Source organism: Lelliottia sp. SL45 (genome assembly GCF_026672535.1).
Taxonomy (GTDB): Bacteria; Pseudomonadota; Gammaproteobacteria; order Enterobacterales; family Enterobacteriaceae; genus Enterobacter; species Enterobacter nimipressuralis.
Genome location: NZ_JAPPRH010000002.1, coordinates 344,366 through 432,690 on the forward strand (window position 1 = coordinate 344,366; position 88,325 = coordinate 432,690).

The following is an 88,325-nucleotide window of genomic DNA, read 5'->3' on the forward strand; positions in this document are numbered from 1 at the left end:
ACGCGCGTCGCCATTCCGATGCTGGTGAATAACCTGCGCGAGCCAGATAACTACGGCGCGTATAAATCGAAATCGACCAATATCTTTGCCAATGCGAAGAAACAAGGTTATCAGACCGCATTCATCTCCGCGCAAGGTCTGGAGGGGCTGAGTAACTGGATCGGCATCCACGATATTGATCTGTGGGAAGACACGCAGATCCGGCCGGCTCCTGATGTCGGCGCAGACGTTGTGCTCACACCGTCAGTGGAAAAAGCGACGCTGGACTGGAACAAACCCTTCCTGATGGTACTTAACAGTCGCGCGCCGCACATTCCTTACGAGCGCAACATTCCTCAGGGCTTCGCCAAATTCTCTTCGCCGCGCCTGAACGATGATGTTGCACAGAAGAAAAATGAGTACGACGATGCCGTGCGTTTGTACGATAAAGAGCTGGCCTCTGCGATTCGTACTACCATGGCGAAATCCAAACTGCCGGTGCTGGTGTTTATCACCTCGGATCACGGGGAGCGCGTGGGCGATGGCGGATTGTTCGGCCACTCCGTCGTTGAGATGCCGATCGCTCAGGTGCCGTTCCTCTATTTCAGCAACGACCCGGCCTATTCCATGAAGGCGATTAGCCCGCAGATCCCGCTGAACCACTTCCAGGTGGCGACGCTGATCAACAAAATGCTGGGCTACTCGGTGAGCAACCCGAATCAGAAAGACGACAGCTTCTTTATCACCGGCGGCGATATTCGCGGCCTGTCGGAGCGGGTGACCTATCATCTGAATGCACTCCCTGAAGCAGAGCGTTAATTCGCAAGAGACAAAACGGGCAAGCAATTGCCCGTTTTTTTTTGGGAAAATGAATGCAACACAGCCAAATGCACGAGCAAAAACGCCAAAGAGATAGCTTTAAACCGCCTAAATGCTTAGAATTTGCCCGCCGAAACTAAAAAACGGATAATCGCTTGGAATTGTTGTATACCGCCCTGCTTTACCTCATTCAGCCACTGGTGTGGCTGCGACTGCTGCTTCGTAGCCGTAAGGCGCCTGCGTATCGAAAACGCTGGGCTGAACGTTATGGCTATTGCCGCAATAAAGTCGCCCCGGACGGTATTTTACTGCACTCCGTATCCGTCGGTGAGACGCTGGCGGCGATCCCGCTGGTACGCGCCCTGCGCCACCGCTATCCGTCATTGCCTATCACCGTCACCACGATGACCCCGACCGGCTCCGAGCGCGCCATGTCGGCCTTCGGTAAAGACGTGCATCACGTCTACCTGCCGTATGATTTACCCTGCGCTATGAACCGCTTCCTCAACACCGTGCGTCCAAAGCTGGTGATCGTGATGGAAACCGAACTGTGGCCAAATATGATTTCCGCCCTGCATGCCCGTAAAATTCCGCTGGTCGTGGCGAACGCCCGTCTGTCGGAGCGTTCGGCGAAGGGCTACGGCAAGCTGGGCAGCTTTATGCGCCGCCTGCTGTCAAAAATCACGCTGATCGCCGCGCAAAACGAAGAAGATGGCGCGCGCTTTATCTCCCTTGGACTGAAGCGCAATCAGCTCGCCGTCACCGGCAGCCTGAAATTTGATATTTCCGTCACGCCGGAACTCGCCGCCCGCGCAGTCACGTTACGTCGCCAGTGGGCGCCGCGTCGTCAGGTGTGGATTGCCACCAGTACTCACGACGGCGAAGAAGAGATTATCCTGCAGGCCCATCGCCAGCTGCTGGCGAAATTCCCGGACCTCCTGCTGATTCTGGTCCCTCGCCATCCGGAGCGCTTCAAAGATGCACGTGAAATGGTGCAGAAAGCCGGATTTAGCTTCACCCTGCGCAGCAGCGGTGAGATCCCGTCTGGCAGCACCCAGGTGGTGATTGGCGATACGATGGGCGAACTGATGCTGCTGTACGGAATTGCCGATCTGGCCTTCGTCGGCGGAAGCCTGGTTGAGCGCGGCGGTCACAACCCGCTGGAGCCGGCCGCACACGCGATTCCGGTGCTCATGGGTCCGCATATTTTTAACTTCAAAGATATCTGCGCTAAATTGCAGCAAGCCGACGGCTTAATTACCGTAACGGATGTGGATTCTGTCGTGAAAGAGGTTTCTACTCTGCTCACCGACGAAGATTATCGCCTGTGGTATGGCCGCCATGCCGTCGAAGTGCTGCATCAGAACCAGGGTGCCTTGACCCGTCTGCTGCAACTTCTGCAACCTTATCTGCCTCAGCGGAGTCACTAATGTCGACGCGTCTGTCGGTCATAATGATCGCCAAAAACGCCGCTGACCTGCTTCCGGACTGCCTGGCGTCTGTCGCCTGGGCCGACGAAATTGTCCTCCTCGATTCAGGCAGCGAGGACAACACCACGGAAATCGCCCGCGTTGCGGGAGCGAAAGTCTTTGTCGATACAGACTGGCAGGGTTACGGCATTCAGCGCCAGCGCGCGCAATCTTTTGCCACCGGTGACTACGTGCTGATGATCGATACCGACGAGCGCGTCACACCGGAACTTCAGCAGTCTTTACAGTCCGTACTGGCGACGCCCCAGCCTGGCGCCGTTTACAGTATCGCCCGCCAAAACTATTTCCTTGGTCGTTTCATGCGCCACAGCGGCTGGTATCCAGACCGCGTGATGCGCCTGTATGAGCGCGAGCGCTACCAGTACAACAGCAATCTGGTGCACGAGTCGCTGGAGTGCGCGAGCGCAAAGGTCATCCCGCTGTCAGGCGATTTACGCCATCTCACCTGCCGGGACTTTGCCAGCTTCCAGCGCAAACAGCTCAGCTACGCAACCGCATGGGCGCAGGAGCGTCATCAGCGCGGCAAGAAAGCCTCGATTGCCGGAATATTCGCCCACACGCTGGGGGCGTTTCTCAAAACGCTGATACTGCGTGCAGGCGTGCTGGATGGTAAACAGGGCTGGCTACTGGCAGTGGTGAATGCGCAGTATACTTTCAACAAATACACCGAGCTGTGGGCTTTAAACCGCGGCTACTCAGAGAAAGTGTGAGCCATGAGCACAAAAGCGATTTATCCGGGTACCTTCGATCCGATTACTAACGGTCATCTTGATATCATCACCCGCGCAGCGAGCATGTTCGGGCGGGTGATTCTGGCCATTGCCGCCAGCCCAAGTAAAAAGCCGATGTTCGATCTGGATGAACGCGTCGCGCTGGCGACCGCTGCGATTGCGCATATGCCAAATGTGGAAGTGGTGGGTTTTAGCGATCTGATGGCGAATTTCGCCCGCGCACAGCAGGCTACTATCCTGATTCGCGGGCTTCGCGCCGTGGCCGATTTTGAATATGAAATGCAGCTGGCGCACATGAACCGTCATCTGATGCCGGAACTTGAAAGCGTGTTCCTGATGCCGTCAAAAGAGTGGTCGTTTATCTCATCGTCTCTGGTAAAAGAGGTGGCGCGCCACGGGGGCGATGTGACGCACTTCCTGCCAGCGAACGTCCATCAGGCGTTGATGGATAAGCTCAAATAATTCACTTCTGGCACTGGCGGCAGTAAAACGTCGCCCGCTGCGCATGTTTCGACGCCACTATCGGCGTGCCACACACTCTGCACGGCTCCCCTTTTCGACCATACACCTGCAGCTCCTGCGCAAAATAGCCCGGTTTACCGTCGCTTTGCAGGAAATCCTTCAGCGTGGTTCCTCCTTGCTCGATCGAGCGCAGCAGGACCGCTTTAATCACCTTCACCAGCAATGTGCACTCTTGATCGGAAAGCGAAGAGGCGAGCCGATCGGGATGGATCCCGGCAGCAAACAGGGATTCACTGGCATAAATATTACCGACACCCACCACCAGCTTGTTATCCATCAGCCAGGGTTTAATCGGGGTTTTCTTCTTCGCGCACTTCGCCTTCAGGTAGTCGGCGTTGAAATCCGAACTGAGCGGCTCAGGGCCAAGATGGGCCAGCACGTTGTGCCCTTCCAGCTCTTTGGTCCATAGCCATGCGCCAAAGCGGCGAGGATCGGTGTAACGCAACACTTTGCCGTTGCTCATCACGAGATCAACGTGGTCGTGTTTTTCGGCGGGTAACTCTTCAGTGAGAATTCGCAGGCTCCCGGACATCCCCAGGTGGATGATGATCCAGCCATCGGGTAATTCCAGCAGCAGATACTTGGCGCGACGCTGCACGCTGAGCACAGGCTTATCACTGAGAGCGTGGATCTCATCGGAAACGGGCCAGCGCAGGCGGCCGTTACGGACGACAGCGTGAAGAATGGTTGCACCCACCAGATGAGGCTCAATTCCACGGCGGCTGGTCTCTACCTCAGGTAATTCAGGCATGTTTCCTCCATTGAGATACACAGAATGCAAAAAACCCCGCGATTGCGGGGTTTTTCTTCAAAGAAAACTAAAATTATTTGATTTTAGCTTCTTTGTACAGCACGTGCTGACGGACAACTGGATCGAACTTTTTCAGTTCCAGTTTTTCCGGCTTAGTACGCTTGTTCTTCGTGGTGGTGTAGAAGTGACCTGTACCAGCAGAAGAAACCAGCTTGATTTTCTCACGAATACCTTTAGCCATGATTTATTTCCTCGTTAAGTACTTAGTACTTTTCGCCACGGGCACGCAGTTCGGACAGAACTGTATCGATGCCTTTCTTATCAATAACACGCATACCTTTAGCAGATACACGCAGGGTGACAAAACGCTTCTCGCTCTCAACCCAAAAACGGTGAGAGTGCAGGTTCGGCAGGAAACGGCGTTTAGTCGCGTTCAGTGCGTGGGAACGGTTGTTACCGGTCACCGGACGCTTGCCAGTAACTTGGCAGACTCGGGACATGTCTATTCTCCAAAAATCAAATTAGCTCGAGCTTCGTATGGGGTATCGGCGCCTCGTCAGGCTTTACAGCCCGGTCATCGCGGTTCTAAGCGAACTCTCGATTGCCAGGCCCAAATGCCAAACCCGAGATTCTCAAAGGTGGCGTAGTATACGCTGACTCGACGATGTGCTCAAGTCCCGAACAGACAAAGATCCCGATGGATCGCGCGAAATGGTCTAAATCCAACCATATTCGGCAAAAGAAACATACTCTCCCCGACCGATAACTAAATGGTCAAGCACACGAATGTCCATGAATTGACAGCATTTGATGATACGCTCAGTGATCTCTTTGTCGGCTTGACTTGGTTTAGCGCAACCCGAGGGGTGATTATGCGCGAGGATCACGGCGGCTGCATTCACTTTTATCGCTTCACGCACAATTTCTCGCGGATGCACCTCCACATGACTCAAGGTACCCGAGAATAAACGGCAATGTTTTAGCACCCGGTTTTGGTTATCGAGGAAGATCACCATAAAGATCTCGCGCTCAACATCAGAAAGCTGGCTCTGCAAAAAATCCCGCGTCATTTCAGGGCTTATCAGGGGATTATCCTCAAGCATACGCACGCTGTGATAGCGCCTCGACAGCTCGGCAATCCCTTTTAGCTGGGCAAATTTAGCCACGCCTATCCCTTCGACATGCTTAAATTCTGCAAGCTCGGCGTTGAGCAGGCCGTAGAGCGAGCCAAAATGCTCAAGCAGCTGCTGCGCCAGTACAAAAACACTCTTCCCGGACGTGCCGGTGCGTAAAAAGAGTGCCAGCAGCTCGGTATCCGTCAGAGACGTAATGCCGGAGTGCAGCATTTTTTCTCTCGGCAAGAGCGGCAATGTGAAATCCATATCCCTTCTCCTTTTTTCTTTCATCCTGACACAGGATTCGTGGCCGCTCGACAGGCTCTTATCGTTCTTGCGTAGCGCCTCGCAAAGCGAGGCACGCACAAAATCACGCCACTTTTGGGATTGTGATAAAATGCCCGCTCTCTGGTGAAACCCAACAGGAAAGAATCATGATGAGCCTGGCCGGTAAAAAAATCGTTCTTGGCGTGAGCGGCGGCATTGCCGCCTATAAAGCGCCAGAACTGGTGCGCCGTTTGCGCGAGCGCGGGGCCGATGTGCGGGTCGCGATAACCGAAGGCGGCAAAGCCTTTATCACCCCCCTGAGTTTGCAGGCAGTTTCTGGATACCCGGTCTCTGACAGTCTGCTGGACCCTGCGGCAGAAGCCGCCATGGGCCATATTGAGCTTGGCAAGTGGGCAGACCTGGTGATCCTCGCCCCCGCGACGGCTGATTTAATCGCCCGCGTCGCCGCCGGTATGGCAAACGATCTGGTCTCTACCATTTGCCTGGCCACACCCGCTCCGGTCGCCGTGGTGCCTGCCATGAACCAGCAGATGTATCGCAACGCCGCTACCCAGCATAATCTTGACGTGTTGGCCTCTCGCGGCCTGCTGATTTGGGGCCCGGACAGCGGCAGTCAAGCCTGCGGTGATATCGGCCCAGGCCGTATGTTGGACCCTCTTGCCATTGTCGATATGGCGGCGGCCCATTTTGCCCCTGTCAACGACCTGCAACATCTCAACATCATGATTACGGCGGGCCCCACGCGTGAACCCCTGGACCCGGTGCGTTATATCACCAATCACAGCTCCGGTAAGATGGGCTTCGCTATCGCCGCAGCGGCGGCAAAACGCGGGGCGACGGTCACGCTGGTGAGCGGGCCGGTCTCGTTGCCCACGCCATCGTCTGTGCAGCGAATCGACGTAACCACAGCGCTGGAAATGGAAGCCGCTGTCCAGGCGCACGCGCAAAAACAGCACATATTTATCGGCTGCGCCGCCGTTGCGGATTACCGCGCAGAAACCATTGCTGACGCAAAAATTAAAAAGCAAGGCGATGAATTAACGATAAAAATGGTGAAAAACCCGGATATCGTCGCGGGCGTTGCTGCATTAAAAATGCATCGACCTTACGTCGTTGGATTTGCCGCAGAAACGAATAATGTGGAAGAATACGCCCGGCAAAAACGTACCCGCAAAAATCTCGATTTGATTTGTGCGAATGATGTATCGCTGGCGACACAAGGATTTAATAGCGACAGCAATGCACTGCACCTTTTCTGGCAGGATGGAGAGAAAGTCTTACCGCTTGAGCGCAAGGAACTCCTGGGCCAACAATTACTGGACGAGATCGTTACCCGTTATGATGAAAAAAATCGACGTTAAGATTCTGGACCCGCGCGTTGGCCAGCAATTCCCGCTGCCAACTTACGCCACCACCGGCTCTGCTGGTCTTGACCTGCGTGCCTGTCTCGATGACGCCGTAGAGCTGGCACCGGGTGCCACTACGCTTATCCCAACCGGTCTGGCGATTCACATTGCCGACTCGTCACTGGCGGCGGTGATCCTCCCTCGCTCAGGTCTTGGTCATAAGCATGGTATCGTGCTGGGCAATCTGGTTGGGCTTATCGATTCTGACTACCAGGGTCAGCTGATGGTCTCTGTCTGGAACCGTGGCCAGGATAGCTTCACCATTGAGCCGGGCGAACGTATCGCACAGATGGTCTTTGTGCCAGTGGTTCAGGCAGAATTTAACCTGGTGGAAGATTTTGATGCCACCGATCGCGGCGAAGGCGGCTTCGGCCACTCAGGGCGCAAATAAGCCTAACAGTACGCATCTCACAGCGTAATAACGCGATAACACACCGCAAACAACAGTTTGCGGTCGCTGTGTGGATGCCAGCCGTAAAAGCGCGTATTTTCAGGGGTATTTTGTAACATGGCAGAAAAACAAACCGCGAAAAGGAATCGTCGCGAAGAAATACTTCAATCTCTGGCTCTGATGCTCGAATCCAGCGATGGCAGCCAACGCATCACCACCGCGAAACTGGCCGCCTCTGTTGGCGTATCAGAAGCGGCGCTCTATCGTCATTTTCCCAGCAAAACGCGGATGTTTGACAGTCTGATCGAATTCATCGAAGACAGCCTGATCACCCGCATCAATCTGATTTTAAAAGACGAAAAAGACACGACCGCGCGCCTGCGTCTGATTGTGCTGCTGATTTTGGGTTTTGGTGAGCGCAATCCGGGTTTAACCCGCATTCTGACCGGTCATGCCCTCATGTTTGAGCAGGACAAACTTCAGGGGCGCATCAACCAGCTGTTCGAGCGCATTGAAGCGCAGCTGCGGCAGGTTTTGCGTGAAAAGAAAATGCGTGAAGGCGAAGGTTACGTTACTGACGAAACCTTGCTGGCCGGGCAACTTCTGGCTTTCTGCGAGGGGATGCTCTCCCGCTTTGTGCGCAGCGAGTTCAAATATCGCCCGACGGACGATTTCGACACTCGCTGGCCGTTAGTGGCTGCTCAACTGCAGTAAATCTTATCCGGCCTACGTGATGCGTAGGCCCGGTAAGCGCAGTGCCACCGGGCAATTCACTCAAACGCCAAACGCTTCCCGATACGCCTGCACTGACGCCAGGTGATCCGCCATTTCAGGCTTCTCTTCCAGATAGGCAATCAGGTCTTTCAGCGTGATGATCGACGTCACTTTGCAGTGGTAATCGCGCTCCACTTCCTGAATCGCCGAGATTTCGCCACGGCCACGCTCCTGACGATCAAGAGAGATCAGCACGCCAGCAAGCGTTGCGCCGTTAGCCTGAATGATCTCCATGGATTCACGGATCGCGGTTCCTGCGGTGATCACGTCGTCCACCAGCATCACCCGGCCCTGCAACGCGCTGCCGACCAGGTTGCCGCCTTCACCGTGCGTTTTGGCTTCTTTACGGTTGAAGCAGTACGGCAGGTCACGATCGTGGTGTTCCGCTAACGCCACCGCCGTCGTGGTCGCGATTGGAATCCCTTTATAAGCCGGACCAAACAGCAGATCGAAATCAATCCCGGAATCCACCAGCGCTTCGGCGTAGAAACGGCCTAACAAAGCCAGATCGCGCCCGGTATTAAACAGGCCGGCATTGAAGAAATAGGGGCTTTTGCGCCCGGATTTCAGCGTAAATTCGCCGAACTTAAGAACCTGCTTGTTAAGCGCAAACTCAATAAACTGGCGCTGATAGGGTTTCATGGATTTGCTCCTCATCTTACTTATCATCATTTTGGTTTACGCTACATCATTCACGCCCTATCGGCAGCCGACACAGAGACGGCGCTCAGGATGAAGCATAAAAAAAAGGGCGACAACGTCGCCCTTACATCAATTTTCTAACGCCGCTTTCTGCGCCGCGACAATGGATTCGATTCCCCCTCGGGCTAACGCCAGCAAGGTAAGAAGCTCTTCGTGGGTGAACGGCTCGCCTTCTGCCGTGCCCTGCACCTCAATAATGCGACCGTCTTCAGTCATCACGACGTTCATGTCGGTTTCTGCGGCGGAGTCTTCAACATACTCAAGATCGCAAAGGGCTTCGCCTTTTACAATACCAACGGAGACAGCGGCCACCATCCCTTTCATTGGGTTGGTTTTCAGTTTACCGGCGGCAACCAGCTTGTTCAGCGCATCGGCAAGCGCCACGCAAGCGCCGGTGATGGACGCGGTACGCGTGCCGCCATCAGCCTGAATCACGTCGCAGTCCAACGTGATGGTGAATTCGCCCAATGTTTTCAGATCCACCGCCGCACGAAGTGCGCGAGCAATCAGACGCTGAATTTCCATCGTGCGGCCACCCTGCTTCCCTTTTGCCGCTTCGCGAGCGTTACGGGTGTGGGTCGCACGAGGAAGCATGCCATATTCGGCAGTGATCCAGCCTTGGCCCTGACCTTTCAGAAAACGCGGAACGCCTTCATCGATAGAGGCGGTGCACAGCACCTTGGTGTTACCGAATTCAACAAGCACGGAGCCTTCAGCGTGTATTGTATAGTTACGGGTCAGGGTGACGGGGCGCACCTGATTGGCGCTACGGCCTGCTGGACGCATGATGATATCTCCGGCTTGAAACGAATGTGGCTGCGCATTATACGGATTAAACGCGCTTATTCCTATCCTGAGAAAGCCCCGAAAGCTATAATCCCCCCATCTCTCCTCTAAAAACGGACATGTTTATGATTCGCAGTATGACCGCCTACGCCCGGCGTGAAATCAAGGGTAGCTGGGGTAGCGCTACCTGGGAAATGCGCTCGGTAAACCAGCGCTATCTGGAAACGTATTTCCGTATGCCGGAGCAGTTTCGCAGCCTCGAGCCGGTTGTTCGCGAACGCATTCGTGCTCGCCTGACGCGCGGTAAAGTGGAATGCAACCTGCGTTTTGAACCCGACGCGAGCGCGCAAGGGGAGCTGATCCTCAATGAAAAACTGGCCAAACAGCTGGTGAATGCTGCGAACTGGGTCAAGATGCAGAGCGACGAAGGCGAAATCAATCCTGTTGATATCCTCCGCTGGCCAGGCGTGATGGCCGCAGGAGAGCAGGATCTGGATGCAATTACCACTGAAATTCTGGGTGCGCTTGATGGCGCATTAGATGATTTTATCGTCGCCCGTGAAACCGAAGGTCAGGCGCTGAAAGCGATGATTGAGCAGCGTCTGGAAGGTGTCAGCGCAGAAGTCCTGAAAGTACGCGCGCACATGCCAGAAGTCCTCCAGTGGCAGCGCGAGCGCCTGCTTGCCCGACTCGAAGATGCAGAAGTTCAGCTGGAAAATACCCGTCTGGAGCAGGAACTGGTCCTGATGGCCCAGCGTGTTGACGTGGCCGAAGAGCTGGATCGTCTGGAAGCGCACGTCAAAGAGACCTACAACATTCTGAAGAAAAAAGAAGCCGTGGGTCGTCGTCTCGATTTCATGATGCAGGAATTCAACCGCGAGTCGAACACCTTGGCATCCAAATCAATCAACGCCGAAGTGACCACATCTGCGATTGAGCTGAAGGTGCTGATTGAGCAAATGCGCGAGCAGATTCAGAATATCGAGTAAACATTCAAGAGCTATCGCAAAGACGCAAAAAACCAGAAAAGCCCGCATAAAGTCGGGCTTTTTTGTTATCATGGGCTATCACGAAGAAGCAACAAAGCGCATTATTCCCGTGTACACCTAGGTGTACCCACGGCGTTAGACGCACTCAACTAGGTGTACACCCATTATTAAACGTTTGGATATTCGCAAAATGCCAAAACTCACAGACATGCAGATCCGCGCATGGATAAAGGCCGGGGAGCGATTCGAGGGACGCTCTGACGGTAACGGGCTTTATCTTTCATACCGCGAAAACTACCAGACCCCCGTCTGGCGCTTCCGCTATAAATTCGCTGGGAAACCTCGCGCAATGATGATCGGCTCATATGCCGAGCTATCACTATCAAAGGCCAGAGAGACAGCCAAAGAGCTATCGGCTCGCGTTGCGCTGGGCTATGACGTTGCGGGAGAGAAGCAGGAACGGAAGGCCGAAGCGCTGGCGAAGATGGAAGCAGAGAAAAACGCCATGCGCGTTTCAGAGCTTGCCGCTGAATACTTTGAGCGTCAGATACTGCCCCGCTGGAAGCACCCCGACATACTCCGCCGCCGGATAGACAAGGATATAAATCCCCACATCGGGCGAATGAAGGTGGAGGACGTAAAGCCGCGCCATATTGATGACATGCTCAAGGCTATCGTAGACCGTGGAGCGCCTACCATAGCGACGGACGTTCTACGCTGGACGCGTCGCATATTCGACTACGGAATCAAACGGCACGCATTGGAGATAAACCCATGCTCAGCCTTTGAGGTGTCAGACGCTGGAGGGAAGGAAGTTAGCCGTGACCGCTGGTTAACCCGTGATGAGCTAATCCAGCTATTCAAAGCCATGCGCACAGCGAAGGGATTAAGCCGACAGAATGAGATCACGTTCAAGTTACTGTTAGCATTATGCGTCCGCAAAATGGAGTTATGCGCCGCCCGCTGGGAGGAGTTCGACCTTGATAAAGCCGTCTGGCGCTTGCCAGAGGAACGCAGCAAAAACGGCGACGCTATAGACATCCCATTAGCACCGCCTGCCGTTGAATGGCTGAGAGAGCTTGAAACGTTCTCATGTAATAGCGCGTGGGTACTGCCAGCCAGAAAGATGCAAAACAGGATGATTCCACACATTCAGGAAAGCACCCTACCCGTTGCGCTGGCGAAGGTTCGCGCTGAAATGCCGCACGTGCCGAACTTCACAATTCACGACTTCCGCCGCACAGCCCGCACCCATTTAGCCGCGCTGGGCGTTGATCCGGTAGTGGCTGAAAGATGCCTTAATCACCGCATAAAAGGCGTTGAGGGCATTTACAACCGGCACCAATATTTTGAAGAACGTAAAGCGGCTTTATCACAGTGGGCTGATTTGCTGGTGGCTCTGGAACGCGGCGAAGATTACAACGTCACACCATTGAGAAAGACGAAAGCGAAGTAACAGAACAGATTGAGCCTAGCCCGACGGGGTGAAAAGCGGAATGCCTTACCGCCTGGCTCAATACCTTTAAAGGCGAAGCTAAAAGGCCTGCTTATGAGTAAACAACCAGCAATACCATTACCGCCGATTCATTTCTTTCCTCTCCAGCGAGCTGCTGAGCTTACTGGATGTACGACTGAAGACATTCTTCAGATGGCCTATACCGGGGCAATTGATCTTTGCGTGCTGGTAAGAGATTGTCATGCAATTCTTTCCCTTCACGGTGACTTAAGTGAATGGGGGGGAGATCATGAATGCGCATTCAATGACATAATCCCCGACCGCAGTGAGTTTTTTAATGTCTACGGAACAAGAGTAAATGGTGAGATGGTCATAAAACAGCCGAAACTCCAAGCTCCAAAGGCTATTGGCGATAGAATATTGACTGAAGATGAAAGGATTAGTTACGCCAAGGGGATGGAGTCAGCTCTATCAAATCAGCTAATGGAGTTTAACAGTAAAATATCAGGGTTTTGGCTTTTACCACGATATATTTCTATCGACTTATTTATTGATAAAAAAGCAGATAGCGTGATGCCTCTGCGTCCAATATTTAATCCTCCGCAGGATATCCACATTACGGCAATTCCTGCGCGTCTAACTAATGATGATGGCAATATTTCATTATCGGCAAGAGTTTTAAATATAAACTCAGGAGATGTTTTTATTACACGAGAGGATGTAAAAAAAATCACAGAAACCATCAGTCAAGACAAGACAATGGCTATCCATGGCTTGAGCGATATTCATGAGTTATCAAATGTTGAAGAGCCACATCATTCCGCTGAACGTTTTGCCACGAACAGGGAAGACCTCCTCAAGGCCGCCATACACATTTTAAGCAAATACCCCGATGAATGCAGGGGAAGTAAAAAAGAGATTAGCCCGGAGAAATGGTGTGAAGCACTTCTAAAACATCAAAAGGAAGTGCCCCCACTAATGATAATTAACGAAGAGACGATTAAGAAAAAGCTCAGAGAAGCTGTAAACCTTAAGTGGGTAAGTAATCCTACTGTAGGGGTACAGTAAGATTACTATATCTTATGATGCCTATTCCCACTAACTAACCTTTCCCGTAACACTAGCTATCAACAGGAGTTGCGGGACATATGACGTACAAAGAAGCAGCACATTCAGCCATTCCAACCACAGGATACATCCGCCGTTTCCGTATGCCGGACATGCTGGGTGTATCCATGCCAACAATTGATCGCTGGGTGAAGAACGGCACAATGCCGCGCCCGGTGAAACTCGGAGATAACGTGACCGCCTTTGACGCGGTAGAGATTAATAACTGGCTGGCTGAACGCCGTGGTGAGGTGGCGTAATGCAAAAGAAAAACCGCCCCGTACAGCAGGCGGCTAAGTCAGATATTCGCACGTCTGATATTACGCCGACCACCAGCACCATTCAAGTAAAGCCAGTTAAGGGAGCCTAAAAATAAAACTCGAAAAAAGCCGATTCAATTCGGAGGCCGCCCTGCAATCCAACACCTGTCAGAAGGATATTCTCGCCGTTAATGAAAGCGATATTTCTATTTTAGACGAACATAGAAATGCCTACTTGATCGCCCGCAGCCGCAAGTCCACCAGCACCCCACGCCAGCAGCGGCGCTACAAGGACTCACACGGCGCTATCGTGACCGTTGAGCGCGTCGAGCATAACAGCGTGACGTTCTACCATGACGGGGATCTGCCAAAAGAAAAGGGCGAGTATTCGACACCCGCCCTTTGGTTATGTGCCAGCGTGGATTACTCCGCTGGCTCGTCTGCCTTTGGTTTGCGGCGTTGGCGTGGTTTTAATACCGTGCCTTGTAGTGTGTCGGCTATACGGTCAGCCCGCGCAATTTTGCGCCCGCTGTACTCCGGGTTCCAGCCGTCCCACACCCCCTTAGAATTTAACAGCGCATCTTCCAGAAGGAAGCGCATCGGTTTATCTGGCGAAGACCCGTCTAACTCGTCGTCCACTGGCTTATCGTCTTCTGGCTCGCTCATGGGTCACGCCTCTTGCTCGTCCGCTTTCGGCTTGCGGCGCTTTATTTCAGAGCGTGCCACGTCTACCAGGCGTTTGATTTCCTCGCTGGCGCTGGTGCCGATAGCCTCGACCTGTTCCAGCGCATCGAGGGAGGACAGCAGCGGGTTTTCCGTTGCGCCGTCTGTCTGCCGTCTGGCTATCTCGCTGCGCATGGCAGTAACGATGAATCCGGCGTTGCTTTCGTCTGGATGCTTAACAGATTCCATTCCTTCCATTACGTCATGCGGCACTCGGATAGTTGTCATTTGCGACTTTGCGTTTTTATACACGGACATTGTTAATCACCTTTTCACTGTGTGCATCTCACTATACATAAAAGTGAGATATAAAAACACTTGCAATGTATATCACCAATGCCTAATGTATATCTCATTTTTTTGACTGTGTATATCTCACGAAGAGAGTTAAAAAAACAAAGCCCGTCAGTGCGCCAACACCAACGGGCTTCTAACCACCACCGATAGCAACATTATCGAGGCTGCTATGAAAAAGAGTACCACACACCCGCAAGAGCGGGATTCGCACACCCTGAATAAATTCATCTGGCGCTTTCTGGCGCTGAGTACAGCTAAACCGCGCCTGATTACCATTGAGGCCGAAACCGAAGCGGAAGCCCGGCAGCAGTCCCCCGATGGCTGCGTGATGGTGTTCTCTGCCCGTTTTAGAGCGGGGGTGAGCCATGCTTAACTACTTTCATATCAAAGGTTACGGAGTCAATAAGCGCGGCCTGACCATTGGCATTAACTACCTGATCGCATCATCCAACATGAGAGAGGCAAAGTCGCACGCCATGAACAAAGCGCAGTGCGAAGGGTTAACCAGTGTCGCATTACCCGCGTCATTTCCCCTGCGACGCTAATTACAGCGGGTCACGCCGGAGATATGGAGGTTTCAGCATGAGCCAGTTACAACTGATTGATGCCACCTGTCAGATTGAACAGGCACAGGCTGTTTTATCCATGTGGCTTGAGAGAACCAACGATGAAACAGACCCCGATTTACCGCGCCTTATTGGTTCGATTCTGACGCTGTTACACGGTGTAGCCGAAGCAATGAACGAGGCTGAAAACGAACTGCGTGACCATGCGGCGCGTGAATACAGGGAGGGGAAGGCATGAGCAATGTATTGAACTTTAAATCGGGAAATCCCGACATATTCCACGCCGAAGCCACACCGGACGGCGTGAAAATCATGACCCGCAACGATGCCGGGATTTATGAACATGTTGAGCTTATTAGCTATGAGTGCGCCGTTGCGCGTCTCATTGTTGGTGAGTATGACGGCCAGCCAGGTATCGGACTCGCTATTCATGGAGCCGTTGTTGATGGCGGTGATAACGGCTGGTTCGACTTCACCGCACAGCAGCACCTTGAAATGTGGCGATGGCTGGTTGCCGCTGCCTTTATCTGTGACATGAAGCGTGAGAACGGCACAACCTCCGTCGCCGAGGCTGACGGCACAACGTCACAGGTAGCGATTTACTCAAATGGTAAGACGGGGATTGTGGTTTACCCGTTCTCTGAGCGTCTGGCGATGGCGAACAACATCGAGGGCGGGCTAATTGAGCGCTACGGCATTGAGCAGGGTACAGAGCACGCCATTACGTTTTACACCCGAATGATTGACGCTGATGCCGGGGTTATTTCGGACTTTGGGCGTGAGGTGCTGGCGGAGTTACACGATCACTTTATTGCAGACCTTGAACAGAACGGGCTGCCAGAGCAGCCGATGGCGCACTGAGAGGCTAAATGATTACAAATGATGACTAAAAATTTCCAGCTTAATTCACTGGCTAACCAGTACGCGGCGGCGCTGTATGACCATATCACCGCCACCAGCGGCGGCGCTTATTTCATGATTGATGCGTGCGGGCAGTCTGTTCACGTGGACATTATCGGCGGCGTCAAAGGGGTGCGCGACCTTATCGACGGTTACGCGCTGGAGGCGCTCAGGGACAACTACCCGCAGTGGGAGGGGGGGATCGTCTTAATGGCTAAATGCGCCAGCAGTAGCGGAATTACTGACTTCGGGGTGGAGATCTGGCAGAGCATGACTAACGATATGGGCGCAACGGTGGCGGGTAATGGCGGGGGTGTGAATGCGTAATATCGACTTTATCCGCGAAGTGACCAGCGCAGCAGCGAATAACTGGCCTCATGTGCTGGCTGGCCTGAATATTGATGTTCCCGATTCGCCCCACAGACACGCCGGATGCCCCGTGTGCGGCGGTACGGATCGCTTTCGGTTCGACGACGACGGGCGCGGCGCTCACATCTGCAATCAGTGTGGTGCTGGCGACGGCTTAGACCTGATTAAGAAGGTTAACAACTGTGACACCACAGAAGCGGCGAGGCTTGCCGCTGGTGTGCTGGGTATTGATTACCGGGCAGCGGAAGCAGACCCCACAGCAGCGAGCCAGAGAAGGGAGCAACTGGAAGCTGACCGCCAGCAGCGTGAGCAGGAGCACCAGAAACAGGCCACAGAGAGAGCAGAGCAGCGGCGGGCTGTCTTTGCCCGTCTGTACGCCAGAATGCGTGACAGCGCCGTACAGGGCGAATCTGAGTACCTGATTAGCAAAGAGCTGGGAGGGTTCACGTTCCCCGTTCTCACCGATGGTTCAATCCTGCTTGAGCTGGTGGACGAGTCCGGCGCGGTGGCAGCAGCGCAGACCATTACCCCGCAGGGAGAAAAGCGCCTCCTGACGGGTTCAGCAAAGCGCGGGGCATACCATGCCGTAAACGCGCCAGAATCGACTCAGAGCGTTTTAATCGCCGAAGGGCTTGCAACGGCCTTATCGGTTCACATGATGCGTCCTGACGCGCTCACAGTGGCAGCGATTGACGCCGGAAACCTGACACACGTCGCCGGGGTAATGCGCCGCAAGTACCCGGACGCAGAAATCATTATCGCCGCTGATAACGACATTAACGGCGATGATGGGCGCAATATCGGGAAGGATTCAGCAGAGAAGGCTGCCTTGTCCGTGGCGGGCTGGGTATCCGTTCCACCGACAGGCCACAAAGCTGACTGGAATGACTACCACCTTGAGAACGGGCTGGAAGCCTCTGTAGCGGCTTTTAACGATTCGATGTACCAGATTGAGAGGAAAGATGTGAGCGTTCAACTGCGAGCGATTGAGGGCGGTAAAAAGAGCCGCCGAACAGAAAATGGTGACATTTCCCAGATGGCAGCAAGCCAGAAAGCAAAGTTGCTTGCGGCTCGCTGGGACAGGCTGGCGGTAAACGCTGATAGTGGCGTGGTTTATCGCTACGGCTCAGGCGTGTGGGGAAAACTGCCAGACATTGAGCTTGAGCGCGTCATGGTATCCATTTTTGAGGAGCACGAAGCCCATTACACGGAAAAGGGAATTAAGTCCGTGGTGGCGACGATGAAGCTACAGCTACAGCCCACCGATGACCAGCGAGCAGATTTAATCGGTTTTAAGAATGGCGTGTACGACCTCAACACACGGACATTTTCCGATCACAGCCCGGATAACTGGCTGATGAACCACAATGGGATCGACTACACACCACCCGCGCCGGGAGAGAGCCTTAAAGAACATGCCCCACACTTCACGCGATGGCTGAACCACGCCAGCGATGGCGACCACGGTAAAGGTGAGCGCATCAAAGCGGCCTTGTTTATGGTGCTGGCAAAGCGTCACGACTGGCAGCTATTTATTGAGGTGACGGGGGAAGGTGGCAGCGGTAAGTCCGTATTCAGCAGCATTGCCGCGACGCTTGCCGGGGAGCACAACACAGCCAGCGGTAGCATGAGCACGCTCGACCTTGCACGCGGGCGGGCGCAGTTCGTCGGAAAGAGTCTGATAATTATGCCAGACCAGACGCGCTACGTGGGTGAGGGGGCGGGTATCAAGGCCATTACAGGCGGCGATCCGGTTGAAATCGACGGTAAGTACGAAAAGCAGTTCACAACGGTACTGAATGCGGTTGTGCTGGCGACCAATAACGAGCCAATGACATTTACCGAGCGCAACGGGGGCATTGCCCGCCGCCGTGTGATATTCCCGTTCAATAATCCAGTGTCCGAGGCAGATAAAGACCCGGATCTAACCGCTAAAATTCGGCGCGAAGTACCGGTAATCATTCGTCACTTGCTGGGTGCTTTTTCCGACCAGAACAGGGCTAAGTTACTTTTGCTGGAACAGCGCGATTCACTGGAGGCGCTGGGCGTTAAGCGCGGCACAGATCCGGTTATCGACATGTGCGCAGCGCTGTTTTTCATGACTGAACCTAAAGGGCTGATGATGGGCGGCGGAACATGGGCGGGACAGCCTGAGCCGAGAGCGTATCTTTATCACCTGTATTTATCTTTCCTGGAATATCACGGGCTGGGTAAACCTCTCTCTGTGGAGAAGTTTTCTCGGGCGATGAAAAACGCCGCGAAGGAATACCGGAGTCAGTATCTGACACGGAAAGTTAAGGGGCGCACTCAGACCAACCTGAGCATAACGGAGCTGGCAGAGGAATTTATTCCCCGCGCATACGGGGTTGATGTTCCAGGCGACCCCGTGTGAAAACTTTTTAGTGGTGACTTACGTCTACACGTCTACCCCTTTTTCTTTATGGGCAGTGATAGCAATGGATTCAGACAGGTAGACGTATATATATTTACCTCTACCTTACGTCTACATACATCCACCTATTTTGATGCTGTATAAATAAACAGGGTAGGCGTAGGTAGAGGTAAGGTAGACGTATGAAAACAAACGTCTACCCCTCTACAAGCCTCGTAATTACTGGTTTTTTTGATTTTTTTTGCCGCATGTAGACCGGGTAGACCAACAACACCCCCAAAAAGATTCACAGGGGGGGTATGAATCAGAAGGGAGTGGAAAAAATGAACGAGCACCACAAAAAGCAGATCGAAGTTATCAGAGAAATTGAGGCGCAGGGCTTCACCACGCAGGAGGCAGCGGCCTTGTTACTGGCTAGCTATTCAGTACAATAGTCAAGGTAATAACGATGATGTAAGGTTTTGGGTGGAAGAAGGTAAGACATTGGTCTTATGTAGTTCCAGGTAGCTTTAGGAAGTGAGAGACTTCAAAAGTATTGATGGCGTAACGGCAGAGAAAGACCGTGGTGGTGTTTGCAGAGCCAGGAAGGGCGGCCTGGCATTGCGCTTCTGAATTTGATACGCCAATAAGGGATATGGAGTAAGTGAAGAAAAATGGCTAAATTACAATCAGTTGAACCCAATATTGCAGACCTGGCTAACGGTTGGCTTAAATCTTATAATTTGGATTATAAATTAGAACAAAATTCATTAAATGATGAGATAGATAAAGCACTTAATGACTATTTTTCTAAAAATGGCGGAGTTGGCGGAAATCGACCCGATGTAAAACTCATTTTGAAAGATAAAAAACTCAATTCATACCCTATTTTAATTGAGTACAAAGGGTACAAGGATAAACTTGTCAACCTTAATGTTGATGGATTAGTCGATAATCAGACGTCCAAGAACGAACCAAACTTTAAAAATATAAATAGCTATGCCGTTAACGGGGCAGTGCATTATGCGAATGCATTACTTCATCACACGAGCTATACCGATATTATCGCTATAGGCATGACAGGCTTTATTGATGAAATCGGTAAGCTACAACATGAAATTGGTGTGTATTATGTTGCAAAAAGTAATCTCGGTTCCGGGCGAAAAGTTGCAGATTATTCTGATTTTTCATTTTTAGCAGAAGAGAATTTTGATGGGTTTATTGAAAAAGTAAAAACAATACAGCTATCACAACAAGAATTAGATAATTTAAAGAGTCAGAAAGAAAAAGAAATTGATGCTTGTTTGGTTAAGTTAAATAATGACATTTATCAAAATGAAAAAGGCCTCGGTGAAAATGACCGTGTTTACTTAGTCGCGGCATCTATTATTGCAACAATTGGTATTCCCGGAAAGGTAAAACCTTTAGAGAAAAGTGATTTATCCTCTTCAATCGAAGAGGGGTATACAGATGGTGACATCATCATTAAAAAGATAGAGTCATTTCTCAATCACAAGGCGTTACCTGCGGATAAAAAGTCTTTAATCATAAGAACATTAAAAAATACGTTAATTACATATAATATTAATAAAGTAAGTAATGGTGAAAGTCAGCTTAAGCGAATTTTTACTAAAATTGTTGACGATTTGGGTATTTATTACAAGATTGGGTTGACTACTGACTTTACCGGTAAGTTGTTTAATGAGATGTATGGATGGTTGGGTTTTTCGCAAGATAAACTCAATGATGTGGTTTTAACTCCATCATATGTAGCAACATTATTAGTGAAGCTTGCCAGAGTTAACAAAGACTCCTATGTCTGGGATTTTGCGACTGGCTCTGCCGGTTTACTGGTTGCTGCGATGAATGAAATGCTGATAGATGCCAAGAACAGCATTGATTCACCGGAGAAATTCAGAGCTAAAGAAGCCAGTATTAAAGCAGAACAGCTCCTTGGCTTGGAGTTGTTGTCCAGTGTCTATATGCTGGCTATTTTAAATATGATTTTAATGGGTGATGGTAGCTCTAATATATTAAATAAAAACTCATTAACAGACTTTGACGGGAAGTATGGCTTTGGTAAAACGGATAAGGTATTCCCTGCAAATGCGTTTGTTTTAAATCCTCCTTATTCCGCTCAAGGTAATGGGATGATATTTGTTGAAAAAGCACTTGCTATGATGAATGGCGGGTACGCAGCTATTATTATTCAAGGTTCAGCAGGATCAGGGAAAGCTAAAGAGAACAATAAAAAAATACTTAAAAGTAACACACTGGTTGCTAGCATTAAAATGCCTATTGACCTGTTTATTGGAAAATCCAGTGTTCAAACCTATATCTATGTATTTAAAGTGGGCGAAGCTCATCACAGGGATGAAATGGTCAAATTTATCGATTTCACTCATGATGGCTATACTCGTACTAACCGAAAAAAAGCGAGCAATAATCTTAAGGATACAGACCGTGCCAAAGAACGATATCAGGAAGTGGTTGATTTGGTTCGCGTTGGTAAAAGTAAACTCAATATTCTGACCGAACAGAAATACTTTGAAGGCACTATCGATCCTGATAATGGGGCAGACTGGAATCAATCTATTCCCGTAGACACCAAACCAACACTGAATGATTTTAAACAAACTGTCAGCAATTATTTGGCGTGGGAAGTATCTAATCTTATAAAGCAACAAGGTGATGATTCGGGAAAGTAGCATCCCCACTTAACAAAATGTTAGAAGATGTTGAGTGGGGTGAGTTTCGGGTTGGTGATTTATTAGAAAAAATAAAGACAAAAAAACTGCCTTTCAAAGCAGATGAGTTACCAAAGAAAAAAATAGGGAAGTATACACTTCCATGTCTTACGTCTAGTTTCAATAACCAAGGGCTAAACTATTTTGTACCTAGAGAGGGGGCAACTATTTTAAAAAATGTGATTTCAATCCCTTCAAATAGTGATGTTTACCGAGCTTATTTTCAGTCCAATGAGTTTACTGTTTTGTCAGATGCCTATGCCCTTCAATGGAATGTAAGTGACATTGAATTGTCACCGAAACAGTACTTATTTGTAGTTCAGTGTATTAATAAAATCACGGATCTACATATATATTCCTACAAAAATAAGCTGGGGGGATGGAATGTTGTAAAAAACAAATATATTAAATTACCGATTAGCAAAGGAAAAATCGACTTCAATTTCATGGAGGATTTTATAGCGGAGCTGGAGGCGGAGCGTATAGCGGAGCTGGAGGCGTATTTAACCGTTGCTGGGTTGAAAGATTATAATTTAACACAAGAGGAACAGCAAGCGTTAGATAACTATAACGATTTGATATTTAATGTTTTCAATGTTATTGATGTGTTTGATGTTAAAAATACAAGTAACATTCTCGCTAGAGATATCAAACAGAATAGTGGTAACACGCCATATTTATGTGCCAGCAGTGAGAATAATGGAGTGAGCTCTTACATATCTTATGACAATAGATTTTTAGAGAAAGGGGGGTGTATTTTTATTGGTGGAAAAACATTTGTTGTTAGTTATCAGGGACGTGATTTTTACTCTAATGATAGCCATAATTTAACTTTAAGGCTTAAAGGTGAAAATGGGAAAGCAAAGTTAACTCAATTATATCTAGCCACCTGCGTACATAAAAGTTTAAACCACAAATATTCTTGGGGTGATAGCATTAGTAATACGAAAATCCAGAAGGATACTATCTCCCTCCCATCAAAAAATAACAAGCCAGAATTTTCATCAATGGAAATATTAATTTCTGCAATTCAAAAGTTAGTAATTAAAGATGTTGTCCAATATGCGGACAGGAAAATCGCCTTGCATAGGCAAGTTGTGAAATCAGGCGTGGAAAAAGTGTAACGTTGACCAGTGGACGGGGCAGGACGGCGGTACACAGCAGGGTTATCAGGTAGTGGCAGACAGCGTTATCAGTGCCAGAACTGCCCGCCCGACAGGAAAGAAAGGCCAGCAGGGACAGGCAACGGACGCGCTGAGACGTGCGCAGCAGTCACCGCCTGACGACTCAACAGCAGGCCACCGCGTCAATGTGTGTGGTCTGCTTGCCGCCACCAGAAGGGCTAAAAATATTAGACCCTTATAGACGGATTTCAAGCCCGTTAAGCTCGAAAGCCGCGCCAGCATTGGGGTTGCGGCTTTACCGAGATTCAGGCCGTCTAGAATTTTAAGGGCTTCAATCCGGTAGCGAATTTGGGGATAGATGTACGGTGACGTGCATCGCGCAATGACCGCGAAAGTAGTTTATACAATGGCTTGCTGGTGGCCTTTGGTTCCCGCTGTCTTTGACGTGATGCAAAAAACAGGATGGTTATTTATCAACCAAATCTTAACAAATGTTAACGTCATTGCGGGTTGTGTTGGTAGATGTGCGCAAATTTGCTCACATCGAAAACCTAAGAAAACCTAAGGTCTGGAACCTCACAAAACCTGACATCTTAACTGCGAATTGTGCGCAAAGGAACCTTGACGAATCTATACATCTGAACTGCGAATTGAGCGCAAATTTACCCCAGAAACGAAACCGATAATTGAATCTGAAATTTCTCTCAAAGCCTTGCCAGTGCTGGGATGCCGCTATTTGCGGCGTGCGAAAAAGGTTGCGAATTGGAGGAGAAACTGCGAATTGGGGCATAAGCTGGATGTTAAGGAATGTTAAGGTTTCTCACTACATCCATGCCCCGTGAAAAACGAGCGGCAAAGACGCTACGCCGCCGAACTGAACATGTTTATACCCCCGGTAAAAATGTTTATACCCCTGTTAACATGTTAATACCCTACCAGCCCAGAAATGGCGCGGTAATCAGCGCTGGCCTGTAAACATGTTTATACCCCCTGAACGGGGATTTTTTCTGTGCATGAGAGGGCGAGCGGTGTACCGCCACCAGCGGCATTGCCCTGACATATCCCCCCGCCCACGGACGGAGCAAAGCACATGAGCTAACGGTCTGGAACGGCTCACCGGGAGGGGGCGATCAATCCCTGTAACCATTACCCGACGGGACGCCCCGCATCCTCAAATGTTTAAACCCGCGAAATTAAAAAATTCATCCGAAGGGGGATCCTGACTGGAGAAGCCCACCAGCAAACGGCGCTGGTGGGTATGGCGACAATTACCAGTTGCCGTAAGGGTAGGTTTTGCCTTTGATAAACTCAGGTGTGTCACCGTAATAGACGTATCCGTTGGGATGTTGGGTAATTCCCTTGCAAATATCCAGCTTATCGCCTGAAAACGTACCGATGCGTTTCGGATCCAGTGGAATATTTTTCCCCCCGGCGCTATCCTGCAGCCAGATTTTTACCTTCCCTTCTGGTGCCAGACCAAACAGCAATGTTTTATACCAAGCGGTATTGCCGTAACGGTCTGTGCCTGTAGGGGTCAGCATGGCCTCTTTCAGTGACGGCTGAAAGACGATCTGCGTTTCATAGGTCTTTTTATCGATGATGGAATCCCAGCAGAACACCATATTAACGGGCGGGTGCCGGGCCTTATTGAAGTGAATAGACCCGCTATTGGTATTATCACGCCATGAGCCTACTACATTAGGATCGCTCTGCGAGCTATCCAGCGCCCGAAACTTTGAGACCACATTACTGCTGTCAATAATGGCAGCATACGTCACCACGGCGGGCAGGGCATGAGGCGTAAAAAAGGCGAAGCCCCATCTGCCGTAGGGCATTTCGCCCGTTTCTTCCGGCGTCGGGAGTTCAGAAGCACGGCAGCCGCCCACCAGCAAGACCACCGTAAGGGCAATTTTCAGTCTCATACCTTTTTCCCGTCCATGTTGTATACAGTACGCTGCCAGTTTTCATCCGGGCGATCCAGAAAACCGATAATTTCCGTTGCGGATGCACCGCCTTGAGTGTAACCCTTCATATCAGCAATGATCGCGTTCCAGTTTGCCGAGCAGTGAATATACCGCTGAGCGATGATGTCAGTTTCGTCCTGGCTGAACGTGCCGGAGGACTGGCCCGAACGGACAGCCTTACCCATCGCCACGGCTTTATCGCACAGCGGTGCCAGTTCACCGGGAAGCGCCATTGCAGGGTTTGCCGGGTCGATTGCATCAAACATTACCCCAGCCTCCTGTGCAGCAGCGTACATGACCCGCAGAGCCACTTTTGACCAGTCATGTCTAATTACCCGGTCCCGTAACGTCATGGCAGCATAGCTGCGTTTCTGGGGTTCACCGTAGCGGTTCGGTGGCATACGGTCATCAAACCAGGTTTCTACCGAGATTTCGCTGGTGCGCATGATGGGCGCAACCGCCGGGAAGGTGTCCAGCTTTTCCATCTGCTTTGTTGTCTGGTGATAGCCGCGCGTCTGCTCTCCCGGCTGGCGCAGCGGGATAGTGTCGGTCTCCGGGCGGGTTAGAAAGAGGTTCTCTTTCACTGTGGGCAGGTAGCCCCCGCCAATGTCCGAATGCACGCCGGGTAGCGCCAGTTCAGGCCATGCGGGCTTAACGCTGTTTAACGCGAAGTTAAAACGGCATTCGTGGGCGGCGGTGATATGGAAAACCTTATCAGCCACGCCCGGACGCAGAACAAGGTTTACGTTGCCCGTATCCGCGTTATGCGGATTCAGTCCGTTTAACGGCGTACCGATAGCCGCCACGGTATCAAAAATGCCGATAAAGCGGATTTTACCTGCCGGAGCGCCCTTAAACTCGGTGCCCTGTATACCGTCACGGATGGCGGCAATAATCGCGGCGTCTTCTGAGTGAATACGGTTGGCAAAGTGGCGCGATGCCGCCGCGCCGCGACTGAAGCCGAAAATATCAAACTGTAGCGTTTTAATAACAATTTCGTTATCTGGATTCGTTCGGCTTAATTCTTCCAGTGCAGTCTTAATATTTCCAGTCAGACTGGACACGGCTTTATCGGTTTTAGCAATCACGCCAGTATCAGAAATCCCCAGCCCCTGACCAATCATACTGTCCGGTTCGCCCGCTTCCGTGCCTATGCCATCAATATAAATATCTCGCTGATACAATGAATCATCAGCAGTGAAAAACTTTTTATATAAAGTCCGCAGCCAGTGCACGTTGGTGTAATAGCCCATGTAGCTGGTGGCCCCCACGCCCGATACGCCCATCCCCTCCTTAGCGCACTTACCCAGAATTGCGCCCGCGTCGGTGTCATCGAGCTGGTAACGCTGCGCAATACAGGCTTTTATCATGTTATCGGTGTTGATGGCATTGTTGCCCGTTCCATCAAAGAACACGCCAATTGTCAGCGTAATTTCTCGCTTTTCCTTTCGGGTCGTGTTGCCGGTATTGCCGGGGGCGGAGGTTGTATTTTTTCGGGCGGCCTGTGCGTGCTGCTCTGGCTCCTGACTCGTTACGGGAGAAGATGCTGCACGAGGGGAATCGCCCTGGTAAGAACCATGCTTGCGCCACGTCTGGGAAGGGATAAAGAAGGCTTTACAGGGGCAACTGGAGCGGCTGTAAAGGGTGCTGGCCTGCGGCACCCCACCCAGTGACAGCTCGCCGGGATGTCCGCCCATAATATGAAATTTTCCTGCGTGAACGCCGCAGGAGACCTCATCTCCTTTTCTGGCAACAAAGCACGGCGGCGTGCCCATTTTTACGGTCGGGTCTCCGCTCAGTACGCTTCCACCGCAGCTGGTTTTATCACCTTTGACAATCCAGTACCCTATGCTCATTTTTCTCCCCCTTCCGGGGGCAATTCATTAGTATGTTGCTGGGGCATATCAAATCCTTCTGGTTAATATGGCTAAAGAACCGCCATCATACACCGCATGATACTTAGCCAAAATTTCTTTGTGTGGAGAATATGTTACGGATAATAGCGTATTCTTGACGCATACCATTTTCCCCGCATTTCCTTATGTAGCTCCGATTCCCTTATTGAGTATTTACCAGTGTTAATGACCAAGGCCGCCTACGCCAGGCACAAAGGTGTGAGTCGACAAACTGTCTACGACTGGATATCCGTCAGGATTATTACTACGCCATCACAACAGGCCGCCGCACGATGCCCATCAAGCCAGCCTGTACACAGGCTGCTTATTCCCCTCGACTAACGGAGCAAACAACATGATAGATACCACCCTGGAACAGCTTGCATCGGCCTTTCTGTCCGGTACTGCCACCGGATCAGCATTTGACGCTGTATCGTCGTTTGAGCGCCGGGAGCTGATGCGCATCATTAACAGCCGGGCGGCCAACCGTGAACGCTTCATGCAGAAACTCAGATCGCCGTCCTACCAGTGGAGGAAGCCAGCGCCACGGCGCTAATCCAATCGCTCGCATTCCACATCAATCGCGCTATCAGCGCCGCCAGTATCGCGCGTTACAGCACGCCTGCCGGGCAGCCCGTAGCGCACGACAGTAGCGCTAGTCTCGCCTCCGCTACGCACCTGACGCGATTCATGCACCGTCACCCGCTCAAGTAGCCCACCAGCAACCATTGTTTCCAGCGTGCGCCTGGTGGATTCGAGCTGATGCCGGGTGTCGAACGACGCCATGCCGTGGAGCAGGTAGGCAATGCCGGACACATCGAGCGGAGGCGCACCAATCTCACCTGTCACCCATTCGAGGTTATCCGATCCAAAGTAGCTGAGTATCTCTTTTTTGCGGCTGGTCATTCTCATGGCGGGCAGGTTCCTTATTGTGGGATACCTCTATCATACATTAATCAGGATGTGAGATATTGAGTCTTGCCGCTACCATTAGCGGCAATGATAGCCGCCATCCTTAAACATCAAGCTAATACATGGAGTGAGCAATGAACGAGCACCACCAGCCTTTCGAAGAGATCAAGCAGGTTGATGACGAAGGATCGGAATATTGGTCAGCACGAGAGCTAGCAAAGTTGCTGGATTACTCAGAGTATCGTCATTTCACTCCTGTTTTAGAACGAGCAAAAGAAGCGTGCCTTAACAGTGGGCACAATGTTGACGACCATTTCGAGGATGTCCTCGGTATGGTCAAAATTGGTTCAGGTGCGCAAAGAGAGCTAAAGGATATAAGGCTGTCCCGGTACGCTTGCTACTTAGTTGTTCAAAACGGAGACCCCACCAAACCCGTTATAGCAGCGGGACAAACGTACTTTGCAATACAGACTAGGCGGCAGGAACTGGCTGACGATGAGACATTCAAGAGACTCCGCGAAGATGAGAAACGCCTTTTTCTCAGGAACGAACTAAAAGAGCACAATAAACAATTGGTCGAGGCAGCACAGCAAGCTGGTGTTGAAACAACATTGGACTTTGCAATCTTCCAGAATCACGGATACAAGGGGCTTTATGGCGGGTTAGACCAAAAGGCTATCCATCAGCGAAAAGGGCTTAAAAAGAGCCAAAAGATACTCGATCACATGGGTTCTACCGAATTGGCTGCCAACCTATTCCGAGCGACTCAGGCAGAAGAAAAGCTCCGCAGAGATAATGTTAAATCGAAGCAAAAAGCTAATGAAACTCACTTTGAGGTCGGCAGAAAAGTCAGGCAAACAATCCAAGAGTTGGGTGGGACAATGCCAGAGAATCTGCCAGCACCGGAAAAAAGCATCAAACAATTAGAGTCTGCTGCAAAAAAACTGGACAAAAAATAGTCGCAATACTTAAGCATATCACTTTACGGTGTACACAAGGGTGTACCTAGTTAAAAAACGCATTAACAAAAAACCAGAAAAAATGCAGCTTTAAGACTACCACTCAATAAACAGATTCAGAACATTGAATAATCGCCAGGGTAGCTCAACGTGAGCTACCCATTATTTTTTCTCATGCTGTTAGCGCTTTCGCATTCAAAAAAACCTTTCATCCCACTGATAAAATACTCAGCGATTAATTAGTTTAACTAAGCCAAAACGCTTCACTTTAGAAAATCTCAATCGTGATCTAAGCCACAAAAGGCTACTCTGCCACCAGTTTTTCTGGAGGCGATAATGCTTTTACACATTCTCTATCTGGTCGGTATCACCGCTGAAGCCATGACCGGTGCGCTGGCTGCTGGGCGCCGTCGTATGGACACCTTCGGTGTCATCATTATCGCCACCGCTACGGCACTCGGTGGAGGATCTGTCCGTGATATCTTGCTGGGACACTATCCACTCGGTTGGGTCAAACATCCTGAGTATGTTGTGATCGTTGCTGTCGCCGCGGTTCTGACGACGATTGCCGCCCCTGTGATGCCTCATCTGCGCCGTCTGTTTTTGGTACTGGACGCATTAGGGCTGATCGTGTTTTCCATTATTGGTGCGCAAATTGCGCTGGATATGGGTGAAGGCCCGATCATTGCCATCATCGCCGCTGTGGTCACGGGCGTGTTTGGCGGTGTGCTGCGCGATATGTTCTGTAAACGCATTCCGCTGGTGTTCCAGAAAGAGCTCTACGCTGGCATTTCGTTCGCCTCAGCCGTGCTGTACATTGCGCTACAGCATTATGTGTCGAGCCATGATGTTGTCGTCATTGCCACCCTGCTGTTTGGTTTTACCGCGCGCATGTTGGCGTTGCGCCTAAAACTTGGGCTTCCGGTGTTTCATTACACCCATGACTCGCACTAAGTAACGTAATAGAGAGGCAACAAGTATTAATCAGCACGTTTCGTAGGCTTATATTAAATCGAAAAACGATTACAATAACCGCCTGTAACCGTCCTGGAAATATGCGTTAAGAACCGATGTCACTTGCTAAAGCCTCTGCCCTCATCCTGGATAAAAAACTCAGCAGTCATTTTTTAATCCTGTTGATGATCTCTGTATTGATACAAGTGTGGCCAGTGTACTTCACGCAGCCTGCACGCTTTGTTGTGCGCATTGCGATTTGCAATGGCCTGCTTTTACTTGGCGCGTCAGCCCTTTATCGCTACCTTCCCGGTAAAATTATTGCCTTTCTTCTTACGGCCCTCCTGACGCTTAATTTTGCGATCGCATTCAGTACCTGGAATGTTTATCAGAGCGAATTCAACACCGTTTTTGCGATGAGTATTCTGGCGACCCACGTAGCCGAAGCGAAAAGTATGTCCGGGCTGTATTTAAACAGCTTCCCTGTCATCGCGGCCTATTTTGTTATCACCTGGTATGCCATTAAGTCACTGAGCGAAAACCTGTCAGACAGGGCAAAAATCATCAGCATTGTGTTGTTGGTTGGCTATATAGGCTGGTATTCAACTGCTAACTGGTTGAAAAAACGTAAAGACCTGGAAGTTTATTACCCATTGAGTGCACGCATCCTGACGAACACGCCATTTTACACAGGCTCGGAATTTATTATTGCCCACCGAGATAGCGCACTGGCTGAAAAAATTAGCCAGAAGCAAGTGCACTATCCCGCCCTGCAGTACCATCAGACGGGTATCGAAAACTATGTGGTGATTGTTGGAGAATCTGCCCGCCGCAGTAATATGCAGCTTTATGGTTTCAACCAGGAGACCACGCCAATTGAATCAGCGTATGCAAAGAATGCTCTGATCTTTACCCATGCTATTGCTCCGGCGTCAGCCACGGTGCTGGCAGTCCCAATGATACTGAGTAAAGCCGATCCTGATAACTTTACGGTCGACAAACTCGCCGACAATATCGTCAGCATTGCCAAAAAATCTGGTTATTACACGGAATGGATCAGCGCGCAGGGCAACTCAGGAAAGAGTAATAATTATATTGTCGCGATTGCCTCTGCGAGCCATAAAGCACAGTGGATTAACACGCAATATGACACCGAACTTTTACCTGCCCTGGATGAAGCGCTGAAAAAACCGGGTAAGAAATTCATCGTATTGCATATTAATGGCAGTCATGAGATGGCGTGTGACCGCTATCCCGCGTCCGCTCAGGTACTCAATACGGGAAATAAGTACGAAGATTGCTACAACAATGCGATTCGCTTTACCGACGCATTTATTGGTGAGGTGGCAAAACGCCTGCAAAATAGCGCCTCTTCTCTTCTCTATTTCTCCGACCATGGGCTGGAAAAAAACCCACAGCTGGAATCCATTTACATGCATGGCTCACGTAATCCTAGCAAAGAGGCGTACGAAGTCCCGCAGTTTATCTGGTACAGCCAGCCCGCGCTCTCAAGCCAGCAACGTCAACTGGGTTGGGTACCAGGATACTGGTCCACTGCAAACAATTATTGGCTTATGCTGAGTTGGCTTGGCATCTCCACGGGCGCTGAGAACTGCCGTTCGGTTCTGGAAACCTGCTATCAGGAATCAACATTGCTTCCGGTAATGGACGGTGGTCGACATATCTTCGACTACGACCAGCTTCGGGATACTTTTAGCTCGCCAGACAAAAAAACACCATGGCGTAAGGCTAAGGCCGGTTCGCTCTAAAACCCCTGGATGCCTTGCGTTCGCAGCCAGGCTGCCATAGCCGCGATAGCTGGATCGTGAAGAAACTCGACCAGCTTTCGTGCTTTCTCCGGGCCGATACCGGGAAGCAGGCGCCAGCTCACCGCCTCTTTGTCGCGTAATTGCTGCCATGAATGTTCTGTCAGCGCTTTTGCTGCAGCTTGCGGCAGCGGCACACTTAGCGCACCAATCCATCGCATAAAAGGCTGATGACGCACCCGCTCAAAACGATGCCATAGCTGTAATCCCCGCGAAGCATTTAAGCCTGGCGTATTCTGGAGCTGCTCCTGAGTCAGCGACAGCCAGGAGAAAATATGTTCGAAATGATGAGCCTGATGTAATAGCCGCCAGCCTGACTCACCCAGTCCTTCGATATCGAGTATTTGCTTCGAACTCAGCCAGACTAACCGGGCAAAAAACTGTTCCAGACATTCTGGCGACGCGTAAAAGCAGGTCAGCGGGCTAAAATGCGGGGGCGGTGGCGTCGGTTTCACGCGGTCCACACCCCGCCACACAACCTTATCCAGCCGGGGTATGCCCTGCCCCGCCAGACTCACCAGTACCTGATCGCCAGGCGCGATATCAAGCGTCCGCCAGCGCCCTACGGAACCGAGACTCACTCGCTGTACCCGTTTGTCATCCAGTTGCACAGGTTCAAGAGAGGCGACAACAGAGATCCTGCCCGTTCGCCCAACCGCAAACTGAATGGCTTTAACCTCTGCAAGCTGTGAGACGGGCGAATACTTCCACGCAACCACCCAGTCTCCTGCTCCAGGCTGCCAGTGCTCACCCGCAGGTTCGATTGCGGAACGCACCACAATGCCGTCAGTGGCAAAGGGCAAAACGGATGTCAGCCATTCGGTTTTGTTTTGCTCCACCTCTTCTGCGGTTCGGACTGCGCGCGTATAACGCCCGGTCAGAGAAAACCCCGCTTTCGCCAGTTCAGCGACGCGCTGCGGCATTGAAGAGGGGCCATCGGGCCAGGCCCAGATAAAAACGCCGATTTTATCCAGCGTCGGCTTGCCACTCTGGCGCATCATCATGCCAGCGACTTTAGCGCGCGCATTCATTCCCCCTTTCTGCTGCTGGATATGCCCTTCGCTGCGTAAAAACAGTTCGCCCTGCAAAATACTGTCCGCCAGTGCTCCCTGCAGAGTTAACGGAATCGACGGTATTTTTTGCACCTGCGCCGTCCAGTCCTCTCCTTTCATTCCATCGCCACGACTAATCGCCTGCACTAACTTGCCCTTGCGATAGATCAGCGTCACCGCCACACCATCTACTTTCGGCTGCACCCACAGATCGTGGTGCGCTTTCATCCACTGGCGTAACTCATTAATCCCCACAACCTTATGCACACCCGTATGCGCAATAGGGTGTTTCACCGTCCCACTGGCAGGTGGGATATCATCGGAAGTGGGTTCGTTGTTGAAGCAAAAGCGCCATTGCGCGAGCCGCGCACTAAGCTGATCGTAAACCTCATCGCTGACCTCACTTTTCCCCTCCTGCCAGTACGCCTCACTCCAGCGGGCGATCTGCGCACTCAGTTTTGCCAGTTCCTGATCTGCTTTTGCATGCGACCAGGCGGGACAAACCGCCATCACCCAGCTATTCCACAGCATCAACACCATTCCAGCCCATTTCCACATCGCGATACCTCCCTGTTTTGCGAAAGGTATAACCCTGCTGTTTTAACCTGGCTAGCGGCAAAACCACGATTTACGAGCCCGCTTCCGCGTTATGTTGTGATTGCAGCAAACGGCGGGTAAAACCGGAAAACGATACGCAAAAATCAACAATCCCGAGGAAAAAGTGTGACAAAGACTACGTCACAGAGCAGTGACGTGTATAATAAGCCCGTATGTAGGACTTCTTCGCTAACACATACAAAAGACTCTCATGGCTCAAGGCACGCTTTATATTGTTTCTGCCCCTAGTGGCGCGGGTAAATCCAGCCTGATTCAGGCGCTGTTAAAAACCCAACCGTTGTACGATACGCAAGTTTCGGTTTCTCACACCACGCGGGCACCGCGTCCGGGTGAAGTACACGGCGAACACTATTTCTTTGTAAATCACGATGAATTCAGAACGATGATTGGCAGAGACGCGTTCCTTGAACACGCTGAAGTATTCGGAAATTTCTACGGGACATCCCGTGAAACCATCGAGCAGGTCCTGGCAACCGGCGTCAATGTGTTCCTGGATATCGACTGGCAGGGCGCACAGCAGATTCGTGCGAAGATGCCGCAAGCGCGGAGCATTTTTATTCTGCCGCCGTCGAAAGATGAGCTTGACCGTCGCCTGCGTGGCCGCGGCCAGGATAGCGAAGAAGTTATCGCAAAACGTATGGCGCAGGCAGTTGCAGAAATGAGCCATTACGCCGAATATGATTACCTTATTGTGAATGATGATTTTGATACTGCCCTGGGCGATCTGAAAACCATTATTCGCGCAGAACGTCTGCGTATGAGCCGCCAGAAGCAGCGACATGACGCATTAATCACCAAACTGTTGGCAGACTGAACCCACATTCAGTATCATGCCCAGTCATTTCTTCATCTGTGGAGCATTTTAAGTATGGCACGCGTAACTGTTCAGGACGCTGTAGAGAAAATTGGTAACCGTTTTGACCTGGTACTGGTCGCCGCGCGTCGCGCTCGTCAGATGCAGTCCGGCGGCAAAGATTCACTGGTACCAGAAGAAAACGATAAAACCACCGTGATCGCACTGCGCGAAATCGAAGAAGGTCTGATCAACAACCAGATCCTCGACGTACGTGAGCGCCAGGAGCAGCAAGAGCAGGAAGCCGCAGAACTGCAGGCCGTAACCGCCATTGCTGAAGGCCGTCGTTAATTAAACCTGCGGGTCGCCCTTGTATCTGTTTGAAAGCCTGAATCAACTGATTCAAACCTACCTGCCTGAAGACCAGATCAAGCGTCTTCAGCAGGCGTATCTCGTTGCACGTGACGCTCACGAGGGCCAAACACGTTCAAGCGGTGAACCCTATATCACGCACCCGGTAGCGGTGGCCTGTATTCTGGCCGAGATGAAACTCGACTATGAAACGCTGATGGCCGCGCTGCTGCATGACGTGATCGAAGATACCCCCGCCACCTACCAGGATATGGAACAGCTGTTTGGTAAAAGCGTTGCCGAACTGGTGGAAGGGGTCTCTAAGCTTGATAAGCTGAAATTCCGCGATAAGAAAGAGGCGCAAGCCGAGAACTTTCGCAAGATGATTATGGCGATGGTGCAGGATATCCGGGTCATTCTCATCAAACTCGCTGACCGTACTCATAATATGCGCACGCTGGGCTCATTACGCCCCGATAAACGTCGCCGCATCGCCCGTGAAACCCTCGAAATTTATAGCCCGCTGGCACACCGTTTAGGTATCCATCACATTAAAACTGAGCTTGAAGAGCTGGGTTTTGAAGCGTTGTACCCAAACCGCTATCGCGTGATTAAAGAGGTGGTTAAAGCCGCGCGCGGCAACCGTAAAGAGATGATTCAGAAGATCCTCTCTGAAATCGAAGGGCGTTTGCAGGAAGCGGGAATTCCGTGTCGCGTCAGCGGTCGCGAAAAGCACTTGTACTCCATCTACTGCAAAATGGTGCTGAAAGAGCAGCGTTTTCACTCGATCATGGACATCTACGCGTTCCGCGTCATCGTCCATGATTCTGACACCTGCTATCGCGTACTCGGTCAGATGCACAGCCTCTACAAACCGCGTCCGGGGCGCGTTAAAGACTATATTGCCATTCCAAAAGCGAACGGCTATCAATCTTTGCACACCTCGATGATCGGGCCGCACGGCGTACCTGTTGAGGTACAAATCCGTACCGAAGACATGGACCAGATGGCGGAAATGGGTGTTGCTGCGCACTGGGCTTATAAAGAGCACGGTGAAACCAGTACCACCGCGCAAATTCGCGCCCAGCGCTGGATGCAAAGCCTGCTTGAACTTCAGCAGAGCGCCGGTAGTTCGTTTGAATTTATCGAGAGCGTTAAATCCGATCTCTTCCCGGATGAGATTTACGTTTTCACGCCAGAAGGGCGCATTGTCGAGCTGCCTGCTGGCGCAACGCCGGTCGACTTCGCTTATGCGGTGCATACCGATATTGGTCATGCCTGCGTGGGCGCACGTGTCGACAGACAGCCGTATCCGCTGTCTCAGCCGCTTACCAGCGGTCAGACCGTCGAAATTATTACTGCACCGGGCGCTCGCCCAAATGCCGCATGGCTTAACTTCGTCGTCAGTTCGAAAGCACGCGCGAAGATCCGTCAGCTGCTGAAAAACCTTAAACGTGACGACTCCGTCAGCCTGGGCCGTCGCCTGCTCAACCATGCGTTGGGTGGCAGCCGCAAGCTGGCCGAAATTCCGCCAGAGAACATTCAGCGAGAGCTGGAGCGCATGAAGCTCGCCTCGCTTGACGATCTGCTGGCAGAAATCGGCCTGGGTAATGCAATGAGCGTTGTCGTGGCGAAGAACCTCCAGCAGGGCGAAGCCTCCGCTGTGCAGCCCACCACGCAGGGGCACGGTCATCTGCCGATCAAAGGTGCGGATGGGGTGCTTATCACCTTCGCTAAATGCTGCCGACCGATTCCTGGCGACCCAATCATCGCCCACGTCAGCCCAGGTAAAGGGCTGGTTATCCATCACGAGTCCTGCCGTAACATCCGTGGCTATCAAAAAGAGCCAGAGAAGTTCATGGCCGTTGAGTGGGATAAAGAGACCGAGCAAGAATTTATCACCGAAATTAAGGTCGATATGTTCAACCACCAGGGCGCGCTGGCAAACCTGACGGCGGCGATCAACACGGCTTCTTCCAACATTCAGAGCCTGAATACGGAAGAAAAAGATGGCCGCGTTTACAGCGCCTTTATTCGTCTGACTGCGCGCGATCGTGTGCATCTGGCGAATATCATGCGCAAAATCCGCGTGATGCCGGACGTCATTAAAGTCACCAGAAACCGAAACTAGGATAATGAATTCAGAACGTTATGCACGTATCTGTGAGATGCTCGCCAGACGCCAGCCCGATCTGACAGTCTGCATGGAGCAGGTCCATAAACCTCATAACGTCTCCGCCATCGTCCGCACCGCGGACGCCGTTGGCGTGCATGAAGTTCACGCAGTCTGGCCGGGTAAAAATATGCGCACCATGGCCTCCAGCGCGGCAGGCAGCAACAGCTGGGTAACGGTAAAAACCCACCCCACGATAGCGGATGCTGTCACGCAGCTGAAAAGCAGCGGGATGCAAATCCTGGCGACCCACCTTTCCGATAAAGCCGTCGATTTTCGCGACATTGATTACACCCGCCCGACCTGCATTCTGATGGGTCAGGAGAAAACCGGGATCACGCAAGAAGCGTTAGATCTGGCGGATCAGGATATCATTATCCCGATGATTGGCATGGTGCAGTCGCTGAATGTCTCTGTTGCCTCTGCGCTGATTCTGTATGAAGCCCAGCGCCAGCGTCAGAACGCCGGGATGTACGAACGCGAAAACAGCATGCTTCCAGAAGTAGAACAGCAGCGTCTGCTGTTTGAAGGCGGCTATCCGGTGCTGGCTCGCGTGGCTAAACAGAAGCAATTGCCTTATCCCCACGTTAATGCGCAGGGCGAAATCGAAGCCGATGCCGCGTGGTGGTCCACCATGCAGTTTGCAGGCTAAACCATGAACGGCCACCTGCTTGATGCCGTTCCGCTCAGCTCATTAACGGGCGTAGGTGCGGCGCAAAGCAACAAGCTGGCTAAAATTGGCCTGCACACTGTACAAGATTTACTCCTGCACCTTCCTCTGCGTTACGAAGATCGCACCCAGCTTTACGCGATTGGCGATCTGCTGCCTGGCATCTACGCCACCGTGGAAGGCGAAGTCCTGAACAGCACTATTACCTTTGGCGGCCGTCGCATGATGACCTGTCAGATCAGCGACGGCTCCGGCATTCTCACCATGCGTTTTTTCAATTTTAGTGCTGCGATGAAAAACAGTCTGGCCGCCGGACGACGCGTGTTGGCCTATGGCGAAGCCAAACGCGGGAAATATGGCGCGGAGATGATCCACCCGGAATACCGTGTGCAGGGCGATTTGAGTACGCCTGAACTCCAGGAGACGCTGACGCCGGTGTACCCCACTACCGAAGGTATCAAGCAGGCGACGCTGCGAAAACTGACGGATCAGGCGCTGGAGTTGCTTGATACCTGCGCCATCGCCGAACTGCTGCCGCCTGAGCTGGCACAGGGCATGATGAGCCTGCCGGACGCCATTCGCACCCTACACCGCCCACCGCCGTCTTTACAGCTGAGCGAGTTAGAAAGCGGGCAACATCCGGCGCAGCGGCGGCTTATCCTTGAAGAATTACTGGCACATAACCTGAGCATGCTGGCGCTTCGCGCGGGTGCACAGCGTTTTCACGCACAACCTCTGCCTGCCCGTGATGATTTAAAAGATAAGCTGCTGGCCTCACTGCCCTTTAAACCGACGACTGCCCAGGCACGCGTGACTGCCGAGATCGAACGCGATATGGAGCTCGATATTCCGATGATGCGTCTGGTACAGGGTGACGTAGGCTCCGGTAAAACGCTGGTCGCCGCCCTCGCGGCCCTGCGCGCTATCGCGCACGGCAAACAGGTGGCGCTGATGGCCCCAACCGAACTGCTCGCCGAGCAGCACGCCAATAACTTCCGCAGCTGGTTTGCGCCGCTGGGCGTGGAAGTGGGCTGGCTTGCCGGCAAGCAAAAAGGCAAAGCACGCCTCGCACAGCAGGAAGCCATCGCCAGCGGTCAGGTACAGATGATTGTTGGTACCCACGCCATTTTTCAGGAGCAGGTGCAGTTTAACGGCCTTGCCCTGGTGATCATCGATGAGCAACATCGCTTTGGCGTACATCAGCGGCTGGCCTTGTGGGAAAAAGGGCTGCAGCAGGGCTTCCACCCGCATCAGTTGATCATGACCGCCACGCCTATCCCGCGTACCCTGGCGATGACCGCCTATGCCGATCTGGATACCTCGACGATCGATGAACTGCCACCCGGCCGAACGCCGGTCACCACCGTGGCCATTCCGGATACGCGCCGCAGCGAGATCATCGATCGCGTGCGCAACGCCTGCACTCACGAAGGCCGTCAGGCTTACTGGGTTTGTACATTGATTGAAGAGTCCGACCTGCTGGAAGCGCAGGCCGCAGAAGCAACGTGGGAAGAGCTAAAACTGGCGCTGCCCGAGCTGAATATTGGGCTGGTGCATGGCCGCATGAAACCCGCTGAAAAACAGGCCGTAATGCACTCATTCAAGCAGGGTGAGTTGCATTTACTGATTGCCACAACGGTTATCGAAGTGGGCGTGGATGTGCCGAATGCCAGCCTGATGATTATCGAAAACCCGGAGCGGCTGGGCCTTGCGCAACTTCACCAGCTGCGGGGCCGCGTTGGCCGTGGTGCGGTGGCTTCCCACTGCGTCCTGCTCTTCAAATCCCCGCTTTCTAAAACGGCACAAATGCGACTCCAGGTGCTGCGCGACAGCAATGACGGCTTTGTGATTGCGCAAAAGGATCTCGAGATCCGCGGCCCCGGCGAACTGCTGGGCACACGCCAGACCGGTAACGCCGAATTCAAAGTGGCCGATCTGCTTCGTGACCAGTCGATGATTCCGGAAGTCCAGCGCCTTGCCCGCCACATTCACGAGCGTTATCCCGCCCAGGCCGCCGGGCTTATTCAACGCTGGATGCCAGAAACCGAGCGCTATTCCAACGCCTGATCACTGTGCTCAGCCCTGATTTAATAAATTTATAAATGCAATCGTTTGCTTTTACCATCCGGTCAGCTAAAATGCCCGCTTTTCACCCGTGGGATTGCCGCCGATGTCCGTTAACGCCGTAGAGTCTCAAGATGCGCAACCGATTGCGCACGCTCAACATAATAGTGAACTCATCTACCGTCTTGAAGATCGCCCACCGCTGGCGCAAACGCTGTTCGCCGCGTGTCAGCACCTGCTGGCGATGTTCGTGGCCGTTATCACACCTGCCCTGCTGATTTGCCAGGCGCTCGGCTTACCGGCTCAGGACACGCAGCACATCATCAGCATGTCGCTGTTTGCATCCGGCGTGGCGTCTATTATCCAGATTAAAGCCTGGGGTCCGGTCGGTTCAGGGTTGCTGTCGATTCAGGGCACCAGCTTTAACTTCGTTGCCCCGCTGATCATGGGTGGCACTGCGCTGAAAACCGGCGGGGCCGATGTCCCGACAATGATGGCTGCGCTTTTCGGTACCCTTATGCTGGCCAGCTGCACGGAAATGGTCATCTCCCGCGTACTGCACCTGGCGCGCCGCGTCATTACCCCGCTGGTTTCCGGCGTGGTGGTGATGATTATCGGTCTGTCGCTGATTCAGGTGGGCCTGACCTCTATCGGCGGCGGGTATGCGGCGATGAGTGACCACACTTTCGGCGCACCGAAAAACCTGCTGCTGGCGGGCGTGGTGCTGGCGATTATTATTTTGCTCAACCGTCAGCGTAACCCCGTACCTGCGCGTCGCCTCGCTGGTGATTGCCATGGCGACCGGTTATCTGGTGGCGTGGGCGATGGGCATGCTGCCGGAAAACACCGCGCCGACCAACAGCGCACTGATTATGGTGCCGACACCGCTCTATTACGGCCTCGGCATTGACTGGAGCCTGCTCCTGCCGCTGATGCTGGTGTTCATGATCACCTCGCTGGAAACCATCGGCGACATCACCGCAACCTCTGACGTCTCCGAACAACCTGTCTCTGGCCCGCTGTACATGAAACGCCTGAAAGGCGGCGTACTGGCGAACGGTCTGAACTCGTTTGTCTCTGCCGTGTTCAACACCTTCCCGAACTCCTGCTTTGGCCAGAACAATGGCGTGATCCAGCTGACCGGCGTCGCCAGCCGCTACGTGGGCTTTGTCGTGGCGCTGATGCTGATCGTGCTCGGCCTGTTCCCGGCGGTGAGTGGCTTCGTGCAGCACATTCCGGAACCGGTGCTGGGCGGCGCAACGCTTGTGATGTTCGGTACGATTGCGGCCTCTGGCGTGCGCATCGTGTCGCGTGAGCCGCTGAACCGTCGTGCCATCATGATTATCGCGCTGTCCCTGGCCGTCGGTCTGGGTGTTTCCCAGCAGCCGCTGATCCTACAGTTCGCCCCTGACTGGGTGAAAAACCTGCTCTCCTCCGGCATCGCCGCAGGGGGTATCACGGCGATTGTGCTGAACCTCGTCTTCCCGCCAGAAAAGAACTGATCCCCCGTCACGGCAGGCATCACGCCTGCCGTGAAACCGAATTACACCATTCCTGCCTTGAGGATTGCGCATAAATCGTGCATAACTCCCTTATGTGCGTTTGATGGGATGGAAGACCATGAAATTTATTGGAAAGCTGCTGATCTGGATTTTGATTGCGGTGCTGCTCGCAATCCTGGCACTTTATATCCTCGTGCAGACCCGCTGGGGCGCGGCTCAGGTGAGCAGCTGGATTACGGTTAACACCGATTACGAACTCAATTTCGACCAGATGGATCACCGTTTTTCTTCCCCGTCGCACATCATTCTGGAAAATGTCACCTTTGGCCGCGATGGCAAACCCGCCACCCTGGTGGCGAAAAAAGTGGATATTGGTCTGAGCAGCCGACAGCTCACCGATCCGCTGCACATGGATACCATCACCCTGCACGACGGGACACTTAACCTCTCCCCGCAAACCGCGCCGCTTCCGTTCCAGGCCGACCGCCTGCAGCTGAACAACATGGCGTTCAACAGCCCGAATATGGAATGGGATCTGAGCGCGCAAAAAGTGACAGGCGGCGTCAGCCCCTGGCAGCCGGAAGCGGGCAGCGTGCTGGGCAAAAAAGCGCAAATTCAGATGAGCGCCGGATCGCTGACGCTCAACGGCGTGCCCACCAGCAATGTGCTGATTCAGGGCGAGCTGAACGGTAAAGAAGTGGTGCTGAGCACCATCGGCGCAGATATGGCGCGCGGCTCGCTGACCGGTACTGCGCGGCGCAATGCCGACGGCGGCTGGGTCATCGACACCCTGCGCCTGAACGACATTCGTCTGCAAAGCGACAAATCATTGCTGGATTTCTTTGCGCCGATCACCACCCTGCCGTCGCTGCAGATTGGTCGCCTGGAGGTCACCGATGCCCGCCTGCAAGGGCCGGACTGGGCCGTAACCGATCTCGATTTAAGCCTGCGCAATCTGACCCTCAGCCAGGGCGACTGGCAAAGCCAGGACGGACGTTTATCGATGAATGCCAGCGAGTTTATCTACGGCTCGCTGCATCTTTTTGATCCGATTCTGAATGCAGAGTTTGCACCGCAGGGCGTGGCGCTGCGCCAGTTCACCTCCCGCTGGGAAGGCGGTATGGTGCGCACCTCCGGCAACTGGCTACGCAACGGTAAAGCGCTGGTACTGGACGATGTCGCGGTGGCCGGTCTGGAGTACACCCTGCCACCGAACTGGAAAACCCTGTGGATGGAGCAGCTCCCCGAATGGCTCCACGGCGTGACCCTGAAAAAATTCGGCCTGAGTCGCAACCTAGTGATCGATATCGATCCCGCCTTCCCGTGGCAGATCACCTCTCTCGACGGATATGGTGCCAACCTCCAGCTGGCGAAAGATCGTCAGTGGGGCGTGTGGGGCGGCAATGCGACTCTGAACGGTGCCGCCGCCACCTTTAATCGTGTAGACGTGCGCCGTCCGTCACTGGCGCTGGCGGCCAACGCGTCGACGGTGAATATCACGGAACTGAGCGCCTTCACCGAGAAGGGCATTCTTGAAGCCACGGCGACCGTATCACAGTTACCGCCGCGCCAGACCACGGTTAGCCTGAAGGGGCGCGGCGTGCCGGTGAATGTGTTGCAACAGTGGGGCTGGCCTGCACTGCCAATTAACGGCGACGGCAATATCCAGCTGACCGCCAGCGGCAGCGTGCAGGACAAAGCGCCGCTGAAACCGTCGGTAAATGGGAAGTTGAACGCGGTAAATATGGATAAACAGCAGGTGCAGCAGACGATGACGGGCGGCCAGGTATCGACAAGCCCTGCGGTCGCGCCATCTGTAACACCCCAGCCCTGAAATGTTAATGGCATAAAAAAGCCGGGTGGCGGCTACGCTTAACCCGGCCTGCAAACCAAAGCTGACACCGTAGGCCCGGTAAGCGTAGCGCCGCCGGGCCATTTCAGGCACATCACTTCAGGTGAATCACCACTTCACTCCCCTGCGCTTTCACCACCACACCCCATTCGCTACCGGCATGTGAACCGCCTTTGACACCCGCGATCTGCTGCACATTGCGCAAACAGACCGACCAGTCCTGGGCGTTTCCTTCGCCTTTTAAGGTCACCGTATCGCCCTGGCGAGAAGCCGTCAGCGTAAACACGACCGATCCGTCCGCCGCCGGGACTTCGCTCACCGCCGAGCAACCGTCTGCCAGGCTAAACAGCTGGAATGCCGTGCCTGCGTTCCACGCGTAATCCGGTTTCTGGCTGTTATTGCCGAGCGCCAGCAGGGTATTCTCGCGCACATACACCGGCAGACTCTGGAAGTCGTGCTGCTGTTTATGCCAGCGGCTGCCCTGCACTTCGTCGTTATGCCACAGGTGTGTCCATCGACCTTCCGGCAGATAGAACTGCACGTCACCCGCTTCGCTAAATACCGGTGCCACCATCATCGCGTCGCCGAGCATGTACTGACGGTCCAGATAATCACACGCCGGATCGTCCGGGAATTCGAGCATCATCGCGCGCAACATCGGTGTGCCGACCTCGCGGGCCAGCGCCGCCTGGCGATACAGATACGGCATCATCCGGCATTTCAGCTGGGTGAAGTGGCGCACTACATCGCAGGACTCATCATCGTACGCCCACGGCACACGGTAGGATTTGCTGCCATGCAGGCGGCTATGGCTGGAGAACAGCCCGAACGCGCACCAGCGTTTGTACACATGGGCAGGCGCGGTATTCTCGAACCCGCCGATATCGTGGCTCCAGAAGCCAAAGCCCGACAGACCAATCGACAGACCACCGCGCAGGCTTTCCGCCATAGATTCGTAATTGGCGTAACAGTCGCCGCCCCAGTGAACCGGGAACTTCTGCGCACCGACGGACGCGGAGCGCGCGAACAGCACAGCTTCCTCTTCACCAACGGTCTCTTTCAGCACGTCCCACACCAGCTCGTTATAGATATAGGCGTAGTGGTTGTGCATCTTCTGCGGATCGGACCCGTCATGCCACACCACGTCGGTCGGGATACGCTCGCCGAAGTCGGTCTTGAAGCAGTCCACGCCGATATCAACCAGCCCTTTCAGCTTATCGGCGTACCACTGGCAGGCTTCCGGATTGGTAAAGTCATAAATTGCCAGCCCCGGCTGCCACTTATCCCACTGCCATACGGAGCCATCCGCACGCTTGAGCAGATAACCTTTCTCTTTCAGCTCCTTGAACACCGGCGATTTCTGGCCGATATACGGGTTGATCCACACGCAGACTTTCAGCCCCTTGTCCTTCAGGCGGCGAATCATCCCTTCCGGGTCCGGGAAAGTCACCGGGTCCCATTCAAAATCACACCACTGGAAGGCTTTCATCCAGAAGCAGTCGAAGTGGAAAACATGCAGCGGCAGATCGCGCTCGGCCATGCCGTCGATAAAGCTGTTCACCGTCGCTTCGTCGTAGTTGGTGGTGAATGAGGTGGTGAGCCACAGGCCGAACGACCATGCAGGCGGCAGCGCCGGGCGACCGGTGAACTGGGTATAGCGGTTGAGCACCTCTTTCGGCGTCGGGCCGTCGATTACGAAATATTCCAGATACTCGCCCGCCACGCTGAACTGCACTTTGGAGACTTTCTCCGAGCCAACTTCAAACGACACATTTTCCGGATGGTTCACCAGCACGCCGTAACCACGGTTTGTCAGGTAGAAAGGGATATTTTTGTAGGACTGCTCGGTGCTGGTGCCGCCGTCACGGTTCCAGGTTTCGACCGTCTGGCCGTTACGCACCAGCGCGGTAAAGCGCTCGCCGAGGCCATACACCGCTTCGCCGACGCCTAAATCCAGGCGCTCGAACATGTAGTTGCTGTCGGTATTGCCATCCTGCACGAACCCGTTATTTTTCAGCTGGCTGCCGGTGATACGCTGGCCGTCACGCAGGAAATCCAGCGCCCAGAACTCCCCTTTGGTAACGCGCACGCTCAGATTGCCGCTTTTCAGCTCGGCAAATTCCGCCGTGTTTTCAATCTGTACTTTCACGTCTTTCAGAACGTTCAGCGGATAGTGCGGGCCGTTGTCCAGCGCGCCCTGGAAGTGCTCGATGCGTACACCGACAATGCCTTCCTGCGGCGAGAACAGGCGAACCGTAAACATCAATGTGTCGAGCTGCCAGGTGCGTTCACGCACGTCGCGCGGCGCAACGTACACCACCAGGTCGTTGCCCTGCTGCTCCACGTCGAACACCTGCACCGGGTACGTCACGTTCAAGCCCGGTTGAATTAGCCAGTTTCCGTCACTGATTTTCATACTTTTATCCTCTTAGTTCTGCATTTCTTTGCTGACCGGCAGGGTTTCAAACTCCTGCTGGTTGCGGCGCGCGCCTTGCGCCAGCTCGCCCATAATTTTGGTCAGGAACGGGGTTTTCAGCGTGTAATAGCGTTTGGCGACGATGGCACTCAGCACATAGCACGCCGCCGGGGCCAGCGTGAACAGGCCAATAATGATGTTGATGGTGGTACCGTTCTGAGTTTTGGCTGCGGCATCGTAGCCACCGCCGGCCAGCATCCAGCCGATCAGCGCGCCGCCCAGCGCCAGGCCCAGCTTCAGCACAAACAGCGTGCCCGCAAAGCTGATCCCCGTCAGGCGTTTGCCGTTGGTCCATTCGCCGTAATCGACGGTATCGGACATCATCACCCACTGGATTGGCGTCACCAGCTGGTGCAGCACGCCAATCACGAAGATAAAGCTGAACATCATTACCGTGGCATGCATCGGCACGAAGAACATCGCCACGCTCGCTACCGCCAGCAGGGCGTTGGTCCACCAGAAGATACTGACTTTGCATTTCCAGTCGGTGAGGGGTTTGGCGAGCGCGGAGCCAATCAGGTTACCGACGCAGTAGGTGGTGAGGAACGCGACGAACACTTCCGGCGTGCCCATAATCCAGGTGCAGTAGTACATCATCGCGCCGCCGCGCACGCAGACGGCGAGAATGTTGAGAATGGTGAGCACACCGACGATGCGCCACTGGTCGTTTTGCCAGATATCGCGCAGATCTTCACGCATGGAGGTGGTGCTTGGCGGCACCTGGATGCGCTCTTTGGTGGTGAAGAAGCAGAACGCCAGCATCAGGAACGCGACCACCGACAGCACAGCGATCCCGCCCTGGAAGCCAAAAGCTTTGTCTTCGCCGCCAATCAGATTCACCAGCGGCATCATCAGTACCGTGGAGAGCATGCCGCCCGCTGTCGCCAGCACAAAGCGCCAGGATTGCAGGGAGATGCGCTGCGTCGGGTCATTAGTAATGACGCCGCCGAGGGCGCAGTAAGGGATATTCACCACGGTATAGAGCAGGGTCAGCAGCGTGTACGTGATGGCGGCATAAACCATTTTACCGTTCAGGCTAAGATCCGGCGTGGTGTAAGCCAGCACGCAGACGATGCCAAACGGGATTGCACCGAACAAAATCCACGGACGGAATTTCCCCCAGCGGCTGCGGGTGCGGTCGGCCAGCAGCCCCATGCACGGGTCGGAAATCGCATCCAGCGCACGCGCCAACAGGAACATGGTGCCGACAAATCCGGCGGGGATACCGAAAATATCGGTATAGAAAAACATCATATACAACATGACGTTATCAAAAATGATGTGGCTGGCGGCATCTCCCATGCCATAGCCAATCTTTTCCTTCACAGACAATATTTCGCTCATTATCTTTATCCTTGACGCTGTAGGGGCGCTGATACCGGTTTCAGATGTTGTAAACCATCGCCGGGAGAGCGGATATTCTGTTTTCTGGTTAGCTGGTTACGATTCTTCTCTTTTGTGATCGCCGTAGAAGTTGGAGAAAAAACCTAACCTCAGGATTTTCTTAAGTTTTAAGTAAGAGGGGTTAATGCAGGTCAAAGCAGGGGTGAAAAAACTCTGCGAAATGATGTGGTAAATGCCTGAAAGTAGCTATAATGCGCACCGCCTCCATGTAGCAATCGAGGCGCGGAAGATCGTCATCTCCGGTGAGGTGGCTGGATTTCAAATCCAGTTGGGGACGCCAGCGTTCCCGGGCAGGTTCGACTCCTGTGATCTTCCGCCAATAGTTCTCATTTTTTTACCTTCCCTTTAGTCAATTATATTTATGCTCATATCTTAAAATTGCTTTCTAGTTAATTTTAAAATTGAATATGGGAAGTCAAATAAGCATTAGAATCGATTGAAATCTGACTGAAAAATCTAGAAATTATTATTTCGGCAATGAATTAGCAGCTAAAAAATTAAAAATTACAGTTCACTTGGAATTTCCACTAACTCTCTTTTTTCAATCGCATTAAACATGCCTCCTTCACCCACTTACTAAAATTCCCTTTCCCCGCAGCTTTCTCAATCTGTTCCAAAAGCTCATCCTCGAAACGGATGTTCTTCATGGTGCTTTTAGTGCGGTCAAAATTTGGTTTTTTTTTCTCTTGCATGGTAGGTACCATTCCGATTAGTTTATCTGCATGTGGTACCTACCACATGGATTTGAAATTCTAGCAACGCCCAGCAGTGTTGCAGCACTAAAAGGCGTCTAACCTCACCAACTATCAAGGAGTTGATTATGGCTGATTCGCATTCTAACCCAGACATTACCGCCACCGGAACTGAGCGCTCGATAATTGTGGGTTATCGCCCGAATGTTCACGATAAAACCACGCCGAACATCATTCTTTCGGGCAAGTGGCTGCGCGCCGCCGGGTTTGATACCGGGCATCAGGTGACGGTTAAAGTCATGGACGGGTGCATTGTTCTGGTGGCGTACAGCGAGCAGGAACAGCGGTTGCTGGACGATTATAAACGGACGAAAGCAAAGCTCATTAAAATAGAGGAAATGCTTTCAGCGATTCAAACTCAGCTTCCTGGAAAGCTCCTCGCAAAATCAAATACAAACCACATGGCTTAAGGCTGATTCTGGCATACTACCAACTGGCAGGGTTGATCGTGATAAAAGAGGCGACATGGCAGATAAAGACGAAATCCAATCTCCGGCAGGTGAATTTGTTATGTTTGCCAGTAATGACGGAACTGTTCGCATCAGATGCCGCTTTGAACACGAAACGCTCTGGCTGTCGCAAGCAGCCATAGCGACACTTTATCAGGTCACTCCGCAAGCAATTACTCAGCATATTAAAACCATTTATGAAGAAGGTGAGCTTGAACAAAAAGCAACTTGTAAGGCTTACTTACAAGTTCAGCAAGAAGGTCAGCGCAAGGTCAATCGCAACACTCTTCACTATAATCTGCCCGTAATTCTCGCCATCGGCTATCGCGTCCGCTCCACGCGAGGTACACAATTCCGCCAGTGGGCAACACAGATGCTCCAGGAATACCTGGTTAAAGGCTTCGTTATGGACGACGAGCGCCTGAAAAATCCGCCTGTCGGAACCTCCGCCGTACCCGACTATTTCGATGAAATGCTGGAACGCATTCGCGACATTCGGGCCAGCGAACGCCGTGTATATCTCCGCGTGAAGGAGATTTTTACGTTAGCCGCGGACTATCAGCCTTCGATGAAAGAAACCACGCAATTCTTCCAGACCATTCAGAATAAACTGCATTTTGCCTGCACGGGTCACACCGCTGCGGAGTTGATTCATCAACGCGCTGACGCCACTCAACCGCATATGGGGCTGACCAGCTATAAAGGCGAAGAGATCCGTAAAACCGATGTCACCACTGCAAAAAATTATCTATCCCAGGAAGAAGTTAGCGAGCTTAATCGTGTCGTTAATATGTGGCTCGATTTTGCTGAAGATCAGGCCAAACGCCGCAAGCAGGTATTTTTACGTGACTGGCAAACCAAACTCGATCAGTTCCTGCAATTTAACGACCGGATAGTTTTAGAAGGGGCAGGCAAGATCAGCAAGAAAGCGGCTGATGAAAAGGCGTGCTCAGAATACATTGAGTTTGAAAAAAAGCAGCGCCTACTGAAAGAATCCGAGGGAGAGAAAGATATCATCGGCTTATTAAAATGGGATAAGAAGGCTAAGCGTTAATCCCGGTATGTCCACCCAGCCTCATATGCAACAATGGAAACGGATTCCCCTGCCCGTCGAGTTCCGAGCGCCCGATCTGCTCAAACCCCATATGGCGATAAAATTCCACCCCTTGCGGGTTTTGCTCATTCACATCCACTTCGTTCACACCAAACTCTGCGATGGCATATTGCAGCAGCAATTTCCCCACGCTTTTACCGCGGCTCGCAGCATCAATAAACAGTATTTCAATGCGATTTTCATCAACACCTAAAAAGCCGTGAATAACGCCAGCGTCATCGCGGGCAATCACAACCTTAAGATTTGGCAGATACGTGTTGAGCAATAACGGGCGCAGCGCCACAATATCGTTTTCCTGCAAAAAGTGGTGGGTGGCGCGAACGGAGGATTCCCAGATCGCGACCAGACATTCGAAATGTGAAGGGTGTGCGGTTTCTATTTTCATGAGGGGATAATGTGCGGTTAAAGACGTTAATTCAAGTCTGTCTCGACGGTCTGTTCCCACTCATACTCTCCCGTTTGGGAGAGGGAATCGATCGAATTAAATGACCCCCCTTAAACCCTAATCTCCATCACCGCATACACCCCATCTTTCGGCACAATCACCGTCACGTTCTCCGCCGGGATCCCCGCCGCAAGATGGATTTCCTGCAACTGCTGCAAGGTGCGCGGGTAGATGTGTGCCCATCCGATGCAGCGCAAAATAAAGTCGATTTGCGGGCTGGTGGTGAGCATATTCGACACAATCACCGCCCCGCCGGGCTTCACCAGTCGTACGGCGCGTTGCAGGAAGATCACCGCATCGGTGTCGTTGAAATATTCGAAAATCCCCAGCGCGTCGACCAGTTCGGCCTGATGTTCACCCAGCTCGAGCAGTAAATCGTCACTGCGGATGAAATGATGAATCAGATGGCGCTTGAGCAACGTCAACTGTTCCCCCACCACCAGCCCCTCCTGCGCCGCCATGGTTTCTGCCCAGCGCAGGGCGACGGGGTCATCGTCTACCAGCGAGAGATGCACCTTTTGCCCGTCCAGTTTTGCCGTGCGAAGCGCCTCCAGCACCGGGATCGCCGCGCCGCTCGCCAGGCTTATCCAGTCGCTTTCCAGCTCATTGTGAATGTATTTCTCCACCAGCGCGCCCAGCACCTGCGCGCGGGAGCGCACGCCGATGGCGTCGTTGGCGTGGATAAACCACTGGCGGCTTTCGCTGTCCATCCGCGTGCCTTCGGGCAGGCGTTCTTCCAGCGGGTTTTGCACCACAAACAGCGCCAGCGCAGAGGGCACCAGCCGCGCGCGCCAGGCCGCCATCGCCGGGCGTGTGCGGAACGCTCGCTCGGAATGAACATGCTGCGGAATCAGCCTCGGCAGGCCGTTTTCGCCCTCTTCCAGTAACGGGGGCAGCAGCTCAGGGTCGGCTTTCATGGCCAGATTGAGCGCGTTAATCTCCCGCGTGACATCGTCTTTCATCGGCCATTGATCGCTGATATCAGGAAACGATGCGCTGTAAATTGTCATATTTGCCGGTGCATCACCGCGAAAAGAGTGCCAGTTCATCTCGTAACCCCCCGTTCGACCCTAAACGGAAGTCTATGCAAACGGTACGGCATTGCCCTACGAAAAATGCACGATATGCCTTAATTTTCAGCTCACCTGTGCCGCTTTGAATCGCTATACATGAAGGAGCGATCGGGATGAAAAAACAGGTTTGGCGGCTGCTGCTGCCGTTGATGCTAACGGGCTGCGCCAGCATTGTCGGCAGCAACGAAGAGACGCTATATATCGACAGCACCCCGACGGAGGCATATTACGCGGTCATCGATCGCAACGGCGACCTGATCGCCACCGGCAAAACGCCGCAATCCGTGGTGCTGAAAAAATCCGACGGCAGTTATTTCGGCAAACGGGAATACACCCTGACGCTGAAACAGGAGGGCTATTACTCGACGATGATGCCGCTCGAGTACCGCTTCAGCCACTGGTACACCTTCGGGAATATCCTCTTCTTCGGCGTGCCGGGCTGGCTTGTCGTAGACCCGTTCTCGGGCGGCATGTACACGCTCAAAGAGGACCACGTAAACGCCATATTGCGCCCCTGCCCGCCGGGGCCGTTCAATCACATGTGCTCGTAAGGAGCGGAATTCGTAGTATATTGAGAGTTAACTTGGTCATCAGGCGCACTCCATGTCTTACTCCATCGGCGAATTCGCCCGACTTTGCGGCATCACCGCGACCACGCTGCGCGCGTGGCAGCGTCGCTATGGTTTGCTGAAACCGCTTCGCACCGATGGCGGACACCGTCTTTACAGCGATGACGACGTCCAACAGGCGCTCAAAATTCTCGACTGGGTGAAAAAAGGCGTACCGGTTAGCCAGGTGAAACCGCTGCTGGCGCGGCCTGGCGCACGGCGCACCAATAACTGGCTCACCCTGCAGGAGAGCATGCTGCAGCGCCTGAAAGAGGGGAAAATCGAATCCCTGCGCCAGCTGATTTACGACTCAGGCCGCGAATCGCCACGGCCAGAACTGGTGACCGAAGTCCTGCGCCCGCTGCGCAGTCAGGTCTCCGCGAATATCCCGGCGATCGTGACCCTGCGGGAAATCCTCGACGGCATCATCATTGCCTACACGTCGTTTTGCCTCGAAGGGGATAAACGCGCGCCGGGCGATAACTGTCTGATCACCGGCTGGCATCTTAACGACCCGTGTGAAATCTGGCTCGAAGCGCTCAAACGTACGGGGCAAGGCCACCGCATCGACGTTCTCCCGATCCCCCCCGCAACCCTGGCACCGGAAATTTTCCCGGACCGCAAATGGCTGCTGGTGACCACCGGCAAATTAACCGTCGCGCGCAAAAAACAGATTGCGCAGTGGCAGGAACAGGGTATTTCGCTGGAAATCATCACCCTGTAAAGGCTTTTTCCCGCGCCAGTTATCACAAAAGATTGAATATTTTCCTGCCGCCATAATGCTAACGTTTTCCTGTATTCATCACTCAACAGGAAAACAACATGAATAAAGTCTCCGGCCTGCTGCTTTTATCCTCCCTCGCCTTTGCCCCGGTCGCGTTTAGCGCCCCGGTGGGTACGTTGAGCGTCCATATCCTTAACCAGCAAACGGGCACACCGCCGCCGGATGTCACGGTCACACTGGAAAAACAGCAGCAGGGAAAATGGACCACGCTGGCGAGCGGCAAAACCGATCACGACGGGCGTATTAAATCCCTGTATCCGCAGGACCAGGATATGCAGCCCGGCGTGTATAAAGTGACCTTTAAAACCGGTGAATACTTCCAAAGCCAGAAATTATCCTCGTTTTTCCCTGAGATCCCGGTGCTCTTTACAGTCACCACCACCAACGAAAAACTGCATATTCCACTTCTGCTGAGCCAGTACGGCTACTCCACCTACAAGGGCAGCTGATTCGTCCTGCGCTCCTGCCCCGCTATCGGGAGCGCATTAATTTCCGCAAAAATCACCTTTCCTATCCAATTGAAATAAATCACTAATTAAAAATAATCCAAATCAAACTTGGACAAATATCATTGTTTGTGTAAGTTTTAATTATTGGGTTTTTTCAGGATCGTCAACCGGAAAGGTGAGTCAATGAGCGCCGTGCATACCGTCATCGATCGGTTCGTGAGTTACTACGCCGAGCTGGACAACCAGCCGCCCTCGGCGCTGCCTGCGCTCTATCATCCTGAAGCCGTGCTGATTGATCCTTTCGGTGAGCATCAGGGGTTGTTCGCGATCCAGCGTTACTTCACCCATCTGCTGGCCAATGTGGACCAGTGTCATTTCTCCATCGATAAGCCATTTACCGACGGTGACCGTTTCGCGCTCACCTGGACCATGCACTGGTCGCATCCCCGTTTAACGGAGGGTAATACGCTGGCTCTGCCAGGCTGTTCCGTGGTGGACGTGCAGGACGGCACAGTGAAACGCCAGCGGGATTATTACGATGCCGGGGAGATGATTTACGAACACCTGCCGGTGCTGGGCTGGGCGGTTCGCGGTGTGAAAAGGAGGGTGCGCCCATGATGACTGTCCTCATCACCGGCGCAAGCTCAGGGATTGGCGAGGGGCTGGCGAAGTCCTGGGCGGATGACGGCTGCCGCGTCATCGCCTGCGGCAGGGATGCTGCCCGCCTTGAGGCCCTGCGCCAGTACAGCCCGCTGATCTCCCTGCGTCAGTTTGACATGACCGACGCACAGGCCTGCCGCGACGCGTTGGCCGATTGCCCCGTGGATCTCGCCGTTTTGTGCGCCGGAACCTGTGAATATCTCGATCACGGGTCGATCGACATCGATCGCGTCTCGCGGGTCATGCGCACCAATTTTCTCGGCCCGGTGAACTGCCTGGCCGCGCTTCAGGATCAACTCGCGCCCGGTAGCCGCGTGGTGCTGGTCAGCTCCATGGCGCACTGGCTGCACTTCCCGCGCGCCGAGGCTTACGGCGCATCCAAAGCAGCGCTGACGTGGTTTGCCAATAGCCTGCGTCTGGACTGGGAGCCTAAAGGCGTGGCCGTTACGGTCGTCTCACCAGGCTTTGTCGACACCCCGCTCACCCGTAAAAATGATTTCCCGATGCCCGGCAAAGTCAGCGTGGAGCAGGCCGTTGCCGCCATCCGTCGTGGCGTGGCGAAAGGCAAAACGCACATCGCGTTTCCTGCCGGGTTTGGTGTGATCCTGCGGCTGCTGGCGTCCCTGCCGCGGTTTGTGCAGAACGCGCTGCTGCGCAGGATGGTGCGCTCATGAACATCGCCATTATCGGCAGCGGGATCGCCGGGCTGACCTGCGCCTGGCGGCTGGCCGGGCACCATCAGGTGACGCTGTTCGAAGCGGCCCCCACCGTCGGCGGCCATACCGCCACGGTCGATGTCACCACGCCGTCGGGAGATTTTTCCATCGACACCGGTTTCATCGTTTACAACGACCGCACCTATCCCCGCTTTATGGGCCTGCTGGGCGAGCTGGGCATCAGCGGACAAAAAACGCAGATGAGCTTTTCTGTGCATAACCCAGCCAGCGGGCTGGAATACAACGGCCACACGCTCTCCAGCCTGTTTGCCCAGAGGCGCAATCTGCTGAACCCGACCTTCTGGCGGCTGCTGAAATCCATCGTGCGGTTTAACAAACTGGCGAAACAGACGCTGATAAAAGGCACCAGCAATAACGACACGCTGCAAACGTTCCTGGAACAGCACCACTTCAGCCCTTTCTTCGCCCGGCACTACATTCTGCCGATGGGCGCGGCGATCTGGTCCTCGTCGTTGCAGGAGATGCGCCGTTTTCCGCTCGCCCTGTTTTTACGTTTTTTTGAGAATCACGGGCTGCTGGACATCACCCATCGTCCCCAGTGGTACGTGGTGCCCGGCGGATCGCGCGAATATGTCCGCGCACTCGTTACGCAGCTGGGCACTCGCCTGACGTTGCGCACGGATGCACCGGTACAGAAGGTGATCCGCCACCCCCACCAGGTTGACATTGAACTTGCCGACGGAACTCACACCTTCGATCAGGTCATTTTCGCCTGCCACTCCCGTCAGGCACTGGCGCTACTGGCTAACCCCTCGCTCGCGGAAAAACAGATCCTCGGCGACATCGGCTGGCAGCGTAACGAGGTGGTGCTGCACAGCGACAAACGCTGGCTGCCGGTGCGTGAACGAGCCTGGGCAAGCTGGAACTATCGTCTGAACGATCGGGAACAAAACAGCGCCTGCGTGACCTACAACATGAACATTTTACAGGGGCTGCCAGAGGGCGCGCCGCTGTTCTGCGTGACCCTGAATCCGGATGCTCCCATTGACGAGCGTTACGTCTGGCAACGCTTTGTGTATGAACATCCGCAGTTCAATCCAAAAAGCTGGCGTGCCCAGACGCGCCGCGCCGAGATCAACGGCCAGCAGCGAAGCTGGTTCTGCGGTGCCTACTGGTACAACGGATTTCACGAGGATGGCGTGCGCAGCGCGCTCGACGTGGTGACGGGGATCGCAGGAGTGGGAGGGGCGGGAACATGAACAGTTGCCTCTATCAGGGCGTGCTTCGTCACCGCCGTCTGCTGCCGCGAGCGCACCATTTCCGCTACAGCATTTTTTTGGCGTGGCTCGATCTCGACGAGCTGGCACGCCTGCCGTCGCTGGGCATTCGCCGTAACCGCTTTGCCGCCGCGTCGTTTTACGATCGCGATTATCCGCTGGGCGAGCCGCTCAAAGAGCAGGTGCTCACCAGGCTGGAGACGCTGACCGGTGAGCGCACCGATGGCCGGGTGATGCTGCTTACCCAGCTGCGCTATTTCGGTATTCATTTTAATCCGGTCAATTTTTATTACTGCTTTGACCAGCAGGACGTCCTGCGCTGGGTGCTCGCGGAAGTGCGCAACACGCCGTGGAATGAGCGGCATTACTACGCGGTGAACGGGCAGGAGACGCGCCCGATGGCGAAAGCCTTCCACGTTTCGCCGTTTAATCCGATGGATATGGTGTACCACTGGCGCTTCAATCGCCCGGCGAAAACTTTATTCATGCACATTGAGAACCATCAGGAAGCCAAAGTGTTTGATGCCACGCTGATGCTCACTCGTCAGCCTCTGACACGCGCGGCGCTGAGTTCGCTGCTGTGGCGCATTCCGCTCATGACGCTCAAAACCGTCCTCGCCATTTACTGGCAGGCGCTGCGGCTGTGGCTCAAACGCGTACCCATCCATCCCCATCCCACCAGCAGGAGTGAACGCTCATGACCGATCCCGTTTATGCGTTTGAGCCAGACTATCCGCGCAACGCGCGCATGGCGCGCTGGCTGCTGTTCCGCCTGCTGGGGGACTTACAACAGGGTTCGCTGACCGTACGCGAAGGTAACCAGACGTTCCATTTTGGCGACGCCAGCGCGGCCCTGCATGCCGACGTGGAGGTTCTCTCCTCCTCCGTTTACCGGCGACTGCTGACGGGCGGAAGTCTGGCCGCCGCCGAAGCCTGGATGGACGGCGAGTGGGAGACGCATCAGCTCACCACGCTGCTGCACATCCTCGCCCTTAACGGTAAAACGCTGGGGCGGCTGGAGAGCGGTTTTCGACTGCTGGGCAAGCCCGTCGAACGGCTACGCCACTGGATGCGCCGCAACCATCGCCAGCAGGCGCGGGAAAATATTGCCGCCCATTACGATCTCGGCAACACCTTTTATGCTCAGTTTCTCGATGAAGAGCTGCTCTATTCCAGCGCCCTGTTTACCTCGCCGGATCAGGATCTCACAGCCGCGCAGCAGGCAAAAATGGCCCGCCTGTGCGATCAGCTGGCGCTGACGCCGGACGATCATCTGCTGGAGATTGGCACCGGCTGGGGAGCAATGGCCGAATTCGCCGCGCGCCACTACGGCTGTCGGGTCACCACCACCACGCTCTCTTACGAGCAGTTTTGCTGGGCGCAGGCACGGATCAACCGCGCCGGGTTGCAGGATAAAGTCCAGGTTTTGCTGTGTGATTACCGCGACTTAACCGGGGAGTACGACAAGCTGGTGTCCGTCGAGATGATCGAAGCGGTCGGCAAAACCTTTTTGCCGGCGTTTTTCCGCACCTGCCAGGCCCGCCTGCGCCCCGGCGGCAAAATGGCGCTTCAGGCGATCACTATTCAGGACCAGCGCTACCGCGACTACAGCAAAAGCGTCGATTTCATTCAGCGCTACATCTTCCCCGGCGGCTTTTTGCCGAGCATTACGGCGATGAACGAACTGATGACGCGCCACACGGATTTCGTGGTTCGCAATCTTTTCGACATGGGACCGGACTACGCCCGCACCCTGACACACTGGCGCACGCGCTTCCTCCACGCCTGGCAGGAGATTGAAAAACTCGGCTTTGACGAGCGTTTTCGCCGCATGTGGCTCTACTACCTGGGCTACTGCGAAGCCGGGTTCAACGCCCGCACCATCAGCGTGGTGCAACTGACGGCAGAGCGCGTATGAACCGCCATGTGCAGGTCTTCGTGCTCGCCATCGCGTTCGATCTCTACTGGACGCTGGTGGTGATGTTTCGTGAGCGGGGAGTGATGGTGTGGCTCGCGCTGGCGCTGCTTGCCTGCCTGATGCTGAAACCGATCCAGCGACTCTTCGCCCTGATGCTGGCGGTCGCCGGGAGTTCCCTGGACACTCTCTGGTCGCTGACCGGTCTGCTGCGCTTCAACGGCGAAGGGATTTTGCCTCTCTGGATGATGGCGCTTTGGCTGATGTTCGCCTGCGTCTGGACCCAGCTCACGACGACCACCGCGCTGCCGCGCTGGCTGCTGGTTCTGATGGGCACCGCTGGCGGTCCGGTGGCCTATTTTCTCGGCGAGCGGCTGGGCGCAATCACCTTTCAGGCACCGTCATTCATCGTCCTGAGCTGGATGGCGATGGGCTGGCTGGTACTGATTCTCTTTTTCCATCTGCTGGTGGGAAGGCAACGATGAGATCCGCTTTGCTGCTTCTGCTCTGGCTGGCTGCCGCGCTGCCTGCGGCGCACGCCGCCGACTGGCTCACCTGGCGCAAAGTGGGCGAGGCGACCCTCACCTGGGGTCCGTTTGACGTTTATCGCTCCCAGTTGAGCACCCCAAATGGGCGTTACACCGGCCTGCAACAGGATCAGGCATTGCTGATTACCTATCAGCGCAGTATCCGCCGTGACGAACTGGTCGACGCTACCCGCGAGCAGTGGCAGGCACAGGGCATTCTGGACAGTGAACCCAACAGCGCCGAATGGCTGCGCAGGCTGCAGGGAATTTGGCCCGATGTGAATCAGGGAAGCCAGCTGGCGTTTGTCGTGAATAACGGACAGGGGCAATTCTGGTATCGCGCCCCGACCGCCCGTTCGGCGTTCACACCGCTCGGCCCACCGCAATCGGCGACCTTCAGCGAGCGCTTTCTGGCGATCTGGCTCGGTCCTCGTACGCAATATCCCGAACTACGACTGCAGTTGCTCGGAGGTAAACCATGAAACGTTTTCTGACTCTCGGCCTGGTGCTGATGACGCTGCTGGCGGGCTGTAGCGCCGACATTAACGATTACCGCGATCAGCAGCCGCGGCTCGATATCTTCCACTATTTTCAGGGCCAGACCGAAGCCTATGGGATGGTGCAGGATCGCAGCGGGAAGCAAATTCGCCGCTTCCACGTCGATCTCAAGGGCGAGGTCAGCGGCGATACGCTGACGCTCAACGAGCAGTTTGTGTATGACGATGGCGAAAAACAGCAGCGCGTATGGCATATCCGGCGCGTCAGCGCCGATCGCTTTGAAGGTCGTGCGGGGGATATCGAGGGCGTGGCGACCGGCCAGGCGGCGGGAAACGCCTTCAACTGGCGCTATAGCATGAACGTCAAAGCCGACGGCAAAACCTGGCTACTGCACTTCGACGACTGGATGTATTTGCAGGACGGCAAACACCTCTTCAATAAAACCGCGATGACGAAGTTTGGCTTTAACGTCGGAACGGTGACCATTTTCTTCACCCGCAACGAGCAGTAAGGGGACAACACCATGAACAATAAACCCATTCTCGGTATCAGCGGATGTCTGACCGGCTCAGCCGTACGGTTCGACGGCGGACATAAACGCATGAGCTTTTTAATGGATGCACTGGCGCAATGGGTAACATTTAAACCCGTATGCCCGGAAATGGCGGTGGGCTTGCCCGTCCCTCGCCCGGCGCTGCGACTGGTCAAAACGCCCGACGGTGAGATGCACATGCGTTTTACCCAAGCCCCCCATGAAGACATCACCCATAAAATGGCCGAGTTTGCCGGGCACTATTTGCCGGGTATTGCCGATTACGCCGGCTTCATCGTCTGCGCCAAATCGCCAAGCTGCGGCATGGAGCGCGTGCGCATCTACGACGAAGCGGGTAATCCTGGCCAGAAAGAGGGAAACGGCCTCTTCACCGCCGCGATGCAGGAAAAATACCCGTGGCTGCCGGTGGAGGAAGACGGGCGGTTGCACGATCCGGTACTGCGGGAGAACTTTATCGCGCGGGTATTTGCCCTGCACGAGCTGAACATGCTCCGCGCCAGCGGCCTGACGCGCGGTGCGCTGCTGGCCTTTCACAGCCGCTACAAGCTGCAACTGCTGGCGCATAATCAGGCGGGTTATCGCGAGATCGGGCCTTTTGTGGCGTCGCTTCACGAATGGGACGATTTGGAGGCCTTTTTTGCGGTCTATCGCGAGAAACTGATGGCGATTTTGAAACAGCCCGCGTCGCGCAAAAACCACACCAACGTGCTGATGCACATTCAGGGCTATTTCCGTAAACAGCTCAATACCCGCCAGCGCCTGGAGTTGCGTGAAGTTATCCTCAACTACCGCGCCGGACAGCTGCCGATCCTCGCCCCGCTCACGTTGTTGAAACATTATTTGGCCGAGCACCCGGACCGCTATCTCCTGACGCAAAACTACTTCGACCCGTACCCGCAAGACTTAGGCCTGCGGCTGGCGATCGCCTGATTTAACAACGAGAGACCTTTAGCCCAAAGGGTCCTTACACGCACCCCGTTTTAGACGACAAACCTCACTGTCGTCTTTTTTTTGGCCCGCAGCATGGGTTATTGGCTGGTAGAATGAGTGGGTTGACCCCGTTTTGCATCACTCAGGTAACCACGATGATCCGCGCCCTGCACATTGAAAACTACCGCTCGATTCGCCAGCTCTCGCTTGGGCTGGAACAGCTCAATATCGTTTTTGGGCCGAACGGCACCGGTAAATCGAATATTTACAAGGCGATCCATCTGATGCATAGCGCGGCGCAGGGCCAGTTTTCGCAGGCTCTGGCGAATGAAGGCGGGATTTTAAAGGTGTTCTGGGCCGGGAAAACGCGAAGCGATCAGCTGCGCCGCGTCAATCTGGCGGTGGAAACCGAAACCTACGAGTACGAGCTACAGGTGGGGTTTGTCGAGAAGCTGCCCTATCCTTCACAGTTCCAGCTCGACCCGGTGATCAAAGAAGAGACCCTCTGGCTGAGCGATCACCATCGCCGCCCGTCGTCGCGGCTGATGCAGCGTAAAAACCAGACCGTATTTTTGAACAACATTCACCACGAGAAAGTGACCCACAGCGGCACGCTGTATGAGAACGAATCGGTGTTCGGCCAGCTGGGCGAACCGCATCTCTATCCTGAGGTGTCGCAGATGCGAATCCCTGCGCAACTGGCGCTTTTACCACGAATTTTCCGTCTCGTCTGGCTCGGCGATGCGCGCCCCGCAGGTGGGTTTTCGGTCGCCGGTTTTAGCCAGCGACGGGGCAAACCTCGCGGCAGCGTTCCAGACGATTGTGGAGATTGGCGACGAGCTGCTATTGATGCGGATCCTCGACCAGGCCTTCCCCGGCTGCGTATTTTACAGCGATAACAGCGGGGGACGTTTTCGCATGATGATGCAGCGCGAAGGGTTAAGCCGCCCGCTGGAACCGGCAGAATTCTCGGACGGCACGCTGCGATTCCTGTGCCTGGCCGTCGCACTGCTCAGCCCGCGACCACCCGCGTTTATTGCCCTCAACGAACCGGAAAACAGCCTGCACCCGCAGATGCTGCCCGCCCTTGCCAGCCTGATCGCCGAAGCGAGCCACTACTCGCAAATCTGGCTGACCAGCCACTCACCGGAACTGGCAAATTTAATCGAAAAACACCGCGCGTTTTCGCTGTATCAACTGTCGATGGTCGACGGAGAGACAAGGATGGAGCGGCTGGCGATGACTTAATTTAACAATGCGAGACCTTTAGCCTAAAGGGTCCTTACACGCACCCCGCTTTAGACGACAAACCTCACTAAGGCTTAGAGCATGCAAGAAGGCCATTCATCGCTTTAATGGCCTTCTTGAGATCACCAGCCCGGAACCGCGCCGCCGTTAAAGATTTTTTCTGCCGCTTTCGCCACTTCTGGCGACTGGTACGACTGAATAAATTCCTTCACGTTTTCCGCGTCTTTATTCTCTTCGCGGGTTACCACAATATTCACGTAAGGCGAGTTTTTATCTTCGATAAACACGCCGTCATGCACCGGCGACAGCCCGGTTTGCTGGAGGTAAGTGGTGCTGATGATCGCCACATCCACTTTTGGGTCGTCAAGCACGCGCGGCAGCTGCGCGCCTTCCAGCTCCATGATGTTCAGCTTTTTCGGGTTAGCGGTGATATCAAGAGCCGTTGGCAGCAGGCCGACGTCGGGTTTAAGCGTAATCAGCTTCTCTTTTTGCAGCAGCAACAGCGCGCGGCCAAGGTTGGTGGGATCGTTTGGAATCGCAACGGTCGCGCCATCCTTCAGTTCCGAAACCGATTTGATTTTGCGCGAGTAGCCTGCCATCGGGAAGACAAACGTATTTGCCACCGCGACCAGCTTATAGTTGTGAGCTTTGTTATCTTCCGCCAGGAATGGGCGATGCTGGAAGACGTTCGCATCCAGTTCGCCGTGGTTCGTCGCATCGTTGGGCAGCAGCGAGCCGCTGAAACCGACCAGCTCCACATCCAGCCCGTACTTCTCTTTCGCCACTTTTTTGGCGACTTCCGCCACATCCTGCTCTGCGCCGTTAATCACGCCGACTTTAATATGTTTGGCATCGCTGCCGCTTTGATCACAGCCCGCAAGCAGAACGCCCGCCAGAAGTAATGCACCACATCGAGGTAAAGAGAGTTTCACGAGACAGATCCTTTTGATAAACGTTTAAACGACTATATCGACAACGAAGCGGTACGCTAAAAACCGAAAAAGAATCAACCAGAAGGAAAAGTTATATATCGGTACTCTCTGAATGGCAGGCCCGGTCACACCGCGCCACCGGGCATCCACCGTTACAGTTCTTTCGCCAGATAGTGCCGCTGCATACCCTGATAAGGGAAATCCTCCAGCGTCATCTGCAGTGTGTACCCCTGCTTTTCATAAAATGGACGCGCCTGAAAGCTGAACGTATCCACCAGCGCATGGCGGCAACCCTGGCGGCGGGCTTCTTCTTCGGCGGCATTCATCAGCTGGCTCCCCAGCCCGCTACCGCGCGCGTCATTGCTCACCCACAGATACTGAATATTCAGCCATTCGCCTTTGCGATTGCCGATCAATCCGCCCGTCATCACGCCACTGTCGTCGCGTGCATAAACGGCGATATCGCCGCCGACCGCAGAAAAATCGATATACTGCCGGTTATACGATCGTAATCCATTCAGCAGTTCTTCTTTATCGGCTTCAGTAATGGTATCCGTAAGACTCAAGTGCATGTGGTTCTCCTTATTTTCAGCGCAATCTGAATATCGCACACCTTTATCTTCATAAAAACTCCTTATTCTCTCCTTTATTTCGCAGTAGAAATATTCTTTCAATATGAAAATAAAAAAAGCGCTTTCCTGTACCTTCCTGAAACGTATAATAACCAAAAATGAGAACGATCATTCTCACTCTCAGCGCGGCGGGGAAACGATGAGCACAACGCTTGAAGAACGGCAGAAACTACGGCAGGACGAGATCATCACCGCGGCGCGGCGCTGCTTTCGCGCGAGCGGCTTTCACGGTGCCAGCATGTCGCAAATCGCCAGCGAGGCGAAGCTGAGCGTCGGGCAGATTTACCGTTATTTCAGCAATAAAGATGCCATTATCGAAGAGATGATCCGCCGCATTATCGATTACCGCATCGCCGAGATGGAAGGCAAAACCCAGACCGACCGCATGCCGCAGATCCTTGCCTGGCGCCAGACTCTGAGCGAAGACGACGATGCGCTGATGCTGGAAATGTCCGCCGAAGCGACCCGCAATCCGCTGGTTGCGGCAATGCTGGTAGAAGCCGACGCGCGCATGTTTGCCAACGCCTGCGAGCACCTGAAAAAACAGTGCCCGCACCTGAGCGACGAGCGCATTCGCTGCTGCGTGGAAATTATCGCCGTGATGATGGAAGGCTCCATCTATCGTCGATTAACCCCACAAAAAGTATCAGCAGAAGAATTAGAAAAAATTTATCGGGAAATACTCAATATGCTTCTCATTGTGAATTAATTAAACCTGAACTCATCACCGGGAAATAGCTATTTCCCGTTTTTTCATTTCCGCGTATCGCGGAGATGCGGCATCGCTGTGCCTTAAAACCTCCTCATCTCGTTAAGCCATTAACGGGACAGGCGTCGTTCACCCTGGAAAAAAGTATGAAAACCCTAACAACCGCCATCGCGGCATTATTTCTCCTGACCGGTTGCGATAATGCACAAATATCCGCGCCAGAAGGCGCACTCCCGCAAGTGGGGATCGTCACCCTCATGAGCCAGCCCGTCCCGGTGGTCAGTGAGCTTACCGGGCGGACCAGCGCCGCCCTGAGCGCGGAGGTGCGCCCGCAGGTGGGCGGCATCATCCAGAAGCGGCTGTTTAATGAAGGCGATACGGTGAAAGCCGGGCAGGCCCTGTATCAGATTGACCCGGCCAGTTTCAGGGCGAGCTACGACGAAGCCGCCGCCGCGCTGAAACAGGCCCAGTCGCTGGTGCAGGCCGACTGCCAGAAAGCCAGGCGCTATGCACAGCTGGTGAAGGACGATGGCGTTTCGCGCCAGGATGCAGAAGATGCACAGGCCACCTGTGCGCAGGACAAGGCCAGCGTCGAATCCAAAAAAGCTGCACTGGAGAGCGCGCGCATCAGCCTGAACTGGACCACTGTCACCGCGCCGATTAGTGGGCGCATCGGTATTTCGTCCGTCACGCCGGGCGCACTGGTGACCGCCCAGCAGGAGACGGCTCTGGCGACCATTCGCGGGCTGGACAGCATGTACGTCGATCTCACCCGTTCGAGCGCCGATCTGCTGCGATTACGCAAGCAAACGCTGTCCACCAACAGCGATACCCTGAGCGTTTCGCTGATCCTCGAAGACGGCAGCACTTACAGCGAAAAGGGCCGTCTGGCCCTGACGGAAGTGGCCGTTGATGAATCCACCGGCTCCGTCACCCTGCGGGCGATTTTCCCCAATCCAAAGCAGCAGCTTCTGCCGGGCATGTTCGTTCGCGCCAACGTGGACGAGGGCATCATGGATGACGCGATTCTGGCACCGCAGCAGGGCATTACCCGCGACGCCAAAGGCAACGCCACCGCGCTGGTTGTGAACGGCAGCAACAAAGTCGAACAGCGCACGCTGCAAACAGGGGAAACCTACGGCGACAAATGGCTGGTGCTGAGCGGGCTGAAGGCGGGCGATAAGCTGATCGTAGAAGGCACCGGAAAAGTGGCCTCCGGGCAGGAAGTGAAAGCCGAAGAGATCAAAACCGCCGGAGGAGACGCCTGATGTTTTCCCGTTTCTTCGTGCGTCGCCCGGTGTTTGCGTGGGTGATCGCCATTCTGATTATGCTCGCCGGGATGCTGGCGATCCGCACCCTGCCGGTCGCGCAGTACCCGGACGTTGCGCCGCCGTCGGTGAAAATCTCCGCCACCTACACGGGGGCCTCCGCCCAGACCCTGGAAAACAGCGTCACCCAGGTGATTGAGCAGCAGCTGACGGGCCTGGATAACCTGCTTTATTTCACCTCCACCAGCAGCTCCGACGGCTCCGTAAGCATCAACGTCACCTTTGAACAGGGTACGGACCCGGATACTGCCCAGGTGCAGGTGCAAAACAAAGTTCAGCAGGCCGAATCGCGCCTGCCGAGCGAAGTGCAGCAGTCGGGCATCACGGTGGTGAAATCCCAGAGCAACTTCCTGTTGATCATGGGTGTGTACGACAAAACCGACAAAGCCAGCAGTTCAGATATCGCCGACTGGCTGGTGAGTAACGTGCAGGACCCGCTGGCGCGCGTGGAAGGCGTGGGCAGTTTGCAGGTGTTCGGCGCGGAGTACGCGATGCGCATCTGGCTCGATCCGGCGAAGCTGGCCTCGTACGCGCTGATGCCGTCCGACGTACAAACCGCGATTGAAGCGCAGAACGTGCAGGTCTCTGCCGGGAAAATTGGCGCGCTGCCGTCGTCGAATGCACAGCAATTGACGGCCACCGTGCGCGCCCAGTCGCGCCTGCAAACCGTCGATCAGTTTAAAAATATCATCATCAAGAGCCAGTCCAACGGCTCGGTGGTGCGCATCGGCGACGTCGCCCGCGTTGAGATGGGCAGCGAAGATTACACCGCTACTGCGAAGCTAAACGGCCACCCGGCGGCTGGCGTGGCGGTGATGCTCTCGCCTGGGGCTAACGCCCTGAGTACCGCGACCGCAGTGAAAGAAAAAATCGCCGAGTTCAAACGCGCGATGCCCGAAGGCTATGACGTCGCCTACCCAAAAGACAGCACCGAGTTCATCAAAATCTCCGTTGAGGATGTGATTCAGACGCTGTTCGAAGCCATCGTGCTGGTGGTGGTGGTGATGTATCTGTTCCTGCAAAACGTCCGTGCCACGCTGATCCCGGCGCTGGCGGTACCGGTGGTGCTACTCGGCACCTTCGGTGTGCTGGCGCTGTTCGGCTACTCCATCAACACATTGACCCTGTTCGCGATGGTACTGGCCATCGGCCTGCTGGTGGATGACGCCATCGTGGTAGTGGAAAACGTCGAGCGCATTATGCGTGACGAGGGCCTGCCCGCCCGCGAAGCGACCGAAAAATCGATGGGTGAAATCTCCGGCGCACTGGTGGCGATTGCCCTCGTGCTCTCGGCGGTGTTCCTGCCGATGGCGTTCTTTGGCGGCTCAACGGGGGTGATTTACCGTCAGTTCTCCGTGACCATTATCTCGGCGATGATCCTCTCGGTGGTGGTGGCGCTTACGCTCACCCCGGCCCTGTGCGGCACGGTTCTCAGCCACACACCGCCACACAAGAAAGGCTTTTTCGGCGCCTTTAACCGCTTTTACAGCAGAACAGAAAGTGGCTATCAGCACCGTGTCCTGCGCGTGTTACGCCGCTCCGGCAGCATGATGGCGATCTTCGCCGTCCTGTGCGGGGCGATGGCCCTGACCATGTGGAAACTGCCAGGCAGCTTCCTGCCGACGGAAGATCAGGGCGAAATCATGGTGCAGTACACCCTCCCCGCAGGCGCGACCGCCGTGCGCACCGCCGAGGTGAGCCGCAAGGTCACCGACTGGTTCCTCAGCGAAGAGAAAGACAACACCAATGTGATTTTCACCGTTGAGGGCTTTAGCTTTAGCGGCAGCGGCCAGAACGCCGGGATGGCGTTTGTGTCGCTGAAAAACTGGTCCGAACGTAAGGGCAGCGAAAACACCGCACAGGCGATTGCCCTGCGCGCCAGCAAAGAGCTGGGCGGCATTCGTGATGCCACCGTGTTCGCCATGACGCCGCCGTCCGTGGACGGTCTCGGCCAGAGCAACGGCTTTACCTTTGAGCTGATGGCGACGGGCAATACGGATCGCGATACCTTGCTGGCGTTTCGTAATCAGCTGATTGGTGAGGCGAATAAAAACGCCTCGCTGCAGGCGGTGCGCGCCAACGATCTGCCACAGATGCCGCAGCTGCAGGTCGATATCGACAACAACAAAGCCGTTTCCCTTGGCCTCGCGTTGAGCGATGTCACCAGCACCCTCTCCAGCGCCTGGGGCGGAACCTACGTGAACGATTTTATCGACCGTGGCCGCGTCAAAAAGGTCTATATCCAGGGCGATAGCGATTACCGCGCCGCACCGTCGGATCTCAACAAATGGTACGTGCGCGGCAGCGATGACAGCATGACGCCGTTCTCTGCCTTCGCCACCACCCGCTGGGAATACGGCCCGGAAAGTCTGGTGCGCTACAACGGCTCTGCGGCGTATGAAATTCAGGGTGAAAACGCCAGCGGCTCCAGCTCTGGCAGCGCGATGACCACCATGGAACAGCTGGCAAACAAACTGCCCGCTGGCACCACCTGGGCGTGGAGCGGCCTGTCGTTGCAGGAAAAACTGGCCAGCGGCCAGGCGATGAGCCTTTACGCCCTGTCGATTCTGGTGGTGTTCCTGTGCCTGGCGGCGCTGTACGAGAGCTGGTCGGTGCCAATCTCGGTGATCATGGTCATTCCGCTCGGCGTACTCGGTGCGGCGCTGGCCGCGACGATGCGCGGTCTGAACAACGACGTTTACTTCCAGGTGGCGCTGCTGACCACCATCGGCCTGTCGTCGAAAAACGCCATTCTGATTGTCGAGTTTGCCGAAGCCAAAGTGGCGGAAGGGTACTCCCTGACGCGCGCCGCCCTGCGCGCCGCCCAGACCCGCTTGCGCCCGATCATCATGACCTCGCTGGCGTTTATCGCAGGGGTCACGCCGCTGGCTGTCGCGACGGGCGCGGGCGCTAACAGCCGCGTGGCAATCGGCACCGGCATCATCGGCGGAACGCTTGCGGCAACGCTGCTGGCGATTTTCTTTGTCCCGTTATTCTTTGTACTGGTGAAGCGTCTGTTCTCCGGTAAGCACGCAAACCGGAGGTAATCATGTTTCGTGTTTCTGTTTTAGTGTTGGCGCTGATGAGCGCAGGCTGTGTCTCACTGGACCCGACCTATCAGCGCCCGGATGCGCCCGTCCCGGCGACGCTGCCGGGCAGCCACGGCGAGGCCAGCGCGGTCGTCAGCCAGTGGCAGCAGGTGGTGAACGATGCGCGGTTAAAAAGCGTGGTGACGATGGCGCTTAACAGCAACCGCGACGTGCAAAAAGCGATTGCCGATATCAACGCCGCCCGCGCCCAGTATGGCGAAACGCGCTCGTCCCTGTTCCCGACGGTCGATGCTGAGCTGAGCCATACCCGCAGCCGGACGCTGGCCGGTGGCGTCACCACCAGCGACGAAGCCAACGGCGCGGTGTCGAGCTTTGAGCTGGACCTGTTTGGCCGAAACCAGAGCCTCTCCCGCGCCGCGCGGGAAACCTGGCTCGCCAGCGAATTCACCGCGCAGAATACACGCCTGACGATGATTAGCGAGCTGACCACCGCATGGCTGACGCTGGCGGCGGATAACAGCAATCTGGCGCTGGCGAAATCCACCATGGAAAGCGCAGCCAATTCGCTAAAAATCGTGAAACGCCAGCAGGAAGTGGGCGTGGCGGCGGCGACGGATACCAGCGAAGCGATGGCGGTGTATCAGCAGGCGCGCGCCAGCGTGGCGAGTTATCAGACGCTGGTTGCGCAGGATAAAAATGCCCTTAATCTGCTGGCGGGCGATACGGTGCCAGACGCGCTGCTGCCGGGCACGCTGGAGAGTCTGAGCGACAATGCCATCACCCTGATCCCGGCGGGTGTCAGCTCCAGCGCGCTGCTGCGCCGCCCGGATATTCAGGAAGCCGAGCACAATCTGCTGAGCGCCAACGCCAGTATTGGCGCGGCGCGTGCGAATTTCTTCCCGACCATTTCTCTGACCGCCAGCGCCGGTGTTGGCAGCGATTCGTTATCATCCCTGTTCAGCCACGGCCTCAAAGTGTGGTCGTTCGCACCGTCGATCACCTTGCCGCTGTTCAGCGGCGGGAGCAATCTGGCGCAGCTGCGCTATGCCGAAGCGGAGAAAAAGGGGCTGATCGCTACCTACGAAAAGACCATTCAGAGCGCGTTCAAAGACGTTGCCGACGCGCTTGCGCGGCGGGAAACGCTCAGCGAGCAGCTGGACGCGCAGCGGGAATACGTCGCGGCGGAGCAGAAAACGCTGGATGTGGCGACGCGCAGCTATCAGGCGGGTGCGGGGGATTATCTGACGGTACTGACCGCACAGCGGTCTCTGTGGTCGGCGCAGACGTCGCTGATCGCCCTGCAACAGACGGACTTCACCAACCGCGTAACCCTCTGGCAATCGCTCGGCGGTGGCATCCAATAAATCTTTTGCCGGGCGCTGATGCCCGGCAAAAACTCCAGCTACGCTTAAAACGTCTCATACCTGTGTCTGTCCAGAATCATACTTTCGGCTTGAATCGCTTTGATGAATGTAACGATATATTTCAGAGAACAATGCGCGTTTTACTCCGGGGGTTTCAATGAAAGCTGCTCACCTGTTTTGTCTGGTTATCTGTTTGCTTTTCGCCGCCTTCGTCCACGCCAATGAGACGCAGGACCCGGTAAAAACGGAGAAAATCCGCCAGGCCGTGATGAAAGATATCAAGAAAGTCTGCTCGCCTCAGGGCAAGCAGACGGACAAAGAGTGGCAGGCGATGATCATGTCATCCGAGGCTAACAAGCTGCTGGTGAAAAACGCCGTGCTGGCGATGGAGCGCGACAACCTGGATAACTACTGGGAAGCCGTCGGCAAAGTGGACTGCATGGAGGATTACTAAGCGTGAAGCGTGCTTCACGCTTTTTTTGATTAGCGTTTGCGCATATCCGGGATAATCAGATCCCCGCGCAAGACGTAAGAGCCGAGCATCTGCGTTTTCTCATTCAGCCACGCCACAATCCGCGCCGCCATCGCATCCATGGAGTATTCGATGGCCGGAATGGTCGGAATTCCCGGAAGATGCAGCGATCCGGCGAGACTAAAGACCATGATGTCTTCCGGAACCGACTTATTAAACGCCTGCAATTGCGGGATCACGCGCTGCGCTTCCTGCTCATCCGCCACCAGCAACGCGTTGAAATTCAACGTGGTCGCGTTATTCAGTAGTTCCTGCAACGCCACGGACGACGAAGTGGCGTCCATAAACACCAGATTACGGTTAAACGGCAGGAAGTTTTTCTCCAGCGCGTGTTTGTACCCGAGCAGCACCTGATCGGCAAACCCGCTGCCCTGCGGCTGAATCAAGGCAATCTGCCGACGGCCCTGGCTGGTGAGGTAGTTACAGGCGGTTTCGGCGGCAAAGGCGTGGTCAAACTGGATGCTGTTGGCGTTATCGGACTCCATGCAGTCCACCAGGATGACGTTATCCTGATCGATATGGAGCGGGAAACGCGCCCCGATTATCAGGATGTCGTCGCAAAGACCGCAGGAGAGTTCATCGAGCGCGTTGAGCACCTCGCTTTTAGTGTTGGCGAAGCGCAGCAGCAGATGTTTTTGGTGCTGACTGAGCTGTTTTTCCAGCGCGTAAAGATACCCGGTGGTCTGGTTGATATTATCCTGCGCACAGATCACGCCGATACAGCCGGTAGACTGGCTCAACAGCGATTGCGCTATAACGTTGGGCCGATAGTTCAGCTCATCCACCGCTTTCAGTACGGCCTCACGGCTGGCTTCCTTCACGCCGCGCGACCCGCTCAACACCCGTGACACCGTGGCTTTGGACACCCCGGCCAGACGTGATACATCGTTGATTGTAGACATCATATTCCCCTGTCAGGACCCACGTAGCCCTGTAATTCCTGTTACCGCTTCGGCTCACATTATAGCCAATCCGGAGTATATCCGTTTCCGTTTTCCATGGAAACCGATTTTCCGTTTCCACTCAATTTGATGTCAAAAACGCCAAATTCTGTGACCCACATCGTGATAACAAGCCCCATAAGCGGCGGATCTTGATGGTTATCACACTTCTGGGGTTTATAAATGGAAACCGGTTTCCATATGATATCCAATCATCACCGCAATAACTTTTTACACTTTGAGGATGGTTGTCGATGTTCAAGATTATGCTGTGCTGCTCTGCCGGGATGTCCACCAGCCTGCTGGTGAGGAAAATGGTTGAAGTGGCAGAAGAACGCGGAGTCCCGGTCACGATTGATGCATACGGCGTGTCCGAATTTGACACGCAGTTTCCGCAATACCAGGTCGTTCTTCTCGGACCGCAAGTGAAATACATGTTAAAGACACTGGCAGACAAGGCCGCTACGCAGGGTATTCCGGTACAAGCCATCGACATGATGGACTACGGTATGCAGCGTGGTGATAAGGTACTGGACTATGCTCTGTCGCTCATCGAAGCGGCACACTAAGAAGGTGTTCTCATGAGTTCGTTATATCAATCAATGGTTGCCGTTATTGAGCAGTCCATTACCCCGCTGGCGGCAAAGCTCGGACAGCAAAAGTACGTGATTGCGATCCGTGACGGGTTTACCGCCGCCCTGCCGTTTATGATCATCGGCTCGTTTATGCTGGTGTTCATCTTCCCGCCGTTCTCGGCGGATACCACCAACAGTTTTGCCCGCGGCTGGCTCGATTTCTCCCAGACCTACCGCGAACAGCTGATGCTGCCGTTTAACCTCAGCATGGGCGTGATGACCTTCTTTATCTCGGTGGGGATCGGCGCGAGCCTGGGTCGCCAGTTTAATCTCGATCCGGTGATGTCCGGCCTGCTGGCGTTTATGGCGTTTCTGCTGGTGGCGGCCCCCTATGCCGACGGCAAAATCTCCACGCAGTATTTGTCCGGTCAGGGGATTTTCACCGCGCTGATTACCGCCATCTACTCTACCCGCGTTTACGCGTGGCTGAAGGAGAACAAAGTCACCATTCGCCTGCCGAAAGAAGTCCCGACCGGCGTGGCGCGCTCCTTTGAGATCCTGATTCCGGTGATGGTGGTGATCGGCACGCTGCACCCGCTGAACCTGTTCATCGAAGCGCAAACCGGGATGATTATCCCGCAGGCGATTATGCATCTGCTGGAGCCGCTGGTGTCCGCCTCTGACTCCCTGCCGGCGATTCTGCTCTCCGTGCTGCTGTGCCAGATCTTCTGGTTCGCAGGCATCCACGGCTCGCTGATTGTCACCGGTATCATGAACCCGTTCTGGATGGCGAACCTGTCGGCAAACCAGGCGGCACTGGCGGCGGGCGCAGCGCTTCCGCACGTCTATCTGCAGGGCTTCTGGGATCACTATCTGCTGATCGGCGGCGTGGGCTCGACCTTACCGCTGGCCTTCCTGCTGCTGCGCAGCCGCGTGGCGCATCTGCGCACCATCGGCAAAATGGGCGTGGTGCCGAGCTTCTTTAACATCAACGAACCGATTCTGTTCGGTGCGCCGATCATCATGAACCCGATGCTGTTTATCCCGTTTGTGTTCGTGCCGCTGGTGAACGCCTGTCTGGCCTACGCCGCGACCAAACTCGGCTGGCTGGCGCAGGTGGTATCCCTGACGCCGTGGACCACCCCGGCACCCATCGGTGCGTCGTGGGCAGCAAACTGGGCGTTCAGTCCGGTAGTGATGTGCGTAATCTGTATGGTGATGTCGGCCCTGATGTATCTGCCGTTCCTGCGCGCCTATGAGCGCTCTTTGATGAAAACCGAAGAGCAAAAAGCCCAGGCAACCGTCGGTACTGCTGAAGCTGCACGTTAATAACGTCAACGAGGAAGCATTATGAAATATTCATTTCCCGATAACTTTTGGTGGGGCAGCGCAAGCTCCGCGCTGCAAACCGAAGGGGAAAGCCTGGGCGGCGGCAAAGGAGTGACCACCTGGGATCACTGGTTCGCCAATGAGCCAAACCGTTTCCATCAGGGCGTGGGGCCGCAGGATACCTCAGCCTTTTACCAGAACTGGAAATCGGACATTCAGCTGCTGAAACAGCTGAACCATAACAGCTTTCGCACCTCGATTAGCTGGGCGCGCCTGATCCCCGACGGTGTCGGTGAAGTGAATCCGCAGGCGGTGGAATTCTACAATCAGGTCTTCGATGAGCTGCTTGAGCAGGGCATTACGCCGTTCATCACCCTGTTCCACTTCGACATGCCGATGGCGATGCAGGAGATCGGCGGCTGGGAAAACCGTGACGTCGTGGCGGCATACGCCCGCTACGCGCAGATCTGCTTCGAGCTGTTCGGCGATCGCGTGCTGCACTGGTTCACCTTTAACGAGCCGATTGTCCCGGTGGAAGGCGGTTATCTGTACGATTTCCACTATCCCAACGTGGTGGATTTCCGTCGCGCGGCGACCGTGGCGTACCACACGGTGCTGGCCCATGCGCAAGCGGTGCGCGCCTTCCGCGCCGGGCATCATGCGGGGGAGATCGGCATCGTGCTCAACCTGACGCCGTCCTATCCGCGCTCGCAGAATCCGCAGGATCTGAAAGCCGCGCATTATGCGGATCTGATGTTTAACCGCAGCTTCCTCGATCCGGTTCTGCGCGGGGAATATCCGGCGGATCTGGTGGCGCTGTTGAAAGCCTACGATCAGCTGCCTGCCTGTCAGCCCGAAGACAGCGCGCTAATTGCCGAAGGAACCATCGACCTGCTTGGCATTAACTATTATCAGCCGCGCCGCGTGAAGTGTCGCGACAGCGCGGTGAACCCTCAGGCGCCGTTTATGCCGGAGTGGTTCTTTGATAATTACGAGATGCCAGGGCGTAAAATGAACCCGTACCGCGGCTGGGAAATCTACGAGCCGGGTATTTACGATATTCTCGTTAATCTGCGTGAGAATTACGGCAACCCGCGCTGTTTTATTTCTGAAAACGGCATGGGCGTCGAAAACGAGCAGCGTTTTATTGAAAACGGTCAGATTAACGATCAATACCGTATCGACTTTATTTCTGAGCACCTTAAATGGGTTCACAAAGGAATTAGCGAAGGCGTAAATTGTCTTGGTTACCATATGTGGACATTTATTGATAACTGGTCATGGTGTAATGCGTATAAAAACCGCTACGGATTTATTCAGCTGGATTTAGCCACGCAGAAACGCACCATTAAGAAAAGCGGGGAGTGGTTCGCTGCCACCTCGTTAAATAATAGTTTTGATAAAGAGTAATGAATGATGATCGCATTAGAAGATGCCGTAATGGAAATTATCGTCAACGCCGGTCAGTCGCGTAGCCTGTGCTTTGAAGCCCTGCACGCGGCCCGGCAGGGCAACCTTGACGAAGCCAAAAGCCTGCTGCGCGAAGCCGATGGCTACGCGCGCCAGGCGCACCATATGCAGACCAAACTCATCGAACAGGATGCGGGCGAAGCCCGCCAGCCGATGACTTTAATTATGGTGCATGCCCAGGATCATTTAATGAATTCACTGTTGGCCCGTGAATTGTCCGAAGAGATTATCCATCTCTACCAGAGATAATAAAGGGAGATATCGTTACGCTAAATTAAACCCTCTGTACCTATAAAAATATAAATCAACTTTTTCTGATGATAGCGACATATTCTGTCAGATCGGAATGGGATGGTTATTGTCTGAATAAAATTTAAATTAATAGAGATGACAATGAATATCATAAAAAAACTTCCATTAACAATGGCGGTTATCGCCGCGCTTTGCCCAATTTCTGTGCTCGCACAAGAATTCACGCAGGAGCAAATTGACGCCATTGTCGCCAAAGCGGTGGATAAAGCCCTGACAGAACGTCAGGCAAAAATGGATGCGGCAGTCGCGAAAAAAGCGGACGTGGTGACGGAACCCCAAAGCGCCGCGCAGTCCCCGGATCTGGCGATTCCCTTTGGCATTAAATTTACCGGCTACGCCCGCTACGGCGCACACTTCCAGGCCGCCGATCAGAAATATGTGGCGGTCGATGGCTCGTATAACGGCGGCTCGGCGATTGGTCGTCTGGGTAACGAAGGCAACGGCGGTGAATTCCAGCTCTCTAAAGCGTTCAAAGGCGATAACGGCGCGATCTGGGACATCAATGTGATGATCGACCACTGGGGCGACGAAGTTAACCTGAAAAAAGCCTACGCGGGGGTGACCAACATTATGTCATCTAACCCGAATGCCTATTTCTGGGCCGGTCGAGACTTCCACCAGCGTCCACAGCAGGGCATCAACGACTACTTCTGGATGAACCACGATGGCCAGGGCGCCGGGGTGAAAAACTTCGACATCGGCGGCGTGCAGTTTGACGTAGCAACCGTTGCGGCGGTGGAGTCCTGTAATCCGGAAGTGGAAAACGACGGCTCTAACCCGTCGCGCATCTCCTGTACCGGCGGCTCCGGCACCGGCGATAAAGGCAACTACGCGGCCACCTCCAAAATCCACGGCATGAAAATCGGGCCGCTGGATCTGGAACTGTACGCCAACTACGGTTTCGACTCGAAAGCCATCGAGAGCGACGATCGTCTGAACGCCTGGCAGGGCGGCGTGGTACTGAGCCATACCAACGACAGCGGCGTGAACAAAGTGATCGCCCGTTACTCGGATAACTCAGACAACAGCGTGTTTAATAAAACCGAAGACCTGACCACGGTTTACGCCAGCTTCGAAGGGCTGCATAAATTCACCCAGCAGACGCAGGTGGAGTACATCCTCGCCTTCCACGATTACGACAACAGCCGTGACAGCACCGACAATCGCAAAAACTACAACGCGATTGTGCGCCCAATGCACTGGTGGAACGACGTTCACTCCACCTGGCTGGAAGCGGGCTGGCAGCACGTTGACTACGATAACGGCGGTGATAACAAAGGCTGGAAGCTGACCCTGTCGCAGAACATGTCTATCGCCATGGGCCCCGAGTTCCGCCCAATGCTGCGCTTCTACGTGACCGGCGGCAAGGTGGATAATGAACGTACCGCTCGCGTGAACGGCACCGATGACCAGACGCTCGACGATTTCAACGTCGGCGCAATGTGGGAAGCCTGGTTCTAAGGTAAAAGCAAAACGGCAACGGGCGTTGCCGTTTTTCGTGTTTTCCCCTCTCCCTGTCTGAGAGGGGGATTAAAACTTCAAATATTTGAATTAAAATTGATTTTGTTTTCAACTCTAAATTTATAGCCCCCAATAAGGCCCCCGTACTGAAGTTGTTAACCATGGAGTATAGTTGACCCCGGTTGAGCTGTTACCTGTGATGATAGAGAGACTGGAACGCCCCTGCAACTCAGGTTTCAACCGGGAGATTATTGATGAGGAGATACACTTATACGGAAGAAGGCAGTATGCCCGGATAGTGTCTGGCAATGATGTCGTTCAGTTTCTCAGTCAGATCCGCTCGTCTGAATACGATATGCGCTGTTCCCTTCTGAAAATACGTAATCACAAACATCTCATCTTCATAGCGGTTGCGGTGCCTGTTCTCATGGATATGATCGCCCAACCGACGGGTCACGTCGGCCCGGTTGTCGGGAACCGGCTTTCCATCCAGCAACATCAGCATACGCTCCAGATCTGCTAACCGATCGCGCTGCCAGCCCCAGTTAAGCCCGAATCCCCACCGGTCGTGTTTCACCAGTCCGTTCACGATGATCTTTTTGCCGAACTTACAGGGGTGATTCGACTTATAATCCCAGCTCAGCCCCTTAAACACATTAATCACCCCGCGCTCAAACACCTCGCCTTTGCTCTGGTGCAATTGTTTAAATGTGCTAAGGATATTTTCTTCACAGATAGCGGGAATATCGTCCTTTTCCAGGCTGCTGTACCACTGCTCACGCGCCTGAGCGTCCATGAGCGCCAGCATACCTGAGCGTTGCATCAGGTCGCGCCAGAGGCTGCGATCGAGATTGCGGGTGATGGCTTTCATCGCGGTTGCGGGCTTCTCCATCAGCCAGCAGTCGTAACGGTACTGGCGTACTGCCCACTCATTCGCTCTGCCGCCGCCGATACTGGCTGTCAGTGCTGAGATATCGTCGAGTTGCTGAATGAGCGCTTTAATCTGCGCCAGTGCAGCGTGACGCCCGGTGACAATGCGTTCGATGCTGGTGGAGCAAATCACATCTGTGTGCCCGGTTAATACTTCAGGTTCAGTGTGGATCATGTCTGACATTGTGTCTTCCTTATATATAAACAAAAACGCCAGCCGGTAAGGGCTGGCGCTTATGGCGTCTGTCACGTTCAGGCGCGGGCGCTCTGAAGAAGCCGGAGATGGCGCAGATCGCGTACGTCGTTTCGCGCCTGTTCGATCCAGGGTAAAAGCCTGGCGGAATCGGTGTTGTCTTCGCCATTGTCGAAGATAATCTTGCTACCGCAATCGATGTTGTCCTGCAGCCACTCAATCAGAATGTTGAGAGCGGCTTCGGTGGTTAATTCTGGCATCAGAACTCCCTGTTGTGACTGATGTCGGGTTACCAGTCAAAGGTGGTAAAGCCTGGCAGCACTTCGCCACAGGCATCAAGATGGACAATGCCAGCGGAATAGCGACACATAAGCGTTATGACTAACCGGCGGAATGCCTTTGACAATCCGAGGCGTTTGAGGCGTAAGACCGGAAATGACCACGCGCCCAGGTGGAGCAGATAACCAGCGCCGGTATACAGGATCCATTCTGATTCACCAAAATCTTCATGCTGGTGCGCCAGTTTGTACAGCAGGGTGTTGTCGGCTTCGGTGATATGCGCGGTGCTACACTGGATGCCGTTAACGCGAGCAACAAATGGAAGCGGATCTTCAACAATGAGCTTGCCAGGGGCATCAGCAATACGAAGCGAATAGCCGTTATCACAGACCACATTGATCAGGTCAGCCAGTTCAATACCGTCGATATCGACCGCGATCCGACCCATGTTGAGGGCCAGAATGTTGACGGTATCGGCTTCAACTGTGAGGGACAATTTCATGAATGTTGCTCCTGAACTGCGTTACCCGCGATGAGATGAGTGAACCTTTTATACCCGTTGCGTTGCATCAAACCCGTTTCCCTTCTGGCCCGGAGAATATCAATTACCCCGATAAAAGGGGACTGATGCTGAATGGAGAAGCCGGGACGATCAATTCGTACCAGTTCAGATTTTTCAACATGAAAATTGAGCGCATCTGCCAGTGAAACCCCGGCGTCGATATGCTGCTGAATCACATTGCCATCACCAAAGTGTGTGTCGTTAAGCGAAAGGCCGTAATGTCTTTCCAGCAGATACGTAAGAAGTTGCTGCCAGATTTCTACAGGTGACAGGCGTGACGATGCCTCCCGGTTTCGGGATACAGGTAAAATCCGCATTAAAGTTATCTCTGTTAAATAAATGAAAGGAATGAAGGGGGAAGGATTTAACGTGCTACGTTACTGCCGGATGGCCTCAAGTGCAGCCTCCAGTGTGAACCAGTTAATACCCTGTTCTGCATCGTGGTGGCTGGCAGCATGGCGCAATGCCGCTCTGGCCTCTTCTGTCGTAACAGACTCATCCACATTACGTACATCGTCTTCATACCAGACCGAACACATGACGAAGTCGTCGTGCTGATGCTGTTGCAGCAGTTCAATGACCTCGCTGATTTTACAGGCGTGCGGCATGGCGATTAGCCTCCGGGTTGTGCTTCAGGTTGTGCCGGATAAATCGCAATATAGACATAACCGCAACTGCCCAGGGTATCCGCGTCGAGTGTCAGTCCTTTTGCATAAAGCGTGACGCTGTGCGAGTGGCGGGGATTGAGTTCACCGCTGGTGAGCATCAGCTCAAGCTGCTTCAGTAATAGTGGGAACGCCTGGTCCAGATGGCGTAAGTCGGCGTCGCTGAACGCCCCGGTAATACTGGCGCGATCGGCCAGGTAATGCAGGCGATTGCCCTCCTGCACCAGCCGTGCGCCCAGGCACGGGGTCACGCTGCGTTGCAGACCCCACCAGGGTTCACTGATATCATGGGGTGCTGCCGGTGTTTGATTCGACAAAGTGGGTTCTCCTTAAAGTTAAGTTAATTCAGGGTAACGCTGCGCAATACGACATACGGGCCGCTGCGGTCCTGACGACGTTCTGCGAAGACCGCGAGCACGCCGCTGATATCCTGCACCTCCCGGCCGGCATAGTGGCAGACGCTGCCGGACCACTTATATTTTCCGCTACAGAAGCGAAACAGCCGGGACTGCGGGTGCTGGCGGTATATCGCCATCGCCTGGCGTTTGCTGATGATTTTCATCGTTGCCTTCTCCTTTGTTTCACAGCCAGCCTCGCTCAGAAAACGAAACGATATCCATGCCTCCCACCACCAGGTGGTCCAGCAGGCGAATACCGACCAGCTCCAGTGCCTGTTGCAGGCGTCCGGTAATCAGCCGGTCGGCCTGACTGGGGGCAGGGTCGCCCGAGGGATGATTGTGCGCGAGGAGCGCGGCGGCAGCGTTGTGGTGAAGCCCGGCCTTCACGACCTCCCGTGGATGGACGGTGATGCTGTTTATGGTGCCGATAAACATCGTATCGCAGGCGATGAGGCGGTGCTGGTTGTCCAGCCACAGCACCATCAGCGACTCCCTCTCCAGCGTGGCGAGATGCAGGCGCAGCCAGTCGCGCACGGCATTGCTGGACGTAAATGACGCGCCGGGTTCACGGAGCTGCCCTTCCAGCAGGGTTAAGGCTTCCCTGACCGTCCGCTGGCCGGCAGGGGGTAATTCACGGGCAAACAGCGGTAACTGTTGTTCCATAGCGGCATACCTCAGTCGATGATGTGCATGATGGCGTTACATTCCGCATGGCTGAGCGCGTAATCCCGCAGACGATAGTAATGTTCCGTCATGGCATCGGACTCAGTGCGACAGGCATGGTGGCTGTATGCCATCATGCAGACGGCAATGCCTGCGGATTCGGCGCTCATCTCTGCGCCGTTGCCGTTCATAGTGTTGAACAGCGACCACGACTCGCTGTTCTCCGCTTCCGGAGCCATAAACACACCGCCGTTGCTCAGCGTGTAAAACTGCCAGATACCGCCGTGGTAGTCGGCGCAGAGCCGGTCCATCCATGCGAAGACCGTGGGTTCAAGAATTATCCACTGTGGAATACTGCCGAAGTGCTGCGGCCAGAATGCAACACGCAGTTCATCGGGCACCGGCGTGCACGCAATGTCGCGGGCAGTGGACGGTGATGAGATAAGGCACTCAGCGGTATCGCTGGTCATGGCCGGTATGTTTTTCATTTAGTTTCCTTTGTATTTTCATATGGGGGTTGAGAAGACGTGACGGACAGGACTGCACATAGCCATCCTCATCAGAGCGGGAGGGCCAGTAGCCCTCCGGGAGGCTTAAGCTGCACAGGCTGAGTTCACCGGGGCGATAAAGAAGGTGTGAGCACCAGGCGCACAGATCGTCATCGGAGATGGAGCGGCAGCCGGGATTGTTCTCCAGGACGGTCGGATAAGGGAGGGCCTGGTGAGCGTTATCAGGCATCGGTGGCATCAGCTCAGTGCCTGCTGCAGTTCTTCCGCCATCACCCAGAGTGCCCGGTTGAGCTTAACGTCGCCGTCTATGCCATTAACCGCGCGGGTGTGGCTGCGTTTGCCTTTGGCAGTACGTCCTGGCAGACCCCCTTTCAGCAGGTTCTCCTGGCAACGATTGAAAACTGACCACAGGTCGTCCTGACGGTCTTCATACCTGCGGGGCGTCAGTATCTGCGCGGCGGTCACCGGCTGATGTTCTTCGCCAAAACGGTACGTCAGTGCCGCTCTGGCAAACGCCTGCTGTGCCGGGGGCGGGAGTAAAAGCGACTCCATGGCACCACGTTTTTCTTCCACCTTGTCAAATATCCCCAGTACTTCATAAGCGCCTTCAATGACTTTCTCCACCACGCTACCCCGGTGCGGAACTCTGATTTCGCCAAACGACTGTCCGCAGACGAGCGAATTTGTACATACACTTCTGAATATTCCTGGAAGTAACTGAAAACTGGATTCGCCACCGTGCGAATTGAGGATGATGATTTCCGGCACCTGCTGACCGTTTATCTGACCGGTGCGACGCAGACGGAGCATATGCTTTGTGTGCTCCCGACGACTGGGGTCACGAACCCGTGACTGACAGGCAAAGAACGGCTGAAACCCTTCGCGCTGCAGGTTCTCCAGCAGGGTAATCGTCGGTATATAGCTGTAACGCTCAGAGCGCGACGCGTGCTTGTCTTCGCTGAAAACGCTGGGAACATGCTGCATCAGCTCTTCACGGGTTAACGGACGGTCACGGCGTATCTGGTTAATGTGACCAAAACGGCTGGCTAAGCGCATCTGTGGACTCCTTATTACTGGCATGAGAGAGCGGGCCGTCCCCCGCAGAGGACGGTCCCGGTTTTAAAGCGTGAGGATATGACGGCCGGGCTTACGGCAGCCCGGGTGCCGGCGTGTGCAGGAAGGTGTCAAAGGCCAGGTGGCCGATGGTGCGGGTGGAGACCGCATCCACGGTGCCGCTGACCACCCCTCCCGCCAGCGGGAGCAGGCGCACCAGCTGGCCGCCGGTGCTCATCCCGGTGCGGGCAAGCATGAGCACGAGGGTTTTCTCCGCAACCCGGCAGGTCAGGACGGGCGTCCACTGCTCCGCCATCTTCATCACCATGTCCTGGAGAAGGGCTTTTGCGGCGTTGCCGCACAGGCAGAGCCCGCAGAGGGCGCGGATACGCTCGTCGGAGAGGCGGTGTCCGCCGAGGCAGGCGAGGGCGGCAACCAGGCGGGTCTGGATAAAGAGCACGCTGGTGATATTGAGGGGCAGGGTGAGCGGAAGGGCGGCCAGGCCGCCTGCGCCGGAGAGAAAGCCGCTGCTGCCGGCCTTGATGCTCTCCCAGCGAATCATGTTGCGGGCGGCAAGGGCTGCATCGCCGCCGGCGTCGTCAAGGTAGCGCTCAGCGAGGGTGGCGGCAGACTCAATGCCGGCGATGCCGCTGACGGCGCGGTCATAGAGCCAGCCCATAACGGCCTGCAGGCCTCGTGGGGTGTCGGGGGACGGTTCGCTGAGCGCATCGTCGTGGCGGGTATCGTATTCGTCGGGTGGGGCGTCATGATACATAAAACCTCCGGGTGTAGGATAAAAGAAAGCCGGCTCCGCTGTGACGCGGAACCGGCCGGTGGTGCCCTTCAGGGGGGCATAAATGCAACAGGCCTCACATCTCTGCGGATGTGAGGCCTGTTATTGAGTAGGGTATGGTAAGGGCGTTATTCAGCGGCCCATATACAGCACTTCTGCACCCGCCGTTGAGCCATAGTCATTTATAAGGACGCGCACGCGATCATAAGTGTGAAAGCCCGCATTAAAGCCTTCCCACTGCAATACGCGAAGTTTATGACCCGGGCTGGCCGGGTCGTTTATACCCGGTACTTCTGTATAGTAGGTCCAGTCAACATCAGCGGGATCATTACCTGTGACGGCTTCATAGGTCTTTTGCGCTTGATGTGTCGCAGCCTGCAGAGTCGCTGCATCAATTTGTGCAAAGGCCTGGGATGAGACCAGGAAAGCGGAAAGGATGACTGCATGCTGTTTTTTCATCTTAATGTCCTTTTAAAGCGAATGATTCTGAATGTTTTTTCATCATGCCTGTACGAGTGATATTGCTACATCAGCATGACCATCACGAATGTCACTATCCATACCCAGAACGTGGCCGGCGAAAGCTTCAGCGAACGGGAGCGCCGCCAGAGGTAGACGGGTACGAGCCATGCCATTTTGCCAAACTGAGTGGTATCGACTCCGGCATTGCGAAGCTGCCTTTCGTCTGCGTAGCTCAGGACAATATTCAGCAGCAGAGTGATATACCAGAATTGCCCGTTGCTCACAGCGTCGTATAGTTGCACCTCATCCATACCGGCTATACCGCCAGCCACCCCCTCAAGGAACAGGCCAATCAACGGCGCAAAAGCAAGTATCCACGAGAGCCCCTGAGGTAATCGGTGTGATGGTAAATCCGGAGGAGAAGGCGTCATCGTGAGAACGGATGCGAGAGGTGTCGCTGAAACAGGCTGCCATTCGGTCATTCCAGGCTGCCACACCAGCGTTGATGCCGTCAGTTCACCTTCTTTGATCCGGAGGATCATATTGTCTTCGCTTACATTGTCGTGGCGGATGCCATTTTTCTCATAAAACCAGTACATGTATTCTCTCCTGAACGATAGTCCCGGCCCCCGGCTTAACGGACCGAAGGGACGGAGCGTGATTACTGAGGATGGTAGGGAGGTTGTGGCAATTGCGGTGGCTGTTGATCATGAACGACCGGCTCAACAGAAAGCAGGGTGCCATAAATAATCTGGTGCTTGGCGAACGCCTGCGGCATATCATTTATGCAGTACATGATGTAAAATATATTGAAAATCAAGGTATAAAACGGATTCATTTTGAGATCAAAACGGAACGTGTTTAGCGCATATTGACGCAGTGCAGCACGTGCTTTAAAGGCCCAGACCACGGCCAGAACACACCATGCAAGCGAAAGGAGCATCGCCAGAGTTTGCATGGCGTCAGCGTGACTTCTGTGCCTGTATTCTCCATATCCGTAGCCGTACTCACCCATCTGGAGTGCAAAGAGTACGCGCAGTAAAACAGAACATCCGGCACATATCGCCATCCAGATAACCAGCGTTCGCGATGAGAAGCGCTGCCCGGTTTCCTGCATTATTGTGTCCTGATGCTTATATAACCACATCAGGGGATAAATACCGTTGGTCACCACCGAGAGCAGCGCCATGTGTAGTGTTGGTGTATTCAACTTATTTTTCAGTGAGTTGATGTTAAACTCTGTCATTACGATTTTCCTTTTTTTGCATGTAAGTCATTAATCCGGCAAATATGCCAGGGTCAGTTATAGGCGATGAATTCGCCCATTCTTTCGTTGTCAGCGTGTGCCGTATCGGTCAGACCACTGACGTCAAGCTGGAGTTTTGAAAAGCATTCGTGCGAGGAAATCAGCTCCCCATTTCTGTAAACCCGAACGCCATGAAATTCCCGGCGACCGGTATCGAGATCCAGTAAAACATAGTCATACTGTTTTTTATTGAAGCGGATGTAGCGTGCTTTTCCCATGCCGAGCTGAGTTTCGTAGTGCCAGGCTTTTACACCGAATAAACCTTCTCTAAGCTCAAGCTCTGTTGTGTTATTTTGATCCTGGTAGGTGTAACGGTAGTCCTGCCCGTTTGCGGCAAAGACAGAAACCATTTTGCCGTTATCCAGCCTGCAGGATGCATTTATGGTTGTTTCTGGCGGTGGTGATTTTTCAGGTTCTGCGGGTGCTGCCTGAGCAGGCAATGGACGATCTGTATTGAGTACGTATCCTGGAACGCCGTCGGGGCCAATCTCCACATCAAGATCGGATGTAATACCCGTTGCCGGGCTGGTTGTCGTATAGCGGAGTACGCGGTTGGGAACACCGTTTACGTCCTTATCCGGCTTCTGATAATAGGTCCACTGCAGAGGCTGAGGATCTTCTCCGGGGTGATAAACTTTCCAGGCTGATTTTGCCGCCTCCTTTGCCTTCGCATAAATATCTGAGGTAAGTGTTACCGCCTGTTGTGTTGCCGGGGTGTCCGGTGGCGATACTTTATCCTGTCTGGCGGCAGGACTGACCGGCACGGCGCGGGAAGCGCTCTCTTTCTGCGCAAGTTTTGTCATCTCATCAAGCGTAATGGAAGGCGGATTGCCTTTCTGTCGCGCCAGGTGAGGGACCTGTTTTGCACAGACCTTCCCAATATTTCCTTTGGGAAAATGTATTTTCTGACCTTCAATGGTGACTTTTGCTCCAAAGAAGGATGTAAATGCCTCTGAAGCCCTCGCGGAAGCAGCTGGGATTGAATTCTCGCCCTTTTCTGTCGGGAGGCCAGTTGTGATAACCGTGTGCTCTCTGGTTGTAATGTTACACAACAGCATTGCACGATAGGGTTCACCATTAATCTGTATCGTCGTATAGCGCGTCCCGAAAATATCAAGATTTTCCGGACAGCCGCTTTCCATATCCAGAAAGGCAATGCTATCGGGGCTCAGCATGACGTTATACTCGCCGTTGTCGCTGAGTGACTGGCAAAGGTTGTTCTGAACCTCCCAGTTCCTGGCAAAATAATCACAGCCAGTCAGAGACAGCACTGCAGCAGCGGTTAACAAATAATTCCGCCATGGTTTTCTTGCTGTATTCTGCATTATCGATGCTCCATGATATTAAAGCGTTACCGTTTGCTGCTTCCGGTGGAGTCAGAAACAGGTGCTTCGAGAAAAGTTTTTATGACGTCGGTAATAAGCGGAAAATGCGGTAAAGCGGCGATAAAGCCTTCACCCGCAGTCAGATAGCAGATGTCCTCGCGACGGCTGAATCGCCGGCCGCTGAGGGAGACGCTGCTGATGCCCGTCAGGGCAAAGACGCGCAGGCTGCCCTGACGGCAGGCCACCAGATACCACTCTGTGCGGAAGTGGATGAGCCGGTAAGGCTCAAGCCCGTCGTGACGCCTGCCGTCCACCATAATGCCGATGCTCACCTGTTGGCTGATGGCCCTCACCAGACGGCTGAAGAACTCCGGCAGGGCCGCATGAGTGTTAAGCGGCGCGTGCCAGATTAGGCAGGGAGAGGCCGAGGACTCGTCAGAGAGGATATGCAGAAGCGAATTGTCTTTTGCCGGGATAATGTGCTCTATCCCCGTGTTGCGGATAAAGGACTGCGCGGCCGGTGAACGACGGGGCTGCTGTTCGCCGCGCAGCCGGTAACAGCCCCGGTCGGCCGTGATATCCAGATGGGCGAGGCGCTGGAGAAAATCCCGCTGCAGCGTGCGCTCGGACACGCCAAACTCCGCGGCGAGGGATTTAATGCTGAGTGACTCTCCGGCCATCAGGCGGCTGATAATGACCGACAGGCGAACGGCAAGCCGATCGTGTCGGGGATCGGTTTCGTTAAACATGGTGTCTCCGTGACTGAATGGCTCCCTAACGCGCGCATTATGCCGGGTAGTCCCGTCAGGGTTTGTCGCTGAAGACCGGTGACCCGCATGGCGTCGGCGTGAGGTAATGCGCTGAAATATAAGGCTGTAATGTGTAATGCCGGTGTACGTGGCGATAATCGCGACAAGAACTGTCGGTTAATGGATGGGTGTGCTGAAAATCAGTGAAAAACGGAGAAATGTGTGGTGTGTGGAACTCCTGTGACAGCGATGCCGGAAGCGGTCCTTCCTGCTCTTCACATGAGTAATATGGGCGTGAGATTTTCTGGAATCAGGCGGGGCTGCGGGAAGCCTGTGCTGTTAAACGTGGGGGGCATGGTGGTAACGGTTATCGGCTACCGGTAAAGTACCAGCCCCTGTCATGAAGACGTGTGTGTCGATTCTGTTGCGTCCACAGCCCCATGATGCTTGTGGGATTGTCGTTGATAAAAATACGCATTATTTGAGTCGTTACTGAGCTGATGCTGAGCCACGCGCAGGCTGTGCGACATTGCTGAGACAAAAATGAGACGCAGGTAAACGGCTCACAGGAAAAAGTGCGTGGCGCGTAAGAGCCCGCGGTGAGTCAATCCGGTTATGGGGACAGGGTTCCCGTATGTCATTTTGCCCCTCGTCATGGCTACGTCTTCAGCTCGGGCGCAATGGAGCCTAAAGAAGGTTTAAGCCAGCAACGCACAGGCAGAGGTTGAAAACTGTGATAATGGCGTGATAAAAGCTCATGCAGCGGGGGAGATGATTTTTATGGATTCGGGGAGGCTGGTTAATGCATATAGATGACATCAAGCGACGGTATCAAGCTATAAATAATGCAGGGGTTAAAGGCCGTGTTAAAGCCCTTAAGGGAAGTAAGGCATGGCTTCATGTTCAGCAGGTCCTCAGAAGAAGTGGTCGCACCTGCGCCCCCATGAATAACGTTTTGAATCCCATCGTTTTATCTCATACTGACAGTGGCTCCTTATTTTTTGTTCACCAGGTAAAATACTTGTGCGGGCTTTATGCGCTTATGCAGGCGTTAAAAGAAATGGCAGGCATCAGCACAGAAATGCAGTTGTTCATACCAAAATACAATTTTCCTGCCGATGCCATGATCGTCCCCGAAACCATAAGACGCAAAGCTGAAGGGTTCAGGCAATATCGCCTTGCAAACATGAGCGAAGGAGAGAGTGTCCTTAATGAAAATCCTCCCACGGGATTTCAGGGAAGTCTGTACCAGGCGTTACTGCATTCCTGCGGTAGTAAAAAGAATCTGGATGAGTGTCTTGCAACGTTAGTTGATAACAAGAAGCAGCTCATTCCTGAAGATAAACCATTCTTTCTCGACGCCGCTGTACCGACATTATCTTTTCTTTGGTATGAGTTAAGGCGACTTTATCATCGGGATGCGGCAGAAAGTGTAATGGGTATATATCGGAAGCATACATCAAAAGCAGCAATGCTGGAAAATTTTGCAAATGCGATTTATTTCACTTTTATTTACAGGGAAGATGGTAACGAACTGTACAATGATTACTTCAGTGGTTTATATGGTAAGAAAGCCCGTGAAAACGCAAAAGAAAAGGGGGAAGTCTGTGATTATGGTTATTTTAGCATCACGAGTGTAAGGCTCATCATGATGTTTACTGAGGAGGTCTACAGAAGATATCTTTCCCCCTCGCAAAAGCGGCATGTACAAAAAAAGCAGTCCGAATTAAGACTGTCCGGGCCGCACTCCTTTTAATTACGCACCTCAGCGCGTTATTTACCATCTGCTTTTATATTTTTCATTCCAGAATTTTATGATGAGATTTTCAATGAAGCTACTTTGTTTAAGACCATTTTCGCGAAGGATTTCTTCCAGCTTTTCTTTAGTGCTCTGATTAATTTTGATATTAATCTGGCGAATTTCTTTGCAGCTGCTTTCCTTCTTCTTCATGGCTTTGTAATTACGTTTTTCATTCTGGACAAACGCTATTTTTGGTTCTACGAGCTCATTTTTTTCCGATACATCTTTGGCGGTAAAGAAATCTAAAGCACCATTAATGGCAATTAATCTTTCTTTTGGAGATGAAGGGTTGAAACGTTCAGGGACAGGGGTGTCAAAAAAAATATTTTTCTTAAGACGATTCCATAGCCATAAAGTATGCTGTTCATTTTGATCGAGCCAGTCGATTGTTTTAATGTTGTCCTTAACAAAAAACCATTCATCGCGCATGTATGTCAGAAAAATTTTAGCTTCAATTTCTCCTTCTGAGCTTTTCATTTTTTTCAGCCATTTTTTTATTATCTCAATACGTTCCTCAGATGAGCATGGATTAGCAGGATCCCCCGGTTCATGATATTGAAAAGGTAGTGATGCATAACCATTTTGGGCATAACGCAAATCTTGATTTACCATAGAAAACCACACCCAGAAAATGGCTCTGTCGCCCTTAATCCACTCAGGAAATGGAGCTTGTTTTTCCTTGAAATCATCAACAAAAAACGCTCTTCTGGTTAATGGTTTGTTAACAACAGGTAACCCTTGCGTTATGTCATCATTATCCTTTCTAGCCAATTTTTTCCTCCTCCTGTAACACCTTGTAAACCGTCGCTAAAGCTTGACGCCTTTTCCTGGCGATTTTATGTGCTATTCATACTCAACGCAATACCTCTGAAGACCCTTGTGCTGAGGCATTATTTGCTGTTTGTTTTTTGAGCAAAAAAAACCTTCTGCGGCTTTTGTGGCCGATTCATGATTGGTTGATACCTTAAAGACAGATAAAGATATCTTTGTATAACACTAAAAAAATATACGCATAAATTTTCATGCAATCACTAATGGGGTTCTGTTGCCACGATTCATGGGGGGCATACCTGGCCAGTTCCAGTTTGACTGAGACAGTGCTGGCTCACCTCATTCCCGACGAATTGCAAAATGGTGTCTGAATCGATCACGGTTTGGCATTCGAATCGATCATGATTTGGCATGCATCTCCGATCGCGGGGCCAATCCGTGATCGAATAGAGCGGAATACGGAGAGTCGTCAAAATGATGACCGTGACAACACGAAAGGCTTATGTTGCAGGGGCTCGAAAGGAAACCTCGAATTCAGTAATCCTCATGATGCGTTGACTGGTTTGAAGAACAGGAATGCCGACAGAGCAGCCATCCTGATGTAAAGCGATAAACCCTTTCAGGCTTATGACATCCTCAGTGTATACATACGACAGATGTATTTTTTTAAGGTCACGCACATGGTATGAGAACGATGACCGTTCCTCATCCTGTGGCAACCGGCATCGTCTCCTGTGGCACATCGCCAGACTTAATCCAGGAGCAACCCCATGAACGACACACCCGCATTACTGAACGACACGCTTGTTGATATGACTTTCATCACCACCTGCACCGGCATGACCGACAAATGGTTCTACAGGCTGATAAGCGAGGGCAAATTCCCGAAGCCAGTTAAGCTGGGGCGCAGCTCCCGGTGGCTGAAAAGCGAGGTTGAAGCCTGGCTGGCTGAGCGGATAGCGGCCTCACGAACAGAGGCCTGCTGAGGAGGGTGACTTTATTTTTGAGTGAGGCTAACTCGAGAGTAACTTTTCGGCTTAAAACAGCAGAAATACACCGTCCATGCTGTGATTTCACACCGCGCTCCGGTGGTGGCTAATGTCGGTAATAGTATTATTACCTGTTACATTAAAAGTATTATCAC

At 53.8% G+C, this 88,325-nt stretch carries 93 protein-coding genes, 1 tRNA gene and 4 pseudogenes (1 of these 98 cut by a window edge); 61 read left to right on the forward strand and 37 right to left on the reverse strand.

The window, feature by feature from the left end:
- The 4 genes from OVA10_RS05480 to coaD all read left to right on the forward strand — a co-directional run.
- A protein-coding gene (locus tag OVA10_RS05480; protein WP_100778194.1) for a sulfatase-like hydrolase/transferase crosses the window boundary here: on the forward strand, nucleotides 1-798 show its final stretch. The gene continues 837 nt to the left of window position 1, outside the view; the window shows 798 of its 1,635 coding nt (coding positions 838-1,635); the start codon falls outside the window, past its left edge; the stop codon is at nucleotides 796-798.
- A 155-nt stretch (nucleotides 799-953) separates the two neighbouring features.
- Nucleotides 954-2,228 carry a lipid IV(A) 3-deoxy-D-manno-octulosonic acid transferase gene (gene waaA / locus OVA10_RS05485; RefSeq protein WP_100778195.1) on the forward strand — a complete coding sequence of 425 codons (1,275 nt, stop codon included), beginning with the start codon at nucleotides 954-956 and terminating at the stop codon, nucleotides 2,226-2,228.
- The gene (locus OVA10_RS05490; protein WP_268195556.1) at nucleotides 2,228-2,998 is read left to right on the forward strand and encodes a glycosyltransferase family 2 protein; all 771 of its coding nucleotides are present in this window, start codon (nucleotides 2,228-2,230) and stop codon (nucleotides 2,996-2,998) included. Before waaA ends, OVA10_RS05490 begins: the two co-directional genes overlap by 1 nt.
- A gap of 3 nt (nucleotides 2,999-3,001) precedes the next feature.
- Nucleotides 3,002-3,481, forward strand: coding sequence for a pantetheine-phosphate adenylyltransferase (gene coaD / locus OVA10_RS05495; protein ID WP_268195557.1), 480 nt, complete (start codon nucleotides 3,002-3,004; stop codon nucleotides 3,479-3,481).
- Between the two features lies 1 nt (nucleotide 3,482).
- Here coaD and mutM read toward each other — a convergent pair whose 3' ends face one another.
- From mutM to radC (OVA10_RS05515), 4 genes are all read right to left on the reverse strand, one after another.
- The gene (gene mutM / locus OVA10_RS05500; RefSeq protein WP_102105071.1) at nucleotides 3,483-4,292 is read right to left on the reverse strand and encodes a bifunctional DNA-formamidopyrimidine glycosylase/DNA-(apurinic or apyrimidinic site) lyase; all 810 of its coding nucleotides are present in this window, start codon (nucleotides 4,290-4,292) and stop codon (nucleotides 3,483-3,485) included.
- A gap of 73 nt (nucleotides 4,293-4,365) precedes the next feature.
- Complete coding sequence (gene rpmG / locus OVA10_RS05505) at nucleotides 4,366-4,533, reverse strand: 50S ribosomal protein L33 (RefSeq protein ID WP_003024094.1); 168 nt, start codon at nucleotides 4,531-4,533, stop codon at nucleotides 4,366-4,368.
- 22 nt (nucleotides 4,534-4,555) lie between these two features.
- Entirely contained in the window at nucleotides 4,556-4,792 is a 237-nt protein-coding gene (gene rpmB, locus OVA10_RS05510) for a 50S ribosomal protein L28 (RefSeq protein ID WP_002436699.1), read from the reverse strand.
- 216 nt (nucleotides 4,793-5,008) lie between these two features.
- The gene (gene radC, locus OVA10_RS05515; RefSeq protein ID WP_102105072.1) at nucleotides 5,009-5,674 is read right to left on the reverse strand and encodes a RadC family protein; all 666 of its coding nucleotides are present in this window, start codon (nucleotides 5,672-5,674) and stop codon (nucleotides 5,009-5,011) included.
- Between the two features lie 170 nt (nucleotides 5,675-5,844).
- Between radC (OVA10_RS05515) and coaBC the strand changes: the two genes are divergently transcribed.
- From coaBC to slmA, 3 genes are all read left to right on the forward strand, one after another.
- Nucleotides 5,845-7,056: a bifunctional phosphopantothenoylcysteine decarboxylase/phosphopantothenate--cysteine ligase CoaBC gene (gene coaBC, locus OVA10_RS05520; protein WP_184957401.1), complete on the forward strand. Its 1,212-nt coding sequence runs from the start codon at nucleotides 5,845-5,847 to the stop codon at nucleotides 7,054-7,056.
- Nucleotides 7,034-7,492 (forward strand): dUTP diphosphatase, encoded by a 459-nt coding sequence (gene dut, locus OVA10_RS05525; RefSeq protein WP_164971809.1) that lies wholly within the window; start codon nucleotides 7,034-7,036, stop codon nucleotides 7,490-7,492. The genes coaBC and dut overlap by 23 nt, the downstream gene beginning before the upstream one ends.
- A gap of 117 nt (nucleotides 7,493-7,609) precedes the next feature.
- Nucleotides 7,610-8,206: a nucleoid occlusion factor SlmA gene (gene slmA / locus OVA10_RS05530; protein ID WP_100778201.1), complete on the forward strand. Its 597-nt coding sequence runs from the start codon at nucleotides 7,610-7,612 to the stop codon at nucleotides 8,204-8,206.
- Between the two features lie 60 nt (nucleotides 8,207-8,266).
- Here slmA and pyrE read toward each other — a convergent pair whose 3' ends face one another.
- Entirely contained in the window at nucleotides 8,267-8,908 is a 642-nt protein-coding gene (pyrE, locus tag OVA10_RS05535; protein WP_129035847.1) for an orotate phosphoribosyltransferase, read from the reverse strand.
- Between the two features lie 129 nt (nucleotides 8,909-9,037).
- Nucleotides 9,038-9,754: a ribonuclease PH gene (gene rph / locus OVA10_RS05540; RefSeq protein WP_100778203.1), complete on the reverse strand. Its 717-nt coding sequence runs from the start codon at nucleotides 9,752-9,754 to the stop codon at nucleotides 9,038-9,040.
- Between the two features lie 125 nt (nucleotides 9,755-9,879).
- Between rph and OVA10_RS05545 the strand changes: the two genes are divergently transcribed.
- The 5 genes and pseudogenes from OVA10_RS05545 to OVA10_RS05565 form a co-directional block, all read left to right on the forward strand.
- The gene (locus tag OVA10_RS05545) at nucleotides 9,880-10,743 is read left to right on the forward strand and encodes a YicC/YloC family endoribonuclease (protein WP_102105075.1); all 864 of its coding nucleotides are present in this window, start codon (nucleotides 9,880-9,882) and stop codon (nucleotides 10,741-10,743) included.
- Nucleotides 10,744-10,933: 190 nt separating this feature from the next.
- Nucleotides 10,934-12,199: a tyrosine-type recombinase/integrase gene (locus OVA10_RS05550; protein ID WP_202783020.1), complete on the forward strand. Its 1,266-nt coding sequence runs from the start codon at nucleotides 10,934-10,936 to the stop codon at nucleotides 12,197-12,199.
- Between the two features lie 93 nt (nucleotides 12,200-12,292).
- Entirely contained in the window at nucleotides 12,293-13,267 is a 975-nt protein-coding gene (locus tag OVA10_RS05555; RefSeq protein WP_268195558.1) for a hypothetical protein, read from the forward strand.
- Between the two features lie 80 nt (nucleotides 13,268-13,347).
- Nucleotides 13,348-13,566: a helix-turn-helix transcriptional regulator gene (locus OVA10_RS05560; protein ID WP_202783016.1), complete on the forward strand. Its 219-nt coding sequence runs from the start codon at nucleotides 13,348-13,350 to the stop codon at nucleotides 13,564-13,566.
- 235 nt (nucleotides 13,567-13,801) lie between these two features.
- A pseudogene (locus tag OVA10_RS05565) lies at nucleotides 13,802-13,915 on the forward strand (DUF4222 domain-containing protein); the annotation flags it as partial.
- A 74-nt stretch (nucleotides 13,916-13,989) separates the two neighbouring features.
- Here OVA10_RS05565 and OVA10_RS05570 read toward each other — a convergent pair.
- The gene (locus OVA10_RS05570; RefSeq protein WP_202783014.1) at nucleotides 13,990-14,232 is read right to left on the reverse strand and encodes a hypothetical protein; all 243 of its coding nucleotides are present in this window, start codon (nucleotides 14,230-14,232) and stop codon (nucleotides 13,990-13,992) included.
- A 3-nt stretch (nucleotides 14,233-14,235) separates the two neighbouring features.
- Complete coding sequence (locus tag OVA10_RS05575; RefSeq protein WP_202783012.1) at nucleotides 14,236-14,547, reverse strand: YlcI/YnfO family protein; 312 nt, start codon at nucleotides 14,545-14,547, stop codon at nucleotides 14,236-14,238.
- 208 nt (nucleotides 14,548-14,755) lie between these two features.
- On the opposite strand from OVA10_RS05575, the gene OVA10_RS05580 reads away from it, so the two are divergent.
- From OVA10_RS05580 to OVA10_RS05625, 10 genes and pseudogenes are all read left to right on the forward strand, one after another.
- Nucleotides 14,756-14,959: a host cell division inhibitor Icd-like protein gene (locus OVA10_RS05580; RefSeq protein ID WP_268195559.1), complete on the forward strand. Its 204-nt coding sequence runs from the start codon at nucleotides 14,756-14,758 to the stop codon at nucleotides 14,957-14,959.
- Complete coding sequence (locus OVA10_RS05585) at nucleotides 14,952-15,131, forward strand: hypothetical protein (RefSeq protein ID WP_268195560.1); 180 nt, start codon at nucleotides 14,952-14,954, stop codon at nucleotides 15,129-15,131. The genes OVA10_RS05580 and OVA10_RS05585 overlap by 8 nt, the downstream gene beginning before the upstream one ends.
- A 37-nt stretch (nucleotides 15,132-15,168) precedes the next feature.
- On the forward strand, nucleotides 15,169-15,390 hold the full coding sequence (locus tag OVA10_RS05590; RefSeq protein ID WP_268195561.1) for a hypothetical protein: 222 nt from the start codon (nucleotides 15,169-15,171) through the stop codon (nucleotides 15,388-15,390).
- A complete protein-coding gene (locus OVA10_RS05595; protein ID WP_268195562.1) occupies nucleotides 15,387-16,013 on the forward strand; it encodes a hypothetical protein in 627 nt (208 codons plus the stop codon). The genes OVA10_RS05590 and OVA10_RS05595 overlap by 4 nt, the downstream gene beginning before the upstream one ends.
- 18 nt (nucleotides 16,014-16,031) lie before the next feature.
- Entirely contained in the window at nucleotides 16,032-16,379 is a 348-nt protein-coding gene (locus tag OVA10_RS05600) for a hypothetical protein (protein WP_268195563.1), read from the forward strand.
- On the forward strand, nucleotides 16,372-18,813 hold the full coding sequence (locus tag OVA10_RS05605) for a primase-helicase zinc-binding domain-containing protein (protein WP_268195564.1): 2,442 nt from the start codon (nucleotides 16,372-16,374) through the stop codon (nucleotides 18,811-18,813). The genes OVA10_RS05600 and OVA10_RS05605 overlap by 8 nt, the downstream gene beginning before the upstream one ends.
- Nucleotides 18,814-19,112: 299 nt before the next feature.
- Complete coding sequence (locus tag OVA10_RS05610; RefSeq protein ID WP_268195565.1) at nucleotides 19,113-19,247, forward strand: hypothetical protein; 135 nt, start codon at nucleotides 19,113-19,115, stop codon at nucleotides 19,245-19,247.
- A 219-nt stretch (nucleotides 19,248-19,466) separates the two neighbouring features.
- Entirely contained in the window at nucleotides 19,467-21,500 is a 2,034-nt protein-coding gene (locus OVA10_RS05615; protein WP_268195566.1) for an HsdM family class I SAM-dependent methyltransferase, read from the forward strand.
- 17 nt (nucleotides 21,501-21,517) lie between these two features.
- A complete protein-coding gene (locus OVA10_RS05620) occupies nucleotides 21,518-22,663 on the forward strand; it encodes a restriction endonuclease subunit S (RefSeq protein ID WP_268195567.1) in 1,146 nt (381 codons plus the stop codon).
- A 1-nt stretch (nucleotide 22,664) separates the two neighbouring features.
- Nucleotides 22,665-22,904 (forward strand): annotated as a pseudogene (locus OVA10_RS05625) (hypothetical protein); the annotation flags it as partial.
- A gap of 1,027 nt (nucleotides 22,905-23,931) precedes the next feature.
- Here OVA10_RS05625 and OVA10_RS05630 read toward each other — a convergent pair.
- Nucleotides 23,932-24,585, reverse strand: coding sequence for a DUF2931 family protein (locus tag OVA10_RS05630; protein ID WP_268195568.1), 654 nt, complete (start codon nucleotides 24,583-24,585; stop codon nucleotides 23,932-23,934).
- Nucleotides 24,582-26,483, reverse strand: a complete 1,902-nt coding sequence (locus OVA10_RS05635; RefSeq protein ID WP_268195569.1) for a PAAR domain-containing protein — start codon at nucleotides 26,481-26,483, stop codon at nucleotides 24,582-24,584. Before OVA10_RS05635 ends, OVA10_RS05630 begins: the two co-directional genes overlap by 4 nt.
- 394 nt (nucleotides 26,484-26,877) lie before the next feature.
- On the opposite strand from OVA10_RS05635, the gene OVA10_RS05640 reads away from it, so the two are divergent.
- Nucleotides 26,878-27,078: a hypothetical protein gene (locus OVA10_RS05640; protein WP_233458430.1), complete on the forward strand. Its 201-nt coding sequence runs from the start codon at nucleotides 26,878-26,880 to the stop codon at nucleotides 27,076-27,078.
- On the opposite strand, the gene OVA10_RS05645 is transcribed toward OVA10_RS05640, so the two are convergent.
- Nucleotides 27,075-27,434, reverse strand: a complete 360-nt coding sequence (locus tag OVA10_RS05645; protein ID WP_268195570.1) for a hypothetical protein — start codon at nucleotides 27,432-27,434, stop codon at nucleotides 27,075-27,077. The genes OVA10_RS05640 and OVA10_RS05645 overlap by 4 nt on opposite strands.
- Nucleotides 27,435-27,568: 134 nt before the next feature.
- On the opposite strand from OVA10_RS05645, the gene dinD reads away from it, so the two are divergent.
- The 3 genes from dinD (at nucleotide 27,569) to OVA10_RS05660 (ending at nucleotide 31,116) form a co-directional block, all read left to right on the forward strand.
- Entirely contained in the window at nucleotides 27,569-28,393 is an 825-nt protein-coding gene (gene dinD / locus OVA10_RS05650) for a DNA damage-inducible protein D (RefSeq protein WP_047721498.1), read from the forward strand.
- Nucleotides 28,394-28,729: 336 nt separating this feature from the next.
- Nucleotides 28,730-29,347 (forward strand): trimeric intracellular cation channel family protein, encoded by a 618-nt coding sequence (locus OVA10_RS05655; protein WP_123429706.1) that lies wholly within the window; start codon nucleotides 28,730-28,732, stop codon nucleotides 29,345-29,347.
- Between the two features lie 116 nt (nucleotides 29,348-29,463).
- Complete coding sequence (locus OVA10_RS05660) at nucleotides 29,464-31,116, forward strand: phosphoethanolamine transferase (RefSeq protein ID WP_268195571.1); 1,653 nt, start codon at nucleotides 29,464-29,466, stop codon at nucleotides 31,114-31,116.
- On the opposite strand, the gene ligB is transcribed toward OVA10_RS05660, so the two are convergent.
- Nucleotides 31,113-32,783, reverse strand: coding sequence for an NAD-dependent DNA ligase LigB (gene ligB / locus OVA10_RS05665; RefSeq protein ID WP_268195572.1), 1,671 nt, complete (start codon nucleotides 32,781-32,783; stop codon nucleotides 31,113-31,115). The two genes, OVA10_RS05660 and ligB, sit on opposite strands and share 4 nt — an antisense overlap.
- Before the next feature lie 250 nt (nucleotides 32,784-33,033).
- Between ligB and gmk the strand changes: the two genes are divergently transcribed.
- The 7 genes and pseudogenes from gmk (at nucleotide 33,034) to OVA10_RS05700 (ending at nucleotide 42,230) form a co-directional block, all read left to right on the forward strand.
- Nucleotides 33,034-33,657, forward strand: coding sequence for a guanylate kinase (gene gmk, locus OVA10_RS05670; RefSeq protein WP_100778209.1), 624 nt, complete (start codon nucleotides 33,034-33,036; stop codon nucleotides 33,655-33,657).
- A 54-nt stretch (nucleotides 33,658-33,711) separates the two neighbouring features.
- A complete protein-coding gene (gene rpoZ, locus OVA10_RS05675) occupies nucleotides 33,712-33,987 on the forward strand; it encodes a DNA-directed RNA polymerase subunit omega (protein ID WP_268195573.1) in 276 nt (91 codons plus the stop codon).
- Nucleotides 33,988-34,006: 19 nt separating this feature from the next.
- Nucleotides 34,007-36,118 (forward strand): bifunctional GTP diphosphokinase/guanosine-3',5'-bis pyrophosphate 3'-pyrophosphohydrolase, encoded by a 2,112-nt coding sequence (spoT, locus tag OVA10_RS05680; RefSeq protein ID WP_107702540.1) that lies wholly within the window; start codon nucleotides 34,007-34,009, stop codon nucleotides 36,116-36,118.
- Nucleotides 36,119-36,122: 4 nt separating this feature from the next.
- A complete protein-coding gene (gene trmH, locus OVA10_RS05685) occupies nucleotides 36,123-36,812 on the forward strand; it encodes a tRNA (guanosine(18)-2'-O)-methyltransferase TrmH (RefSeq protein ID WP_102105079.1) in 690 nt (229 codons plus the stop codon).
- Nucleotides 36,813-36,815: 3 nt separating this feature from the next.
- Nucleotides 36,816-38,897 carry an ATP-dependent DNA helicase RecG gene (gene recG / locus OVA10_RS05690; protein ID WP_268195574.1) on the forward strand — a complete coding sequence of 694 codons (2,082 nt, stop codon included), beginning with the start codon at nucleotides 36,816-36,818 and terminating at the stop codon, nucleotides 38,895-38,897.
- Nucleotides 38,898-39,000: 103 nt separating this feature from the next.
- Nucleotides 39,001-40,396: pseudogene (locus OVA10_RS05695) on the forward strand (nucleobase:cation symporter-2 family protein).
- Nucleotides 40,397-40,514: 118 nt separating this feature from the next.
- Complete coding sequence (locus tag OVA10_RS05700) at nucleotides 40,515-42,230, forward strand: AsmA family protein (protein ID WP_268195575.1); 1,716 nt, start codon at nucleotides 40,515-40,517, stop codon at nucleotides 42,228-42,230.
- A gap of 112 nt (nucleotides 42,231-42,342) precedes the next feature.
- Here the strand turns inward: OVA10_RS05700 and yicI are convergent, their stop codons facing one another.
- Together yicI and OVA10_RS05710 are read right to left on the reverse strand one after the other, a co-directional pair.
- Nucleotides 42,343-44,664 carry an alpha-xylosidase gene (yicI, locus tag OVA10_RS05705; RefSeq protein ID WP_268195576.1) on the reverse strand — a complete coding sequence of 774 codons (2,322 nt, stop codon included), beginning with the start codon at nucleotides 44,662-44,664 and terminating at the stop codon, nucleotides 42,343-42,345.
- 12 nt (nucleotides 44,665-44,676) lie between these two features.
- The gene (locus tag OVA10_RS05710) at nucleotides 44,677-46,071 is read right to left on the reverse strand and encodes a glycoside-pentoside-hexuronide family transporter (protein WP_181827899.1); all 1,395 of its coding nucleotides are present in this window, start codon (nucleotides 46,069-46,071) and stop codon (nucleotides 44,677-44,679) included.
- A 281-nt stretch (nucleotides 46,072-46,352) separates the two neighbouring features.
- Here OVA10_RS05710 and OVA10_RS05715 point away from each other — a divergent pair.
- Nucleotides 46,353-46,447 (forward strand) — tRNA-Sec (locus tag OVA10_RS05715).
- 208 nt (nucleotides 46,448-46,655) lie between these two features.
- Here the strand turns inward: OVA10_RS05715 and OVA10_RS05720 are convergent.
- Nucleotides 46,656-46,820 carry a YlcI/YnfO family protein gene (locus OVA10_RS05720; protein ID WP_123429713.1) on the reverse strand — a complete coding sequence of 55 codons (165 nt, stop codon included), beginning with the start codon at nucleotides 46,818-46,820 and terminating at the stop codon, nucleotides 46,656-46,658.
- 128 nt (nucleotides 46,821-46,948) lie between these two features.
- On the opposite strand from OVA10_RS05720, the gene OVA10_RS05725 reads away from it, so the two are divergent.
- The gene (locus OVA10_RS05725) at nucleotides 46,949-47,290 is read left to right on the forward strand and encodes a SymE family type I addiction module toxin (RefSeq protein WP_268195577.1); all 342 of its coding nucleotides are present in this window, start codon (nucleotides 46,949-46,951) and stop codon (nucleotides 47,288-47,290) included.
- Nucleotides 47,291-47,345: 55 nt separating this feature from the next.
- Nucleotides 47,346-48,383: a virulence RhuM family protein gene (locus tag OVA10_RS05730; RefSeq protein ID WP_268195578.1), complete on the forward strand. Its 1,038-nt coding sequence runs from the start codon at nucleotides 47,346-47,348 to the stop codon at nucleotides 48,381-48,383.
- Here OVA10_RS05730 and OVA10_RS05735 read toward each other — a convergent pair.
- Together OVA10_RS05735 and OVA10_RS05740 are read right to left on the reverse strand one after the other, a co-directional pair.
- Nucleotides 48,373-48,828, reverse strand: a complete 456-nt coding sequence (locus OVA10_RS05735; protein ID WP_181827093.1) for a GNAT family N-acetyltransferase — start codon at nucleotides 48,826-48,828, stop codon at nucleotides 48,373-48,375. The two genes, OVA10_RS05730 and OVA10_RS05735, sit on opposite strands and share 11 nt — an antisense overlap.
- 110 nt (nucleotides 48,829-48,938) lie before the next feature.
- Entirely contained in the window at nucleotides 48,939-49,937 is a 999-nt protein-coding gene (locus OVA10_RS05740) for a class I SAM-dependent methyltransferase (RefSeq protein ID WP_268195579.1), read from the reverse strand.
- A 137-nt stretch (nucleotides 49,938-50,074) separates the two neighbouring features.
- On the opposite strand from OVA10_RS05740, the gene OVA10_RS05745 reads away from it, so the two are divergent.
- From OVA10_RS05745 to OVA10_RS05805, 13 genes and pseudogenes are all read left to right on the forward strand, one after another.
- Nucleotides 50,075-50,512: a hypothetical protein gene (locus OVA10_RS05745; RefSeq protein WP_123429718.1), complete on the forward strand. Its 438-nt coding sequence runs from the start codon at nucleotides 50,075-50,077 to the stop codon at nucleotides 50,510-50,512.
- Between the two features lie 52 nt (nucleotides 50,513-50,564).
- Nucleotides 50,565-51,293 carry a MerR family transcriptional regulator gene (locus tag OVA10_RS05750; protein ID WP_248859395.1) on the forward strand — a complete coding sequence of 243 codons (729 nt, stop codon included), beginning with the start codon at nucleotides 50,565-50,567 and terminating at the stop codon, nucleotides 51,291-51,293.
- Nucleotides 51,294-51,391: 98 nt separating this feature from the next.
- Nucleotides 51,392-51,802, forward strand: a complete 411-nt coding sequence (gene uraH, locus OVA10_RS05755) for a hydroxyisourate hydrolase (RefSeq protein WP_123429719.1) — start codon at nucleotides 51,392-51,394, stop codon at nucleotides 51,800-51,802.
- Between the two features lie 183 nt (nucleotides 51,803-51,985).
- The gene (locus tag OVA10_RS05760) at nucleotides 51,986-52,420 is read left to right on the forward strand and encodes a nuclear transport factor 2 family protein (protein ID WP_100778225.1); all 435 of its coding nucleotides are present in this window, start codon (nucleotides 51,986-51,988) and stop codon (nucleotides 52,418-52,420) included.
- On the forward strand, nucleotides 52,417-53,136 hold the full coding sequence (locus OVA10_RS05765) for an SDR family NAD(P)-dependent oxidoreductase (RefSeq protein ID WP_123429720.1): 720 nt from the start codon (nucleotides 52,417-52,419) through the stop codon (nucleotides 53,134-53,136). The genes OVA10_RS05760 and OVA10_RS05765 overlap by 4 nt, the downstream gene beginning before the upstream one ends.
- A complete protein-coding gene (locus OVA10_RS05770; protein WP_194513112.1) occupies nucleotides 53,133-54,398 on the forward strand; it encodes an NAD(P)/FAD-dependent oxidoreductase in 1,266 nt (421 codons plus the stop codon). Before OVA10_RS05765 ends, OVA10_RS05770 begins: the two co-directional genes overlap by 4 nt.
- Complete coding sequence (locus OVA10_RS05775; RefSeq protein ID WP_248859393.1) at nucleotides 54,395-55,117, forward strand: DUF1365 domain-containing protein; 723 nt, start codon at nucleotides 54,395-54,397, stop codon at nucleotides 55,115-55,117. Before OVA10_RS05770 ends, OVA10_RS05775 begins: the two co-directional genes overlap by 4 nt.
- Nucleotides 55,114-56,334 (forward strand): SAM-dependent methyltransferase, encoded by a 1,221-nt coding sequence (locus OVA10_RS05780; protein WP_268195580.1) that lies wholly within the window; start codon nucleotides 55,114-55,116, stop codon nucleotides 56,332-56,334. The genes OVA10_RS05775 and OVA10_RS05780 overlap by 4 nt, the downstream gene beginning before the upstream one ends.
- The gene (locus tag OVA10_RS05785) at nucleotides 56,331-56,816 is read left to right on the forward strand and encodes a DUF2878 domain-containing protein (RefSeq protein WP_123429724.1); all 486 of its coding nucleotides are present in this window, start codon (nucleotides 56,331-56,333) and stop codon (nucleotides 56,814-56,816) included. Before OVA10_RS05780 ends, OVA10_RS05785 begins: the two co-directional genes overlap by 4 nt.
- Nucleotides 56,813-57,340, forward strand: a complete 528-nt coding sequence (locus OVA10_RS05790; RefSeq protein ID WP_268195581.1) for a hypothetical protein — start codon at nucleotides 56,813-56,815, stop codon at nucleotides 57,338-57,340. The genes OVA10_RS05785 and OVA10_RS05790 overlap by 4 nt, the downstream gene beginning before the upstream one ends.
- Nucleotides 57,337-57,867 (forward strand): DUF3833 domain-containing protein, encoded by a 531-nt coding sequence (locus OVA10_RS05795; RefSeq protein WP_123429726.1) that lies wholly within the window; start codon nucleotides 57,337-57,339, stop codon nucleotides 57,865-57,867. The genes OVA10_RS05790 and OVA10_RS05795 overlap by 4 nt, the downstream gene beginning before the upstream one ends.
- A 12-nt stretch (nucleotides 57,868-57,879) precedes the next feature.
- Entirely contained in the window at nucleotides 57,880-58,839 is a 960-nt protein-coding gene (locus OVA10_RS05800; RefSeq protein WP_248859389.1) for a YbgA family protein, read from the forward strand.
- A gap of 155 nt (nucleotides 58,840-58,994) precedes the next feature.
- Nucleotides 58,995-60,087: pseudogene (locus OVA10_RS05805) on the forward strand (AAA family ATPase).
- A gap of 122 nt (nucleotides 60,088-60,209) precedes the next feature.
- Here the strand turns inward: OVA10_RS05805 and nlpA are convergent.
- Both nlpA and OVA10_RS05815 read right to left on the reverse strand, forming a co-directional pair.
- Entirely contained in the window at nucleotides 60,210-61,019 is an 810-nt protein-coding gene (nlpA, locus tag OVA10_RS05810) for a lipoprotein NlpA (protein ID WP_100778235.1), read from the reverse strand.
- 152 nt (nucleotides 61,020-61,171) lie between these two features.
- Nucleotides 61,172-61,591 carry a GNAT family N-acetyltransferase gene (locus OVA10_RS05815; RefSeq protein WP_268195582.1) on the reverse strand — a complete coding sequence of 140 codons (420 nt, stop codon included), beginning with the start codon at nucleotides 61,589-61,591 and terminating at the stop codon, nucleotides 61,172-61,174.
- A gap of 199 nt (nucleotides 61,592-61,790) precedes the next feature.
- Between OVA10_RS05815 and OVA10_RS05820 the strand changes: the two genes are divergently transcribed.
- The 5 genes from OVA10_RS05820 to OVA10_RS05840 all read left to right on the forward strand — a co-directional run bounded on the left by OVA10_RS05820 (nucleotide 61,791) and on the right by OVA10_RS05840 (nucleotide 68,556).
- Nucleotides 61,791-62,360: a TetR/AcrR family transcriptional regulator gene (locus OVA10_RS05820; RefSeq protein ID WP_102105101.1), complete on the forward strand. Its 570-nt coding sequence runs from the start codon at nucleotides 61,791-61,793 to the stop codon at nucleotides 62,358-62,360.
- A gap of 146 nt (nucleotides 62,361-62,506) precedes the next feature.
- Nucleotides 62,507-63,628 carry an efflux RND transporter periplasmic adaptor subunit gene (locus OVA10_RS05825; protein WP_100778238.1) on the forward strand — a complete coding sequence of 374 codons (1,122 nt, stop codon included), beginning with the start codon at nucleotides 62,507-62,509 and terminating at the stop codon, nucleotides 63,626-63,628.
- Nucleotides 63,628-66,735 carry an efflux RND transporter permease subunit gene (locus tag OVA10_RS05830; RefSeq protein ID WP_181827080.1) on the forward strand — a complete coding sequence of 1,036 codons (3,108 nt, stop codon included), beginning with the start codon at nucleotides 63,628-63,630 and terminating at the stop codon, nucleotides 66,733-66,735. Before OVA10_RS05825 ends, OVA10_RS05830 begins: the two co-directional genes overlap by 1 nt.
- Before the next feature lie 2 nt (nucleotides 66,736-66,737).
- Nucleotides 66,738-68,102, forward strand: coding sequence for an efflux transporter outer membrane subunit (locus tag OVA10_RS05835; RefSeq protein ID WP_181827079.1), 1,365 nt, complete (start codon nucleotides 66,738-66,740; stop codon nucleotides 68,100-68,102).
- Nucleotides 68,103-68,259: 157 nt separating this feature from the next.
- On the forward strand, nucleotides 68,260-68,556 hold the full coding sequence (locus tag OVA10_RS05840; RefSeq protein ID WP_123429730.1) for a YicS family protein: 297 nt from the start codon (nucleotides 68,260-68,262) through the stop codon (nucleotides 68,554-68,556).
- A gap of 29 nt (nucleotides 68,557-68,585) precedes the next feature.
- On the opposite strand, the gene OVA10_RS05845 is transcribed toward OVA10_RS05840, so the two are convergent.
- A complete protein-coding gene (locus OVA10_RS05845; protein ID WP_100778242.1) occupies nucleotides 68,586-69,536 on the reverse strand; it encodes a LacI family DNA-binding transcriptional regulator in 951 nt (316 codons plus the stop codon).
- A 293-nt stretch (nucleotides 69,537-69,829) separates the two neighbouring features.
- Here OVA10_RS05845 and OVA10_RS05850 point away from each other — a divergent pair, with 293 nt between their 5' ends.
- The 5 genes from OVA10_RS05850 to OVA10_RS05870 all read left to right on the forward strand — a co-directional run bounded on the left by OVA10_RS05850 (nucleotide 69,830) and on the right by OVA10_RS05870 (nucleotide 74,722).
- Nucleotides 69,830-70,144 (forward strand): PTS sugar transporter subunit IIB, encoded by a 315-nt coding sequence (locus OVA10_RS05850; RefSeq protein WP_102105105.1) that lies wholly within the window; start codon nucleotides 69,830-69,832, stop codon nucleotides 70,142-70,144.
- Nucleotides 70,145-70,156: 12 nt separating this feature from the next.
- Nucleotides 70,157-71,479, forward strand: a complete 1,323-nt coding sequence (locus OVA10_RS05855; protein ID WP_268195583.1) for a PTS sugar transporter subunit IIC — start codon at nucleotides 70,157-70,159, stop codon at nucleotides 71,477-71,479.
- 21 nt (nucleotides 71,480-71,500) lie between these two features.
- Complete coding sequence (locus OVA10_RS05860; RefSeq protein ID WP_248859383.1) at nucleotides 71,501-72,889, forward strand: glycoside hydrolase family 1 protein; 1,389 nt, start codon at nucleotides 71,501-71,503, stop codon at nucleotides 72,887-72,889.
- 6 nt (nucleotides 72,890-72,895) lie between these two features.
- Entirely contained in the window at nucleotides 72,896-73,198 is a 303-nt protein-coding gene (locus OVA10_RS05865; RefSeq protein ID WP_142503674.1) for a PTS lactose/cellobiose transporter subunit IIA, read from the forward strand.
- Between the two features lie 144 nt (nucleotides 73,199-73,342).
- A complete protein-coding gene (locus tag OVA10_RS05870) occupies nucleotides 73,343-74,722 on the forward strand; it encodes a carbohydrate porin (protein ID WP_100778246.1) in 1,380 nt (459 codons plus the stop codon).
- 268 nt (nucleotides 74,723-74,990) lie between these two features.
- Here OVA10_RS05870 and OVA10_RS05875 read toward each other — a convergent pair whose 3' ends face one another.
- The 16 genes from OVA10_RS05875 to OVA10_RS05950 form a co-directional block, all read right to left on the reverse strand.
- Nucleotides 74,991-75,836, reverse strand: coding sequence for a DUF4942 domain-containing protein (locus tag OVA10_RS05875; protein ID WP_268195584.1), 846 nt, complete (start codon nucleotides 75,834-75,836; stop codon nucleotides 74,991-74,993).
- 68 nt (nucleotides 75,837-75,904) lie between these two features.
- Nucleotides 75,905-76,105 carry a hypothetical protein gene (locus tag OVA10_RS05880; protein ID WP_268195585.1) on the reverse strand — a complete coding sequence of 67 codons (201 nt, stop codon included), beginning with the start codon at nucleotides 76,103-76,105 and terminating at the stop codon, nucleotides 75,905-75,907.
- A gap of 29 nt (nucleotides 76,106-76,134) precedes the next feature.
- On the reverse strand, nucleotides 76,135-76,626 hold the full coding sequence (locus OVA10_RS05885; protein ID WP_268195586.1) for a DUF5983 family protein: 492 nt from the start codon (nucleotides 76,624-76,626) through the stop codon (nucleotides 76,135-76,137).
- Complete coding sequence (locus OVA10_RS05890) at nucleotides 76,623-77,003, reverse strand: TA system toxin CbtA family protein (RefSeq protein ID WP_268195587.1); 381 nt, start codon at nucleotides 77,001-77,003, stop codon at nucleotides 76,623-76,625. The genes OVA10_RS05885 and OVA10_RS05890 overlap by 4 nt, the downstream gene beginning before the upstream one ends.
- Nucleotides 77,004-77,063: 60 nt before the next feature.
- Nucleotides 77,064-77,294 (reverse strand): hypothetical protein, encoded by a 231-nt coding sequence (locus OVA10_RS05895; RefSeq protein ID WP_268195588.1) that lies wholly within the window; start codon nucleotides 77,292-77,294, stop codon nucleotides 77,064-77,066.
- A 5-nt stretch (nucleotides 77,295-77,299) separates the two neighbouring features.
- Nucleotides 77,300-77,668 (reverse strand): type IV toxin-antitoxin system YeeU family antitoxin, encoded by a 369-nt coding sequence (locus tag OVA10_RS05900; RefSeq protein ID WP_326493390.1) that lies wholly within the window; start codon nucleotides 77,666-77,668, stop codon nucleotides 77,300-77,302.
- A 23-nt stretch (nucleotides 77,669-77,691) separates the two neighbouring features.
- Nucleotides 77,692-77,913 (reverse strand): DUF987 domain-containing protein, encoded by a 222-nt coding sequence (locus OVA10_RS05905; RefSeq protein ID WP_268195589.1) that lies wholly within the window; start codon nucleotides 77,911-77,913, stop codon nucleotides 77,692-77,694.
- 19 nt (nucleotides 77,914-77,932) lie between these two features.
- On the reverse strand, nucleotides 77,933-78,412 hold the full coding sequence (gene radC, locus OVA10_RS05910; RefSeq protein WP_268195590.1) for a RadC family protein: 480 nt from the start codon (nucleotides 78,410-78,412) through the stop codon (nucleotides 77,933-77,935).
- An 11-nt stretch (nucleotides 78,413-78,423) separates the two neighbouring features.
- The gene (locus tag OVA10_RS05915) at nucleotides 78,424-78,882 is read right to left on the reverse strand and encodes an antirestriction protein (RefSeq protein ID WP_442787078.1); all 459 of its coding nucleotides are present in this window, start codon (nucleotides 78,880-78,882) and stop codon (nucleotides 78,424-78,426) included.
- Between the two features lie 276 nt (nucleotides 78,883-79,158).
- Nucleotides 79,159-79,977 carry a DUF932 domain-containing protein gene (locus OVA10_RS05920; protein ID WP_268195592.1) on the reverse strand — a complete coding sequence of 273 codons (819 nt, stop codon included), beginning with the start codon at nucleotides 79,975-79,977 and terminating at the stop codon, nucleotides 79,159-79,161.
- Between the two features lie 91 nt (nucleotides 79,978-80,068).
- Nucleotides 80,069-80,749: a hypothetical protein gene (locus OVA10_RS05925; RefSeq protein WP_268195593.1), complete on the reverse strand. Its 681-nt coding sequence runs from the start codon at nucleotides 80,747-80,749 to the stop codon at nucleotides 80,069-80,071.
- Nucleotides 80,750-80,899: 150 nt separating this feature from the next.
- The gene (locus OVA10_RS05930) at nucleotides 80,900-81,226 is read right to left on the reverse strand and encodes a hypothetical protein (protein ID WP_202783709.1); all 327 of its coding nucleotides are present in this window, start codon (nucleotides 81,224-81,226) and stop codon (nucleotides 80,900-80,902) included.
- A 65-nt stretch (nucleotides 81,227-81,291) separates the two neighbouring features.
- Complete coding sequence (locus tag OVA10_RS05935; RefSeq protein ID WP_268195594.1) at nucleotides 81,292-81,828, reverse strand: DUF4339 domain-containing protein; 537 nt, start codon at nucleotides 81,826-81,828, stop codon at nucleotides 81,292-81,294.
- Between the two features lie 62 nt (nucleotides 81,829-81,890).
- Nucleotides 81,891-82,475: a DUF4234 domain-containing protein gene (locus tag OVA10_RS05940; RefSeq protein ID WP_268195595.1), complete on the reverse strand. Its 585-nt coding sequence runs from the start codon at nucleotides 82,473-82,475 to the stop codon at nucleotides 81,891-81,893.
- A 53-nt stretch (nucleotides 82,476-82,528) separates the two neighbouring features.
- On the reverse strand, nucleotides 82,529-83,860 hold the full coding sequence (locus OVA10_RS05945; protein WP_268195596.1) for a hypothetical protein: 1,332 nt from the start codon (nucleotides 83,858-83,860) through the stop codon (nucleotides 82,529-82,531).
- Nucleotides 83,861-83,886: 26 nt separating this feature from the next.
- Nucleotides 83,887-84,609, reverse strand: a complete 723-nt coding sequence (locus OVA10_RS05950) for a helix-turn-helix transcriptional regulator (RefSeq protein WP_268195597.1) — start codon at nucleotides 84,607-84,609, stop codon at nucleotides 83,887-83,889.
- 802 nt (nucleotides 84,610-85,411) lie between these two features.
- Between OVA10_RS05950 and OVA10_RS05955 the strand changes: the two genes are divergently transcribed.
- The gene (locus OVA10_RS05955) at nucleotides 85,412-86,365 is read left to right on the forward strand and encodes a hypothetical protein (protein WP_268195598.1); all 954 of its coding nucleotides are present in this window, start codon (nucleotides 85,412-85,414) and stop codon (nucleotides 86,363-86,365) included.
- Between the two features lie 21 nt (nucleotides 86,366-86,386).
- On the opposite strand, the gene OVA10_RS05960 is transcribed toward OVA10_RS05955, so the two are convergent.
- Nucleotides 86,387-87,181, reverse strand: a complete 795-nt coding sequence (locus tag OVA10_RS05960) for a hypothetical protein (protein WP_268195599.1) — start codon at nucleotides 87,179-87,181, stop codon at nucleotides 86,387-86,389.
- 770 nt (nucleotides 87,182-87,951) lie between these two features.
- Between OVA10_RS05960 and OVA10_RS05965 the strand changes: the two genes are divergently transcribed.
- Nucleotides 87,952-88,167 carry a helix-turn-helix transcriptional regulator gene (locus OVA10_RS05965; protein ID WP_050862691.1) on the forward strand — a complete coding sequence of 72 codons (216 nt, stop codon included), beginning with the start codon at nucleotides 87,952-87,954 and terminating at the stop codon, nucleotides 88,165-88,167.
- Nucleotides 88,168-88,325 lie beyond the last annotated feature (158 nt).

Excerpts from the sequence above, each read along its gene's own strand:
- OVA10_RS05820 (WP_102105101.1), top strand. The coding sequence starts at position 61,791 with ATGAGCACAACGCTTGAAGAACGGCAGAAACTACGGCAGGACGAGATC.
- OVA10_RS05735 (WP_181827093.1), bottom strand. The coding sequence starts at position 48,828 with ATGAAAATAGAAACCGCACACCCTTCACATTTCGAATGTCTGGTCGCG.
- OVA10_RS05610 (WP_268195565.1), top strand. The coding sequence starts at position 19,113 with ATGAATCAGAAGGGAGTGGAAAAAATGAACGAGCACCACAAAAAGCAG.
- rph (WP_100778203.1), bottom strand. The coding sequence starts at position 9,754 with ATGCGTCCAGCAGGCCGTAGCGCCAATCAGGTGCGCCCCGTCACCCTG.
- OVA10_RS05875 (WP_268195584.1), bottom strand. The coding sequence starts at position 75,836 with ATGTCAGACATGATCCACACTGAACCTGAAGTATTAACCGGGCACACA.
- OVA10_RS05965 (WP_050862691.1), top strand. The coding sequence starts at position 87,952 with ATGAACGACACACCCGCATTACTGAACGACACGCTTGTTGATATGACT.
- OVA10_RS05925 (WP_268195593.1), bottom strand. The coding sequence starts at position 80,749 with ATGTATCATGACGCCCCACCCGACGAATACGATACCCGCCACGACGAT.
- OVA10_RS05750 (WP_248859395.1), top strand. The coding sequence starts at position 50,565 with ATGTCTTACTCCATCGGCGAATTCGCCCGACTTTGCGGCATCACCGCG.
- OVA10_RS05880 (WP_268195585.1), bottom strand. The coding sequence starts at position 76,105 with ATGCCAGAATTAACCACCGAAGCCGCTCTCAACATTCTGATTGAGTGG.
- OVA10_RS05785 (WP_123429724.1), top strand. The coding sequence starts at position 56,331 with ATGAACCGCCATGTGCAGGTCTTCGTGCTCGCCATCGCGTTCGATCTC.
- OVA10_RS05835 (WP_181827079.1), top strand. The coding sequence starts at position 66,738 with ATGTTTCGTGTTTCTGTTTTAGTGTTGGCGCTGATGAGCGCAGGCTGT.
- OVA10_RS05700 (WP_268195575.1), top strand. The coding sequence starts at position 40,515 with ATGAAATTTATTGGAAAGCTGCTGATCTGGATTTTGATTGCGGTGCTG.
- OVA10_RS05905 (WP_268195589.1), bottom strand. The coding sequence starts at position 77,913 with ATGAAAATCATCAGCAAACGCCAGGCGATGGCGATATACCGCCAGCAC.
- OVA10_RS05595 (WP_268195562.1), top strand. The coding sequence starts at position 15,387 with ATGAGCAATGTATTGAACTTTAAATCGGGAAATCCCGACATATTCCAC.
- pyrE (WP_129035847.1), bottom strand. The coding sequence starts at position 8,908 with ATGAAACCCTATCAGCGCCAGTTTATTGAGTTTGCGCTTAACAAGCAG.
- slmA (WP_100778201.1), top strand. The coding sequence starts at position 7,610 with ATGGCAGAAAAACAAACCGCGAAAAGGAATCGTCGCGAAGAAATACTT.
- OVA10_RS05555 (WP_268195558.1), top strand. The coding sequence starts at position 12,293 with ATGAGTAAACAACCAGCAATACCATTACCGCCGATTCATTTCTTTCCT.
- OVA10_RS05575 (WP_202783012.1), bottom strand. The coding sequence starts at position 14,547 with ATGTCCGTGTATAAAAACGCAAAGTCGCAAATGACAACTATCCGAGTG.
- OVA10_RS05890 (WP_268195587.1), bottom strand. The coding sequence starts at position 77,003 with ATGCGGATTTTACCTGTATCCCGAAACCGGGAGGCATCGTCACGCCTG.
- trmH (WP_102105079.1), top strand. The coding sequence starts at position 36,123 with ATGAATTCAGAACGTTATGCACGTATCTGTGAGATGCTCGCCAGACGC.
- OVA10_RS05920 (WP_268195592.1), bottom strand. The coding sequence starts at position 79,977 with ATGCGCTTAGCCAGCCGTTTTGGTCACATTAACCAGATACGCCGTGAC.
- OVA10_RS05570 (WP_202783014.1), bottom strand. The coding sequence starts at position 14,232 with ATGAGCGAGCCAGAAGACGATAAGCCAGTGGACGACGAGTTAGACGGG.
- coaD (WP_268195557.1), top strand. The coding sequence starts at position 3,002 with ATGAGCACAAAAGCGATTTATCCGGGTACCTTCGATCCGATTACTAAC.
- OVA10_RS05830 (WP_181827080.1), top strand. The coding sequence starts at position 63,628 with ATGTTTTCCCGTTTCTTCGTGCGTCGCCCGGTGTTTGCGTGGGTGATC.
- OVA10_RS05585 (WP_268195560.1), top strand. The coding sequence starts at position 14,952 with ATGCTTAACTACTTTCATATCAAAGGTTACGGAGTCAATAAGCGCGGC.
- OVA10_RS05605 (WP_268195564.1), top strand. The coding sequence starts at position 16,372 with ATGCGTAATATCGACTTTATCCGCGAAGTGACCAGCGCAGCAGCGAAT.
- dinD (WP_047721498.1), top strand. The coding sequence starts at position 27,569 with ATGAACGAGCACCACCAGCCTTTCGAAGAGATCAAGCAGGTTGATGAC.
- OVA10_RS05950 (WP_268195597.1), bottom strand. The coding sequence starts at position 84,609 with ATGTTTAACGAAACCGATCCCCGACACGATCGGCTTGCCGTTCGCCTG.
- OVA10_RS05800 (WP_248859389.1), top strand. The coding sequence starts at position 57,880 with ATGAACAATAAACCCATTCTCGGTATCAGCGGATGTCTGACCGGCTCA.
- OVA10_RS05550 (WP_202783020.1), top strand. The coding sequence starts at position 10,934 with ATGCCAAAACTCACAGACATGCAGATCCGCGCATGGATAAAGGCCGGG.
- OVA10_RS05635 (WP_268195569.1), bottom strand. The coding sequence starts at position 26,483 with ATGAGCATAGGGTACTGGATTGTCAAAGGTGATAAAACCAGCTGCGGT.
- dut (WP_164971809.1), top strand. The coding sequence starts at position 7,034 with ATGATGAAAAAAATCGACGTTAAGATTCTGGACCCGCGCGTTGGCCAG.
- OVA10_RS05760 (WP_100778225.1), top strand. The coding sequence starts at position 51,986 with ATGAGCGCCGTGCATACCGTCATCGATCGGTTCGTGAGTTACTACGCC.
- yicI (WP_268195576.1), bottom strand. The coding sequence starts at position 44,664 with ATGAAAATCAGTGACGGAAACTGGCTAATTCAACCGGGCTTGAACGTG.
- OVA10_RS05840 (WP_123429730.1), top strand. The coding sequence starts at position 68,260 with ATGAAAGCTGCTCACCTGTTTTGTCTGGTTATCTGTTTGCTTTTCGCC.
- rpmB (WP_002436699.1), bottom strand. The coding sequence starts at position 4,792 with ATGTCCCGAGTCTGCCAAGTTACTGGCAAGCGTCCGGTGACCGGTAAC.
- rpoZ (WP_268195573.1), top strand. The coding sequence starts at position 33,712 with ATGGCACGCGTAACTGTTCAGGACGCTGTAGAGAAAATTGGTAACCGT.
- OVA10_RS05865 (WP_142503674.1), top strand. The coding sequence starts at position 72,896 with ATGATCGCATTAGAAGATGCCGTAATGGAAATTATCGTCAACGCCGGT.
- OVA10_RS05870 (WP_100778246.1), top strand. The coding sequence starts at position 73,343 with ATGAATATCATAAAAAAACTTCCATTAACAATGGCGGTTATCGCCGCG.
- OVA10_RS05930 (WP_202783709.1), bottom strand. The coding sequence starts at position 81,226 with ATGAAAAAACAGCATGCAGTCATCCTTTCCGCTTTCCTGGTCTCATCC.
- OVA10_RS05780 (WP_268195580.1), top strand. The coding sequence starts at position 55,114 with ATGACCGATCCCGTTTATGCGTTTGAGCCAGACTATCCGCGCAACGCG.
- OVA10_RS05730 (WP_268195578.1), top strand. The coding sequence starts at position 47,346 with ATGGCAGATAAAGACGAAATCCAATCTCCGGCAGGTGAATTTGTTATG.
- uraH (WP_123429719.1), top strand. The coding sequence starts at position 51,392 with ATGAATAAAGTCTCCGGCCTGCTGCTTTTATCCTCCCTCGCCTTTGCC.
- coaBC (WP_184957401.1), top strand. The coding sequence starts at position 5,845 with ATGAGCCTGGCCGGTAAAAAAATCGTTCTTGGCGTGAGCGGCGGCATT.
- OVA10_RS05935 (WP_268195594.1), bottom strand. The coding sequence starts at position 81,828 with ATGTACTGGTTTTATGAGAAAAATGGCATCCGCCACGACAATGTAAGC.
- gmk (WP_100778209.1), top strand. The coding sequence starts at position 33,034 with ATGGCTCAAGGCACGCTTTATATTGTTTCTGCCCCTAGTGGCGCGGGT.
- OVA10_RS05855 (WP_268195583.1), top strand. The coding sequence starts at position 70,157 with ATGAGTTCGTTATATCAATCAATGGTTGCCGTTATTGAGCAGTCCATT.
- OVA10_RS05940 (WP_268195595.1), bottom strand. The coding sequence starts at position 82,475 with ATGACAGAGTTTAACATCAACTCACTGAAAAATAAGTTGAATACACCA.
- OVA10_RS05645 (WP_268195570.1), bottom strand. The coding sequence starts at position 27,434 with ATGAGAATGACCAGCCGCAAAAAAGAGATACTCAGCTACTTTGGATCG.
- radC (WP_102105072.1), bottom strand. The coding sequence starts at position 5,674 with ATGGATTTCACATTGCCGCTCTTGCCGAGAGAAAAAATGCTGCACTCC.
- OVA10_RS05660 (WP_268195571.1), top strand. The coding sequence starts at position 29,464 with ATGTCACTTGCTAAAGCCTCTGCCCTCATCCTGGATAAAAAACTCAGC.
- OVA10_RS05955 (WP_268195598.1), top strand. The coding sequence starts at position 85,412 with ATGCATATAGATGACATCAAGCGACGGTATCAAGCTATAAATAATGCA.
- OVA10_RS05895 (WP_268195588.1), bottom strand. The coding sequence starts at position 77,294 with ATGCCGCACGCCTGTAAAATCAGCGAGGTCATTGAACTGCTGCAACAG.
- OVA10_RS05775 (WP_248859393.1), top strand. The coding sequence starts at position 54,395 with ATGAACAGTTGCCTCTATCAGGGCGTGCTTCGTCACCGCCGTCTGCTG.
- radC (WP_268195590.1), bottom strand. The coding sequence starts at position 78,412 with ATGGAACAACAGTTACCGCTGTTTGCCCGTGAATTACCCCCTGCCGGC.
- OVA10_RS05815 (WP_268195582.1), bottom strand. The coding sequence starts at position 61,591 with ATGCACTTGAGTCTTACGGATACCATTACTGAAGCCGATAAAGAAGAA.
- OVA10_RS05790 (WP_268195581.1), top strand. The coding sequence starts at position 56,813 with ATGAGATCCGCTTTGCTGCTTCTGCTCTGGCTGGCTGCCGCGCTGCCT.
- OVA10_RS05620 (WP_268195567.1), top strand. The coding sequence starts at position 21,518 with ATGTTAGAAGATGTTGAGTGGGGTGAGTTTCGGGTTGGTGATTTATTA.
- OVA10_RS05615 (WP_268195566.1), top strand. The coding sequence starts at position 19,467 with ATGGCTAAATTACAATCAGTTGAACCCAATATTGCAGACCTGGCTAAC.
- ligB (WP_268195572.1), bottom strand. The coding sequence starts at position 32,783 with ATGTGGAAATGGGCTGGAATGGTGTTGATGCTGTGGAATAGCTGGGTG.
- OVA10_RS05765 (WP_123429720.1), top strand. The coding sequence starts at position 52,417 with ATGATGACTGTCCTCATCACCGGCGCAAGCTCAGGGATTGGCGAGGGG.
- OVA10_RS05655 (WP_123429706.1), top strand. The coding sequence starts at position 28,730 with ATGCTTTTACACATTCTCTATCTGGTCGGTATCACCGCTGAAGCCATG.
- OVA10_RS05850 (WP_102105105.1), top strand. The coding sequence starts at position 69,830 with ATGTTCAAGATTATGCTGTGCTGCTCTGCCGGGATGTCCACCAGCCTG.
- OVA10_RS05740 (WP_268195579.1), bottom strand. The coding sequence starts at position 49,937 with ATGAACTGGCACTCTTTTCGCGGTGATGCACCGGCAAATATGACAATT.
- recG (WP_268195574.1), top strand. The coding sequence starts at position 36,816 with ATGAACGGCCACCTGCTTGATGCCGTTCCGCTCAGCTCATTAACGGGC.
- OVA10_RS05795 (WP_123429726.1), top strand. The coding sequence starts at position 57,337 with ATGAAACGTTTTCTGACTCTCGGCCTGGTGCTGATGACGCTGCTGGCG.
- OVA10_RS05745 (WP_123429718.1), top strand. The coding sequence starts at position 50,075 with ATGAAAAAACAGGTTTGGCGGCTGCTGCTGCCGTTGATGCTAACGGGC.
- OVA10_RS05915 (WP_442787078.1), bottom strand. The coding sequence starts at position 78,882 with ATGACCAGCGATACCGCTGAGTGCCTTATCTCATCACCGTCCACTGCC.
- OVA10_RS05580 (WP_268195559.1), top strand. The coding sequence starts at position 14,756 with ATGAAAAAGAGTACCACACACCCGCAAGAGCGGGATTCGCACACCCTG.
- OVA10_RS05845 (WP_100778242.1), bottom strand. The coding sequence starts at position 69,536 with ATGTCTACAATCAACGATGTATCACGTCTGGCCGGGGTGTCCAAAGCC.
- OVA10_RS05945 (WP_268195596.1), bottom strand. The coding sequence starts at position 83,860 with ATGCAGAATACAGCAAGAAAACCATGGCGGAATTATTTGTTAACCGCT.
- OVA10_RS05825 (WP_100778238.1), top strand. The coding sequence starts at position 62,507 with ATGAAAACCCTAACAACCGCCATCGCGGCATTATTTCTCCTGACCGGT.
- rpmG (WP_003024094.1), bottom strand. The coding sequence starts at position 4,533 with ATGGCTAAAGGTATTCGTGAGAAAATCAAGCTGGTTTCTTCTGCTGGT.
- OVA10_RS05725 (WP_268195577.1), top strand. The coding sequence starts at position 46,949 with ATGGCTGATTCGCATTCTAACCCAGACATTACCGCCACCGGAACTGAG.
- OVA10_RS05545 (WP_102105075.1), top strand. The coding sequence starts at position 9,880 with ATGATTCGCAGTATGACCGCCTACGCCCGGCGTGAAATCAAGGGTAGC.
- OVA10_RS05590 (WP_268195561.1), top strand. The coding sequence starts at position 15,169 with ATGAGCCAGTTACAACTGATTGATGCCACCTGTCAGATTGAACAGGCA.
- mutM (WP_102105071.1), bottom strand. The coding sequence starts at position 4,292 with ATGCCTGAATTACCTGAGGTAGAGACCAGCCGCCGTGGAATTGAGCCT.
- OVA10_RS05860 (WP_248859383.1), top strand. The coding sequence starts at position 71,501 with ATGAAATATTCATTTCCCGATAACTTTTGGTGGGGCAGCGCAAGCTCC.
- OVA10_RS05630 (WP_268195568.1), bottom strand. The coding sequence starts at position 24,585 with ATGAGACTGAAAATTGCCCTTACGGTGGTCTTGCTGGTGGGCGGCTGC.
- OVA10_RS05600 (WP_268195563.1), top strand. The coding sequence starts at position 16,032 with ATGATGACTAAAAATTTCCAGCTTAATTCACTGGCTAACCAGTACGCG.
- OVA10_RS05770 (WP_194513112.1), top strand. The coding sequence starts at position 53,133 with ATGAACATCGCCATTATCGGCAGCGGGATCGCCGGGCTGACCTGCGCC.
- OVA10_RS05720 (WP_123429713.1), bottom strand. The coding sequence starts at position 46,820 with ATGCAAGAGAAAAAAAAACCAAATTTTGACCGCACTAAAAGCACCATG.
- OVA10_RS05490 (WP_268195556.1), top strand. The coding sequence starts at position 2,228 with ATGTCGACGCGTCTGTCGGTCATAATGATCGCCAAAAACGCCGCTGAC.
- OVA10_RS05885 (WP_268195586.1), bottom strand. The coding sequence starts at position 76,626 with ATGAAATTGTCCCTCACAGTTGAAGCCGATACCGTCAACATTCTGGCC.
- OVA10_RS05560 (WP_202783016.1), top strand. The coding sequence starts at position 13,348 with ATGACGTACAAAGAAGCAGCACATTCAGCCATTCCAACCACAGGATAC.
- OVA10_RS05640 (WP_233458430.1), top strand. The coding sequence starts at position 26,878 with ATGATAGATACCACCCTGGAACAGCTTGCATCGGCCTTTCTGTCCGGT.